The sequence below is a fragment of the Candidatus Abawacabacteria bacterium genome (genome assembly GCA_016207805.1).
Classification (GTDB): domain Bacteria; phylum Patescibacteriota; class Gracilibacteria; order RBG-16-42-10; family RBG-16-42-10; genus JACQZO01.
In genome coordinates this window covers 57,672-173,014 of record JACQZO010000020.1, presented here as the reverse complement: position 1 = coordinate 173,014, position 115,343 = coordinate 57,672, and the positions used below count along the sequence as shown (strand labels likewise).

General features: G+C 40.2%; 97 protein-coding genes and 3 tRNA genes (2 of these 100 cut by a window edge). 33 read left to right on the top strand and 67 right to left on the bottom strand.

What is annotated here, in order from left to right; translation table 11 throughout:
- Nucleotides 1–265: the 3' portion of a class I SAM-dependent methyltransferase gene (locus HY817_04705; protein ID MBI4836531.1), read on the top strand. It extends 443 nt beyond the left edge of the window; the window shows 265 of its 708 coding nt (coding positions 444–708); its start codon lies beyond the left edge, outside the window; the stop codon is at nucleotides 263–265.
- Between the two features lie 43 nt (nucleotides 266–308).
- Nucleotides 309–1,184, top strand: coding sequence for a hypothetical protein (locus HY817_04700; GenBank protein ID MBI4836530.1), 876 nt, complete (start codon nucleotides 309–311; stop codon nucleotides 1,182–1,184).
- On the opposite strand, the gene HY817_04695 is transcribed toward HY817_04700, so the two are convergent.
- The 9 genes from HY817_04695 to HY817_04655 form a co-directional block, all read right to left on the bottom strand.
- Nucleotides 1,132–1,359 (bottom strand): YtxH domain-containing protein, encoded by a 228-nt coding sequence (locus HY817_04695; GenBank protein MBI4836529.1) that lies wholly within the window; start codon nucleotides 1,357–1,359, stop codon nucleotides 1,132–1,134. The genes HY817_04700 and HY817_04695 overlap by 53 nt on opposite strands.
- A 45-nt stretch (nucleotides 1,360–1,404) precedes the next feature.
- Nucleotides 1,405–1,674: a hypothetical protein gene (locus tag HY817_04690; protein ID MBI4836528.1), complete on the bottom strand. Its 270-nt coding sequence runs from the start codon at nucleotides 1,672–1,674 to the stop codon at nucleotides 1,405–1,407.
- Between the two features lie 34 nt (nucleotides 1,675–1,708).
- The gene (gene gatB, locus HY817_04685; protein MBI4836527.1) at nucleotides 1,709–3,139 is read right to left on the bottom strand and encodes an Asp-tRNA(Asn)/Glu-tRNA(Gln) amidotransferase subunit GatB; all 1,431 of its coding nucleotides are present in this window, start codon (nucleotides 3,137–3,139) and stop codon (nucleotides 1,709–1,711) included.
- A 9-nt stretch (nucleotides 3,140–3,148) separates the two neighbouring features.
- The gene (gatA, locus tag HY817_04680; protein MBI4836526.1) at nucleotides 3,149–4,618 is read right to left on the bottom strand and encodes an Asp-tRNA(Asn)/Glu-tRNA(Gln) amidotransferase subunit GatA; all 1,470 of its coding nucleotides are present in this window, start codon (nucleotides 4,616–4,618) and stop codon (nucleotides 3,149–3,151) included.
- Nucleotides 4,619–4,623: 5 nt separating this feature from the next.
- The gene (gatC, locus tag HY817_04675; protein MBI4836525.1) at nucleotides 4,624–4,914 is read right to left on the bottom strand and encodes an Asp-tRNA(Asn)/Glu-tRNA(Gln) amidotransferase subunit GatC; all 291 of its coding nucleotides are present in this window, start codon (nucleotides 4,912–4,914) and stop codon (nucleotides 4,624–4,626) included.
- A 55-nt stretch (nucleotides 4,915–4,969) separates the two neighbouring features.
- Nucleotides 4,970–6,058 (bottom strand): M23 family metallopeptidase, encoded by a 1,089-nt coding sequence (locus HY817_04670; GenBank protein ID MBI4836524.1) that lies wholly within the window; start codon nucleotides 6,056–6,058, stop codon nucleotides 4,970–4,972.
- A 149-nt stretch (nucleotides 6,059–6,207) separates the two neighbouring features.
- The gene (gene rny / locus HY817_04665) at nucleotides 6,208–7,734 is read right to left on the bottom strand and encodes a ribonuclease Y (GenBank protein MBI4836523.1); all 1,527 of its coding nucleotides are present in this window, start codon (nucleotides 7,732–7,734) and stop codon (nucleotides 6,208–6,210) included.
- A gap of 58 nt (nucleotides 7,735–7,792) precedes the next feature.
- Nucleotides 7,793–9,751, bottom strand: coding sequence for a penicillin-binding protein 2 (mrdA, locus tag HY817_04660; GenBank protein ID MBI4836522.1), 1,959 nt, complete (start codon nucleotides 9,749–9,751; stop codon nucleotides 7,793–7,795).
- Nucleotides 9,744–10,202: a hypothetical protein gene (locus tag HY817_04655; protein ID MBI4836521.1), complete on the bottom strand. Its 459-nt coding sequence runs from the start codon at nucleotides 10,200–10,202 to the stop codon at nucleotides 9,744–9,746. The genes mrdA and HY817_04655 overlap by 8 nt, the downstream gene beginning before the upstream one ends.
- Before the next feature lie 57 nt (nucleotides 10,203–10,259).
- Between HY817_04655 and HY817_04650 the strand changes: the two genes are divergently transcribed.
- Complete coding sequence (locus HY817_04650) at nucleotides 10,260–10,721, top strand: YbhB/YbcL family Raf kinase inhibitor-like protein (protein ID MBI4836520.1); 462 nt, start codon at nucleotides 10,260–10,262, stop codon at nucleotides 10,719–10,721.
- On the opposite strand, the gene HY817_04645 is transcribed toward HY817_04650, so the two are convergent.
- Nucleotides 10,714–11,514, bottom strand: a complete 801-nt coding sequence (locus HY817_04645) for a rod shape-determining protein MreC (protein MBI4836519.1) — start codon at nucleotides 11,512–11,514, stop codon at nucleotides 10,714–10,716. The two genes, HY817_04650 and HY817_04645, sit on opposite strands and share 8 nt — an antisense overlap.
- Entirely contained in the window at nucleotides 11,495–14,932 is a 3,438-nt protein-coding gene (gene dnaE, locus HY817_04640) for a DNA polymerase III subunit alpha (protein ID MBI4836518.1), read from the bottom strand. The genes HY817_04645 and dnaE overlap by 20 nt, the downstream gene beginning before the upstream one ends.
- A gap of 126 nt (nucleotides 14,933–15,058) precedes the next feature.
- Here dnaE and HY817_04635 point away from each other — a divergent pair, with 126 nt between their 5' ends.
- From HY817_04635 to HY817_04595, 9 genes are all read left to right on the top strand, one after another.
- On the top strand, nucleotides 15,059–15,385 hold the full coding sequence (locus HY817_04635) for a histidine triad nucleotide-binding protein (protein MBI4836517.1): 327 nt from the start codon (nucleotides 15,059–15,061) through the stop codon (nucleotides 15,383–15,385).
- Between the two features lie 141 nt (nucleotides 15,386–15,526).
- On the top strand, nucleotides 15,527–15,724 hold the full coding sequence (rpsU, locus tag HY817_04630) for a 30S ribosomal protein S21 (protein MBI4836516.1): 198 nt from the start codon (nucleotides 15,527–15,529) through the stop codon (nucleotides 15,722–15,724).
- A 40-nt stretch (nucleotides 15,725–15,764) separates the two neighbouring features.
- Nucleotides 15,765–16,226 (top strand): rRNA maturation RNase YbeY, encoded by a 462-nt coding sequence (gene ybeY, locus HY817_04625; protein MBI4836515.1) that lies wholly within the window; start codon nucleotides 15,765–15,767, stop codon nucleotides 16,224–16,226.
- 64 nt (nucleotides 16,227–16,290) lie between these two features.
- Nucleotides 16,291–17,514, top strand: a complete 1,224-nt coding sequence (gene ftsA / locus HY817_04620) for a cell division protein FtsA (GenBank protein MBI4836514.1) — start codon at nucleotides 16,291–16,293, stop codon at nucleotides 17,512–17,514.
- A 93-nt stretch (nucleotides 17,515–17,607) separates the two neighbouring features.
- Nucleotides 17,608–18,849: a cell division protein FtsZ gene (gene ftsZ / locus HY817_04615; protein ID MBI4836513.1), complete on the top strand. Its 1,242-nt coding sequence runs from the start codon at nucleotides 17,608–17,610 to the stop codon at nucleotides 18,847–18,849.
- Between the two features lie 3 nt (nucleotides 18,850–18,852).
- A complete protein-coding gene (locus tag HY817_04610; protein ID MBI4836512.1) occupies nucleotides 18,853–19,146 on the top strand; it encodes a YggT family protein in 294 nt (97 codons plus the stop codon).
- Nucleotides 19,143–19,370 (top strand): DUF167 domain-containing protein, encoded by a 228-nt coding sequence (locus HY817_04605; GenBank protein ID MBI4836511.1) that lies wholly within the window; start codon nucleotides 19,143–19,145, stop codon nucleotides 19,368–19,370. The genes HY817_04610 and HY817_04605 overlap by 4 nt, the downstream gene beginning before the upstream one ends.
- 145 nt (nucleotides 19,371–19,515) lie before the next feature.
- Nucleotides 19,516–19,905: an HAD hydrolase family protein gene (locus tag HY817_04600; GenBank protein ID MBI4836510.1), complete on the top strand. Its 390-nt coding sequence runs from the start codon at nucleotides 19,516–19,518 to the stop codon at nucleotides 19,903–19,905.
- Between the two features lie 17 nt (nucleotides 19,906–19,922).
- Complete coding sequence (locus HY817_04595; protein MBI4836509.1) at nucleotides 19,923–20,330, top strand: HAD hydrolase family protein; 408 nt, start codon at nucleotides 19,923–19,925, stop codon at nucleotides 20,328–20,330.
- Here the strand turns inward: HY817_04595 and HY817_04590 are convergent.
- The 3 genes from HY817_04590 to HY817_04580 are packed head-to-tail and all read right to left on the bottom strand — an operon-like array spanning nucleotide 20,327 to nucleotide 21,617.
- Entirely contained in the window at nucleotides 20,327–21,130 is an 804-nt protein-coding gene (locus HY817_04590) for a hypothetical protein (protein ID MBI4836508.1), read from the bottom strand. The genes HY817_04595 and HY817_04590 overlap by 4 nt on opposite strands.
- Nucleotides 21,131–21,172: 42 nt before the next feature.
- Nucleotides 21,173–21,403, bottom strand: a complete 231-nt coding sequence (locus tag HY817_04585) for a type II toxin-antitoxin system HicA family toxin (GenBank protein ID MBI4836507.1) — start codon at nucleotides 21,401–21,403, stop codon at nucleotides 21,173–21,175.
- A 4-nt stretch (nucleotides 21,404–21,407) separates the two neighbouring features.
- Nucleotides 21,408–21,617, bottom strand: a complete 210-nt coding sequence (locus tag HY817_04580) for a type II toxin-antitoxin system HicB family antitoxin (protein MBI4836506.1) — start codon at nucleotides 21,615–21,617, stop codon at nucleotides 21,408–21,410.
- Between the two features lie 151 nt (nucleotides 21,618–21,768).
- Here HY817_04580 and HY817_04575 point away from each other — a divergent pair, with 151 nt between their 5' ends.
- A complete protein-coding gene (locus HY817_04575) occupies nucleotides 21,769–23,535 on the top strand; it encodes a hypothetical protein (GenBank protein MBI4836505.1) in 1,767 nt (588 codons plus the stop codon).
- 53 nt (nucleotides 23,536–23,588) lie between these two features.
- A complete protein-coding gene (locus HY817_04570) occupies nucleotides 23,589–25,244 on the top strand; it encodes an NAD(P)/FAD-dependent oxidoreductase (protein MBI4836504.1) in 1,656 nt (551 codons plus the stop codon).
- Between the two features lie 104 nt (nucleotides 25,245–25,348).
- Here the strand turns inward: HY817_04570 and HY817_04565 are convergent, their stop codons facing one another.
- A complete protein-coding gene (locus HY817_04565) occupies nucleotides 25,349–26,632 on the bottom strand; it encodes an FAD-dependent oxidoreductase (GenBank protein ID MBI4836503.1) in 1,284 nt (427 codons plus the stop codon).
- A 126-nt stretch (nucleotides 26,633–26,758) separates the two neighbouring features.
- Here HY817_04565 and HY817_04560 point away from each other — a divergent pair, with 126 nt between their 5' ends.
- Nucleotides 26,759–27,274, top strand: coding sequence for a hypothetical protein (locus HY817_04560; protein MBI4836502.1), 516 nt, complete (start codon nucleotides 26,759–26,761; stop codon nucleotides 27,272–27,274).
- Nucleotides 27,275–27,557: 283 nt separating this feature from the next.
- Here HY817_04560 and HY817_04555 read toward each other — a convergent pair.
- Both HY817_04555 and HY817_04550 read right to left on the bottom strand, forming a co-directional pair.
- Nucleotides 27,558–27,632 (bottom strand) — tRNA-Glu (locus tag HY817_04555).
- Nucleotides 27,633–28,077: 445 nt separating this feature from the next.
- A complete protein-coding gene (locus HY817_04550) occupies nucleotides 28,078–28,716 on the bottom strand; it encodes a VTT domain-containing protein (protein MBI4836501.1) in 639 nt (212 codons plus the stop codon).
- Nucleotides 28,717–28,976: 260 nt separating this feature from the next.
- On the opposite strand from HY817_04550, the gene typA reads away from it, so the two are divergent.
- Nucleotides 28,977–30,782 carry a translational GTPase TypA gene (typA, locus tag HY817_04545; GenBank protein MBI4836500.1) on the top strand — a complete coding sequence of 602 codons (1,806 nt, stop codon included), beginning with the start codon at nucleotides 28,977–28,979 and terminating at the stop codon, nucleotides 30,780–30,782.
- A gap of 10 nt (nucleotides 30,783–30,792) precedes the next feature.
- Here the strand turns inward: typA and HY817_04540 are convergent, their stop codons facing one another.
- Together HY817_04540 and HY817_04535 are read right to left on the bottom strand one after the other, a co-directional pair.
- Complete coding sequence (locus HY817_04540) at nucleotides 30,793–32,019, bottom strand: hypothetical protein (protein ID MBI4836499.1); 1,227 nt, start codon at nucleotides 32,017–32,019, stop codon at nucleotides 30,793–30,795.
- Between the two features lie 59 nt (nucleotides 32,020–32,078).
- Entirely contained in the window at nucleotides 32,079–32,660 is a 582-nt protein-coding gene (locus tag HY817_04535; GenBank protein MBI4836498.1) for a hypothetical protein, read from the bottom strand.
- Nucleotides 32,661–32,892: 232 nt separating this feature from the next.
- On the opposite strand from HY817_04535, the gene HY817_04530 reads away from it, so the two are divergent.
- Both HY817_04530 and rplL read left to right on the top strand, forming a co-directional pair.
- Nucleotides 32,893–33,420, top strand: coding sequence for a 50S ribosomal protein L10 (locus HY817_04530; protein ID MBI4836497.1), 528 nt, complete (start codon nucleotides 32,893–32,895; stop codon nucleotides 33,418–33,420).
- Between the two features lie 36 nt (nucleotides 33,421–33,456).
- Nucleotides 33,457–33,864 (top strand): 50S ribosomal protein L7/L12, encoded by a 408-nt coding sequence (rplL, locus tag HY817_04525; protein MBI4836496.1) that lies wholly within the window; start codon nucleotides 33,457–33,459, stop codon nucleotides 33,862–33,864.
- A gap of 132 nt (nucleotides 33,865–33,996) precedes the next feature.
- On the opposite strand, the gene HY817_04520 is transcribed toward rplL, so the two are convergent.
- The 9 genes from HY817_04520 to HY817_04480 form a co-directional block, all read right to left on the bottom strand.
- On the bottom strand, nucleotides 33,997–34,554 hold the full coding sequence (locus HY817_04520) for a hypothetical protein (GenBank protein MBI4836495.1): 558 nt from the start codon (nucleotides 34,552–34,554) through the stop codon (nucleotides 33,997–33,999).
- 17 nt (nucleotides 34,555–34,571) lie between these two features.
- Nucleotides 34,572–35,072, bottom strand: a complete 501-nt coding sequence (locus HY817_04515; GenBank protein ID MBI4836494.1) for a YajQ family cyclic di-GMP-binding protein — start codon at nucleotides 35,070–35,072, stop codon at nucleotides 34,572–34,574.
- Between the two features lie 55 nt (nucleotides 35,073–35,127).
- Nucleotides 35,128–35,571 carry a hypothetical protein gene (locus HY817_04510; protein ID MBI4836493.1) on the bottom strand — a complete coding sequence of 148 codons (444 nt, stop codon included), beginning with the start codon at nucleotides 35,569–35,571 and terminating at the stop codon, nucleotides 35,128–35,130.
- Nucleotides 35,572–35,577: 6 nt separating this feature from the next.
- A complete protein-coding gene (locus HY817_04505; protein ID MBI4836492.1) occupies nucleotides 35,578–35,967 on the bottom strand; it encodes a hypothetical protein in 390 nt (129 codons plus the stop codon).
- Nucleotides 35,968–35,978: 11 nt separating this feature from the next.
- Complete coding sequence (locus tag HY817_04500; GenBank protein ID MBI4836491.1) at nucleotides 35,979–36,284, bottom strand: KH domain-containing protein; 306 nt, start codon at nucleotides 36,282–36,284, stop codon at nucleotides 35,979–35,981.
- A 10-nt stretch (nucleotides 36,285–36,294) separates the two neighbouring features.
- Nucleotides 36,295–36,528 (bottom strand): 30S ribosomal protein S16, encoded by a 234-nt coding sequence (rpsP, locus tag HY817_04495; protein ID MBI4836490.1) that lies wholly within the window; start codon nucleotides 36,526–36,528, stop codon nucleotides 36,295–36,297.
- Between the two features lie 199 nt (nucleotides 36,529–36,727).
- A complete protein-coding gene (gene lspA / locus HY817_04490) occupies nucleotides 36,728–37,123 on the bottom strand; it encodes a signal peptidase II (GenBank protein MBI4836489.1) in 396 nt (131 codons plus the stop codon).
- Nucleotides 37,120–39,291: a hypothetical protein gene (locus HY817_04485; protein ID MBI4836488.1), complete on the bottom strand. Its 2,172-nt coding sequence runs from the start codon at nucleotides 39,289–39,291 to the stop codon at nucleotides 37,120–37,122. The genes lspA and HY817_04485 overlap by 4 nt, the downstream gene beginning before the upstream one ends.
- Nucleotides 39,292–39,307: 16 nt before the next feature.
- A complete protein-coding gene (locus tag HY817_04480; protein ID MBI4836487.1) occupies nucleotides 39,308–39,676 on the bottom strand; it encodes a hypothetical protein in 369 nt (122 codons plus the stop codon).
- Nucleotides 39,677–39,779: 103 nt separating this feature from the next.
- Here HY817_04480 and HY817_04475 point away from each other — a divergent pair, with 103 nt between their 5' ends.
- Together HY817_04475 and HY817_04470 are read left to right on the top strand one after the other, a co-directional pair.
- Complete coding sequence (locus tag HY817_04475; protein ID MBI4836486.1) at nucleotides 39,780–41,234, top strand: cysteine--tRNA ligase; 1,455 nt, start codon at nucleotides 39,780–39,782, stop codon at nucleotides 41,232–41,234.
- Between the two features lie 176 nt (nucleotides 41,235–41,410).
- Complete coding sequence (locus HY817_04470; protein ID MBI4836485.1) at nucleotides 41,411–42,904, top strand: methionine--tRNA ligase; 1,494 nt, start codon at nucleotides 41,411–41,413, stop codon at nucleotides 42,902–42,904.
- A gap of 179 nt (nucleotides 42,905–43,083) precedes the next feature.
- On the opposite strand, the gene HY817_04465 is transcribed toward HY817_04470, so the two are convergent.
- The 20 genes from HY817_04465 to mutS all read right to left on the bottom strand — a co-directional run bounded on the left by HY817_04465 (nucleotide 43,084) and on the right by mutS (nucleotide 79,006).
- A complete protein-coding gene (locus HY817_04465) occupies nucleotides 43,084–48,204 on the bottom strand; it encodes a hypothetical protein (GenBank protein ID MBI4836484.1) in 5,121 nt (1,706 codons plus the stop codon).
- Between the two features lie 43 nt (nucleotides 48,205–48,247).
- The gene (locus HY817_04460) at nucleotides 48,248–60,289 is read right to left on the bottom strand and encodes a hypothetical protein (GenBank protein MBI4836483.1); all 12,042 of its coding nucleotides are present in this window, start codon (nucleotides 60,287–60,289) and stop codon (nucleotides 48,248–48,250) included.
- 12 nt (nucleotides 60,290–60,301) lie between these two features.
- Nucleotides 60,302–60,628 carry a hypothetical protein gene (locus tag HY817_04455; protein ID MBI4836482.1) on the bottom strand — a complete coding sequence of 109 codons (327 nt, stop codon included), beginning with the start codon at nucleotides 60,626–60,628 and terminating at the stop codon, nucleotides 60,302–60,304.
- Between the two features lie 192 nt (nucleotides 60,629–60,820).
- On the bottom strand, nucleotides 60,821–61,660 hold the full coding sequence (locus tag HY817_04450) for a hypothetical protein (protein ID MBI4836481.1): 840 nt from the start codon (nucleotides 61,658–61,660) through the stop codon (nucleotides 60,821–60,823).
- Between the two features lie 71 nt (nucleotides 61,661–61,731).
- Nucleotides 61,732–62,121 carry a Holliday junction resolvase RuvX gene (ruvX, locus tag HY817_04445; protein ID MBI4836480.1) on the bottom strand — a complete coding sequence of 130 codons (390 nt, stop codon included), beginning with the start codon at nucleotides 62,119–62,121 and terminating at the stop codon, nucleotides 61,732–61,734.
- A 129-nt stretch (nucleotides 62,122–62,250) separates the two neighbouring features.
- A complete protein-coding gene (locus tag HY817_04440; GenBank protein MBI4836479.1) occupies nucleotides 62,251–63,789 on the bottom strand; it encodes a hypothetical protein in 1,539 nt (512 codons plus the stop codon).
- Nucleotides 63,790–63,836: 47 nt separating this feature from the next.
- Nucleotides 63,837–65,147 carry a pilus assembly protein PilM gene (pilM, locus tag HY817_04435; GenBank protein ID MBI4836478.1) on the bottom strand — a complete coding sequence of 437 codons (1,311 nt, stop codon included), beginning with the start codon at nucleotides 65,145–65,147 and terminating at the stop codon, nucleotides 63,837–63,839.
- Between the two features lie 183 nt (nucleotides 65,148–65,330).
- Entirely contained in the window at nucleotides 65,331–67,490 is a 2,160-nt protein-coding gene (locus HY817_04430; GenBank protein MBI4836477.1) for a hypothetical protein, read from the bottom strand.
- Between the two features lie 9 nt (nucleotides 67,491–67,499).
- Entirely contained in the window at nucleotides 67,500–67,862 is a 363-nt protein-coding gene (locus HY817_04425) for a hypothetical protein (GenBank protein ID MBI4836476.1), read from the bottom strand.
- A 67-nt stretch (nucleotides 67,863–67,929) separates the two neighbouring features.
- Nucleotides 67,930–68,820: a 16S rRNA (cytosine(1402)-N(4))-methyltransferase RsmH gene (rsmH, locus tag HY817_04420; GenBank protein ID MBI4836475.1), complete on the bottom strand. Its 891-nt coding sequence runs from the start codon at nucleotides 68,818–68,820 to the stop codon at nucleotides 67,930–67,932.
- A gap of 300 nt (nucleotides 68,821–69,120) precedes the next feature.
- Complete coding sequence (nth, locus tag HY817_04415) at nucleotides 69,121–69,780, bottom strand: endonuclease III (GenBank protein ID MBI4836474.1); 660 nt, start codon at nucleotides 69,778–69,780, stop codon at nucleotides 69,121–69,123.
- A gap of 47 nt (nucleotides 69,781–69,827) precedes the next feature.
- Nucleotides 69,828–70,358, bottom strand: coding sequence for a cytidylate kinase family protein (locus HY817_04410; GenBank protein ID MBI4836473.1), 531 nt, complete (start codon nucleotides 70,356–70,358; stop codon nucleotides 69,828–69,830).
- Nucleotides 70,336–71,322 (bottom strand): RluA family pseudouridine synthase, encoded by a 987-nt coding sequence (locus tag HY817_04405; GenBank protein MBI4836472.1) that lies wholly within the window; start codon nucleotides 71,320–71,322, stop codon nucleotides 70,336–70,338. The genes HY817_04410 and HY817_04405 overlap by 23 nt, the downstream gene beginning before the upstream one ends.
- Nucleotides 71,316–72,008 carry a ribonuclease III gene (rnc, locus tag HY817_04400; protein MBI4836471.1) on the bottom strand — a complete coding sequence of 231 codons (693 nt, stop codon included), beginning with the start codon at nucleotides 72,006–72,008 and terminating at the stop codon, nucleotides 71,316–71,318. Before rnc ends, HY817_04405 begins: the two co-directional genes overlap by 7 nt.
- On the bottom strand, nucleotides 71,977–72,435 hold the full coding sequence (gene nusB, locus HY817_04395) for a transcription antitermination factor NusB (protein ID MBI4836470.1): 459 nt from the start codon (nucleotides 72,433–72,435) through the stop codon (nucleotides 71,977–71,979). The genes rnc and nusB overlap by 32 nt, the downstream gene beginning before the upstream one ends.
- Nucleotides 72,435–72,728 (bottom strand): hypothetical protein, encoded by a 294-nt coding sequence (locus tag HY817_04390; protein MBI4836469.1) that lies wholly within the window; start codon nucleotides 72,726–72,728, stop codon nucleotides 72,435–72,437. Before HY817_04390 ends, nusB begins: the two co-directional genes overlap by 1 nt.
- Nucleotides 72,729–72,780: 52 nt before the next feature.
- Nucleotides 72,781–73,305, bottom strand: coding sequence for a DUF177 domain-containing protein (locus HY817_04385; protein ID MBI4836468.1), 525 nt, complete (start codon nucleotides 73,303–73,305; stop codon nucleotides 72,781–72,783).
- Nucleotides 73,286–74,608 (bottom strand): CCA tRNA nucleotidyltransferase, encoded by a 1,323-nt coding sequence (locus HY817_04380; protein MBI4836467.1) that lies wholly within the window; start codon nucleotides 74,606–74,608, stop codon nucleotides 73,286–73,288. The genes HY817_04385 and HY817_04380 overlap by 20 nt, the downstream gene beginning before the upstream one ends.
- A 114-nt stretch (nucleotides 74,609–74,722) precedes the next feature.
- Nucleotides 74,723–76,459: a DNA mismatch repair endonuclease MutL gene (gene mutL / locus HY817_04375; GenBank protein MBI4836466.1), complete on the bottom strand. Its 1,737-nt coding sequence runs from the start codon at nucleotides 76,457–76,459 to the stop codon at nucleotides 74,723–74,725.
- A 54-nt stretch (nucleotides 76,460–76,513) separates the two neighbouring features.
- On the bottom strand, nucleotides 76,514–79,006 hold the full coding sequence (mutS, locus tag HY817_04370; GenBank protein ID MBI4836465.1) for a DNA mismatch repair protein MutS: 2,493 nt from the start codon (nucleotides 79,004–79,006) through the stop codon (nucleotides 76,514–76,516).
- Between the two features lie 53 nt (nucleotides 79,007–79,059).
- Between mutS and HY817_04365 the strand changes: the two genes are divergently transcribed.
- The 3 genes from HY817_04365 to HY817_04355 all read left to right on the top strand — a co-directional run bounded on the left by HY817_04365 (nucleotide 79,060) and on the right by HY817_04355 (nucleotide 81,881).
- Complete coding sequence (locus tag HY817_04365; GenBank protein MBI4836464.1) at nucleotides 79,060–79,716, top strand: hypothetical protein; 657 nt, start codon at nucleotides 79,060–79,062, stop codon at nucleotides 79,714–79,716.
- 3 nt (nucleotides 79,717–79,719) lie between these two features.
- Nucleotides 79,720–80,310 (top strand): tetratricopeptide repeat protein, encoded by a 591-nt coding sequence (locus HY817_04360; GenBank protein ID MBI4836463.1) that lies wholly within the window; start codon nucleotides 79,720–79,722, stop codon nucleotides 80,308–80,310.
- Between the two features lie 158 nt (nucleotides 80,311–80,468).
- Nucleotides 80,469–81,881, top strand: a complete 1,413-nt coding sequence (locus tag HY817_04355; protein ID MBI4836462.1) for a phosphomannomutase/phosphoglucomutase — start codon at nucleotides 80,469–80,471, stop codon at nucleotides 81,879–81,881.
- Between the two features lie 149 nt (nucleotides 81,882–82,030).
- On the opposite strand, the gene rpoD is transcribed toward HY817_04355, so the two are convergent.
- A complete protein-coding gene (rpoD, locus tag HY817_04350) occupies nucleotides 82,031–83,914 on the bottom strand; it encodes an RNA polymerase sigma factor RpoD (protein MBI4836461.1) in 1,884 nt (627 codons plus the stop codon).
- Between the two features lie 11 nt (nucleotides 83,915–83,925).
- Entirely contained in the window at nucleotides 83,926–85,665 is a 1,740-nt protein-coding gene (gene dnaG, locus HY817_04345; GenBank protein MBI4836460.1) for a DNA primase, read from the bottom strand.
- Between the two features lie 170 nt (nucleotides 85,666–85,835).
- Here dnaG and HY817_04340 point away from each other — a divergent pair, with 170 nt between their 5' ends.
- On the top strand, nucleotides 85,836–86,594 hold the full coding sequence (locus tag HY817_04340) for a hypothetical protein (protein MBI4836459.1): 759 nt from the start codon (nucleotides 85,836–85,838) through the stop codon (nucleotides 86,592–86,594).
- On the opposite strand, the gene HY817_04335 is transcribed toward HY817_04340, so the two are convergent.
- From HY817_04335 to HY817_04315, 5 genes are all read right to left on the bottom strand, one after another.
- Nucleotides 86,560–87,183, bottom strand: a complete 624-nt coding sequence (locus tag HY817_04335; protein MBI4836458.1) for a class I SAM-dependent methyltransferase — start codon at nucleotides 87,181–87,183, stop codon at nucleotides 86,560–86,562. The two genes, HY817_04340 and HY817_04335, sit on opposite strands and share 35 nt — an antisense overlap.
- A 5-nt stretch (nucleotides 87,184–87,188) precedes the next feature.
- Complete coding sequence (locus HY817_04330; GenBank protein ID MBI4836457.1) at nucleotides 87,189–87,818, bottom strand: NAD(P)H-dependent oxidoreductase; 630 nt, start codon at nucleotides 87,816–87,818, stop codon at nucleotides 87,189–87,191.
- 86 nt (nucleotides 87,819–87,904) lie between these two features.
- Nucleotides 87,905–88,357, bottom strand: coding sequence for a methylated-DNA--[protein]-cysteine S-methyltransferase (locus HY817_04325; protein ID MBI4836456.1), 453 nt, complete (start codon nucleotides 88,355–88,357; stop codon nucleotides 87,905–87,907).
- Nucleotides 88,357–88,734, bottom strand: a complete 378-nt coding sequence (msrB, locus tag HY817_04320) for a peptide-methionine (R)-S-oxide reductase MsrB (protein ID MBI4836455.1) — start codon at nucleotides 88,732–88,734, stop codon at nucleotides 88,357–88,359. The genes HY817_04325 and msrB overlap by 1 nt, the downstream gene beginning before the upstream one ends.
- A 108-nt stretch (nucleotides 88,735–88,842) precedes the next feature.
- A complete protein-coding gene (locus tag HY817_04315; GenBank protein MBI4836454.1) occupies nucleotides 88,843–90,267 on the bottom strand; it encodes an ABC-F family ATP-binding cassette domain-containing protein in 1,425 nt (474 codons plus the stop codon).
- Between the two features lie 145 nt (nucleotides 90,268–90,412).
- Between HY817_04315 and HY817_04310 the strand changes: the two genes are divergently transcribed.
- The 4 genes from HY817_04310 to HY817_04295 all read left to right on the top strand — a co-directional run bounded on the left by HY817_04310 (nucleotide 90,413) and on the right by HY817_04295 (nucleotide 93,375).
- A tRNA-Tyr gene (locus tag HY817_04310) sits at nucleotides 90,413–90,498 on the top strand.
- A gap of 172 nt (nucleotides 90,499–90,670) precedes the next feature.
- Nucleotides 90,671–90,760: transfer RNA gene (locus HY817_04305), tRNA-Ser, on the top strand.
- A 303-nt stretch (nucleotides 90,761–91,063) separates the two neighbouring features.
- The gene (locus tag HY817_04300) at nucleotides 91,064–92,149 is read left to right on the top strand and encodes a hypothetical protein (protein MBI4836453.1); all 1,086 of its coding nucleotides are present in this window, start codon (nucleotides 91,064–91,066) and stop codon (nucleotides 92,147–92,149) included.
- 155 nt (nucleotides 92,150–92,304) lie between these two features.
- Nucleotides 92,305–93,375, top strand: coding sequence for an NUDIX domain-containing protein (locus HY817_04295; GenBank protein MBI4836452.1), 1,071 nt, complete (start codon nucleotides 92,305–92,307; stop codon nucleotides 93,373–93,375).
- A gap of 8 nt (nucleotides 93,376–93,383) precedes the next feature.
- On the opposite strand, the gene HY817_04290 is transcribed toward HY817_04295, so the two are convergent.
- The gene (locus HY817_04290) at nucleotides 93,384–95,066 is read right to left on the bottom strand and encodes a hypothetical protein (protein MBI4836451.1); all 1,683 of its coding nucleotides are present in this window, start codon (nucleotides 95,064–95,066) and stop codon (nucleotides 93,384–93,386) included.
- A gap of 166 nt (nucleotides 95,067–95,232) precedes the next feature.
- Between HY817_04290 and HY817_04285 the strand changes: the two genes are divergently transcribed.
- Together HY817_04285 and HY817_04280 are read left to right on the top strand one after the other, a co-directional pair.
- Complete coding sequence (locus tag HY817_04285; GenBank protein MBI4836450.1) at nucleotides 95,233–95,586, top strand: four helix bundle protein; 354 nt, start codon at nucleotides 95,233–95,235, stop codon at nucleotides 95,584–95,586.
- Nucleotides 95,587–95,711: 125 nt separating this feature from the next.
- Nucleotides 95,712–96,464 (top strand): hypothetical protein, encoded by a 753-nt coding sequence (locus HY817_04280; GenBank protein MBI4836449.1) that lies wholly within the window; start codon nucleotides 95,712–95,714, stop codon nucleotides 96,462–96,464.
- Nucleotides 96,465–96,473: 9 nt separating this feature from the next.
- Here the strand turns inward: HY817_04280 and HY817_04275 are convergent, their stop codons facing one another.
- Complete coding sequence (locus HY817_04275) at nucleotides 96,474–98,141, bottom strand: hypothetical protein (GenBank protein MBI4836448.1); 1,668 nt, start codon at nucleotides 98,139–98,141, stop codon at nucleotides 96,474–96,476.
- Nucleotides 98,142–98,280: 139 nt separating this feature from the next.
- Between HY817_04275 and HY817_04270 the strand changes: the two genes are divergently transcribed.
- The gene (locus tag HY817_04270) at nucleotides 98,281–99,039 is read left to right on the top strand and encodes a hypothetical protein (protein MBI4836447.1); all 759 of its coding nucleotides are present in this window, start codon (nucleotides 98,281–98,283) and stop codon (nucleotides 99,037–99,039) included.
- A 31-nt stretch (nucleotides 99,040–99,070) separates the two neighbouring features.
- On the opposite strand, the gene HY817_04265 is transcribed toward HY817_04270, so the two are convergent.
- The 9 genes from HY817_04265 to HY817_04225 all read right to left on the bottom strand — a co-directional run bounded on the left by HY817_04265 (nucleotide 99,071) and on the right by HY817_04225 (nucleotide 113,291).
- On the bottom strand, nucleotides 99,071–99,421 hold the full coding sequence (locus tag HY817_04265; GenBank protein ID MBI4836446.1) for a four helix bundle protein: 351 nt from the start codon (nucleotides 99,419–99,421) through the stop codon (nucleotides 99,071–99,073).
- A gap of 104 nt (nucleotides 99,422–99,525) precedes the next feature.
- Nucleotides 99,526–101,196, bottom strand: coding sequence for a hypothetical protein (locus HY817_04260; protein ID MBI4836445.1), 1,671 nt, complete (start codon nucleotides 101,194–101,196; stop codon nucleotides 99,526–99,528).
- Nucleotides 101,197–101,220: 24 nt separating this feature from the next.
- Entirely contained in the window at nucleotides 101,221–102,885 is a 1,665-nt protein-coding gene (locus HY817_04255; protein ID MBI4836444.1) for a hypothetical protein, read from the bottom strand.
- 60 nt (nucleotides 102,886–102,945) lie between these two features.
- Nucleotides 102,946–104,613 (bottom strand): hypothetical protein, encoded by a 1,668-nt coding sequence (locus HY817_04250; protein MBI4836443.1) that lies wholly within the window; start codon nucleotides 104,611–104,613, stop codon nucleotides 102,946–102,948.
- A gap of 96 nt (nucleotides 104,614–104,709) precedes the next feature.
- Complete coding sequence (locus HY817_04245; GenBank protein ID MBI4836442.1) at nucleotides 104,710–106,389, bottom strand: hypothetical protein; 1,680 nt, start codon at nucleotides 106,387–106,389, stop codon at nucleotides 104,710–104,712.
- A gap of 63 nt (nucleotides 106,390–106,452) precedes the next feature.
- Nucleotides 106,453–108,108, bottom strand: a complete 1,656-nt coding sequence (locus HY817_04240) for a zinc-ribbon domain containing protein (protein MBI4836441.1) — start codon at nucleotides 108,106–108,108, stop codon at nucleotides 106,453–106,455.
- A 40-nt stretch (nucleotides 108,109–108,148) separates the two neighbouring features.
- Entirely contained in the window at nucleotides 108,149–109,834 is a 1,686-nt protein-coding gene (locus HY817_04235; protein MBI4836440.1) for a hypothetical protein, read from the bottom strand.
- Nucleotides 109,835–109,893: 59 nt separating this feature from the next.
- Nucleotides 109,894–111,564, bottom strand: a complete 1,671-nt coding sequence (locus tag HY817_04230; GenBank protein MBI4836439.1) for a hypothetical protein — start codon at nucleotides 111,562–111,564, stop codon at nucleotides 109,894–109,896.
- A gap of 74 nt (nucleotides 111,565–111,638) precedes the next feature.
- Complete coding sequence (locus HY817_04225) at nucleotides 111,639–113,291, bottom strand: hypothetical protein (protein MBI4836438.1); 1,653 nt, start codon at nucleotides 113,289–113,291, stop codon at nucleotides 111,639–111,641.
- A 247-nt stretch (nucleotides 113,292–113,538) separates the two neighbouring features.
- On the opposite strand from HY817_04225, the gene HY817_04220 reads away from it, so the two are divergent.
- Nucleotides 113,539–113,976 carry a VOC family protein gene (locus HY817_04220; protein ID MBI4836437.1) on the top strand — a complete coding sequence of 146 codons (438 nt, stop codon included), beginning with the start codon at nucleotides 113,539–113,541 and terminating at the stop codon, nucleotides 113,974–113,976.
- Between the two features lie 21 nt (nucleotides 113,977–113,997).
- Nucleotides 113,998–114,414: an SRPBCC family protein gene (locus HY817_04215; protein MBI4836436.1), complete on the top strand. Its 417-nt coding sequence runs from the start codon at nucleotides 113,998–114,000 to the stop codon at nucleotides 114,412–114,414.
- A 14-nt stretch (nucleotides 114,415–114,428) separates the two neighbouring features.
- Here the strand turns inward: HY817_04215 and HY817_04210 are convergent, their stop codons facing one another.
- Nucleotides 114,429–115,343 carry the 3' portion of a zinc-ribbon domain containing protein gene (locus HY817_04210; protein MBI4836435.1) on the bottom strand. The gene runs 693 nt beyond the window's last position, so 915 of the gene's 1,608 nt are visible here — the last part of the coding sequence; its start codon lies off the right edge, out of view — the gene reads right to left on this strand; it ends in the stop codon at nucleotides 114,429–114,431.

Here is a 115,343-nt window from a genome sequence, read left to right as displayed (position 1 = left end):
TTTTGATCAGTATCTGAAGAAAAGTACCGTGCAATACGATATGGTTTTATTAGACTGTGATCGGAGTCGCTATAGTTTTTATTTTGCCACTCTTTTACCAAACTTTGTGCCGCAAACTTTGTTGTTGGCAGATAATGCCATTGATAAGGCAAAAGATATGGTTCCTTTGCAAGTAGCATTGGATAAATGTCGATGGCAACATCGTGTGATGAAAGTTGGTGATGGATTGTTAATCAGCAAATATCCTGGACAAGGAGGTAGTTAATTAAGACAAAAAACGGTATAATGAAGAGAGGTTTGTTAGGAAAATGAATACAATAATAAAAACACATAACGAAGAAGGCATTTCTCGGCCTAGAGCAGTGGCACATGCATTACGAGTTGCCCAATTGCTCGCCAAACAGAAAAGTCAAATGGCTGCAGCAAGCAATCTGACTGTTTTACATGAACAGAATCTTTATCTGACTGGAGCCATCCTTTATTTTATGATTTTGCGCATTGAGCACTGTAGTGAAACGCAAGCTTGTGATCCAAGCAAAAGTGCGCTTTTTTATTGGTTAGATGATACTTTTCGCAGAGCAGAAATGGTAAGCAAGCAAGGCCAAGAAGTAAGAGCCCAGTTGCAGAAAGAAAGGGGCGATATTGTCGCTTTTTTGTGGGAAAAACAGCCTGCTTTTGAAGAATGGGCCAATATTCTTCATACGATTACTCCCTATGATTTTGTGCTTAGTAGTATACCCCAAGCAGGCCGCTTAGTTGTGGAGCATTTTACTTTATTGAGTAGAGTGAATTATCATGAGCTGCTCCAATACTTATTGAGGCAATACAGTAGTGATGGGACGGAATTAATAAAGTCGTACCGAATGCACAATCAGCTATTGGAAGCGCGATTATTGATGCGTAGTATAGTGTCTATGCGTAGCTTAGCTCGTGGTTTTGGCCAAGCTGCTTTATTTCATCAAGATTATTTAATAGCTGCTGAAAGCTTTGCTTTTTCCGGGGATCTATTTAATGAGCCAATCAGAAAAAAATTCTTGTCCTTTGTGGAACAAGAGGAGAACATTCATCCGGAAACCTGTGAACATATTTTGGCTTACCTTGACCTGGCAAAAGTAGATTGGTTTGCTGTGCTTAAACAGACTTATCAGGAGGCTTTTTCCAGAGACGCTGGATTAGATTCTTAGTACTAGCAGAAAGTTTATTGCTAAATTTACTGCCTTTGACATAGAGCTCTTGAGATGACTTTTTGATATCTTCTCGAGTTTCTTTTCCGCTTTTGGGAGCGAACATAACAGCTAAAATAGAACCAATCGCACCACCGACTATAGTACCAACAATGAATTTATCGCGTTTACTCATAAAAAGGAGATTATATTAGCGTTGACTTTAGTGCTGTGAACTATCTTATACTTCATCATCATCTGCTGCCTTTTTGCTACCTTTATGCTGAAGCATATTTACTATGTGATGTACTTGTTCAGCTACTTGCATAGCGATTTTCATCGGTTTTGCTACAAAATATTCTACATTTTCAACTGCATTCTCAGCTTTGGTTGCCATTTTGTTCGCCTTCTTAAGCAATTGGATGATTTGTACCAGAATGATTCCTAATAATACCAACAAAACACCGCCTAATACAGTAAGGATATAATTGATGGTTTCTAATGATGGCATAGGAATGAAATTAAAATTTAAGAATTATTAGTAATTAGCTACGTAGGACCTGCAAGAGGATTTGATTCACTTTGCCGGGATTAGCTTGCCCTTGGGTTTCTTTCATTACATATCCTACCAATGCCCCAATGGCTTTGGGATTGCCTTTTTTCACATCAGCGGCGGCATGGGGTAAGGCGGCAATGGCAGCAGCACAGATCTTTTCTAGGGTATCGTTATCACTTACTTGTTTAAAACCATGCTCCTCGATAATTTGCTCAGGATCTTGGCCGCTTGCCAGCATTAATTTAAGTACTTCTTTAGCCATTTTGGTTGAGAGTACATTGCTATTAATCATGTTGGCCAGTACTGCTAATTGTTGAGGCCTGGTTTTCAGATCTACTAAGTTTGAACCACTTTGATTAAGGTAACCAATAATATCAGTGGTGAGCAAGTTACTTGCAGTAATAGGGGCATGCGTATGGGTAATCATGCTTTCAAAAAAATGAGCAAAATCGAAATCCTGGCTAATAATACGTGCCTGATCAGGATCAAGCCCAAATACGGTGGCGTATCTTTGTTGCTTTGCTTGAGGAAGCTCAGGTAATTCGGCTTTTTTCTGATTGATTTCCTCGCTTGAAATATGAAATGGGGGAATATCTGGCTCAGGAAAATAGCGGTAATCAGCTGCTACTTCTTTTGATCTTTGACTCTCGCTAATTTCTTTATCAGCATCCCATCCTCGGGTTTCCTGGGCCACACGACCATTAGTATCGAGAATCTTTTGCTGTCGTTCCATTTCAAAAGTGATCGCTTTTTCTAAAGAACGAAAGGAGTTGAGGTTTTTTACCTCTACTTTGTTACCAAACGCTTCTGTGCCCTGAAGACGAAGAGAAATATTTAAGTCAAAGCGCATCATGCCTTTTTCCATATCCGCGTCAGATACTCCGACAAAGCGCATTATCTGCTGTATGGTACGAGCATATTGGCTAGCTTCTTCTTTGGAGCGTATGTCAGGTTTGGAAACAATCTCCATCAATGGTGTACCCGAGCGATTATAATCAACCATGGTTTCACCCGCAGTATGTACTAATTTGCCGGCATCTTCTTCAATGTGTAAGCGTTCAATGCCAATTCTTTTTTTTGTGCCATTAACTTGAATTTCCAGGTGGCCTTCGATAGCAATTGGCTCGTCATACTGGGTAGTCTGAAAGCCTTTCGGCAGATCAGGATAAAAATAATGTTTACGATCGAATTTGCTCAAGGGAGGAATGGTACAATTTAAAGCTAATCCAGCTAACATTCCTTTACTGATAGCTTCTTTATTGGTAACTGGCAGGGTACCTGGGAAGCCCATACATACCTCACATACATTGCTATTTGCCGGTTTATTGAATGAATCATTGTCACAGCTGCAAAACAACTTGGTCTTGGTATTCATCTGAACATGTATCTCTAAGCCGATAACAACTTCGTATTGGTTCATAGCAGAAGATTAAACAGTGAGCGTGGGACTTTCTAGATGGAAATTGGTTCTTTGCTGATAATGATAGCCTAGATGTAAGAGGCGTTCTTCAGTGAAAGCGGGACTGAGTAATTGCATGCCAATAGGTAATTTGTCTGAAGTAAACCCACACGGTAATGCTAAGCCAGGAATACCGGCGAGAGAAGAGGGGATAGTAAGAGCATCTGCCAGGTACATTTGTAGAGGGTCGGCACTTTTACTACCGATATCAAATGCTGGGAAAGGTGCGACTGGCGCTAATATTACATCGACTGCTTGAAAGGCAGTATTAAAATCATTGCTAATCAAAGTTCGTACTTGCTGCGCTTTTTTGTAATAAGCATCATAATATCCTGCGGAGAGCACAAAGCTGCCGATCATGATTCTTCTTTTCATTTCATCGCCAAATCCTTGTTCGCGAGTTTGCAGATAATATTCTTCTAGTGACAAAGAGCTATCCTTTGCGCCCGGGCCAAACCGGATACCATCGTATCTAGCCATATTGGAACTAATTTCCGCTGGTGCAATGACATAGTATACTGATATAGCATACTTGGTATAAGGCAGTGAGATTGGTACCAAAGAGCAGCCCATTTTTTCCCATTCTTTGGCAGCATTTTCTACTGCTGTCTTTACTTCCGGTGTTAAAGCTTCAGTGAAGTACTCTTGGGGAATACCGATACGCATTTTCTCAAATGGCTTTTTTGTTTCCTGACTGTAATTTTTTACTGGTACATCTGGTGTAGTACTATCTCGATGATCGTGGCCTGCTATTGCTTCAAGTAAGTAAGCACAATCTTCGGCTGATCTTGCCATAGGTCCTACGCTATCTAGAGATGAGGCCATGGAAATTACGCCAAAACGAGAAACTCGACCATAGGTAACTTTGAGTCCGGTAACATTGCAAAATGCAGAAGGTAAACGAATTGAGCCCCCGGTGTCAGTGCCAATAGAACCCAAACAGTGTCCTGCCGCTATACTGGCTGATGAACCACCGGACGAACCGCCAGGAACTTTCTTGGTATCCCAGGGATTTTTGGTGGTACCAAAAGCAGAGGTTTCCGTTGAGCCTCCACAAGTAAATTCATCAGTATTTACTTTGCTAATTAAGACGGCACCAGCTTTTTTTAACTTTTGAGTTACAGTGGCATCATAAGGCGGAATAAATGTAGCGAGAATATGTGATGCTGCAGTAGTTCTGGTACCCTCGGTACATACTACATCTTTTAAACTCAAGGGAATACCGTCAAGCATGCCCAATTCTTCCCCATCGGCCAATCTTTGTTCAGCTAGTCTCGCATCAACAAGGGCACTGTCTTTCATTACCGTAATCGAAGCGTTAATATTCGGATCGGTTTCATTAATTCTTTGTAAACAATGCTCCACCAATTCGGTAGGACTGATCTTACCCTCCTGAAGGAGATGATGAGCTGTGGCGATGGTGAGATTAGAGTATGACATGAGGATTAGGCAAAAACAGAGGGAACTACAACATGGTCATTATCCACAGATAAGGGCGTACAATTGAGTAGTTTTTTTTGTATGGTTGAGCCAGAGACAATATCGGGGCGCATAACATTGGTTAGTCCTGTCACCTGTCGAGTTGGTTGAATATCACTAGTGTTGACTTCCTGTAAATTTTCTAAGTAGTCCACAATATTATCTAATTGGGGACTGAATTTTGCCTTTTCTTCTGCTGTTAGGGTCAATTTAGAAAGGCGAGCGACAATTTCAACACGATCACTAATAGTACTCATAAGATGGAGCTTACGTGCCAAGTATAGAGCATTACTTTCTAAAGTAAATGTGCTGCTATAAATAATTCATCGGATTGGCCTTCTTTCCGTTGACAACCACTTCAAAGTGAAGATGTGGTCCTGTGGACTGGCCTGTAGTACCCATTAAACCTAATCCTTCACCGCGTTCTACATGGTCACCGACAGCAACGCCTACTTTATAAAGATGAGCGTAAATTGTTTTAATGCCGTTACCATTATCAATGATCACGTGATTACCGTAGCCACCTCCCCAAGTACCGACTGAAGCTTTGATTACTGTACCTGATTCAGCTGCGTATATAGGAGTTCCTTGGCTATTAGCACAGTCTAGGCCCCAATGAGGTATTCGAGGATTGAAGCCTCGAGTAATCACTCGACATTTAGCTGGCCAAGTAAATGTACCACCTGTTTCTGGAGCTGAATCAGCGGGGGCGCTACCATAGCCACCATTGGTGGCAGTGCTTTTACGCGTGGTGTTCTTTGTTACCTTAGGAGTAGTGACAGTAGCTGGAACTGCTCCGTTAGGAATGATTAATTCATCGCCAACTTTTAAATCTTTGTCGCTAGTGATGTTGTTCTGATACATAATCAGCTCTCCTGGTACTTGGTATATGCCGGCTATCTTGGCTACACTATCGTCTTTTTTTACGGTGTGAAGTAGGCCAGTGACTGGCAAAATCTTTAACTTTTGACCAGCCTCAAGAGTTGCATTCTTTTTTAAATTATTGGCATTCATTATTGTGGAAGCACTGATCTGAAACTTTTCAGTTAGACGTTCAATCGTGTCTCCTGGTTGGACAATATATTCAGAACTTTCAGTAGTAATTTCGGCATTGCCAATGAGTGGTTTGTCAATATAAATACTATCAAAATCAACATATTCACTATCAATAGAATAGTCAGCTTGAGTGATCAATTGCATAAAATTGAGCTGGCCGGTAGAAAGCAATAAACCAATTACCATGATAACAGTAACTTTTCGATAAACACTTAAGTGTTGTCTTTTCCAAACTTGCTTTAAGAAATGGATGAAATCTTGGAAGCTAGGAATGCGGTCATGTTTTTGAGCTCTACGATAAAACGTTAGTCGTTTTTTTAGCTTTACTAAAAACTTTTTTCTCATAAGAGTTTAGTTCGAACAAAATCCAAATTTACTGGCCCAGTCTACCAGAAATGAGCCATAATGACTAGGGTAATGGCAAGCACTCAATATTAGCGACCAAATTATGGGTTCAGATCACTCTGAGCTAACGAGTTTAAATGCCAAGCTTCTTAGCGTGCGTATTCAATAATTCTGGTTTCTCTAACTACATTTACCTTAATTTCACCAGTGAAACCACTGCTCTTTTCTACTTCTTTAGCTAAATCGTGGGCTAGTTTGTAGGCTTCAGTATCAGATACTTCACTAGGATTTACGATTACACGTAATTCTTTGCCAGCTTGAATAGCAAATGCTTGTTCTACCCCAGTAAAAGTCAGGGCTGTTTGTTCTAAATTGGTCATTCTTTGGATATGCTGTTCTAGACTTTCTCTTTGAGCTCCTTGTCTTTCATGCGAGAGAATATTGGCTATATAGACAATAATACCTTCAATTGAGGTAAAGGGGACTTGACCGTGATGTGAGGCGATAGCGCTAATAATTGCTGGTTGAACATGATACTTTTTACAAATTTCCTGACCAATTTCACTATGATGACCATCGATTTCTTGGTCTAATGCTTTGCCAATATCGTGGAGGAGGCCAGCCCGTTTTGCAATGTCCACATTTGCTCCCAACTCGGTAGCGATGGAGCCTGCTAATTTGGCTACTTCAACTGAATGTTTTAGGATATTTTGACCATAAGCTGTTCGAAAACGTAAACGCCCCAAAAGTTTAATCATTTCGCTGGGTAGTCCTGTGATACCTAGCTCATAGACGACTTTTTCGCCAAATTCCTTAATCATTTTACTGACATCTTCACGGGCTTTATTTATTGTCTCTTCAATTTTTGTCGGATGAATACGACCATCTGCTACTAGTCTTTCTAAAGCTAATTTGGCGACATATCTACGGATCAAGTCGAAACCAGAAAGAATTACCGCTCCTGGCGTATCATCGACGATAAGATCAACACCGCTTAACTTTTCAAAAGCATTAATATTTCTCCCTTCTCTACCAATAATTCTACCCTTCATTTCATCATTGGGGAGGGGAACAGTGGTAATGGTAGATTCAGCTATACTTTCTCCATAATAGCGTTGCATAGCTTCAGCCAATACATTTTTCACCTGTTCGGCAGCATTTTCTTTGGCATCATGAACAATTTTTTCAATGTGTTGGACTAGGGCTTCTTGGTTTTCCTGTTCGACTTTTTTAAGTAAAGTTTCTCTTGCTTCACTAGGTGATAGTGAAGATATCTTGGCCAGTAATGCATCTGCGTCTTTTTGCTTTAGATTGAGCGTTAGTTCTTGTTCACGAAGCTTAGCAAGCTCAGTACTGAGTGTCTGTTCTGCTTGGTGCAGTTGTGAGGCCTTCTGCTCCACTTCTTTCTCTCTTTTTTGTTGTTTTTGTTCTAATTCTTGCAAACGTTTTTTACGTTCTTGCTCTTCTCGGTAAAGAGAATCAAGTAACCTTTTACTTTGTATTTCTGCTTCAGTAAGAATTTTTTTCTCCTCTTCCTGAGCCTGCTTTAAAATTGATTGTGCCTGCATTTCTAACTTAGATACTTTAGTTTTTCGTACTCGATATAGCACCAAAAAAGTGACGAGAACACCTAAAAGTAAGCCAAGAATTCCTGTTGCAATAGCTTGAATTGGCATAGAGTATACTTAAACACTGATGGCACTTTATGGACCTATAGCGCGATTGTCAAACACTTTATCTATACTTATTACCCCACCACTGTAAAAGCTCTTTCGCAATAGGCACGGCTGCTTCACCACCTTCACCTCCGCCTTCTACCATAACAGTAATTACTACTTCTGGATTTTCGTAGGGAGCAAAGGCGGTAAACCAGGCATGAGTATTTTGATTGTTGTTGAATTGAGCTGTGCCAGTTTTCCCTCCTACTTCAAAAGGTAATGTGCGGAGACTTTTTGCCGTTCCTTTATCACTATAGATTACGGCATGCATACCTTCTTTTACTTTTGCGATGGTCTCAGCTTGGAGAAATTTTTCTGCGATCACTTGAGGTTCTTTTTCGGAGCTGTTGGCACAATTAGTAATTGCTTTGACAATGTAAGGTTGATAGAGCTTGCCATTAGCGGCAATTAGACTGGTATATCCAGCTACTTGCAAAGGGGTGGTGAGTAAATATCCTTGGCCAATAGCATAGTTGTATGTGTCACCAGTTACCCATGATGCATGTAATAACTCATTTTTCCAATCAGGTGTTGGCACAGTACCTGATTGTTCGCCTGGCAAGTCAATACCAAGTGTTTTACCCAAGCCAAAACTTTTGGCCATATCGCTTAATGCGTTTACCCCTAAACCACGAAATTTTTCAAAGCCACCAGTAACCTTATAAAAGAAGGTGTCGCTCGATGCAGCAATGGCTTCAATAATATTTAATTGTCCATGTCCCTCTTTTTTCCAATCTTTATAGATGAAATGTTCAGTGGGATTAAATTGATTGGGCACGCTGATGAAGCCGGGAGCCTCTATTTTTTCTTCGGCGGTAACAATATTATTTTCTAGTATGCCGCTAGCAGTTACTATTTTAAAGGTTGAACCTGGTGGATAGGTACCACTAATTGCGCGATCGAGAAAGGGGGTGTTTTTATCTTTCAAAAGTTGTTCGTACTTTTCTGTTTCCACCTTTCCTTTGATGCCATCAGCAAATAAGTTGTTATCGAAATCAGGAAGACTTACTAAACTTAGTATTTGGCCATTTTGAGGATTCATAATAATGATTGAGCCGCCAGTAGCATTGGTTCTTCGAATTGTTTGTTGCAATAACTCATAACTTTTTTGATTGAGATCACTGTCTAAAGCTGTGACCAGATCACAGCCATTTTCTGGCTCTGAGGTAAATAATGTGTCTATTTTTGTGTGTTTGGCATTAACGACAATTTTCTTCTCGCCATTTCTGCCGCGTAAATACTTTTCGTAAACTTTTTCGATGCCACTTTTCCCTACCGTAGTATCAATCGTATACATCTGTGATTCTTTTTCCCATTCATACTCATTGATGCGGTTTAGATAGCCCAAAGCATGGGCTAAGCCCTGACTAGCGCTGAGGTAATGTCGAGAAAAATCCTCAACTACTAATACCCCTGAGCTTTGATTGGTGAATGTGCTGAGTACTTTTAATTTAGTTTCATGATCAATATTACTTTTAATAGTAATTGGTGTGTACAAAAAACGATACTTTTCTACTGTTTGAGCGATTTCCTCCTCAGGAATATTGAGAATGTTACTTAAGGTAGTAAAAGTTGTAGCACGTTCTAGTTCGTTTTGAGGTAAATCAGCAGGAATAACCGCAGCGTTGTCATGAGGAATATTTTCTACCAATTGTTTACGATCCCGATCATAAATAATGCCACGCAAAGCTCTAGTTACGTAGACACGAAGGTAATTTTGTTCCCCTCGAGCATAAAGGTCTGAACCAATAACTAATTGCAGGTAACTTAAACGTAGTAGTAGGGCGAATACGGTAGCTAGGATAATCCATTTTAGGATGCGAAATGATGTTTGGAAGCCTTCACTGCTATCGGGTAGTAGTTTGTCCTGTGGAGTGTAGAGAACATCTTGCCAAGCATCAGTGTCTGGTACCGAGGAATGTACTGGTCTATCGTCATCAAAATAGCGATCGAAAATGCGCCATCGTTTATTCATAGTTTCTACCTAAGGCGTTAAAATAGCGTTGATACGCCTCACCTAGCACTTTTGTTGGGACTAAGGTAATGGCAATAAAAAACATATGTTTAATAGTAAGTAAAACATTACTGGTAATGGGGCTATGACTAAATACTAGTTGAATAATTAAGCTGGTAAGTAAACAAGCCAGGAAGAATGGAGGGATAGAGACTTTTCGATTATTGGTTAGGCTTCTCAGGATAAAACTGATGCTAATACCTAACCATATTTGTAAAAAGAATTGCCATTGATATTCAGCTGCAACTCCTAATGTTGTATAGCCAATGAGGATAATCAGGCCTTCACGAAGACTGAAAAAGTGAGCTGCTAATAGAACAGTCCACATTGGTAGTAAACTTTGCGGAAACCATGTTGCAGAAATAAGAAATGTCCCTAGAATGATTATTAGGCGAAATACTGAGCCACGCATAAAAAAATTTCACGGTCGTAGTATATCATACCGTTAGAATCTTAACTTAATTGCTTTATGAAAATTACCAGTCCCGCCTTTCTCCCTGGTGATCCTATTCCTGAGCGATATACTTGCGATGGACAAAATAAAAACCCGCCATTAGTTTTCTCTGATATTCCTTCATCAGCACAGAGCCTTTCTTTAATCATGCATGATCCTGATGTGCCGCTTTCATTACGTGCTGATGGTAATTTTGATCATTGGATTTTGTTTAATATCGACCCTACTTGTCATGCCATATCCGAAGGAGCTGTCTCTCCACCAGGCCAATCTGGCAATAATACTCGAGGACAAGCACAATACACTGGTCCCTGTCCTCCCGATAAAGAACATCGTTATTTTTTTACCCTATATGCTTTGGATTGCCGATTAGACTTGCCTCAAGGAGTTTCTCGAGCTGAATTGGAAGCTGCTCAAAAGGGACATATTGTCGCGCAGGCATTTTTACTCGGTACCTATCAGCGAAAAATTAATTAAGTACTACAAATACACTGTCTAAATTTTGCGTATCGACATTTGGTCGAACCAATAAAGTGAGGTAGGTATCTTGATCACTGCTAATATCTTCAGTAACTGAGCCGATCAGAATGTCATTGAAATTTTCTAACTCTTGACCGGTAGTAAAGACATTGTCGCCTCTAGTAATAGTGGCATTTTTGGGGATTTGGGTAAGATGTAGTATACCAAGGCCGATAGTGCCTTTAATTAGTCCCTTGGTTTTAGTACTTTGCAAATAGCTGTAAAAGACGCTATTAGGATCCGTAAGTAGACTCATTTCAGCTGAATGTTCGGATACTTTTTCAATTTTCCCTACTAAAGCATTATTAACTACTACTGGTAATCCTGGTCTAAGTCCTTGATTGGTGCCAATATCCAAAACCAAGAAACGAGAAAAGCTACCTGGCTTCTCGCCAATTATATGGGCCAGAGCAAGGCTCCTTTCGTGTTTTTTTTGAATGCTCAATTGAGAGCGTAATAAATCATTCTCCTTAGCTAAAAGGCTAATCTCTGCAAGGGTGGTTTTTAGTCGTTCATTCTCACTTTTTAGAGCGATCACTTCACCATCAATATCCTGAGTTAAATAAAACCAAAATTGTCCTGAAGCTACTTTCAAACGATAGAGCGAGCGCTCTATCGGGATCAGAATATTGCCTAAGGTCTTTAGTGGTTGACTAATGAGAGGAATGAAATGTGCGCCGATGCCTAGCAGCACTATTCCCGTGGCAATAATAAGGTACTTTAAAAAATTTTTATTGGCTGAACTGCGCATGAAAAGCTTGTAATGTTTGGCGAAAATTAGAACTCAAATCAATATGATCAGGTAAGTGAATAATAGTTGATTTATGCAATGGTGTCACAAGTTCTAATTGTACTGGAATAGTACCGGGGAATTTACTTAAAACTTGTTTAAGGTCGCTTAATTGTTCACTAGTAATGCTTGCTGGTACTTGGATAGTGTAGGGCTCTTGGCGGTGGAAGTGTTTTTTTACTTTGTCTTCTTTTAAGACTAATGGAGTGAGGCTATCAATCAAAAACTTTGCTGTATCACTTTGGCCTCCACTGCGACGATCACGAAAACTAATGGTGCCTGATGCTGTCACTAGAGCATCTTCCTGACAATTTTCTTGGCATGCTTCCATCGCTTTTGCGAAGATTATCCCTTCAATTTTACCAAAAGGATTTTCTAATTCGATAAAACACATTGAGCTGCCATTTTTGGTCAGAATTCTTTTCATTTGCATGATCATCCCACTCACTTTGATTTTTTTACCTTCAAAATTAAGATTAATTTGATCTAATCGTGGCGTTTCTTTTGCCAATGACGCTTTCAAGTGATCTAAAGGATGTGCAGATAAATATAATCCCAATGCTTCTTTTTCCCAATGCAATACTTCTTGTTGAGAAATCGGTTGGGGAAGAGGGGCAAGTTTGAAGGGGGGAAGGTTTAGTTCAACTATTTCCCCAAATAATGAGTCAGCTGGCGTGTCACGCACTTTGCGCAATTTGGCTAAATGGCCTACTAGATCGTCTAAGTTGTGCATCAGAATATCAGCAGGTGCTAAATCAATGAAAGCATTTGCTTTGATCAGAGCTTCGAGGCTTTTTCTATTGAGCATGCTGGGGTCTATTCTTTCTAAGAAATTTTGTAGTGAAGTGAATATGCCGCCTTGTTTGCGAACAGTAACAATATGTCCAGCAGGTACATCGCCGAGGTTTTTGATTGCTCCTAAAGCGAAGCGAATATCGTTTTCATTTTCCACCATAAAATTAACTTCAGAGTTATTGATAGATGGTGGGTGAATGGTTAATCCGAGAATTTTCGCTTCTTCAATTTCAATGACGATTCTTTCTGTATCACCGCGATCGCAACTCAGCAAAGCAGCCATGAAGGCTGCTGGATAGTGACTTTTTAAATATGCCGTTTGATAAGCAATCATGGCATAACAAGCGGCATGAGATTTGTTGAAACCGTAGCGGGCAAAAGGTTCAATGAAATCCCAAATTTTTTCAGCCACTTCCTTTGCTTTTCCTCGTGCGTGGGCTTTGTCGATGAACTTTTGTCTTTGTTCCATTAGCAACTCTTTGATTTTTTTACCTACAGCGCGGCGTAAAATATCAGCTTCGCCATAGCTGAAGCCGCAAAATTGGCGAGCAATTTCTAACACTTGCTCTTGGTAGACAATAACGCCATAAGTTTTTTTCAGTATTGGTTCCAGTTCTGGATCTAAATACGTTACTTCTTTTTGGCCATTTTTGGCAGCAATAAAGTCAGGTATGGCTTCCAAAGGACCAGGACGATAAAGTGAAATCATAGCGATGATGTCCTCGAAATTTGTCGGTTTAAGTTCTTTTAAATAATGTTTCATCCCTTGGGATTCTAATTGAAACACACCAGTGGTTTTCCCTTGAGCTAAGAGCTGATAACTACTTTCATCTTGAGTGTCTAAATGTTGCCAGTCCAAATCGACATGATAGTGAGCGGCAATAATTTTGGCGGTGTCAGCTAAAACGGTTAAATTTCTCAAACCCAAAAAGTCCATTTTGAGTAATCCTAATGCTTCTAATGGTTTCATGGCATACTGGGTAACTATGCCTTCTTCTTTGCCAGCTGTATTCTTTTGCAATGGTGAGTATTGGACTAATGGTTCTCCAGAAATAACTACAGCTGACGCGTGAGTTGAAGCATGTCTGACTACACCTTCAAGTTTTAAGGCCAAATCCCATATTTGTTTATGAGTTAGATTCTTCTCTAAAGTTTCTTTTAGTAAGGGTTCTTGCTCTATTGCATCTTTCATTTTTGTACCTGGTTTGGTAGGGATTAGTTTTGCTAATATGTCCACTTCTTTGTAACCACAACCAAGTACTCGACCGACATCTCTAATAGCAGCCTTTGCTCCCATAGTACCAAAGGTAATAATCTGTGCGACACAATCTCGGCCGTACTTTTCAACCACATAGTTAATTACTCGTTCGCGGCTATCATCAGCAAAGTCAATATCAATATCAGGGGGAGAAACACGTTCTGGGTTAAGAAAGCGTTCAAATACTAAATCATGTTCTAATGGATCAATGTCGGTAATGCCAAGAACATAGGTAACCATCGCTCCTGCAGCTGATCCACGTCCAGGACCCACAGCCACCCCATGGGTTTTTGCCCAATGGATAAAGTCCCATACAATGAGGAAATAAGAAGGAAAGCCGGTTTTATTGATGATCCCTAATTCGTAATCAATGCGCTTAATAATCTCCTCTGTCAGGGGGTCTCCGTATCTTTTTTTAGCACCTTCAATACACAACTCATATAAATATTCAGGAACGGTTAGACCTGGCGGACATTGAAAGGGGGGTAATAAATTTCTGCCTAGGGCTATTTCTATATTGCATCGGGCAGCAATCTCATTGGTAATGTCACATGCTTGAGGAATGTCGCTGAATAGAGCACGCATCTCCTCTTCACTGAGTATTGCATAATTACCATCATAGCGAGGCCGATTAGGATCACTAATGAGTTTTTGATTTTTGACACAGATGAGAGCATCGTGAGCCTCACGATCATTAGTGGTTGGGTAATGGGAATTATTTGTTGCCACCAATTGAATAGTTAATTCTTGGGCAATAGTTAATAATTGCTGTTCGATATTTTTTTCGACTTCTAAACCGTGGCGATTTAATTCGATAAAATAGTTGTTCTTACCAAAAAGGTCCTGATACTTTTCTGCCACTTTCTTGGCTTCATTATAGCTTTTATGAATAATCGCTTGGCCTAGCTCGCCATTGTAATCACCGCTGAGAGCAATGAGTCCTTGATGAAATTCATGCAAGAGATCCCAGTCAATTAAAGGCTTTTCAAAAGAACCTTCCAATTGGCCCTTAGTAACAAGTTGCATGAGATTTTCATAGCCCTGATTGCTTTCTGCAAGCAACACTAACTGATAGGGTTTTCTTTCCTCATCAGATCGATCGAAGCGAGATCTATGAGCCACATACAGTTCTGCACCTAGTATTGCTTTAATATTATAGCCCTTGGCTGCTTGATAAAAATCGACAGCGCCATACATTACACCACTATCAGTAAGGGCAATAGTATCCATATGCAATTCTTTGACGCGACCAATGATGGCATAGGGAGATCCCAGTGCATCTAGCAGACTATAGTGACTATGAACGTGAAGATGAACAAAGGCCATGAGAAATGACAAATTCCAAATTACAAATTACAAATGAAACGGAGATTAAGCAATGTCGCAGAGCTTGCTTCTTTGTTCCATAATTCGTAATTTGTAATTCGTAATTCGTAATTCGTAATTTTTTCTATGGATTGTATTTTTTGTAAAATTGTGGCCAAAACTGTTCCGGCAAAAGTTATTTATGAAGATGACCTTATATTGGTATTTCATGACATCGCTCCTTCGGCTCCTACTCATATCCTTTTTATCCCCAAAAAGCATATTCAGAGTCTACATTATATTGAGGAAGGCGACAAAGAGCTGTTGAGTCATTTATTGCTAAGAATAAAACAAATTGCTCAAGATGTCGGTATCGCCGCAGCGGGATATCGAGTGCAGACCAATATTGGTCGTGATGGTGGCCAGGTGGTGCCACATTTGCATTGGCATTTGTTGGGGGGAAAAAAGTTATAATAAACAACAAAGAATCATTTGAAAATCTATGAATTAAAATAGCGACTGTAAGGGGGGCTTGCTACATTCTTGCCAAATGAGCGCTGGCACAGTAAATTGTAATGGCAATAATTTTTAACACTTTTGAAAGGAGGTGTTTGTATGACGTACGTTTTACGACAAAATAATGAATCGGTAGAAAAAATGCTCGGCCGCTTTCGTCGCTTGGTGATGAAGGAAGGCGTGATTAATCGCATGCGTGCCCGTAAACATCATGCTTCTAAGCCCAGTAAACGCCAACAAAAGCTTCGCGCTATGTATCGGACAGAAAAATTAGCTGAAGCAAGTGAGCAACAGTAAGAAGTTAGAAGGCAGAAGGCAGGGGGCAGAAGTTGTGTTTGTGCCTCGGTCTGCATTTGAACCTCATGTTCAAGAAGTGATACTCGCTTCTTGGCGTGAGGTTTCTTCGTGGTTTTCTGATCAGTATAAGTCTGGCAGTCTGGAAATATATCTGGTGAGTGATAAAAAGATGAGAATATTAAATAAACAATATAGAGATTTAGATAAGGTGACTGATGTGATTTCTTTGGATTTTGGTGAGGATCCTCTTGAAGGTAAGATGGGTGTTATTTATTTGGCACGTGGGCTAGTGAAAAAAATAGCTGATCATTTTGGTCATTCTGTGGCTGATGAAATTGTCTTTCTTGTCGTGCATGGAATACTGCATGTTTGGGGTTATGACCATGAGAAAAAGAGTGATGAAAAGAAGATGCTGGCAGCGACAAAAATAGTATTACAAAACTTTCCGCAGTATACACCAATGCTTGCTACCTATAAGCCCCGAAGTTTAATTGACTATTGATTGCATTGCCCTATACTAAAGCCGTGATTGGGTCCTGTTTTGTTGTATACTTTATTCCTTGCTCATGGCAAAAGAGCGTGTTATTACCGCCATTGATATTGGCAGCACGAGAATCCGTGTCATTGTCGGTTTAGTTGGTGCTGGAGAAACCAGAGTGCCCCAAGTCGTTGGGGTTGGTGATGCTCCTAGTCATGGTATTAGGAAAGGCCAAATTATTGATATTGAAGAAACGATTAATTCTATCGCTCAAGCGGTAAGTGATGCTGAGCGTATGGCTGGATCTCCTGTCGATCATGCTATTGTTAATTTGGGTGGGGTAGGAATGAATATGATTACTAGTCGAGGATTTATTTCTATTGGTAGACAAGATGGCGAGATTCATGCAGAAGATATTCATCGAGTATTAGAGGCTGCTCAAGCGGTTTCTATTCCTCAAACGCAGAAAATTATTAAAGTAATTCCGCGTGCTTTTACTGTGGATGATCAGGTGGGTATTAAAGATCCTGTAGGTATGACTGGTATTCGACTTGAAGTGGATGCTTTGATTATGACGGCCCCTCAGGCTGCGATGCGTAATATTATGAAATGTATTCATCAGGCAGGTATTGATGTTGATGATTTTGTGCCCTCTATGTTGGCATCTTCAGAAGCTGTTCTTTCTCGGCGTGAGAAAGAGTTGGGCGTGGCTGTAGTAGATATTGGGGGCGGATCGGTGAATATTGCTGTTTTTGAAGAAGGTGCTTTATTGCATACAGCAGTATTGCCAGTCGGTGCTGGACATGTGACCAATGACATTGCTATTGGTTTGCGTACTTCAGTTGATACTGCTGAAAAAGTGAAAATCGAGTATGGTACTTGCTTGGCTGGTGAAGTGCGTAGTAATGAGATAATTGATTTGGCTCTTTTGAGTCATGTGGATACCCAGCAAGTTTCTCGCCAACTTTTAGCAGAAATTATTCAGGCCAGAATGGAGGAAATTTTTGATTTAGTAGGGAAAGAGTTTCGTAAAATTAATCGTGATGGCTTATTGCCAGCTGGTGTGGTACTGACTGGAGGAGGTGTGAAGGTTCCTGGTTGTGTAGAGATTGCGAAGCAAATGTTGAATCTTCCGGTGCAAGTTGGTTATCCAGTGGAAGTTGAGGGGGTAGTAGATAATATTGACGATCCAGCATTTGCTACTGTAATTGGTTTACTGCTTTGGGGCATGCACAATGAACCGCAAGTGAAGCTACACAAAAGCACAGTGCTTACGGCAGTAAAAGATTGGTTTAGAAGCTTTATTGGCTAAAGTTGCCAATTTTGTATTTTTGTATTATAGTAACGCTTCAAAAAGTTTCACTTTCCTATTACACTTTAAAAAAAGATTTATTAATCTCTTTCTATGGAATCTAAGAAGTCATCTGCACCAGTATCGCAAGCAAGAATTTTTGTCGTAGGTGTTGGCGGAGGTGGAGGCAATGTGTTGAAAACGATGATTAAATCTCGTTTGGAAGGTGTGAAGTTTATTGCAGTCAATACTGATGCTCAAGACCTAGAGGCTTCTCCTGCTGAAGTGAAAATTCATGTTGGCGTACAAACCACTAAAGGTTTGGGAGCTGGTGCTAACCCAGAAGTGGGGAAAAAGGCAGCAGAAGAAAATATTGAAGAACTCAAAGATGCTTTAGCCGGTGCCGATATGGTGTTTGTTACTTGTGGTCTAGGTGGTGGTACGGGTACTGGTGCTGCTCCTGTCATTGCTCAAGTTGCTCGTGAAACGGGTGCCTTGACTATCGGTGTCGTTACTAAGCCATTTAGTTTTGAAGGACAAAGAAGAGCGCAGGTTGCTGAAGCTGGCTACAATGAGTTACGTGCTAATGTGGATAGTTTGATCACTATTCCTAATGATCGTTTACTAGCACTCATCGATCGAAAAACATCTATTATGGATGCGTTCGAAATCGTTGATGATGTTCTTCGCCAAGCAGTGCAAAGTATCTCTGATTTGATCAATATGCACGGTATGATCAATGTAGACTTTGCTGATGTGCGTTCAGTAATGAAAAATTCTGGATCTTCACTGATGGGTATTGGTTATGGTACTGGTGAAAATCGTGCTCTCGAAGCAGCTAAGGCAGCAATTGATAGTCCGCTTTTGGATCTTTCCATTGCCGGAGCTAAGGGCTTGTTGATCAATATTACTGGTGGCAATGATCTCAGCATGTTTGAGGTGGATGAAGCAGCAAAAGTGGTTGCTGAGTCTGCTTCAGAGGATGCTAATATCATTTTCGGTATGGTGATTGATGATCGTATGGCTGGTGAAATCAAAGTAACTGTGATTGCTACCGGATTTGATGCTAGTGATACTCAGGTTTTACCCCAAACAACTATTACACCTGCACGTCGTAGCTCCTCAACAATGAGCGATCCTTATAAGAATGCTATGGCAAAACATGGCAATTTCTTTGGCAAACAAAGTCATGTGTCACCAGTGGCAAGCATTGCTAAACAAAGTGCTTTTGGGGCTAAGCCAAATTCTATTTCTCCTAAGGTAACTCAATCACAAAGTGCTAATATACCAGCACAGCAATCTTCTGCCACCGATGAGTATGAGGTGCCAACTTTCCTTCGTCGCCAAGTGAAATAAGGCATGGCTACCTTTATTGCCTTCCTTATTATTTTTGTTAGCAGGTTAGAAGCAATTATCTCCTTTTTGGTCTTGCTGCGAATATTGTTGTCTTGGTTCCCCAATATTCGTGCTAACTTTTTGGTAAAAATAGTAGTTGATGTGACGCAACCGCTATTTGCTTTGGTTTATCGTTTTTTCCCTAGCTTGCGGAGAAATACAATAGATTTCTCGCCAATTATTGTTTTTCTGGGTATTCAAATAATCCGGGATATTATTGTCTATCTTTTGAGCCAATTACTAATAAAAGTGGCATGAAACAAATATCGGTGATTGTGAAGGCACATCCCAGAAGAAAAACTGGTGTCATAGGAATAGAATCAGATGGCAGCCTAATCGTTAGCTTGGCTTCAGAACGCTCTGAAGGGAAAGCTAATAAATTGCTGATTGCTGTGTTGGCTGAACATTTTCAAGTACCACCTACGAATGTGGAAATAATTAAGGGGCACCTAAGTAGCTTTAAGGTAGTAAAGATCAGTTGATGTAATTACTAGTAAAGACTAGGCCTGCAACTTAATAAAATGAAGTTATTGCTTGCTAATAAGTAAGCTGTGATGCCACTTGTTTGTTGCTAACGGAGTATGGATTCTTTATAATTTTTTCTTCGTAAATTTAAAACACTTCGGCATGATTAAGCTTGGTGATGCAGAGAGTAGATGGATGCGAGAGATTAATACGGTAGCTACTGATGTGGATGGTACCTTGACTGATGCCAGCGGTCACTTTTCTCCAGATTTTATTGCTGCTTTGCAACTCTGCCAACGCAATAATATTCGTGTGTTGCTGGTTACCGGTCGTCCAGCTCCTTGGGTACAGGGGATGGTGGAATACCTTCCTGTGGCTGGCGGTATCGGTGAAAATGGTGGTATTTTTTGTCCTAAAGAAAAAGAGGCCAATATGAGGTTGTTAGTTGGTGATAATGATGAATTACCGCTATTAGATTGGAAAAAGATAGAGGCTGATCGGCTAGCTAGGATGGCTATTTTTGAGATTCTGAAAAAAAGTATTCACAATTAAGACCAACAGGAGATTGTGTGGCAAGATTAACCGATTTCACTTTTCCTCTTGAAGGTCTCAATTATACTGATTTAATAGAAATTGAGCGATTATGTCAGGTGAATGGCTGGGGATTTACTTATAGTAGCATTCATGGGCATATCAAAGATCCTCACCAACATAAAGCTGCTGGGATTCGTAAGTTGATCCGACTGGCGTCAGAATTAAGAACAGAAGCGAAACAACTAATTACTGTTGGAGACAGTCGTAATGATCAAGAAATGTTTGATAGTAGCTTATTTCCCTATTCAGTAGGAGTTGCCAATATCGAGCGTCATTTGAACCAAATGCAATATCATCCTAAATATGTTACAGAAGCACCAGGTGCAGCTGGATTTTGTGAATTGATTGCAGCTTTAGTGAAAAATAAAAGGCAGCTTAGTTAAAACAAATTGTTCTTTAATGAATCGATGAGTTTTAAACAGATATGTTCTCTTCTGCTCTCAGTGAGAGCGTCTAATGATAGAAAGGGGATTTGATCTTCTATTTCCATAAGATATAAGCTGCCATCTGCCATACGACAAGCATCAATGCGTTGCAATCCGTAGGGGAGCTTATTCCAGGTAACGAAATTGGTTGCCCAACTTAATTCGCTTGTTGTTGGTTCGTACTCGTGTAATTCCCAGCGCTTATTGGGCCCAGCTGACAACAAAGTATAAGTAAGTCTGTCGTCGATAAAGTAAAAAGAAACTTCATCTTTCAAGTCCATCTTAGGTTGGATGAGATAATTGGTTAGATCTCTTTGTCCTAATTGGTCTGTGCCCAGCTCTTCTACTCCCCATGAAGAAGAACCATCCAAAGGTTTTATCATATATGTGTTTTTTTCTCCTAAGCTGGATAAGTCTTGTAAGTTGTTAATCGTGGGAATAACGGGAAAATGATTTTTATGCAAATCCACGAGATAGTGCTTGTCCTCCACATATCCTGAACGGTGTATCGGATTATAAAGTCTGACCTGGTGTTTGCGACATAGTATTTGCAGGTTCATCAAGTCATCTTTCAATATTCGACTCGGCCAAGCATTTCTTACTAGACAACTAGAGAAGTGTTGGATTTCTTGGCAAGCTTCTGCTGGCGACATGATGGTCACAGCGAAGTGGGATTGGAGGTAATTAGCTAGAAAGATATCTTCTTCGGGATCACTATTTTTAAAGTTAGTAACAAAAAGTAAAGCAGGAAGAGCCATAATAGATGGGGAAGAAACAGACTATTTATTTAAACACCTATGTTAACGCAATTTATCGAATTGTTCTAAGGAAACTTGGGCAACCCGTAAAATATTGCGAAATGTGCCTGGAGCCAACTCATCATGGTTGGGAACTATCAGAATATCCGTATTATTGAGTTTATGCCGTTTCAATTTTATATGGCTGCCTCTTTGTGATACTTGAACAAAACCAACTTTGTTAAGTATTTTTACCATCGACTTTCCTGATATAGATCGGAAAAATCTGGGCATTGTGCTAACTTTCTATATCGATGGAAGCGACCAATTGCATTTCTGGAGGAGGAGTATTGATTTGTTCATCTTCTAAGTATAACTCAATGGCTTCTTTGATATTTGCTTTTGCACTAGCTAAATCATTACCTTCTGAAAAGCAACCAGGTAAAGCTGGAACTAAAGCTGAGAATCTGCCATCTTTTTCTTGAGTGAATACTGCTAAATATGACATAGAGTTCAATAGGACAAACTCATTATATATATGAATGAGTTTATAGCCAATTAAGTATTAAAAATTTAATTCGGATTAAATAGCGTGAAGTTTGGGATTTGCTTTAACCTTTAGTGAGTAATAAGCTTTTTGTTAAAGTAAATAGCTTTTTATGTCTTTCCGTTATTGGGAAAGATTGGCGCAAAAAAATCAACTATTACGTTGGGGGATTTTCCCAGGTAGATATTTTTATATCGCTGACTTTTTTGAGGCTGCATATTTGTACTTCCCTCAATATGCACAGGTGGCATGGCCTATGTCACTCACTTTATTTTATGAAGAGAAAATGTTGGTTGTATTGGATCGTGATCGTTTAGGGGAAATTGGCAGCAAGCCATTTGTGAAGTGGCTATTAGATAAAGATAAAAGAGCACTATTGCTGCAATCTTGTCAGCAAGCGTATCAACAACTTAGCGAACAGTTTCAGCAAGGGGAGTTTGCTAAACTTACTCAATTGTCAGCAAAGGAATTAGCTACATTTGGTGGAAGTTTCTATCAAAGAATTGTCCAGTTTTGGTTGCCTACTATTATAGTAGAGCTAGCTAATTATGGTGGTTGGTGGTTATTACAAAGGTCTTTCTCTGAGAAGCAAAGCAAAACTATTCCTTGGTTAGAGCTAATCGCTTTGGAATATACAACCTTTTATCAAAGAGAGGAGCTAGAATTATTGCACACCAATGATTTAAATAACCATCAACAGCGCTACTTTTGGTTACAAAACAACTATTTTGGTACGCGAATTCTTTCCGAAGACTTTTTTGCTAAGCGAAAAAGTTTGCTTAGTCCTGATTTGATCACGCAACAACAGCAGTATTTGCAGCGAGCCCATAATGCTAAGCAAAGGGTTATTAGAGGCTTAGCATTGTCAGGAGATACGGTGGCTATTAGTGAGAGTTTGAGTTATGGCTTGTGGCTACAAGAAGAACGTAAGCAATATATTTTGCAATTGCAGCACTATAAAGAACTTTTTTTAAATGCAGTACGCCAGCATTATTCACTACCCAATACTCTTAGTATGGCGGAAGTAATTCAGGTATTACAACAAAACAAGGTTCCAAATAGAAATATGTCATTTGCGATTCAGGCGACTACCGGCAAAATACGGACTTTGTCAGTATCAGAAACAGTACGTGCTTGGAATATGTTGTTAACAACCGCCAATAACTGTACTCAAGTGGGCCTTTATGCTCAGGTATTGCTGGCTGATACCAGAGGCAACTTGTGTGGACCGGTTATTATCTTCAATCCCACAAGAGATTACTCGATACTCTCTAGAGCAATAGTAATTATCAAAGGCACTGATATTGAATACTTGTCTCGATTGGCAAATGCCCGAGCGATTATTATTGAAGGTAGTCAGTCAGTAACCCATGATTTATTAGCAGTATTTGCGCGTATATATTGTCACTTTACTGCCAATAAACCAGCCCTACTGATGATTGACGACATTACACAACATCTAGTAGAAGGCGATTGGTTACAGGTGAATACCAATTCTGGTGAATTGCGTACCTGTTCTACTAAAGAGTTGCGAGGAACAGTAGCTTCTCATGGGGGAAAAGATGAAGTGGTGGGGGGCGTGATCGTCTTTGATCAGGCTGCAGCAATGATTGATCCGCGATTGTTGAAAGATAAAGTTGTGGTAGTTACTGCTCTTACCATGGAAAATGTTTTTCTTTGCCGTTGGGCTACGTGCATCTTAAGTGAAAGTGGTGGCATCACTTCTCATGGAGCAATTGTTTGTCGAGAACTTGGCATTCCCTGTTTGGTTGGAATGAAAAATGTAACTATGCTGTTATCTACCGGACAGGTGGTGGCAATAGATTTGAAGCAAGGTAGTATATACTTTAAGGAAACATTGAGAGATTGTGTTTCCTGATCAATTGATAGCTGCCAGGGCCAATGTTATCATCCCTCCGATAATTTTAGACCATGGCCAAAAAATCTAGTACTAGTGCTCTTACTAAAGAACAACATCTTGCCCAAGATAAGCGGTATGCTGAAGGGCATGTATATGATTATGTAATTATTGGTACTGGTAGTTCAGCTTTAACTGTGGGAGCACTTTTAGCTAATGCGGGATATAAAATATGTATGCTGGAGGCTCATGATATTCCGGGGGGCTATTGTCAGACCTTTCGCACCGGAGATTATCACTTTTGTGCTCAAGTTCACTATATTTGGGGCTGTGGACCAGGAGGGAAAATTTATGAGTTTTTAAAACGCATTGGTTTGGAACAAGACATCACTTTCGAGCTTTACGATAAATCTGGTTATGATCATATGGTGATGCCGGATGGTAAACGGGTGAAAATACCTTATGGTTGGGATAATTTAATTGATAGTGTAAGTGCTGCTTATCCTGACCAGCAAGAGCCCATGAAAAAGTTTATTGCCGTAATCCAAAAGTTACGAGCTGAATTTCACCATTTTCCTGATCGAAAATTGGTATGGACAGATTATCTTAAAGCTTATCGTTATCCCACTATCATCAAATACCGAAAGGCGACTTTACAGGATTTGTATAATGAAGTTGGTTTGAGCAAAGAAGCGCAAGCAGTACTTTGTGCTAATGCGGGAGACTTTATGCTTCCTCCTGAACGTTTGTCGCTGTTTTCTTATCTCGGTTTGTTCGGTGGCTATAATACTGGAGCTTATTATCCTACAAAACATTTCAAATACTATGTTGCTCGTTTGGCACAATTCATCACTGATCATGACGGCTGCCATATCTATTATGAGACGCCGGTAAATAAAGTTACGACAGAAAATGACCAGGTGATTAGTGTAGAAACTGCCAATGGCAAAATCTTCACTGGCAAAAAGTATATTTGTAATGGTGATCCCCAAACCATGTCCAAACTGATTGGTTGGGACAAATTTCCCGCTCAAGAGCAGAAAAAACTTTCTTATGAATATTCTCCGGCTGGAGTAGTAATTTATCTTGGTCTTGATGATCAGATAGATTTACGCAACCACGGATTCGGCTCATTTAATATTTGGCATTTAGAGCAGTGGGATATGAATAAAATGTGGAAAGAGATGGGAGAAGTCAATTTCACTGCTCCATGGATATTTATGTCTACCCCAACACTGCATACCAAAGAAGGCGGCACCACACCTAGTGCTAAACAGCAAATTTTGGAAATAGCGGCTTATACTGAATATCAACCATTCAAAGAAGCGCAAAAGCGTAGTTATGCTGAATATGCGAAGCTAAAAATGCGGATAGCAGATCGTATGATGCAAATCGTGGAAGAAAAGTATATTCCCGGTTTAAGTAAACATGTAGTGGTGAAAACTATTGGCACCTCAACTACTAATGAAGACTTTGTCTTATCACCATTTGGTAATGCCTATGGTTCTAATATGACGACGGCACAAGTGTCAGGGCAGCGCTTAAAAGCAACCACGCCCTTCAATAACTTTTTCTGGTGCAATGCTTCAAGCGGTTGGGCGGGTATGTATGGCACGGTGGCTACGGGCATGAGTCTTTATATGGATTTAACAGGGGATAGATTTTATCAAAATGATCGTTCACCTACTGATGAAGAGGCGGTTAAGGCAATTCTGAATTCTGAGTGCTGAATTCTGAATTGAGGCAGGAGGCTACACCGCTTTTTTCAATAAAATTGAAAAAGTTATACATCATTGTTTGCTCAACAACTTTCGTTCCACTGTCCATTCAGCATTCAGCTTTCTGCATTCAGAATTAACTGCGCTGTTCTTTTCCCTCCCCTTAAAGCTCCTTCTGTCCATAAGGAATTCACGTAGTCGCCGCAAAAATAGATATTCTGTTCTCCTTGGCCGCTCGCTAAAAATGATTGCACTATTTTTAGATAACCCGGATAGAATTTAGGCATAGCTTCAGGCCAACGTTCCAAGTCATGATTTTGTAGTTGTTCTGCTGAATTAAACCAGGGACAAATACGCAGTAATTCAGGTTTGATGAGAGAAAATATTTCCTCATTACTCTTTTCTAGCAAACTTTTGGCAAAGTCTTCGTGTAGCCAAACACACAGTAAGGCGTCTTTCTCATTAGCTAGTTCTTCTCCTTTCATCGCTTCGTTTACAAAACCTGATATTTGCCTACTTTCTATATAGGGTGACCATATTACAGCGATATCGGGTAGCAATTTTCGGGGAACACGATAGGCCACACTGATTGAAGTGGCATATTTAGCGGCAGCTAAAACTTTTTCTTGTGCTAGTGTTGGGTTTTGATAAAGTTTGTTAGTAGTGGTTGCTGTGGTAGCCATCACCACACAATCAAATGCTTCTTGATCGACTAAGCAGTGATCTTTGTGTGCTGTCACTTTTTGAATATGATGCTGCATCTTGATGGTTAACTTTTTAGCTAAGGCATTTGGTAGCGCTTGCATACCGCCTTTTGTTCGATACAACTCCCATTTGGGCTGGCCAACTTTTAATGAATTAATAATGCCTAACATGGCTGCGATACTGATTTCTGTAGCACGGTGAAATTGATACGTACTGCAGAAGCTGTCTACCAAGTAATCAGCAGCTTTTTTCCCGATGCGTCTTCGCATTACATCATAAGCACTGATAGAATCATCCCATTGAGCTAATTTGCTGAGATCGAAGAAATCGCTATCCATTTTTGGTGTACGCCAATATTGTACAGCAAGCCGTAGCTTGGCAAACCAGCTGATGGCTTCATCTCGGCTGACAATACTGCCTCGATGCACTATTCCATATTTAAGAAAGCGCATTTTTTCCCATTCAATACCCAACTCCTTACAATATTCTTTTATATGATCATACCAATCACAGAGATGATCAGCGCCAAGATCAAAGACAAAACCATCTTTTGTCCGTGAACTCATACGGCCCCCGACTTGGCTGTTTTTTTCATAAACAACAACATCTGCTCCAGCCTTTTGTAATTCATATGCGCATGCTAAGCCTGCGATCCCAGCTCCGATAACGGCAATACGTTTTTTCTGAAAATTCATAATAATTCTTTATCCTGCTGCATCATTCTACAATTACTTAGTATTGGCAATATAGCTTGAGATAGGCTTACTCCTCCTTTTGTGGTATATTCCAACTTCATTTTTCTATATATTTATTTCTCTAACATGTCATTAGAAAAATCAGCAGAAAACTTTGTTGATGAGGTGTTGGCCGATCTGGAGAGCTTTATTGCTTCTGGTATGGGGCGGCCGAGCAAATATGCTGATTGTGTCAAAGAGAGAACAGATGAGGCGGTGGTTATTATTGTCACACAAGTAAGAGAAGAATTCTCTTTCTCCGTTACGGCAGAAAAGTTATCTCGGTTGTTAGCAATGCTTCATTATTTAATAGATTTAGATCCAGCACAAAATATTCCTCGTGCTTTATATTCGATGGTTAAGAGAATATTACTGGCAGTGCATGTTGACACGACTCACTCTGATCAAGTGAAAGTTTATAAAGAATTGTTTTTTTGTATTTGGGGCAGACAACGTAAGTTGTTTGGGAACGGAATTATTAATGAAATTCGTTGGGCATTAAGGTACGGAACCACCTGCGCCAACGTGAACGGGGTTCCAAGTGATTTGCCTGCAATGGAATGGGTTGCTTTCATTAGAGCATACTGTGAGGCTAAAAGATAAAGCACATTGGGTGTATTGGTTATAAATTTTTTTCAATGATCTGTGCTGAAGAAGCAGGAATGAAAAACAGACCTTGACGTGTGAAAACCTCATAAGATCATAGCGATTGAAGAAGCTAAAGGCTAGAAATAAAACAATTCCTTGATCCCAATTCCTCTATCCTTGAGCTCGCTAAAGACAGCTAACTCAAAGGAAAAAGGAGGAGTGCCACATACAAAAAAAGCTCCCAGGAATGAGGAACGAGGAATAAGACTTCGCTCGCCTGGAAAAGTGCGAGCTCGTATGGTAGCCCCACGGGGAATCGAACCCCGATTTGCGCCTTGAGAAGGCGACGTCCTAACCGTTAGACGATGAGGCCACAAAAAGCAGCGCTATATTACGAAAGAAGCTATTAAAAGTAAACACACGCGGAGGGAATCTAGAAGCTAAAATCTAGAATTTGCATTGGGGTTCAGAAGAGTGAAGCTAAGTTAAGACGAATCACGTCAATGAAAGATGACAAATTAGCCTAGTCAGTAACCCCATCCCCATTGTCATACAAAACTAGATTTAGTATCCAGTAGCGACAATAGTGCTGCAACGTGATATGTGATTTTGAGGGTTATATTGTCCCTGCTGGGTCCCGGATCTGAGTCCGGGAAGACAGTGTGAGGGAAGTTGTTTATAAGCTTACTTGTCATCTTTTGTTGCCGATGAATCTGCTTCGGGTTTTTCTTCTGCAGTTTTTTTACTCTCAATAATTTGTACCAATATCTCTTGTAACTGAAGAATCTTTTGATTAGAGCTTGACTCCTAAGGTGTTCCTAAGAATGCTTTTTTCTTTTCCAATAGCTCCAAGCTATTAGGGCCGCTACTGCTACAAATATGCCAATTTGAACTAACGATTCAGTTTGGTCGAATTGGCCGACAATATTAGAAAATACTTGGACACCGCTATAGCCGAAGTAGAGGAAAATGAGGTTGCGAGGAATATTGCCTAGGAATGTGCCTAATAAATAGACTTTTATGTCTAATTTAATTACGCCACAGGCAATAGAAACGGGGGCACTGGGGATAATCGGTAAAGCTCTAATAGCGGTGAGGACAAAGATATCGCGATGGCCTTTGTGAAAACGGCTACCGAAACTTTCGATATGACTATGAGTGATGCCAAAAAATTTACCCCATTTTTTCAAAATAATATCTTCAGCTTTGTCACCCAAATAATATAAAACCCAGCCTCCTAAAGCTTTGCCCACTGCGCCAATCAATGCCAACCAAATGAGACTGATCATTGGCAAGCCTTGGCTTACGGCTACTGAGCCTGCCAAAGTTAATAATGAAGGTGAGGGGATGGGGGCAATTACTTCCTCAATCAGAGCACCCAAAAAGATGAATAAGGTAAGGGGGACTTTATCTGCTAATGCTTCTAACCAATGAACAATTTGAATAAATAAATGCACAAAAAAGTCTAAGGCTTTCCATTATTAGCATGAAAGCCCCTTGCGGGGAATTACAAATTACGAATTACAAATTACGAATGAAGGGAAATGTATTTTGGTATGAGGCTTAAGATCATTAGGGTATTTCTTCATAAGAAAGTTTTTAACAGTTTTACTATTAGAGTTGTTAATTTGATGTTTGTCAATGTTTGTGTTAAATTTACAAATTCCCATAAATCGTCTAGGTTGACTGGGCAATATTTCCTTTCCTTTGTTTCTTTATGTTGTCTCTTCGCAATATCGCAGTTATCGCTCACGTGGATCATGGCAAAACTACTCTTGTGGATGCCTTACTTAGGCAAACACATTCACTGAAAGAAAAAGAGGGGGAAGAGCAAAAGCAAATTATGGACTCCAATGATTTGGAGCGCGAACGTGGTATTACTATTTTTGCTAAAAATGCTTCGTTTGAATATAAAGGAAGCAAAATCAACTTGGTAGATACCCCTGGGCATGCTGACTTCGGTGGTGAAGTGGAACGCACTTTGCGTATGGTCGATGGCGCTTTGCTTTTGGTAGACGCCAAGGAAGGACCAATGCCGCAAACGCGTTTTGTCTTGAAGAAATCCTTGGAGCTTGGTCATAAGGTGATTGTGGTGATAAATAAAATCGATAAAAAAGATGTTCGTATTGATTGGGTAGTAAATAAGACTTTTGATCTTTTTGTTGAATTGGGTGCTACTGATGAACAAGCAGATTTTCCTATTGTTTATGCTGCCGGTGCTCTCGGTAAAGCTGGTCCTACTCAAGATCTGAATAGTATGGAAAATATTGTTCCTCTTTTGGATACTATTATTAGCGTAATTCCCGAAGGTAGCCGAGATGAGAAAAGTCCATTACAAGCTTTAGTGTTTGCTTTAAAATATGATAGTTACAAAGGCCAATTAGGTATTTGTAAGCTTTATCGCGGTCAGGTGAAAAAAGGGCAAGATGTTTTGCATATGAAGCGTGATGGTACTACTCAAAAGGCTCGTCTTGCTGAAGTTTTGGTATATGAAGGTTTGGGTATGAAAAATGCTGATATTGCTTATGCTGGCGATATTGTAGTGCTTGCTGGTATGGAAGGATTGAAAATTGGCGACACTATTGCTGATAAGGATCAACCAGAAGCTTTGCCAGTAATTCAAGTGGAAGAACCGACAGTGAAAATGATGTTTTCAGTAAATACTAGTCCTTTTGCTGGTAAAGAGGGAGATTTTGTTACTACTCGTCAGATTCGGGAACGTCTGTATCGTGAACTAATGACCGATATGGCCTTGCGTGTCGATGACACAGGGTCTGCTGATCAATGGATTGTATCCGGAAGAGGAGAATTGCATCTTTCTATTCTCTTGGAGACTATGCGTCGTGAAGGCTATGAGGTGCAAGTGTCCAAGCCTGAAGTTATCTTCAAAGAAGAAAATGGCCAAAAGTTAGAACCTTATGAAGAAATTACTTGTGAAGTGCCCAAAGAATTTTCAGGCACAGTAATCGAAAAAATGGGTAAGAGAAAAGCAGAAATGACTGATATGCAAAGTGAAGGGGATAGGGTGATTATGGTATTTACTATTCCTACGCGTGGTTTTATTGGATTCCGTAGTGAATTTCTTACTGATACCAAAGGTCAAGGTATTATGAATACCGTGCTATTGGGCTATCGTCCTTATGCTGGTGATATTCAAGCCATGCCTCATGGATCATTGATTGCCTTTGAAACTGGAGAGACTACTCCGTATGCTCTTTTTGCTATTCAGGATCGTGGAGATCTGTTCATTGGTCCCAATGTGCAAGTATATGCAGGTATGGTTATTGGTCGCAATGCTAAACCATTGGATATGGAAGTAAATGCTTGTCGTGCCAAAAAGCTTACCAATATGCGTGCTTCAGGTAATGATGAAAATGTTATTTTGACTCCAGCAAAAAATATGAGCTTAGAGCAATCACTAGAATATATTAGTGAAGATGAATTGGTGGAAATCACTCCTCAAAGTATCCGTATTCGTAAAATGGTTTTGGATCAGAATGCGAGGAAGAGATCACAACGATAATTTTCTTAGTTTATGCAGTCGTTCTATTCTTAGGACGTGGGGCTAATGCCTTTATTATTCCTAAGCGAAACGTTTCTCTTTGCCCATCATCAATTTTTAAGGTGTCTGCCAGGACTGTGGCTAATTCATCATTCATTCCTGGTGTCCATGCAGCTAATTGACGATATAAAAGAGTCTTTTCAATACTCCCCGTTTCGACTTGGCTAATAAGTGCTGCTATTTCTATTTCTATATCAGTTTTTCTTTTCTGGTAACTTGTTTGGTGATCTGTTTTAAGTGTGGTGATTTTTTTATTTGCCCTTTGATCATTAGAGAAGTTAACATAGGTCACTGGATCCTCAGCATCGATGCCCAAGAATCCTTCTAGATGTCGCCGGATAGCTATTAACAGGTCGTTAATCTCGGTGTGGAACACTTTAAGAGCTTGTAGTGTGGTTCTTTCATCACTAAAATCATAGCTTAGTACTCTCCTTTTAATTTGAGTATGTGCTCTAGATATGGGGCCGGCAAAAGCAGAGACAACATGTTGTACCGCAGGGCCAATACTTCTATCGCGACAGAGACCTTTTAGGTGAATCCAGAGAGTGAGTAAACTATAAAATGAATCAATAACTGCTCTTAGCTGTTGAGGAATATCTATTACAAATTGAGGAAGAATGTCATTATTATGAGGGCGTGCTAAGTAAGTTGTGGCTATTCTGTAATTATCTTTTGCGACTATTTCGGTACGCATTTTTCCCCAATCAGCTTTTAATGCCTCAATAGCCTCTTCAAGTAGGCGTTGATGGGCAAAACTTTGCTCAGGATCTAATAATTCTATTATTTGACCACGATAGTGACTATAGATTCCTGAACGTATATGCAGAACCGCTGCCAAACTTCCTTCCATGTTATTTTCAAAATGAATCCTCGGCTGTGTTAAAACCGTGTCTGTTACTAGGCCAGCATGAACAAGTTCTATCACTGCCATTCTGGCGATTCCTTTGGGGAGAGCTTTAACATTTTTTGTCGTATCTGCATCAATGCGGACTTCTGTCAGTGTTTTATCAATAGCTCTGCGTATAGCCGCTTCTGTGCGAATTACTTCTGGACTAATTGCATTGCCCACAAGCGCTCGAATATGCTTAGTCAGTTGATTTCTGCTAGTTAACTCTTGTGGTCGGGGGCCGCCAAATTGAGCAACTAAAAGATTGTTTTCTCTGCGTTCATAATTTGGCGCTGCCGCCTTTTTTGGCATAATTATTGGTGGTTCTCTAGCTGTAATTATGCCATAATCTGTGGCTTTGGCAAATATTGTTATTTTTTCAAGCCCATTCTTTCTAGTAAAGCTTGATGTTCTTTATGGCCAAGCAGGGGTTGGTCCCTTATTGAACGATGAAGTCGTGGATGTCTTGAATAAAGTGAGGCATGCTGAGGTACTATCGATAGATGATAGGCCAAGGTGTCTTGGAGTAAGCCTCTAACCATTTCTCTTTGAGCTGTTATATGTTGTTCGAGTTTCTGGATCAAATCTCTGATTATTTCCTCAACACTATTTAATACAGTTGAGACTCTTGGTGTTATTTCGGTTGGTCTTCTATGTTTCCATCTTTGAGGACTTTGTAATAATCCACTAATCACTGTTCGTAATTCAGAGGCAAGTTGCGCAGTTAGCTTAGTTACCCGATGATGAGGAAACTCCATGGTAACTTCTCTTTGTTTTCGTCTGTGACGTTCAGCCATGGCCATTTCACGAAGTGTTTGAGCTTCCATTATGGCAGCTGATCGCGCTAAAGTAGTAATGGCAAAGTTGACGGTGCCAGGAATGTATACCTTCGTTTTTGGTGCAGTGTCGTGGGCGTCTTCACTTTCCTCAAGTAGAGTGCTAGGAGCTGGCATGAACGGTAATTTAATAAGGCCCTATATTGACAGAAAATAAAAGTATTTGCTATGGTTGCAATGTCGTAGATAGTAGGCGAGCCGAACCTAAATTCGGTAATAAGTCCCACTGAGACATACAACAAGCAAATAAGCAACTTCTCCCCCTGCGACCCCTTAATGGTACAGGGACCTGCCCAAACGCTTTGTGTCATCTACGATACAAAGTTTCTTTTTTATTTACCTTTAATCTATGGCTGTCTCCAAGGCACAAAAGGTGGAAACACTAGCCAAGCTCAATGATCGCTACAAGCGAAGTGCTGCTTGCGTGTTTGTCAATTTTCAGGGGATGACTGTGGATGATACGGTAAAACTTCGTAAGTTTTTGGTTACAAACGGCATTGATTATCAAATCGCTAAGAAAACCTTGATGCGCCTGATGGCCCAAGAAGGTAAAGTAGCTGATTTTGATGAAGCTAAGCTTAATGGCTCTATTGGTATTGCTTTTGGCTATACCGATGAAGTTACTTTGGCCAAGGCGATCAAAAGTCAGAGCAAACAATTTGAAGCTTTGAAAATCGTTGCTGGTATTGTGAACGGAAAAATGGTTGAAGGAACAGTAATCAATACACTGGCTAGTTTACCAAGTCGCGAAGAGCTCTTGGCAAAATTGGTTGGCACTATGCTTTCACCTTTACGTGGTTTTGTCGGTTCATTACAAAGTCCTATCTCTGGTTTCGTTCGTGCTCTTAATGCTTATTCTCAAAAGAAAACTGCATAGAGTGGTTCTTATATTTATTACTAATTTTTTAATTTTATGGCAGAAGTTGATACTTCAAAACTCGGTGGTGATGCTCAAAAGATTCTTGAGCTGGTAGAAAAGCTTTCAATCGTTGAGCTTGCTGATCTTGTGAAAGTAATGGAAGAAAAGTTTGGTGTTAGTGCTGCTGCTCCAATGATGATGGCAGCTCAGCCAGGAGTTGGTGGTGGTGCGGGAGCTGCTGCTGAAGAGAAAAGCACAGTTAATGTAATGTTGACTAATGCTGGTGCTCAAAAGATCAATGTAATCAAGGTAATCCGTGAAATTACAGGTCTTGGTCTAGCTGAGGCAAAAGGCTTGGTAGATAGTGCGCCAAAGGCAGTGAAAGAAGGTGTGAAGCCTGAAGAGGGTGAAGAACTTAAGAAAAAGCTTGAGGCTGTAGGAGCAACAGTGGAGTTGAAATAAGCTGTTGTTGCTTGGTTGCTAAATAAAAGGTCATTGGACTTAATCTGTCTAATGACCTTTTCTAATTATAGATTCTAATGAATCATTTGTCTCCCTGCATGCAATTTAGATTCTATAATTTAGATTTTAGATTTACATCCTGGTTAGTACCATAGCAGCCTGACGGTCGGCTACGTTGAAATTCAGGGTTAATGTATTGCCTGCACATTGGTAAGTAAGGGCACTTTGTTGGCCAATAAACATGCCGCTCATATCAATAGGAGCATTAGTAAATGGTTGGCCATTGATTGTCACTGATTCAACTCTGGTAGTACCGGTACCATCGCTAGTTAATTGTAATTGCCCAGGAGCTACTTCACTATAAGTACCATTGGTGCCACCAACCATTTTCATTTCCATGGTTTGATCACCAATGTTGCTTTTCACTACCATACTGCCGGTTTCTTGAGTGAAGCGACCATTATTGAAGCTCATTTGCATGGAACCGCTAGTAACTGTTGGCTGCATAGTGATGATCACGCCCCGCATGTAGTTTGTTAAACTGTCAGCTGATGCTAACCATGTACCCTGAGGACATGTGCCACCTGCTAATGGGCCTGTATTACTACTTGGCATTGAGTTGTTGGTACAACCTACTAGCAATACTAATGAGGCAATACCGATCATGGTGGAACGAATTGCTTTGATCATAATAAAAAAGTTAGTTATTAACGATAATTGGTAAACTGTAAGGCTGTTTGTAATTCCTCTTCTTTGCCGCGCAAATTGCTAATAATTGTTTGTAGTTCGTCCTTGTCTTTGGAGCTTACACGTACCGATTCTCCCATAATTTGGCTTTTGGCTTTAGGAAAATGATCGCGAATATGAGCAGTAATCTTTTTGGCGATTTCTTGTTTTAATCCCTTTTTGAGCACAATTACTTTTCTCACTTGGGCGTTTTGTGCTGGTTCTACCTTTTTGCTCAGATCGAGAATCTTTAATGAGATACCGCGTTTTACTAATTTTTGTTGTAATACCTCAATAACTGATTGCAATTTAAATTCATCAGTTGTGGTTACTTTGATCTCCTCTTTCTCATGGGTAATTTCTACTGGGATTCCTTTGAAATCAAAACGCGTGACAAATTCCCTTCTTGCTTGGTCTAAAGCATTGGTGAGCTCTTGTTCATTATATTCAGAGACAATGTCGAAAGAGTATAAATCAGCCATGAAAATTTCAAATTACGGATCTTGATTGCACTAAAGGGATAAAAAGAAGAAATGATTAAGTAAAGCGGAAATTTAGTAGATTATTGATAATGTCTAGGATATGAGCAAAGTTGACGTAATTTACTAAATCTAGATTGAAGATACGGCTGATGAAATTGATAATACTCACTGAAAGAATCGTGATGACCAAACCAATGATAGCGTATTTGATCGTATTGGTTGCGGTTTTTACTTTATCCTCTTTGCCACCAGAAATAATGTATTGCAGGCCCCCCCATAACAAGTACACAATGGCTAAAAAACCAGCGAGAATAATCGCGTATGCTACTAGCTCATTAATAATGACTTTAATGTCAGTATTTCCGGGCGTGAGATTTAAATCGTACACATTGAGCCTTGTGCCAGTACCGTCTGTTCCTGGCAAACGAGGAGTAAAAGCGTCAGAAGACTCTGTGCTAGAACCTGGGGCCATTAATTCTAATAAATAGGGAAGACGCATAGTGATTTAAAGAGAGCTGGAAGTAAAAATACTGTTAACTGTGGCAATAATACCGTCAAAGCTAAGGTAGTTTACTAATTGTAAATTGAATACGCGACCAACTAAATTGATAATAGTGATAGAAAGAATAGTGACAACTAAGCCGATCAGGGCATAACGAATACTGTGCATAGCACTTTTCACCTTATCCTCTTTACCGCCAGAAACAATAAAACGAATGCCGCCCCAGAGCATAAAAATAATAGATAAGAAACCGGCAGCCAAAATAGCTAGAGCAATACCTTTGTTGACTAACTCTAGCACTGAATAGCCACTATCAGAAACAGAAAGATCTACTGCTCGCAAATTAATTGAATTGCCAGTAGTACTGCCAGCTTGAACTAAATAATGCCACATAGGGATTGAGGTTAAACTTTTTCATCATCAAGACTAATTGATGTCTCAGTATTGCGCTCAGTATCAACAATTTTCATGTTTACATGAGCGTTTTCTTTGGCACCAATTACTCTGAGAAGGACACGCAATGCATTAGCTGTTTTACCATTTTTACCAATAATCGTACCCATGTCTTTAGCATCTACCACTACAGTAAGTAGCACGCCCAACTGATCAATTGTTCGGGTAACCTGCACCATGTCAGGAAAATCCACAATTGCCTTCAGGATGTACTCAAGAAAGGCAAGATCTGAAGGAACTTTTTCTTCACCAGTCATAGTGGTGTGTTTAAGAGGCGCGCTTAACTAAATCAGCAACAGTTTCAGTAGGTTGAGCTCCTTGTTTGACCCAATATTGATAGCGAGGAATATCAATAATTAACTTTTTTGGTTTTTCGGTAGGTAAATAGTTACCGAGTACCTCAATATAATTACTTTGAGGAGCAGCTGTATGTTCAGTAACGACAATGCGGTAGCGAGGCTGATTAGGACGACCTACACGGGCTAAACGGATACGCAACACAAAATAAGAGTTAAATGTTTACAGGGCGAGTATAGGTGATATGTGCTGAGACAGCAAGGGCAACGCGAAATGGGAAATCTAAAATCTAGAAGCTAAAATCTAAATTAGCTCAGAAGGCACAGCTCAAAGCTCACAGTTGCGTTTGCTGTGTAAACCATTGAAGCATGCTCCTCCCTGCATGCAATTGAGATTCTATAATCTAGATTTTAGATTTTCTGCTCTGTCCTCCAATTAACAAGATTACTCCTATAGTTATTGCTGCATCAGCTACATTGAAAGTTGGCCAATAGGGGATTTTGATAAAGTCGATTACTGCGCCATGTAATAAGCGGTCTATAATATTGCCAATTGCGCCTCCGATTATCATGCCGAAAGCTATATTGTTGAGATTGCTTTTGGTTTTCTGTTGGCAGAAAAAAATACCAAATCCCATGATGACTACTATACTTGTTATCAAGGCAAGGGTGTTATTAAGTGGCAGACTAAAGGCAATGCCACTATTCATGCTATACGGTAGCTGATAATGAAGTACCAATTGCTTACTAATTTGATCGCCTAAAATAATTGCCAAAGTACTAAGGATAACTATTTTCATGGGGATGTCGGTGTGTGTGGGATCCTTCTTATTCGTTTTACCAAACTTTCTGCCAAATTGGGATCAATGCCAATAATATTTTCTGCTGCTTGCAAGAGGACAGTGGAATCGGTTACTACAATACCATTTTCTGTCCGTACAATACCTGCAAATGCATGGTTTGGTGTCTGGGCCAAAAATATTCTTGATGGTTTATTTGGTGGGACATGGGGCTCGACAATATTTTTTATTTGTTCTAAGCCACGCTCTTGGACTCTTAGGGTTGCCTCATGTTCTACTAATTCAGTGCCATAGGGAGGACAAGGGGCGGCTTTTGTGCCGGCTGCTAAATTTTTGTAAGTTACTGCTGCCCGCATACCAGTTTCTTCCTGTGCTTGGGAAAGTGCTTCAAGCAAAGGATCGTCACTGATATGTATCACTGAACCTTCACTCCATTTTGGTACAGCGGTGAGCGGGATGAACAGTCTAAATTCGTCACCACCATGACTGTCACTAATAAGGTTCTCTGGTTCTTGCCCTAAACATTTTGCCAGCAATTTTTTAATATGAGCAATCTTCCTATAGTAGGCGACAGTTACTTCATCTCCACTATGTGCTGTGGCCTTTCTCAGAATGGATTTTACTTGTGCTGCCACATTGGTGTCAGTATCAAGAAGTTTTTTGATAGCACTATATTCTCTTGGTAATTGTAGCCCGGTACTTTCTAATTCATGGATGATTTGCCAGAATACTCTTTCAAATGAGTGTCTATTTCTGATACCCATCCCGATATCATCAAAAATAATATAATAACCATGATTTGATGATGTTGCTTTAGCATGAAAAGCAGCTTCGGATAAATCTCCGGTTGGTTTGTGATGCTCCAAGGCGAGCCTTCTTAACTCCTGAAGATTATTACTACCAACTGCTGCTGATTTTTCCTGAATATGTTTTTCCCAGGCAGTGTGATCAGTCCAAGGACGAATAATATCAAAGCGATCAATATTTTGATAATATGCTTTTAAGATTGCTACTGCGGTACTTTCAGGAACGACCTTTTCTACCTCATTTTTGCGTAAGGCTGTAATAACGAAGTCTTTCATGTTCCAGCCTTCCTGTCCGTGGTCCAAATACTTTGCTTGTAGTTCAGGCGGCATTTCTTCGAGAGCATCTTTTACGCGAAGTATATCAACAATTATTCCTGCCAGATCATAAGTGGTGCCACACTTTTCTCTCCTTTCGGTTGCTTGTTTTCCATTAAATCTTCTTTGTTCATGCATGCGAGCAGTAACTACACTTTCGGCATCAGCTGCTAGGCGATCATTAAAGCCGGTGGTATCTTTTGGGGCTGAATCAATAACATTGGAAATGCCAAAGCTTAAGGTGAGCTCTTTTTCACTTCCCTTATCAAGCCAATCTTTCAATGCAGCTATTTTTTTCTCATTATTTGTTCTTGCTAAGCTGCCAGGATATGAACTAGCTCGACTTAAAGATTTTTCTAGAACTGTTTTTTTTGCTGTTATTAGCTCGCGTAATTTTGTTTGTACTAAGATTTCCACTTCTTGTATCACGTAATCTAATACACTCATTTGATCTAGAGTGACTGGTGGAACAAGAAGTACACGATCGTTATCGGCATGAGGATATTGTGATCCTTGGGGAGGTGGTGGAAGTCGACTGGTAGGAGTCTTGGCAGTTTTTTCTTGATTAGGGTCAAAGAAAAAAACATCCATGCGATAATTACTTACTACTTTATTTTGATTATTGTTTTTAGTTAATCCGTAGCGAGCTAATAATAATTCTACCATTGTCTGTCGGAACCGGATTAGCTCATTGGTATCTGCGGCACCCAAGAGATTGTCATTGAGATGTTTAATACTAGTTGCTTTGCTGCCACCATGATTAATGACAACTAGGCTGCAGCCTTGGGGGATTGTGGCCAAGCGTAAATATTGATCTTCTTGGATAGCTGTCTCTAATTCATCTATATTGTTTGTTGTTCTTAATCGATCATAGAGATTAATTTTTTCAGCAATGGTTCTGAGGCTTTCTGTTCTGGCATCTTTGGGCATATCCAAACTAGAAAGAACTTCACGAATAGCGCCAGGTGGTAACTCTGGTGGTGGGCGTGTGTCCATTGCTGCGGAACCTGGCAATATTGCTGGTCTGCCTTTATTTGGAGTGTTCATGATAGATACAACATATTTATTTTATGGCAGCTGCGGCTTGTGTTCTTGCCAATCTTATCCTCAATGGCAATAGGAAGGGATGAATAGTGGTGAGTTCGATGCCTAATAGTTGTGAAGTGTCTTCAACGGTCGTTATATCAGCCTCTGCTGCCATTTTTTGCTCGATATCAATACAAGCATTATTGAGGCAAAGTGCTAGATAGTTTAAAAATACTGTTTTGTATCCATTGATATCTTTCAATTGGGCTTGAGCCAAAGTGGTTTGGGCATATAAGTCCATTGCTGCTATTTTTTCAGGAGTGTAACCAGCTTCTCTGAGCTGTTGACTAATAATGTCTAAAGTCGATGGATCGGTAGAAGGGCTGTCAGGAGAGTTTCTATCCATAATATATGAATTATTGGGTAACGCTATCATAGCAATAGTCATGCGGTTTTCATATGGTTTTTCTGGGCAATATTGATTACTATGCTGCTGTTATACTTTCTTTATGCCATTTTTCCTTTACGACACTTTGACGAAACAAAAGCGGGAGTTTAAACCGCTACATGACAATGAAGTAAAACTCTATACTTGTGGACTGACAGTTTATAATTTCGGTCATATCGGTAATTTTTCTAATTATATTTCTGGAGATTTCTTGAAACGTTATTTACAGAAGGTGTGTGGCTATAAAGTCATTCATGTCCGGAACATTACTGATGTTGGTCATCTAGTGAATGATGCTGATAGCGGTGAGGACAAAATGCTCAAAGGGGCTCGGGAGCAAAATATGGATCCGTGGCAATTGGCTAAATTCTATACCGAAGCATTTTGGCATGATTGTGAGAAGGTCGGTTTGAGCAAACCAGATTATGAGCCCAAGGCAACTGAGCATATTCAGGGAATGATTGAGATGATTGCTAAATTGATTGAGAAGGGATTTGCTTATCAAGCTACAGATGGTGTGTATTTTTCTGTTGAAGCCTTTCCTCATTATGGTGAATTGTCAGGTAATAAAGTGGCGGATTTGATCGCTGGTGCTCGGGTAGAAATCAACGAACACAAAAAGCATCCTGCAGATTTTGCTTTATGGAAAACGGATCAACCTAATCATGCAATGCAATGGGATAGTCCCTGGGGAAAAGGGTATCCCGGCTGGCATATTGAATGTAGTGCAATGAGTACCCAATATTTGGGTGAACAATTAGATATTCATACAGGTGGGGAAGATAATATTTTCCCTCATCATGAATGTGAAATTGCTCAGACTGAAGGAGTTACTGGTAAACAGTTTGTTAACTTTTGGTTTCATAAACGACATCTTTTAGTTGATGGGCAAAAGATGTCTAAGTCAAAGGGAAATTTTTACACTTTGGCTGATTTGCATCAAAAGTGGATAGCAAGGGGATTTTTAGGAACGATTGAAGAATCAAGTCAACTATTTAAGTTTTTAGTATTGTCATCTCACTATCGCTCAAAATTAGATTTTAGTTTTGAGGCTCTCACTGCAGCAGCTAAGTCTTGGGAACGAATTGCTGAAGTGGTGAGACGCTTGCAAAGCTCCTCCACAAGTGAAGAGATCAAGGGGATTAGAGTGGAATTGGAAAAATATGCTATGCATTTTTTTCAAGCACTGGAAGATGATTTGAATACTCCCAATGCTTTGGCTGCGGTATTTGAATATTGTGCTGTGATCAATACTGCTTTAGATAAGGAAGGAATTTCTCTGGTAGAGAAGGAACATGCCGAAAACTTTTTTCATACGGTGATTGACTTGTTCAATATACAGATAGACTTTACTAAGCTGCCGCTTGAAGCTGGTAAGCTGATTGAAGCCAGAAAAGTAGCGAGAGAAAATAAAGACTTTGGCCAATCTGATCAATTGCGTGATGAGCTGCTGAAGATGGGAGTGGAAGTGAAAGATGGAAAGGATGGGATGGTGTGGAGGAGATGCCTTATTTAAATCTAAAATCTAGAAGCTAAAATCTAAATTAACTCAAGAGACACAACTCAGGGCTCATAGTTGCGTTTGCTGTATCAACCATTGAGGCATGCGCCTTTCTGCATTCGATTGAGATGCTATAATCTAGATTCTAGATTTTCCTTATGCTACTTTACTGGCGCTTAAGGCTTTTTATTATGGCAGACAAAAGACCAGTACAGATTATGACTTCCATTGCCTATGTGAATGGAGCTCCTCATGTCGGGCATGCTTTGGAGTATGTACAAGCAGATATTTATGCACGGTATTACCGGATGCGTGGCCATGATGTCTATTTTTTGACTGGTACTGATGAGCATGGGAGTAAAATATATAAAGCGGCGAAGGACAATAGCATGGGACCCCAAGATTTTGCCGATATGAACAGCCAGAAATTCCGTATTTTTTCCGAGCATCTCAATATGAGCTTTGATGACTTTATTCGTACTACGGATCAAAAAAGACATTGGCCGGCAGTAATAAAAATATGGAATCTTTTGCAGGCTGCTGGTTTGTTGGAGAAGCGTATGTATGAGGGGATATATTGTATGGGTTGTGAAGCTTTCAAAACTGAAAAAGATTTAATCAATGGTATCTGTCCAGATCATCCGACCACACCGATTCAGAAAATAGCGGAAGAAAATTATTTCTTTTTGTTGAGTAAATTCACTTCTGAAATCAGAACGTTGCTGCAAGAAAAAGTTATCCATCTTCTTCCCGAACATCGTGCTAATGAAATTCTTGCTATGATGAAGGATGGTTTGCTGGATGTCAGCTTCTCCCGTGCTAAAGAGGTGTTACCCTGGGGAGTTCCAGTTCCCAATGATGATTCTCAAGTGATGTATGTTTGGTGTGATGCTTTAACTAACTATATCTCTGCCTGTGGCTTTGCTGAAGAGAGTGACACTTATAAAAAATATTGGGCTAATTCTGATTCGAGACGGATTCATTTTGTGGGCAAAGATATCCTGAGATTTCATGCTACTATCTGGCCTGGCATGCTCCTGGCTGCAAAGATTCCGTTGCCAACAGATATTCGTGTTCATGGCTACATTTCTTCTAATGGTCAGCGCATGAGTAAGTCTACAGGTAATGTAGTTGATCCTGAAGAGTATATTAGCGAATTTGGTGCTGACGCTTTGCGTTACTATTTGGCAAGAGAGATTCCTGCTTCAGAAGATGGGGATTTTACTCGTGCTCGTTTTATTGAGCTTTATAATGGTGAATTGGCTAATAATCTTGGTAATTTAGTGCAAAGAGTAGTGGCAATGGCCATAAAAAATGAAATAATGGTTGATATGAATGTTCCGGTATTGGCCAATGTTGCTGAGTTTGATAGAGCATTGGATCAACATTTAGAGAAATTTGAAATTCATCAAGCGGTGAATATGATGATGAAACATTTCAAATCTTTCAATCAATGGATAGATGAAAAAAAACCTTGGGAATTGGCCAAGACTGACAAGACTGCCGTAGCACAGGTATTGAGTCAAATGTTGAATACTATTCGTGCGATGATTCCTTATGTGGAAATATTTTTGCCTGATACAGCAAAAAAAATACGATTGAAACTTGGTTTAAATCCAGACGGTAGTGGCGAGATCAAACCACAAGTGACAGAAGGGCTATTTATGACGAAGAAAGACAATTGAAGTCAGAGGTCAGAAGGCAGAATTCAGAAGTTAAATCGTTCTAAACTTCTGCCCTCTGCCATCAGACTTCATTTCCCCGCTTGCTTTCTGCTCAATAAAAATTTAGCATCTTAAAAAGGTCCTTAAGCATTTATCTGCCTAAGAACCTTTTTACTTGTCTAATTAATTAAACTCTACTTCTACTTTCTCTTTCTGCGGCGAGTAGCGACGAAGTAGGTGGCGCTGCCTAGCATACTAGTGGCAGCAATGGCGATTAGGCCTGCTGGTCCAGTGGTTGGCAACTCTACGAAGGCTGTAGCACATTCTCCGGTATGGAGACATGCTGTGTTTGGTGCTACAGATACTACTCTTTGGTTCCGGTCTGGTTCACCAGTAGCAGTGTAAGTAATAGTGATTTGGCCACGTGCTGGGATAGTGATGACCATACCTTCTGGTCTATCGATTGAGCCGGTATAGGCACCAGTCACTTGGAGTGAACCTGGGTTAAATCTCACACGACCACCATTTTGACCAGGTACGGTACCAGCATTGAGACTAATAGTATCAGTCAATGTTCTTACGGCATCAGTAGCATTGGGATTGCTTACTACAATAGTGTAGTTCACGATTTCACCACGCTTCACTTCACGACGATTGACATCTTTGGTGATACCTAATGGTTGATCTGGTTCTGGTGGTCTTTCACGTTCAGGACAGATTACTTCTACTTGAGCATCATCTTCGTCACGAATACGAACACCAGGAGTGTCTGAGCGTAAGGTCGCTGTATTATCTACAGTGAGGTTTTCACAGCGATCAGCACTTGGCAAATCGACACGGACACGATAGGTGATACGGATTTCGTCCTCAGCTGTGACGTCTTCACAACGGATACCATCTTCATCATCCATTTCTCCTTCACAATCAGCATCATCGGTACGGATACGGGTGCTATTGCGGATATAAGTAAAGGTCACACCATTCTCTTCTAGAGTACCATTATCATTGATGTCATCAGTGATTTCCAAAATCAAATCGTTGATTTCATCATTGCTGCTATTGCGTGGTTCGACAACGATAGTATAAGTAACTTCATCTCCATCACGAGCTCTAGTAGGGCTAGCAGTTTTGGTGATACGGTAATCAGCATCAGGAGTCTCAGTACCACGAACGAAAACAGTGGCAGGATTGTTTACTGCTGGTGGATTGGTTGCTGTAGTAGCAGGTGTAGCAGTAGCGGTATTACGGTTTGAAGCGCTTAAGCTAGTACCAGTATTATTGGCTGTTGCTGTGTAGGTAAGCGTTGCAGATTGGCCCGCGGCAAGATCAAATGCTCGAGTTGCCAAGTCACTGATAGCAGTGAGAGTACAAGGAGTAGCACAAGGCGCTGCTGGGGTAGTTAGGCGAATATTCCTGATATTAGTTACGTTTGGTAACAAGGTGGTGTTAGCAATATTATCGCTCAACACAATTGCTGTAACTGTTGAGGCGTTACCAGCTGGAGCGCGAACAGTAATGACATAATTCAATGCGTCTCCACTATTTACTGTTACTGCTGTGTCATCAGTATCTGCTTCTTGACCATTTACTGTTTTAGAAATAGTGATAACAGAATTTCTTACGATAATTGTAGCAGGGTCTTCTCTGAATTGTGGGTTTCGAGGATTACTTGGAGTAGGTGTAGCACGTGCAATATTTCTGTTAAATGTACCACCAGCAGTGTATCTAGCTGTAGCGGTGTAAGTCAGTATTGCTTCTTGATTGGGTGCTAGATCAAAAGCTCGACTAGCTAGATCGGCAATACCGCCACTTAAAGTACAGGTTACCGCACAAGGTGCCCCTGGTGTGGTTAATCGTACATTCGTGATACCAGTTACATTAGGTAATGTGGTGATAGTATCAGTAAGAATAATGCCGGTTACTGGCGCATTGTTTGCAGCTGGAGTACTTACGCGAACGCGATAGTTCAAGGCTGCTCCATTCACTGTTTGTACTGCTGCTTGGGGACCAGTTAATGTTGCTTCATTAGCATCCTGGCCATTAACAGTTTTTTGGATATTAATTACCAATGGATTGGTCTCAGTACGAGGACGATCCTGATGGAAAGCTAAATCTCTACCACCATCGACACAAGCTCCTGTGGTAGTGGTCGGAGGCACACATACTTCTACTTCATTACGATAGTATTGGGAAGTAGTCACCGCACCTGGGTTCACTCGGACACTATAGTAGAAGGCAAGTGTTTCACCAGTGGTTAAAGTAGGAACGCGGAAGCGGAGAATATTGGTAGTGCTATTATTGCTCAGGTACACTACTTTTCTGGTATCTGGAGTCACTGCTGTTTCACTAGTAGCGCTATTGACTACACGAGTTTCCAGTGAGCTACCAACACCTTCTTGCACAGTTTGTGGTTGTACTACAGTGCCATCACGCAGGTAGAAGCGATCTTGTAGAATCAGATCAGTAAGGTTGGTAGTGCCAGTATTTTGTACTGTTACCCGATAATAAACTGTATAGGCAGTGCTACGTGCTCTTTCGCCAAAGTCTACACCTGGTTGAGTTTGGGCATCATCGAATGAACTTGGGTTAGTGCCACTGATCGGAGTGGTTGAGACAAACTTTCTTACTGTTGGTGGAGGAGGGGTCGCACAACTGTTTCTATTTACAGTGGTATTATTGGTAGGATTAGGAATGAGCTCTTGGAAAGATCCTACAACTGTTGATGAGAATAATGCTCTAAATTGGTTAGGTGAGACAAAGTAAGTGCCCGCAGGTGTTCCTGGTTCGGCGGTTACTCCAGCAAAAGTAGTGACAGGAGCAATATTACTTTGATCTATGGCTGCTAATACTAAGGCATAATTTCTAGCAACAGCTGGGGGTGTGCCAACTGGAGTACATACACTGCGCATTCTCCAACGAATACGAATTACTTGACCAGGAGCAAAAGGAAGATCACTAGTGATAGCTGGAGAACGCATTTCGTTACCAGCAAAAGCAATAATTCTCGTGCTGTCATTGTAAACTGCATCGGTAAGAGTAATTAACCCGCCTGAAGGACAATCAGCAACAGCTCTGGCATCAGCAATGTTTTGACAAACTTCACTGCGAATCGTACCGCTAAACAATTGCATTTCTGGTGGCAGGCGATCAGCAAAGAAAACATGAGGTAAATCCTCAGTCCCATTATTTTCAATCAGCACAGCATATTCAACTAGGCCATCTTCATTACCAGTAATAGTGGTAGATGTGGCACTAGTACTAAATGTTTCAGTAGAAACAGGGCTGGTACGGCGAACATATTTACCAATTCTAATGCCTGGTGTGCCTGGTTGGTCCTCACATTCATTTAATTGTACTTGTGTGTCATTGGTTGCAAAGGTGAACTGAGGCAATAAAGACGCTCCTGTTGGGAACATATCAGCCCAATCATTTTGATCGATATTAGGATTGTCACTGGCTGAGGTAAAACCTGATATGGTCACTACTTGCGCTTGAACACCATTCGATGAGGCGGTAGTAATACCATAATTGTGAGCAATTGGAGGATTGCTTGCACTACATGCAGTAGTCATTCTCCAACGGATGCGAACAACTTGTCCGTTAGTTCCAGTGCCATTGACAATATAATCAGGATCACGGGCTAAAGGTTGTGCTGTGCTAACACGCATGGTGTTTGAATCGATTGCAATGGTAGTGTTGCTAGCTGTCAAAGGAATACTGGTAGCTGCTACATTACATGGTTGTGCAGTATAGGCCCAAGCCAAATCCACACAGACTGCTATTTCACCAGCGAGGCTGCTGGGTCCAGAAAAAACTGGAGTCATTTCTGGTGGCAGTAGATCACCGAAGCTAATATTGTCAATATCAACGTTACCGGTATTTTGTAAAATTACTTGGTATTCTACTTCACCAGTACTATTACCTTCGATGGTGGTACTAATAGGTCCGGCAGTAGTAAATTGTTCCTCATTAGGTTGTATTCTACGTACGGATTTGCTGGTTGAAAGTCGTGGAGTAGCGGCAACTGCATCTAGATCCACGCCGACATAACGAACAAATTCAGTAGACCCATACCACTCACCATCAAATTCACTGCCATTCAGTACTGGTGGAGCATAGGCATTACAAGTTACATTAGCCATGTTAGCATTTGTTTCTGCACATGCGCTTACTAAAAAACGTTGGTTTGGATCATCACGCAGTGCGGGGTCACTACTTCGTCCACTACTTATTCTTGCTCCTTGGGTTCCACCAAGATTAGCAAGACCATTTTGGTCAGTAATGTGAGATTGATTGAGATCAGGGTCTACCAATTCACGTAATGCTGCAGCAGGAAACTCAATTTGCTGATTAGGATTGCTGCTGTCAGTAATGTAAGGATTATCAATAAATGCGCTTCGAGCGACAAAGGTTAACGGAGTACTTGCATTGTTGCGTATTCTTGCTAGATCTGAGATTTGATTAAAACTAGCATTGAATCCTAGACATGGGTCGGTGAAATTTTGTAAATCAAGATTATATGCATTATCAGCTCGTAAACGATTGATAATAGCTGCTTGGCCACCACTATTTGGTATAGCTACACTGGGAATGGAAAAGTGCATGCGAGTATTAGTAGCTCGCGCGCTTAGATTTGTCCCGTTGAGATTGCTTCTTGGATCTGAGGTTGTTGGATTTAATGCTGTTGAGGCATTGTTATGAACATAAGCTTGAAAGGAAATATCAGCATCTGTTCCTAAGGTACTATCAGTAATAGTTACTAGATCTTTTGCCCCATTGGTTCCATCGACTACTCCTTCGGTTGGATAATATGCTTTCCCGCCAACATAATTTCTTTCTACTTCACCTGCAAGTGCGGCATCACTATTGGCACTATCGAAGAATTGTAAAGGTGGGTTTTGTGGATCATTGGTCCATTCATTACGATAATTATTGAAAGATGAATAAGGCAATCCATCTGGGAAATAATGGAGATTATCAGCTTCATCAAGATGATTGTTGGGATTAGACAAATCACAAGTATAAACATGACCAGCAGTAATATCACTAGGACGAATACGAAAAGCTTGGGTCGATTCGCCAGCGTTATCTGGCCGTACATCAGCGTTCACACTACGACTAACACCTGTGGCATGAGGAAATCCGAGCGTGCCTCTATCAGATGGACCAAATGTGGTATCCGGTTTCCAATCACCAGCAGCTGCCATAGTGGTCAGGCTATCCGTCGGTGAGGGGATAAGAGCAAACACTGAAAGTGCTAGAACGCTGAGAGAGATCCCTCTCTTAAGGAAGTTAGTCATGTCGTGATGATAAAATTTCATATAAAAGTAACATCTTAGTTGATAATAGTCAATATTGTTTTAATCATTGTCTTGGATTGGGATCTTCAGCGTTTGGGTGATCACCTGATGGACCAGGCCGGCGTCGCATATTAGGGCCGCGAGCATTTGGATGTCCTACACGTTCTTCAGAGGGGGTCTCAGTTGATCTAATACCAACTGCAAATCCAAGTACCAAATCCCATCCTGGAGTGCGAGTAGCTTGAGTTTGATTATCTACGCCCATTGAGTCACGAGCGAAGCTAATGCCATTTGGTGTTGGTGGTACTGGTACTTCACCAGGTCCGTGAATTTCTAAGTTGGCACCTTGGAAGAAATTTCCACAGTTACCAATATGAGCAGCATAAGGATTGTTACCACCGGAGTGAACTCCATATACGATTCTGCTGTTTAAAGCTAATTGAACGCTATTGTTTCCATGAGTCAGTGTGAATGATGCGTCTCCACGTCTAGCAGCAACTCTTAATGCTTCGCTATTGCGGTGGAAGTCAGTGTAAATACCGGCCAAGAAAGTTCTTTGTTCTGGGCTCAATCGAGCCATTGCAGCCTGAGCTAATTGTCTTTGTTCCGCTGTCATATGACGTCCGCCATTGCTTAATTGTCGTACTGCTTCTCGTTCAGGAGCGCTCAAGCCATTATTGAGTTGAGTGAGTTGGCTTCTTTCCGCAGCAGATAAGGTGTTGTAGAAAAAGCGGGCTGTTTGGCTTTCTACATAAGCAGCACTAATGTCTCGCTCGAAGAGATATTCGGCGGCAGCTCTTTCGTTTCCTGTGTATTCTCTGATTGGTCGTAATTCGGTCGCTACACTACGCACTGTTGCTTCTCGGGTAGTAAGCATTCGACGATGGGTAGTGCGACGATCATTAGCATCTCTCGTTGAGTGGAATGCTACCACGAAGCCTTCAGGGATGGCTTGACCACCACCTTGTGGACCTACCCGAACCTCAGCAGGCAAGGCTCTTACTTGGGCACGCAATCTAGCAATTACGGCATTCAATCCGGTCTGTACACTATCAGGTAATCGATGACCATCAGGGGTGAGGGTGTGACCTTCTCCCCAGTTCATTGCATTCAAACGTCTTTCGAGTTGTGCTCTTTCATATGAGACTGAGCGGTGAATGATATTGCTTACGTTGGTAGTAGGAATTAACGCTGCCAATACTGTTGCCCAGTTCATTCGCTCTGAAAAGTTTTCATTAGGACCAATGAGTTGATGGACTTGATTCGTAATATAAGCTTGGATTTCTGCATTGTATGCTACCTCATCAAGAACTCTCTGATTGCTTGCGTCTACTAATGTATGTCTAGCACGCGTGACATTGGCATGTCGGCGTAAACCACGAATAACATCAGGACGATGGGTAAACTCTCGGAATACACGGTCTAAGAGCGCTCTATCAGCAGTATTTAATTGTGATTCTACTGCTCTACCGACTAATAGTTCATCAACAGCTTCATCAACTACCATTGGTGCTTCAGGGGCAGGTGTTGGCATGGTAGTGCTACCAGCAACTGTACTAGTTGGTGCACTAGCGGCAGTAGTCGCAAGACTTGGTGATCGATTGAAATATAATGCGGTTTCAGTTTGTCCTGGATTAGGATCAACGGAGACATAATTAGTTCTACCTAATGTAGCATTGGTCAACATGGTCTGCAGCTGATCATCACTGGCATCTCTTGGTAAGAAGGCAATGATTTCTACATTGCTTCTACCAGAAGCAGTGACTGCTGGGCCACTAATTACTAGGCGACGAGCAATACTGAAGTTTTGGACATCTGCGCTTCTGCTAAAGCTAGCACCGTGACCATCACTATTAGCTTGGATAGTAATTCCGGGCACAAAACTCATGAAGCGATATTGTACATTAGCTCTTGGTTGTTCTACGGCAATTCTAGAACCAGTGATTCTGACACCAGCAGTTTGGCGCAAGAAGTTATTGACTGTAGTGGTCAGGTCACGAGGAGTATCTACACGAACGCTACCTGTGGTTGCTACCCGGCTGCTATGCATGACTGGGCGTAGTTCTCCACTGCGATCTATACCCACACTAGATCCGGTCATTTCTACACTTAATACTGCTGTGCGGGTTCTGTTACCATCTGGGTCAGTGAAAGTGTGTCGATTATTGCGCAAGTTGCTGATCATTTCAGCATTACGATCGCGGATGAGTTCGAATTTTGCTTCTCTATTACCTGGGACAAAACGGTATTCAAGATGGCTGCCGATGCGTAATGTGACATATGGACCGAAGCCGATAATAGTGCCTCTTTCATCAAAGATTGCTCCGATGGCAACACCACCACCAGCTACTGCTACAGCGCTATTTGGTCCGCTGCTGACATGAGCTTGGGTGTTGATTGCATTTTGTAACATGGTGTATAGCTCATGAACGCGGGCATCATGCATTGGTCCAGCAAGATCTTCATCTAGATCAGGTAACAAAGCCAATACACGTTCTCTTTGTTCAGCTATATCGGGTTGAGCATCATTAGGATCACGCAGTTGAGTAGCAGCAAAAAGATTTCTTCTCGCTCCTTCAAAAGCTCTTGGTGTATTTCTTTCTAAACCGATCATGGCACCAATAGCTGGAGTGACGCCGCCAGCGAAGCCTGCATTAACACCAGCGTTAGCTCTTACATTGAGATCCACACCACCACCTAGGTATGTTCTCACTCCGATATAAGCACCTGCCATACCACCTGTGAGATGGATACCAGCGATAGCACCAGTTTCGATAGTAGTATTACCCTCTGAGCCTACGCGTATTTCCCAGTGAATGGGGCGTACGCTGACGCCAAGATTACCGTCACCAGTGGTAGTAATACCACCACCAGCTTGAATGCTCATAATTTCTATATAACCACGGCCGCCACCAGTAGTGATACGGAATGGTCTAACATTGAGACCTACCCCAACACCACCTTCTGGATCACCATTGGTAAACATGATCCCGCCGCCGGCACCAACATCTAATAGATGTCTTTCAATTTCTGACGCGGAAACTGTGATATTACTATTGCGGAAACGCTCAGAATTTAAACGATTAGCAATGTCGACTGCGGTACGATGGGCGAGATCTTGACGCAACATAGTTGCATCCATACGTTCGATCAGTTGTAAGCTAGCTGGCGTCAATCTCTCACCACGATATACTCGCTCACGCATTTCATTTGCGAGATGGGTACGTGCTTGTACCAGAGCAGTGTGACTCATACTGTTGAGGTCTGCTGGTAGATTGATACCACTGATTAAACGATTGGCCTCAGCAGATAATTCTGGAGTGACTTGAGCAGGTACACTTTGTGAAGTAGCTGCTGGTCTTTCTCCAGTTCTGGCTGCAGGAGCGTCACGGGTAACATCACGTCCTTGGAGAGCATATTCTTTTACTAAACCGATCCGAATAGCGCGAACTTGATGTTCATTTAAGGTGTGAGCCATATCTGTACCAACTGTAATGGCAGCAGAAGCCTGGTGTCTCGCAAACTCACGAGTGTTGATAGCAATAAACTCTTCTTCACCAGCAATTCTGGCTTCAAGTGCAGCAATTTCAGCAGCATGGTCGCCACTTGCTGAACGTAAACGTGTTAATTCTGTATTTGCTTGATCGCGAGCTTGTCTATGAGCTGCCACTAAAGTAGCTTGATTACGAATATATGCTTCACCTGATTCTCGGAGGCGATTAAGCTCTGCCAAAGCCTCGGCAGGGGAATGTGCATTACGAGTGCGTTCATCGAGCCAAGTGCGAATGTTATCTTCTGTGCCGCTATGGCCAGTTCTACCTAAGCGCACCATAATACTTGGGTCCACGGTAGTGCCAGCAGCTCTTTCGATAGTATTGTCACTATCGACATCGGAAATAAAGTTGAGCATAGCGTTTAGTCCTGCTTGTCCTTGCCCGCGAGCGGTATTATATGACTCGGTGGCACTGGTACTCAGATGACCAATTCGTCCTGCTTGATCTACTAATTCAGTACGTAAAGTTTCAGTGCTGCCCTCCGGTAGTCTCAAACCTGAAGCGATGCGACAAATGCCATGGACTCTTTGTACAATTCTTTGGATTTGAGGATGATCACGTAAATCACGGTCACTAGTGGGCACACCGAGATTATCTACTAGATCTTCTACTTCGATATTGCGTCCCCGGGCCAGGTCAGTAGCGATAGCTTCAATTACTTCTTGGGCACCAATGACACGAACATTTGCATAGCCTGGGATATTGTGAAGTACTCTAATTTGTTCAGCAATATCTTCAGCAGCACGCATTATCTCAAATGAACCGTTGTTGAAATGTTCTACTAAGCGGCGTTGTTCGTCAGTTCTACCTACTTTGATGAAGCCAAGGAAATATCTTCCTTGCTCACGTAAAGCCCTACCAGCTTGTTCATTGGTAAACTCTTGATTCAATAAACCGCGTAACGTTTCCACAGGATTGGCTACTGGTGCAATTTCTTCATCACGCACACCAGGTTCGCGTCCACGATCGGGAGCTCCCAGTGCATCCATAGTTGCTACGTTCATCGGAGTAACACTAGTGAAGCCTGCTACTGCTGAGCGACGAATGTCGACTACGGTAGGACGTTCACTTGCTGTGGGATGGAAAGCGACATGAGCTAGGCGACCGATTTCATTTAAAGGATGAGGCTCATGGTCTACATTCAGACCTGCTGTGCTCATGGTGACGCGACCCATCACCCGGCCATTTTCTACGCCAGTGATGCGGACGGTAATGTATTGTTGTGTATTGTCAGGATTACTAAGTACGATACTTTCGGCAACTGGACCACTTCGTGCTCGCAAGCCAGATACGCTATTCAGGGTAGCGATGGCTTCTCGGCGTGTGGTCATAAGCGCCTCACCCGCTAAGGTTTGGGTTCCACTTTCTCTTGCTGTTTGAGCAGCCGCATCTCTTTCAGTTCTTGCTCTTTCAGCTGCAGCCAATACTTCTGGTGTCCTACTACCGGTTACTTGATTCATTAATCCTTCGACAGTACCTGCCACGCGTGCTTCAGGTGCCGGTGTGGCAGTGGGAGCAGGTGCTGGTGTGGGTCTCACATCAGCTCGAGGCGTTTCAGTACGAGTAGTGGTACCCCCATCAGTGCCAGTAGCTTGTCCGGCTAATTGCTGACGAGCGCTTTCTACTGCTGCTCGAACCCGTGCTCTTTGGGCGTTAAGATCTACTACAGTTGCGGCTGGGCGTACTGCTGCTTCAGTTGTAGTACGTTCAGTTGCAGTGTCATTGGCTGCTGGGGTGTTTCTTACTGTCGCAGCAACCTCTGCTCTAGTATCACCGGCTGTGCCGGTCCCAGGAGTTGTTGTGGCTGGTTGAGTAGCTGCAGGCGCTTCACCCAAGTGATCTAATCCTGTTTCTAGAGAAGTTAATACTCTAGTTTGTTGTGTTCCAGAATAACGCAATGTTCTGTTGATGATAGCGGCGACCACTTGCGCTGGTGTGCCATGAATGTCTCTACCAATACGAGCAAATGTTCTGCCTGTTCTGGTAGCAGTAACACGAGCATCAAAGTCGTCTCTATGAGCTGGGGAACTATTGTCGGTAGTATTTGGGGCGACTGCAATTTCAATAGAATGTGCTCCTCTAGTGTTACGATAACTCAAGGTAACATATCCGGGTCTGCTGGATGTGACATCCCAACCACTAAGATTATCTGGTAGACCGCGATGCAAGGCGGCAGCAATATCATTAGTTGCTTGAGCAGTAGCTAAATTTGCTTGCTGTTCAAATCTTTCAGCCGTCCAACGTTGTTCAGCAGCTACTGCTGGTCTAGCAGTTTCCACTGGAGCCTCGTGGCGTTCAGTAGGTTGTGTGCCAGCCTGGCGAGCTAATAAACCAATTACTTGTTCGAAGTGCATGGGCTGAGCGAAGCGTGTTTGCATAGCACTATATCTGCCTGTGCCTTCATTTACTGCTTGGGCGAAGATTACATTAGGATGATCAGGATCATGAGTTAAATGCAATACTATTGCTGATTGACCATCATTGGTGCGAACACGAATATCAGAAACTGTATCACCATGTTCTGCATAAAGAATATTATTTGCTGCAGGGGTAGTGGTGATGGTGTCGATAGCATGATCACGAGTTGCTCTTTCAGTTAAGGCTCTGACATGGTCTACTCTGGCGCTAGTATATTCAGTTCTGTCTTCATCATCGATCATGGCATTGCTCACGCGAATAGCTAGGGTGCTATTGGTATCTGTTGGAGCAGTGCTAGGCTGAGTTCCCACTCTTTCAGCTGTTGCCGCTGGGCGAGTAGCAGTAGCATTAGGTGTACCTGATGTTTGATCTGCTCTGGTGGGGGTTGGTACATTATGAGCTCGAGCAGCTAGCATACTTAGCACCAAATCGAAGCGTTGTCTCGCTATTGGCTGCGTGTGATATTCGGCAAATGAACCGGTAGCTCTATTGCTGCCAAATGATTCAAAGTAATAAACATCTTCATGTTCAAAAACTTTTAAATGTACATAGCTATTGGGATTGGTTCGGCTTTGTATTTCTATAATATTTCCATCGGCAGTGTGTTGACCTTCGCCAAAAGTAAATTCAGTGTTGAGTGCAGGAATACTGCGCAATTGCCTGATAAGATCATCGCGATCATCACTATCTATAGCAGTAGCACTTTCTGCTTTACTATCGAGTAGATCATCAGAATCAATACCAAAATGTGCTAAAATCGGTCGTTCAAGAGCTTCACGATCATAACTTGGCCCAGTAGCTAAACGATGACCGTTAACTTCTCTCTGAGCTGTAGGTCGAGCACTTTGTACTTCAGCTGTAGGCGCTGGTCTAGATGCTTCTGGTGTACGAGTTGCATTTGGACTTGGTTGGACAGCTTCAGTGCTTGCTACACGTCGAGTACGATCTCTATTTCTTTCTCTTGCAGCTGGTGCTCTCTCTGCTGTTCCAGCCTCACTTGAGCCAGCATTCTGCCCTCTGACTCCTGCCCTCTGATTTGGAGCAGTTTGAGCTTGCGCTACTACTCCCATCGCTCTTAATTCACTAGAGCGAGGATGCGCACGACTGACTAATTCTTCCATAGCCATAGCTACAACTACGTGTCTATTACCACGAGTAAGCGTGACTACAGCACGACCTTGATCGTCGATGGCAATGGCAATTTTGTCATTATTCCTACTATGGCCAAGCTGACGGAAGTCGGCATTGCTATTCATTTCATGTTGGAGAATATTGGCCATTCTACCTGCTAGGCTAGCTGGTATTTGATGCTGCTGACCATCTGGACCGGTCATACTTCTACCACGCAAATCATCATAAATAATTCCTTCTCGGCCACGATTGTTGTCTACTGTCAGAGGATCATTATCGCTAGCTGCGTTGCGCGTACGAACAGTGTATTCGTGACTTTCAGCTGGTCGACTCAATACTTCAATCACCTGTGGAGGAATTCTTTGAGCAGGAGTTTCACCTGGACGAGTTGGTGTTGGAGTTTCACCTGGACGAGTTGGTATTGGAGTTTCACCTGGACGAGTTGGTATTGGAGTTTCGCCTGGACGAGTTGGTGCAGGAGTTTCGCCTGGACGAGTTGCGTCAGGTAAAGTTGGTGCTGGAGGCACTGGACGTAAACCATCACGTTGTATCGGAGCATGATTTGGTCTTGTTGTCTGACCTTCTCCTGATGGTCTACCTATAAATCTACTTGCTCGACCACCAGTAATTCTGTCAGCTAATGCCAAGGCTTCTCTACCTACTCCTGCTAAGCGAACATAGGATTCTTGATTTGCTCGATGTAATTCTCTATTAGCACTATCTCCTACTAATGGAGTGCCATGAATGATACGGCCAGGAATACCGATTGCGCCGCTGATTAAGCCGCCTGCGTCTTGGAAATGGGTTGGTGAACTACCTAGCCAACCGAGAGCTGCTGCTGGTGCTTCGGCAATATGCATGAGTTCTGTAAACAAGTGTTCTGAGACATGTTTGCCAATAAAATCAGGTAACTTCTTAGCGATCCAATCAGTCACATGATCCATTTTATCAGCAGCCCAGTGAGTGAGTGCTACATCGAATTTCATTGCTAAGTCCATGAAGAACCAAGCTGCGGCTGTACTGCCGGCGAACTTAGCGAATTTCTTCGCACTGCCAAATGATTCTTTCAATCCACCCCAGGCACCATTTTTTGCTAATGAGCCGAGATATGTGGCCACACCAGGTCTTGATTCTAGACGTGCTTTGCGTAATTCTTTATTTTCATCTGCTGTAAGGCCTAAGCTTAAACCACGTAAATAGCTTTGTAATTCTCTGATTACCTCAGCTCCCTCACTACGACTGAGCATTGTGCCGCCGATATCTTCTTTGACACCAGTAGTATTGCTATAGACAGATCCGAGTAATTGAGAAAGCAATTTGTTTGCTGCTTTTAACTGAGCTATTTCCTCGGTGCTGATGCTTGCTTTCTCGGTGATATGGGTGACAAGTCCATGAATTTCAGCTGCTACCTTACGTACACCGTAAGCATCGCTGACACTGGACAAGGTGTCTGATAGCCATTTAATTTTTTCTTTACCGTCAGTGGCGCTTTTTACTTTTTCAGGCATGACAACGCCCAAGAAGCTGCCTTTTTGTTCTATAAGAGGTAAGAGCTCTACCAAATCAGCGGCATCTTGATTGAGATCAAGAGCATTGCGGACTCCTTCATGGACATGAGCTGCAGCCATATTTCTAGCCAATTGACTAGCAGTGGCTCCTGCTAAGATCGTTAGGGAGGGGGCAAATCCAGCTTTTCCTGCTAGGGCTTTACTGGTACTTAAGACAACTCTTTCTTTGACCAATTTGGCAAAAGCTGGCAAGCCAGTGCGTTCCAAAGATTCTAATGCATAACCCACCACTTCACTACGATTGTAGGTATCTACTGTGCGTGCACGACTAGTATGAATACGTTCCACTTCTGCTTCATAATGAGCCACTAAAATGCGTAACTTTTGTTCGAATTCGGGACTTGCTCGTAAAGCTGGTTGGTTACCGATCACTGTTCTTACTGTGTCAGCAATAGTCTCTAGCGCAGCTAAAGCAGCTTCTGCGGCATCCTCTGTATTACCATCAGCTCTGATTTGCTCGAGATACTGTTTCAATGCTTCCTGACATGCATTCTCAGTTTCATGTACCATTAATTCATTTTGAGGACGAATATCCTCTACTGTCACCAAGTCTTCTACTTCTCTGGTGCCATTAGCAAAAGAATTTAGTTGGGTAACAAAACTAGCTGTTGCATCATCAGGTGTTGATAAGGCTGTAAGTTGGGTAGTGTAATGTTGTTCAACTGCTGCTTTATATGCGTCCAGATCGGCTCTTTGTATATGTCCAGCAGCAAGCGCAGGAGCAAAAATCGCTTCAATTTGTGCTAGTTCACTGCTTATTATCGCTTGGGCTGTAGTTTTGACAGTTGCGATTTCGTTTGGTTGATTCTGCCTCAAATCCCTTAATTCATGTATGGCACTATCTACTGCACGGTTCATTGATATCAGCACAACTTTTAGAGCTGGTGCAATTGTCGTGCCATAGCTATCAGGTGTAGCAGTATTCATAGCAGTTTCTACTGCTGCTAGCGTCGGGTTATTGGCAAATAAATTAGCATTTCTGTTGATAAATATTCGTTTTGCCACTGTCTCTGCTTCGTTACAGAAGTCTTCTAAGCGTTTTTTTATCGCACCGTCTGGTTCAGTGCTCGCCTTTTGTCTAACATCATCAATCAAAGCTTCTATATCACCTGTTTCAAGAGCACCATTGGCTTGAGTTAGAGCCACTTGGTTGCTGAGATCTTGCCCTTCTACACAATCAACAGTTGCTCTGTAGTAGGCTGCAATATTTCTACTGATAGCATCAACTTTGTCTAATGCTTCTTTTCGATCTGCATTATTGAGACACTTTTCAAATTGAGCATCGGTAGCGAAACTTGCTGCTAGAGCTCTATCAGTAGCACTTTTTGCCTTCACTAATTCTTGATTGAATGCAATACGTTCCTGATCAGCTGCGTCATTGGTCTTACTACCTGTGACAATTGCTTCAGTAGCGAATTGCTCCATAATGATTAATAGCTCTTTTGCTAGACGATCTTTAGTTAAGACACATTGGTCTTTACCTTGATCTACTTTCATGATCACTTCCAATCTATCTGACATTGCGTCAGTTTTCTTGATCAAATCACCAATAGCGTGAGCAGCATTGATAGAGCCCAGCCATTGGGTTTTTGTCAGCGGATGTCCATCACTGCCTCTGAGAGCCTTCCCATCAGTTCCTTTAGGGCTCACTTTACTAGTGAGCATTTGGTTGATCAGAGGAATACGACTTACTATATGTAAAACTGCCTTTAGCTTTGGTTCTTTACTAAACTCTGCCTCTTCTACTAAATCGGGATGATCATCTTGAATCTTTTCACTTTCCTGTACCCGATGCATAGCTTGATTAATGCTACGCAGGTGACGTAAGGCATTTCTTCTGGCATCAGGTGGAAGTTTTTGATACAAGCTTTTAGCTGGTTCTGGCAAATTCGCAGTGTCTAAAAACTTTTCTAATTCTTTTAAGCGTTTTTCTTTAGCGCCTTTGGTAAAGGATAAAGGAATATTTTTTAGTGCTTTCAGACCTTCCCAACCTGATTTAAGAACCGTTTTGATACCGGTGGCGACTACTACAGAAACTGCATATGGGAGCACGGTGGCTACCGTTGCCATCAACTCAGGAGCAATTAATGCGGTTGATACTACCGCTTTGGCGATATTTTTGGGCAAACTATCACCGCTTTGCCAACCTAATACTTTTGCTTTCCATTGTGATAAGGCATGTACACCCTCAGCGGCAGCCTTGAATGGAGCAATCACAACTGCCTCAAGACCATGCCCTTTAAACTTATTCTTGAATCTCTGCCAAATACCTTTAGGTGCTTCTGGAGCAGCCGCTTCTTGCTGGGTTAGTTTTTCACCAGCAGTTACTTGTTCTCGGCTAGGTCTTAAAAGTGGATCTAAAGTTTTGACACGATCGCGAGCATTCTCCGGAGAATTTGGACCTTCGGGAATAGCAAAAACTTCATGTAAACTACTTCTTACGGCGGATACAGCATTGGCTTCAGCTTGGAAGACCTGGTGGTCTAAGTTTTTATTTACCTCAGATGGTTTGTGGAGATAGAGGTGAATATTGAGCGCTTTTCTACTAAGTTCAGGAGTAGGTTTATCTCGCTTAATGTTATTATTAAGAGTTAATAACTTAGCTTCGAGAACAAAAAGATTACCTTGAGATTCTTTAATTGCTTTTGCTATATCACCTTCGTCTATTTTTTCGCTGTCAATAGTAATGACAAGGTTGCCCTCTTCTAAGGTATATTTTTGTTCTAAGTCTTCTTCTGCGGTATTGATAATTGGTGGTTTGCCGCCTTCAGCTGCAGATATGAATTTGTTAAATTCATGTTTCTTTTCACCAGCAAGAGAAAAGACATACACACGACACTTTCTCCCACTACGATTAACGGTTAGTTCATCGTTGTTCAAAGTACAGCGTACGGTGCTGAGGACTTCATTGCCAGCAACTACATCTTGAGCATTGATAGTAGCTAAGAAATGAGCCTTATCTAATTTGCTCGGATCGGTATCGGTAAGTTGGCCGATAACTTTTTGGGTCCGTTGTTCCACCTGATCTTTGGCCTTTCCTGTATTGGCCATTACCCATACAGCCTTAGTATTGTTGGGATTACTAGTATCTACTGTTTGATTCATGCCCAGAGCATGATCGCCCTTTTTACCCGAGAGAGCAGTATGCATGCTTATTCCCGCTTGCAAAATTCTTACGCCAATATTTTGATCATTATCTGGTGCGACTTGAATATAAGCTTCAGGTGCTACCAGCGGTTTGTAATTCTCATGTTCTAAAGCGGATCTTTCTGCTGACCATACAGCACTATCATAAGGAGTATTGGCTAAGGCTGCCATTCTGGCACTAATAGCTGCAGCAGACCAATCCAACTGTTGTGGCGGTGTATTGCCCAGATGTTTTGGTTGTGAAGGGGGAATAGCTGATGGATTTCCTGATGGACCTGAGGTGGACATAGAGTTGGGAGATTAAAATACAGTATTTTCCTTGGCTAGAAACTGTTGAAAAACATGTTCTAGTTGTTGACTTAAGTCGGGAATCTTTTCTTGTAAAAACTTCATAATCTCAGCCTGGGGCGCTCTTGCCAACCGCATGCCGATCAGTATGGTTACATCTTGATCGGTGAGGTGATCAACAATGTAATCATCGAATAAACCAGTTAAATACTTAGCTGCATTTTGGATATAGGTAGAATTCTCAGCCTGAGTAACATTGCGCTTTATTTCGAAGCGACGCATGTAGCTGGTGATCAGATCATCACCAATAATATGCGAGATAGCAGCCAAGTCTGACATGGGGGAGAAAGTTATAAATCAAGTAAGTATAACTCATTCTTTTTCCCTTGACAATATCAAATGGTCAATTGGTTATTAATAATTGAAGTCGTGAATAATCTGTCAGGTCCTGCTATTGCTGATTTCGGCAAATAATATGTCAACTATGGCAGTAGTAAAACAGTTGTACTGCTGGTTTTTCGGGAAATGATTTTAGTTGCCAACGATGGCTCTTTCAGGGATACGCAAGTCAATATATTGAACTTTTTTCTTACTGCTTTGAATGCTGGGATAAATACTTAACAGTTTATTTACTTGGGTATCGACAGTGAGATCGGTATCGAGCCAAATGGAGAATTCCTGGTCAGTGAGCAAATGCACTTCTTTGCGGTCGGGGAACCAAGTGGCTGCGGTGATATTGAAACCAGTCTTTTCAGTAATAGTACCGCGGCTAGTAATGATGTAGCGAATTTGATCGAGTGAGAAGAGCTGCTGATTGAGATAAAAGGTATCTAACTTATGATCACTATCTACTTGAATAAATGTCTTGAGAATTTGTTCATCGATGGCTGGGGTTAATTTGACGACAATGCCATCTTCATTGATCAGGGCAAATTTATCGCTCATGGGAAGAGCTAACAAAATTGCTTTTTCCCGGACGCTTATCTTAACTGTCTCGGGGTAGGCCATGGTCACTCGTACTTCTTTGAGTCTAGGTAATGAACGGACACCAAATTCGGAGATACTTCGGGCTGAATTGAGAAAAATATTTCTGCCAATCAAATATTGAAAAGTATCGTTTACTAAGGTTTGGTCAAGAGAATTGATGGTGCCTTCATTACTAACAATTACTTCTTTTATTTTGAAGATGGGCGAAAAAAATATCGTGTAGAGGGCAATTGTTAATGAGCTTAAAACAAGTACCAAAGCGACAATGTATTGCTTTTTTTTACGCGCAGCTGGCTCAGTGTTTTGCAGATTTTTCTCCACATGCTTTAACTGCTGCTTGCGAAATTCATGGGAACGACTGAGACGTTTTTGGCGGGAAAACATATGCGAAAAGCTAAGAGCTAAGTGCTGAGAGCTAAGAGGTTTGAGCAATCTTAGCTCTTAGCTTTTCGCTCTTAGCTCTGATTTAGGTAGTTTTCTAAAATAAAAGCAGCGGCGGCACTATTGTCGTCAAAATTCTGGCGGTCTTTTTTTTTCATACCAATGGCCAGGGGTATTTCTAGGGCTAGCTTGGTAGTGAACATTTCATCAATGAATTCTATTGGTATATGTACTGCAGTTTTTAATGTTTTGGCAAATTGCTCCGCTTTTTCTTGGACGAAAATACTGGTTGAACGGCCAATAATGATTTTTTCAATACTTTCTTGCTGCAACATACGGGGCAGTAAAGTATAGATACTACTATCATTAGCCAAGCTCTCTCGAGCAAAAGCAAAGGTACCACCGGGGTCAGTGATGGCGACACCTATTGTTCTGAGGCCGTAATCTAGGGCTAAGAGTCTCATGAAATAATTACGAATTACAAATTACGAATGCCAAATGGGGCTCGGGGGAGGAAAAGAGATATGAGGGGATGACAGATAAAGAGTGGTATTGTGCTACTGCGTTCCTTCATTGGTAATTTGTAATTTGAGCTAAAGGGTTGCTGTTTGTACTTTCATTGTAATGTTGCTCTTCAGTCCAGGAATGCTTTTTACCCAAAATGGCCAGGCACTAATCTTTGATTCAGCTATTGTTTCCAAGCGATTGAGATATGTTTCACTATCAACCAAACTAAGACCAATAATTTGGTTCTTAATGCGATCTAGATAGTCTGGTTTCAAAATATATTCTAGTCGATAGGGAACTGTGACATTGAACTTTTCTTTTTGATTACGAATATCTTGTTCCACAAATTGTAGTTCTAGGGCATCATAATCTACCGCAGCAATGCGGAGATCAGGGTTGAGCAGGCTGCTTAACTTTCTATCCAAAATTTTCATCATATCTTTACGCTCAAAAGTTACCGTATTTACTTTTACTTTAGTATAGACTTGGAAAGTATCGCGTAGATCATTTGGTTTCACACCATCTTTCACTTCTGTTTTTTGCACTTGGATTTTCACTACTTTAGGATCTTTGACTAGAATTAGTGAGCTGCCTTTACTTTTATTTTCCTGGTCAACTCGTTCTTGTAACTTTTGTAAAGCTAAATTGTTAACTTCACTGACAATATCTTGACTAGCTTTACTGATATCTTCAGCAGTTACTGCCTTGATCGCCTCAGTGACTCCTCCAGTAAATGCTTGCTCGTTTTCACCGTAAATTAAGTCTTTGTAGGTACCTTTTAGAGCAGGCAGAGTGAAGCGAGTCTTAGCTGGGAGATTGCCCTTAGCCCCGATTACTTGAGCTTTGTCATCTAGCGGATCTGCTACTACCAGTGTTTTGGTACTGCTTTTGGCAGGTACGCTGACAGCATTGGGAATACGGAAAATATAGCCATCCGGAGAGCGAAAGCGAGTACGTGCGATGAGTAGTTGCGCTTGGTCACCTTGATTGAAAATAGTTAATTGTCCTTGAGCATTATTTCCCTTAGAAGCAACTCCACTGGTGGAATACGTCTTGGTCAATTCAATTTCGGTATCAATAGGTAATGATCCAATCATTGGCGTACTACTGATAGCAATCTCGGCACTATTTCTAGTGCTGTCAGCTAGAGTCACTCTTTCGATAGGACGTTCAATTTTTACCTCTGGTTTTAGCTCAATTGTTACTGTTGGTAAGACAAAATAAGCAATGATCACAAATACTAAGGCGGAAATTAAAAAGAAGAGGTTAATTATTCTTTTACCTGGAGATGGCATCATAAATGTGCTGCTATCAATACTCTCTTTTACTTTAAGGCCACGTTTTGTCCCTTTCTCTTTCGGCATTTCTTTCTCAGTCAAGAGCTCAGTAGGGAAGCCAGTGTTGGCTGCTAAGGTGAGGCCCACCTGATTGGTGGAGGCAATAGTTACGATTTTATTGAGTGCTATTGCTTCATTGTAGAGCAACTTCAAATGAATTGGGCTTTGAAATAGTTTGGCCTGTGGTGGCACTTGGAGAGTTAACTCTTTTTCTTTGTGAGTTTTGAGTCTTTCCAGAATACTGGTGACTTCTTCGTCAGCGGCGATGTAGAGAGGGGACTTGGACATAGATTAATGCGAAGTGCGAAATTGAGGAGTTGAGGGGGACGATAGATTTAATTTCTCATCATTTTTAATGTTTTGCGTAATATTCTGTCTACTAATCTTTCTTCACCGGCAAGTTCGAGAGCTAAATGGGCTAGGCTAAGCACAGTCACATCATGATATTCTTTGAGTTTTCCTGTTTCATCGACAAATGACTTAATGTCATTGCATCCCACCTGCATAATAGATGGTTTTTCTAGGAAAGGAAGACTTTTAAACCATGTTTCTTCTTCTAACACTAGGCTAATCTGAGATAATTGGCTGCCTCCTCCACAGAGATAAATATTTCTAGGGAGATGGTGTTCTTCACTGAATTCTTGGAGGGTAAGAATTAGGCCATCGCGCCAGATTTTGGCGTCATATAATAAATGTTGCTGGAGAAGGGTTAATTGTTCCCTTGGTAATGGTTTATCTTTGAGTGTTAATTTAATTTGTTCTGCTTCCTGGAAAGAAATATTTAGTAATTGTTCAATTCTTTTTGTTACCCCTTGGCCGCCCATAGCAAACATCTGTGTCCCTTCGAGCACACCATTACGAATGACTGCAATGTCTGTGGTACCGCCACCAATATCAATAATAATGCCATCCCAGGTGTTGTTGTGACTTTCATTCAAGGCCTTAGCAATACTATAGGGCTCGGCCGTGATTGCTAATAAATCAAAATCTAATTGATCAGCAATATTTTTTAAAGCACTAAAATGAATTAAAGGAGCGAAAGCATTGAAAATACTAATGGTGATATATTTCCCTTGAAACCCCAAAGGATTGGCCACTTGAAAGCCATCGACAGTGACTTCGGTAATGGCAGCATTGATCAGTTTGACATCGATCTCTGGATAGCCGGTGTCGGCTGCTAATTGCTTGCGAACGCGGTCGAATGCCTTCCACTGTACTCGATGAACAATCTCTTTTAATTCATTCAAGTTAATGACTTCTTGAGGCCGCGGTCTTTCATACTCAATAGTGGTAGTGGCCCCTTTTACTAGCTCACCGCCAATACCAACTATCATTTGCTCAGGTTCGATATTGGCCATGATCATGGCTTCTTCCACAGCTTGATTACATTTCTCAGCAACTTTATCCGTGTTTACAATAGCACCACCATTCATGTCCCCGTGCTCTTGCTGGATATGAGCCACTCCAAGGATACGAGCTTTATTCTGCAAATCTTGTCTAGTGCTAAAGACTAAACATTTGACCGATTCAGTGCCAATATCTAAGGCTAAGGCGTAATTACCACGAGCTTTGCGTGCGGGAAAAGAGATAGCCTTTTTGGTTGTTTTTTGGCTGATGAATGTTTTGATGCTGGTCAGGAAACTCATGAAATAATTACAAATTACGAATTACAAATTACAAATTGAAAGGAGGAGGAATAAGAGATTGGGAAAAAGTGAGATATTATGGATGCCAGTAAAGTCTGAGCTGTGGTTTCAGTTCTTAACTGAGCCCTAATTTGTAATTTGTAATCTTTCGACAAGCTCAAGACAGGTTTTAGCATTTGTAATTTATGTTGGTAAGTCTTGTGGGATAGTATAATACTTCAGCAAGTAATCACAAACTTTGGTGAAAAGTGGTCCGGCGGCTCCTTCTCCCCAGGGGGTACTAAGGGGACGATCAATTTTTACTAGGATGGCAAATTCTGGGTGTTGGGCAGGAAAGCCAACTATTGAACCAACGGTGCTGCCTGGACCTTTTTCATAGCCTAGCCCATTTTTTAATGCTATTTGGGCGGTACCAGTTTTGGCAGCAATGATATAGCCGGGAATATTAATTGTTGCTTTATATGATTTTTGAGCAGTGGAGACCATCATACCTTTTACTTGGTCTGCACTTTCTTTTTTAATGACGCGACGTACTTCTTGAGGGATGGTTTGAGTAGTGCGATCATTTTTGCGATCATGATAGCTAGCAATTAAATGTGTTTTCATGAGGATACCATCATTAGCCACAGCACCAATTGCGCTGATTACCTGTAATGGTGTTGCTCCAATACCTTGGCCAAAAGCAGCTGCTGCCAAATCAATATCTGCCCACCGATCCGGTGGTGCTACCCAACCTGGCGAGCCATTATCTACCTCAATTGGATTGGTCTCTCCGAAACCAAAGTTTTTGATGTATTGATAAAAGAGTGTGCGACCGAGCTTGCGAGAAACTGTTAAAGTGGTTAAGTTGCTGGACACTTCTAAGGCCTTGGTCATAGTAATACAACCATAAGCTTTGAGAGTAGAATTTCTTACCGGGAAATTATCAATATATACGGTGTCTTCATGTTCGCAATTGATTGAAAATGGAGTGATTTCACCACTATCTATACCTGAAGACATAGTAATTACTTTAAATACTGAGCCGGGCTCGTACATATCAACGAAGGCGCGATTAGTAAATACTGCTGGACCAATTTTGTTTTTATATTCACCGGCATGTATCCCTTCTTGCCATTTTTCGTAGCTTTCCCAATAAAAATTGGGATCAAAGCTGGGATAATTGGCAACGGCGATAATGGCTCCAGTTTTTGGATTGATGACAACCACTTGACCACTTTCAGCTTGAACTGCCTTTACTTGTTTTTCTAATTCGGTTTCGACAAAGCCTTGTACTACTCGGTCAATAGTTAGGGTAATATCATTACCATCTTCAGGTGGTGTCGTAATTTTATCACCGACCACGATTTGATTACCTTGAGGATCGCGATCAATCAACAATTTGCCATTCACCCCTGCTAATTTGACACCGTTTTGTTCTTCTTCAAATTGCTTCTCTAGGCCATATTGACCTTTTTTGTCATAGCCGAGAAATCCCACAATATGCGCGGCTAAATTGCCTTCGGGATAGAATCGCCATTGTTCAGGAATCAGACCAATACCGGTAAGTTTTTTGCCATTTTTGAGACGAAGATTTTTAATCTTTTCGGAAATATCTGGGGACAATTTGTGTTTTAAGGGGACATAGCGGATAGCACTGCGACTAAGCATTTTTGCTAATGTCGGTCGAGGCAAATCAAAGGCGCTGTGGAGATCCTGAGCTGTTTTTAAGGGGTCGTCAATAATAGTAGGATCAGCGTAAATTTCATCTTCATCGCTATAAATTCCTCTTAATTGTAAACGTTCCACTTCTTTTTTACTTTCAATGAAATGACTATTAGTTTTTTTCATTAGCACTCGATGCGTTACTTCTTTTTTGCGGATTTTTTTTACTAGAGTATCCTTGTATGCTTGTAATAGACTTTCAAAAGTTTCTTTCACTTCTACTGTTGGTTTAATTTCAGGAAAGCTATTAGCCACTTCTTCTATCAAGGTGCCTTGTTCGTCTAGGATAATCTCATCTTGTTGTAATAAATTTTTCTTTTCTTCTTGATCTTTGGGCATTTCAAAAAGCAAAGGTGCTAATAAGTCGATAGTTTCTTGTTCTTGTTCAGGAGGAATTAGTCCCGGATCGGCAAATACTACATCCAAGGCCGTATCAGCGGCCAATAGAGCAGGATCACCTGATTTGTCGGCTAAATAAATATTGCCTCGGCGTGATTGTAGAGTAATTACGCCCTTGTGTTGTTGTTCTGCTAATGCTTGGTAATAGCCTCCCTCAATTAATTGCAGAAAACTTAAACGCAGGGTGAGCACAATCATTAGCCCTACTAAAACAATGCGAAGAGTACGGCAACGATTCATAGCGTCTCATTATTTAAGCGCAAGATTTTGATGGCTTTCAACAATAATAGGATTGGTGACCACCACCATTGCCTTGACCCGGTCACTATTTTCGAGCGTTGCTAAGGAACGTCTTTTGGCTATTTCCATGGTAAGAGACTTATGAGTATTCATGAGACTCTCTTTTTCTTGTTCTAGTTTTTTGATTTGATAACCAGCAGCTTGAATTTTGCTAGTGTGGCTGAGAGAAGCAAAACTTAATAAGCTAATTAAACCAATTAGCGTGAAGCTTAGCGTGACCAAGCCAATTTTAACTTCATAAGAAATAGTATGTTTACGCCGGGGGGATGAACCTGAATGGGATGGAGAGCGGGGAAGGACGTAAACAGTCATGGTGAAATTACGGATTACGAATTACTAATTACGAATGAAAAGTGGAAAGGACTAAGGAATAGGAGGATTAGGTTAGTTTGCGAATTGCTCGCAGACGGGCACTTCGAGCTCGAGGATTTTGTTTCATTTCTGTCCAAGTGGCTTTGATTGCCTTTTTGGTCAATATTTCTACAGTGTTTGCTTGTTTCCACTCTTTGAACACATTTTTCACTAGGCGATCTTCGATTGAATGAAAGGTGATGATAACAAAACGTCCATTTTTACACAGTAGGGGCAGAATAGATTGCAGCATTGTTCTTAGTGTTCCTAATTCGTCATTGACGTACATTCGTAAAGCTTGGAATACTTGAGTAGCTGGGTGAATCTTTTTGCCACCGCCCCTTTTTATCTGAGCGATAATCTCTGCTAATTGTTTACCAGTTTTAATGGGCTGAACTTTTCTATGGGTTACTATTGCTTTGGCAATCGGTCTGCTGAGGCGCTCTTCTCCATATTCCCAAAAAAGATTAGCTAAGCTTACTTCATCCCATTGGTTGATAATGCTTTGGGCATCTATCTTTTGTGTGTTTACATTGAGACGCATGTCCAGGGCCACTTCACTTTGAAAAGAAAAGCCTCGGTCATGATCTAACAATTGTATTGTGGATAGTCCCAAATCAGCGTAAATGCTATTAGCGCAAGGGATAGCTAGTGCTCTGAGAGTTTCTGTGATCTGGGCAAAATTACTAGTGACTAAATGACGTTTGCTATTTTTAGGTAAAACGCTTTCGGCATAAGCAATTTGGCCAGGATCTGCATCAATGCCCACGAAGCAACCGTCGGAGTTAAGCTTGGTCATTACTAAACTGGCATGACCTGAACGGCCAAGAGTAAGATCCACTACTGTGTGTGTCGGCTCGAGTTGTAAAAGGGCAATGAGTTCGCTGGCTAATACTGGAATGTGTTCTTTGGAAGCCATTTGTTCAAAACTTTTTATTCTGTGCAAAACTCATGTTCAAACAGTTCTACTCTAGAAAAATAGCTACATAAAAGCAATGCAGATTTTTCCACTTGTTATTGACAGTGTGGAAAATGGTGAGTGTGTTGTGGGTTCTTTATTTTTTTTTGACTCGTTCAAAAGCCATTTGTGCAAATCTTGTTACTGTGCAAAGTGCTCTAATGTCTCTCCTGTGTTGTTGAAAAGGTTTGATGTGCAAAACTTGCTGATGGTGTACTTTGGGTCAGCTTAATTGGCTATTTTTCTTTTATCGAAAGCATTTCAAAGCTGCCCTTTCTCTTGCTTCTTTGGGTAGGGGCAAAGATCTTTCACAGGACAAATTTCACATTTTGGTTTGAGAGCAACACAGATTTCTCGACCATGAAAAATAAAATAATGATGGGCTGCGGTCCAGATAGTATCGGGCAGCAAAGCAGTGATATCTTTTTCTACCTGTAAAGGATTTTTGCCATTGCTGAGTTCTAATCTTCTGGTGACGCGGAATACATGAGTGTCGACAGCAAAAGCAGGGATACCAAAGGCATTAGCTAAAACCACATTAGCGGTTTTTCTGCCTACACCAGGTAATGCTTCTAAAGCTTCTCGGGTAGCTGGGACTTTACCTTGATATTGCTCAATTAAAATCTGACAAAGGCGAATAATATTCTTTGCTTTGGTGGGATAAAGATTAATAGACTTAATTAAGTCAGCGAGTTTCGCCTCGCCAATTTGGAAAAGTTGTTCTGGTGTATTGTGCTTAGGGAAAAAGCTAGGAGTTACAATATTCACTCTTTTATCAGTAGTCTGCGCTGACAGAATAGTGGCAATAAGTAATTCAAAAGTATTGCTAAAGTTAAGAGCAGTTTTCGGTTCGGGATATTTCTTTGCTAAGATAGCTACAATCTTTTGTGCCCGAACTTTTTTCGTTTGCAGGGTTTTCATACATTAGTTAGCAAGCACACTATAATTTACTTCGTTGTCGATGAAAATTAACTACTGTGAATATGCGCTAAAGCTCTGTGTAACGTTTCTTCTGCAGTTAGCTTGCTATTGTCAATAATTAAGCTATACCAGTCTTTTTCTATACTTTTGCTAATACCATAGAGCGTTTGGTATCTGGCCCAATCTTTTTGGTCTCTTGCGGTAACGCTTACTAATGCTTCAGCGAAAGTGCCGCCTTCCCGGGTTTGTAATCGATATGCTTTACTTTCACTGTTTGCCACTAATAAAATTCTTTTGCTAGGTATGTGATGAGAAAATGCTAAGTAGCCGCTTAGACGGCCTTCAACAATAACATTTTGCTGATCAAAGAGCTGAATGATCTTTTGATCCAGTAATGTATCAGTGTGAAAATCATGCCATTTGCTACTAATCAGGCTTTCTAGAGAGATATTATGTTCTTGGGCTAGCTCTCTAAATAACTCACCGGCAAGAAAACAAGCAAGTGATAATTCTTTACTCAAACTTCTCGCCAAAGTGGTGGTGCCGGTACATGATTCACCACTGATGGTGATAAGCATATTGATCAAAGCTAAATGAAGGAACTTTATATTTGCTATTGCTGAGACTGCCTAAAATTTGTTTGAAATCGTAGGGCATGGGGGCTTGGATAACAATTTCCTTTTTAGTAATAGGATGAACAAATGTAATCCGGTATGCATGCAACAACTGTCTTTTGATGGCTAGCTCATTTTGTTTGCGTAAACTTTCATCAGTGGCATACGTTTCATCTCCCAAGATAGGATGCCCAATACTACTAACATGTACTCTGATTTGGTGGGTTCGGCCCGTGTGAATACTCAATGCCCAAAGCGAGATATCACCGAAAAAGTCGATTACCTGATAAGCAGTCAAGGCTCTACGTGATTGACTACTAGCTGAAATGGCAAATTTTTGCCTGTCATGGAGAGCTCGATCTATTGGGGCATCGATATAACCCTTAAGCTCTTTGGGAGTTCCTAGATTGAGGGAAAGATATACTTTTTCTAAAGCTCTTTTCTCAAATAGCTGGCTAAACTGAGCAAAGCTCTTTTCATTTTTGCTGACCAGCAGTACACCTGAAGTATCTTTATCAAGTCGGTGCAGTAAGCGTAATTCTGGTAATTGATGTTGTGTCCGATACGCTTCTAAAGCATTAACCAAGGTGCCTTCTTTATGTCCTACACCTGGGTGAACTACCATGCCCGGTTTTTTATTGATAGCGATGATATGTTCATCTTCAAAGAGAATAGTAAGCGGAATGTTTTCAGGAATTATGCGCTTTCTTTCTTCAGGTAAGGTGTCTATTTGTACTTCTTTTTGGATCGAACTGATAGTGCTGCCCGGTTTTTTAAGAACAATACCATCAATAGCCACTTTTCTTTCCGCAATAAGTTTTCTAATTTGGTTACGGCTGAGGCCAGTGAGATCAGCGATAACAATATCAATTCGCTTCCCTTTGGCTGTCTCAGGAATAAAGAATGTTTGGATAGAATCTTTTACCATTGTTTCGCGGCTAAGGCATTTCGAGCGGCTGCTTGTTCTGCTTGTTGTTTACTTTGACCTTGTCCCGTAGCGATCATATCATCACCATGATAGACAGCCATGACAAAGAGACGGTCATGAGCGGGGCCTGATTCGCTCTGTAGTTTATATTGAGGGGTAATGCTAAGTATTGCCTGAGATTTTTCTTGAAAGAGAGATTTGGCATCAATATGTCTTTTCTGTTCAACAATTTCTTGGAGAGTAGGAATGATAATAGTAATTACAAAAGCGCGCGCTATCTCTAGGCCTTGATCTAGGTATACAGCGCCAATAATGGCTTCTAGAGCATTGGCTAAGAGATAACTCTTTTCTCTTCCCCCTGACTTTTCTTCGCCTTTACTCAAAAATAAATACTGACCGATAGTATAATCACCAGCGACTTTAGCTAAATTGTCTTTTTTGACTAGCGCTGATCTTAGTAGGGTTAATTCACCTTCGGGTAAAGGATAATTAGTATAAAGGTATTCAGTAATAACCAATTCTAAGACGGCATCTCCTAGAAATTCTAAACGCTCATTATTGGTTTCGAGCTCTGGATGTTCATTAATATATGATCTATGCACCAATGCTTGAAACAGCAAATTGCTATCTTTGAAGTGGATATTGAGTTTGCTGCTAATTTCCTGCAGAATTTGTTGATTGGCCATGAAGCTCTTGCTTAAAGATTGAAGACAAGACGCCATTAATAAATTTACCACTATTATCACTACCATACTCCTTAGCAAGTTCAATAGCTTCATTGATGGCTACTGCTGCCGGTACGCCCTTTTGGGGCATAAGTAGTTCTGATACGGCTAATTTAAGAATTGCTTGTTCAATGATAGGTAACTCAGCAAAGGCCCATTCAGTGGCATACTGAGAGACCAATTGGATGCTCTTTTCTTCGCATGCTTGGGTGTTGCCCAGTAAATTTAGGGCAAATACCTTACTATCCTCACTTAATGCCTTTTTTTGCTCAGAGTACTCATTCATATGTCTTAACAGAATATCGTCAATTTTGAGTTCAGGGCGAAACTTTGATTCAAACAAAGTTTGCATGACAAAAATACGAAGCAAATGACGATTTTGACTCATTACTCAGCTTGCTTACTTTCTTCTGTCTTGGTACTAGTTTTTTTAGCTTTGGTAGGTTTTTTCTTGGTTGTAATTTCAGCAGTAGGAGTAGCTTCAGTTTTCTTGGCTACTTTCTTGCTCTTGCGCAAGTCCTGCCCATCATCCAAATAAATATGTGCTGGTTTAAGCTCGGTACCATTACCATAAGGAACTAATACCACACTTTGGCTTAAACGTTTGCGCTCCTTACTTACCCAAGTACGATAACGACGATTAGTGCGAGTTTTGGACGTTTTTTTCTTAGGAACTGCCATAAAAATTATAAATTACGAATCTTGTGGTGAGCGATAGCCGAACCCATACAAATTACGAATGAGGGGGGAAGTGAGGTTTTAGGTGGGAGAAAGCAGAATTTGAGGTGGCTGGGGAGCAAGTACAAGTCTCTTTGTTTAGGTCTTTACCACAATTGGGACATAAGCCACGGCAGTCTGCTTTGCATAATGGCGTGTGATCGATACTCATTTCTAATTCCTGCTTAACCAATGGTGTGATATCGAGGAATTTTTGATGAGTATTAGCATCTTCCCACAGTAGAGGAAAGTCATTTTCTTTAGCATCTAGCAAAGAATAGCTGTCTGAAGCCTGGTCAATACTAGTGATTTGATCTGTCTCTGTCAAACAGCGAACACATGCAAGCTTTGCGGTGTACTCTTTGGTACTAAAATTAATTAAAAGATAATCCCCTAAATGAGCAATTTCGCCCTTTAGTCTTAAACCTTTTGGTAAGCTGATTTTCTCATGGGTGCCTTTTTTGAGAGGGATAGAGAAGGTCTGATGTTCACCAACTCCTTTGCTTAGCAACTCGGTAATGTCAATGTTGTAAGTGATCATATAATGAATGAAGAAAAGTCAGTGCTTCCTGTTTGGTGTGTACTTTTTTTTCAATTTGAGCAGTGTAAATTTTCTCAAGTAATTGCCCAATCAATGGGCTTGGTGCCAACTTTAATTCTTTTTGGATTATGTGTCCATCGAGTAAAGGCCGTGGCAGCTTTTTGTATTGGGTTTTAATCTTCTGGACAATCAATTTTATTTCTTGATAGAGGCTCAAGTCAAGGGGTTTTGAGCCGCTAGCATCAGCTTTGAATAGGCGTAATAAATTGGCAAAATGAGGACCGAAAATCCAATGTTGTTTTCTACTATCTGGCATGTCGCGCAAGCTTACCCACATCATATGATGTAGCACCAGAAAGCATACTTCAGCGATAAAACTGTTTGGAAAGTGTAATCTGCTGAGAATATCTTTAGCTATTTTAGCCGAGTGCTCAGCATGACTGTCAAAACGGATACGCTCTTTGACCTGGTAGGTTTCTGCCTTACCGGCATCATGTAATAGCGTGGCCCAGATTAAGGCTAAGTTACGCTGTGACTTGATACTTTTTAAGGCTAATAATGTATGCTCGAATACATCGCCCTCAGTATGATATTCATATGGTTGAGTAATCCCTTTGAGCTTAGCTATTTCAGGTAATATAATCGGCAAAATATTCAGTTCAGCTAGATCTTGGATTGCTTGGATACGATTAGGATGCAATAACATTTTGTTGAGTTCATCCCGTATTCTTTCGGGAGCAATTTTGCGGCATAGCTCAGCATTGCTTCGTAAGGCTTGAAAAGTAGCCGGATCAAAACGGAAGTTTAAACGATTTTTAAATCTGACTGCTCGGAGAATGCGTAAATAGTCTTCTTTGATGCGATCTTCTGCATTGCCAATAAAACGGATCAGTCTTTCCTTAATATCTATTTGACCGCCAACAAAATCTTTAATTTCGTTAGTGAAAGGATTGAGGAAGAGACCATTGATAGTAAAGTCGCGTCTCTTGGCATCTTCTGCTGCCGAGGTAAAAGTGACAAAGTCTGGTCTACGACCATCACTATAACTGCTATCGGAACGAAAAGTAGCGATTTCGAAATGATGACCATTCTCTTTCACCTGCATCACACCAAAATGTTTGCCAATAGCGCGGCTTTTGTCAGCAAATAATGATTCTATCTGTTCTGGGGAAGCATTGGTAACGATGTCATAATCTTTAGGCTCTTTTTTGAGCAAAATATCACGCACACAACCGCCAGCTAGATAAGCCTCAAAACCGCTGGAATGTAGTCTTTGGATAATAGTTAAGGCTGTTTGGTACATAGGAAAGATATTCAGCGAAAAAGTAACATAAAAAGGCAGATGGCAGAAGGCAGAATTCAGAAGTAATAATTACTAACTTCTTACTTACTTCTGCCTTCTGACCTCTGACTTCAATCAGTGTCTCTTGAAATATCTATCTAACTCATTAAAAGTCAGCTCTAATCTAAACGGCCTCCCATGGGGACAGGTATAGATGCCTGGTAAATAGGCGACATCATCTATGAGGCGCTGTAATTCACTGAGACTTAAATGATCATTAAACTTTACTGCTGCTTTGCAGGCCATAGTGTGCAAAATGTCATCTTCGTGATCTTGCAGGCTATGAGTTAGAGATTCAGCATGTACTTGATCTAAGCTATTGAGTACAACTTGTGACCAATCAATTTTATATGAACGGGGCATATTAGGAACGTCTGTGATTAGCCAATTATTAGGGCCGCTTTGTTCTAACTGAATACCAAAATTGGCAAAGTTTTGTTGTTGCTCAGCTAATAAAATGCTTTGCTCAGCGGTGGCTGTCAATTCTAGTGGGTTCATCAATTGCTGAGTACTCTTTTGTGCTCTAGTTTTTTTTAATTCTTCATAAATAAAGCGTTCATGGGCTGCATGTTGATCAAACAAAATGAGACTTTGTTCTGCAGTACACAAAATATAAGAATTCTTGATTTGGCTTACAACCTTGATAGGCCGAGGAGGCGTTTCCTCTGTAAATAATTGATTGAATTGGGCTGCTTGATATGTATTTGAGGGAGAGGCTACGGAATTTGATGGGGAGTGCGAAGTGCGAAATTCGAAGTTCGAAGTGGGGCTCAACTGTGCATTTGGAATTTCGAATTTCGAATTAAAACTTGGGTTAACTGACAGAATCTGCTTTTCTAGGGTTCCTTTCACTGAGCGATAAATGAAGCTTAGTATGTGGTCCAAATGTTCAAAGCGCACCTCATTTTTTCGGGGGTGGACATTGACGTCTATTTCTTGAGGGTTTACTGATAGGTGAAGGAAGAATATTGGATGTTCTGAACTGAGCAGAAAAGTATGATAGGCGTCTTCAATGGTTTTATTAATACGATAGTCACGAATGGTGCGCTGATTGACTGCTACCATTTGTTGTCCTTTGCTGGCGCGTTTTATGATTGGCTGAGAAATAATTGCTTGCAGTTTTAGGCCATTTTCTTCTTGTTCAATGGCCATCATTTTCCCTGGCAAATCGGGACTGGGAAAAATGTCATAAAACTTTTCTAATAAGCTTTTTCTTGGCGGTGTGTTTAGTAATTCTTGACCATTATGATTGAGTTCGAAATGAACAGCGGGATTGGCTAAGGCGATTTCTTGGATTAGACGCACAATCACTGCCAATTCTTGGCGATCACTTTTGAGAAACTTGCGGCGAGCAGGAATCTTAGCAAATAAATTTTCAATATTGACCGTGGTTCCTTGTTCGCGCGCTGCGGTATTTTTATTCTCGATACGGCCATGGTCCATGGTAATAGTACTTGCGCTATTACTCGTTGATGTTTTACTTTCAAGATACATCTGGCTTACTGAAGCGATACTGGCCAATGCTTCACCGCGAAAGCCTAAAGTGAGCACATGATCTAAATCTTCAATCTTGGCGATTTTGCTAGTAGCATGACGAAGCACAGCTTGGTCTAATTCTTCTGGGGCGATACCAGTACCATTGTCACTAATCCGAATTAATCCTTTGCCACCATTGCGTAAATTGATCACGATGTGATCAGCCTTGGCGTCTAAACTGTTTTCTATCAATTCTTTTACAATAGAAGCTGGGCGCTCTACTACTTCTCCAGCAGCAATTTGATTGATGACATGTTCGGGGAGAATGCGGATCATTTGAGGTGAAGTTAGAAGGCAGGAGGCAGAGGGCAGAAGTAAGGGAAGGAATAGTTAGATCTGTTTTAATTTTTCTTTCCATGTTTTGAGTAGTAGTAGGGCGTCGATGGGGCTTAGGGTATTGATGTCTAGTTGCTCTAAGGTTTGTTCGAGCTTAGATTGCACGGGAGCAATGGGTACAGAAAATAAAGTGGCATCTTCTTTAGCTTGGGTTGGTACTGGTATTCCAGATTCTAGTTCTTGTAAAATGTGACGTGCGTATTGCACTACACTGGGGGGGAGTCCTGCTCTTTTGGCTACTTCTAAGCCGTAACTTTTGCCGATGCCACCAGGAACTACTTTGTAAAGAAAAGTAATTTGATCGGCTTGTTCGGCGATAGCAACGCTGGCATTACTGGCATGTGGTAAATCCTCAATTACTTGGATTAGTTCATGGTAATGGCTAGCAAAAAGAGTTTTTGCTTTAACGCTGTGTACTAAATAATCACAGATTGCCCAGGCAATGCTCAGACCATCATAGGTGGAAGTGCCTCGACCGATTTCATCTAAAATAATGAGACTTTTTTCTGTTGCTGAACGTAAAATATTAGCAGTTTCAGACATTTCTACCATAAAGGTAGACATGCCTCGGAGGAGATGATCTTGAGCGCCGATGCGAGTGAAAATATGATCTACTAATGGCAGTCGTGCTTTTTGGGCGGGCACGAAGCTGCCAATCAAAAATAATATTTCAATTAAAGCCACTTGTCTGAGATAGGTGCTTTTACCTCCCATATTGGGACCAGTGATCAAAATTAATTGCTGCTGGTCATGATTTAGGATGGTATCATTGGCTACAAAAGAACTACCCAGCTTCCTGGCAATCATGGGGTGCTTTCCCTCTTCAATCACTAGGCTATTATCGATACTGATTTCTGGTCTGGTGTAATGATATTCTTCCGCTATTTGTGCTAGGCTGGAAAAAACATCGATGAGAGCAATGTTTTTGGCTAATTTTTGCAAATTATCTTTCTCAGCCAATACTTGCTGACATAAGTGGCTAAAAAGAACATTTTGTCTCGCTTTCATTTTTTCTTCAGCGGCTAAATATTCACTCTCAAAATTGTGTAATTCTACTGAAGAATAGCGCTCAACATTGACTAATGTTTGTTTGCGGGTGAGATGGGCAATCTTTTCTAAAGCAATGTTTTTTAGGCTGGTTTTAGATATTTCAATATAAAAGCCACTAATAGTATTGAATCGTACTTTTAATTGCTCAATACCTGTTTTTTGTTTTTCCATTTCTTCATATTCTCTCAGCCACTCTTGAGTATGAGAAACACGGCGTCGGATTTCATCTAGTTCTGAGTCAAAACCACTTTGTAACCAGTGTCCTTCTTGAGGAGTTAATGGCAGAGTGTCTGATACCAAGGCTTTATTCAACAATTCAGTTAAGGGACCCTGATAATTAATTGTTTCTGCCAATTCTCTAATCAGTGGCTTGAGGCTTTTTTGGAGTGCCTGGTAAAGATTGGGTAATAAATTGAGTGTCTGACTCAGGTTGCCAAGATCACGTGGCGATCCACTACGAAGCACGATTTTGGCAATGATTTTTTCGATATCATGTACCTGTTTTAATAAGTTTTGAATTGATTTTCGAACAATACTTTCCTCAGTGAAACCGGCGACTATATCTTGACGATACATAATTGCGTTAGCATCAGCTAAGGGATGTAAGAGCATAGTATGAAGTAGGCGAAAACCAGCGGCGGTGATGGTGGCATTGATGGTGTCGAGTAGAGAGCCATAGATTTTGCCATCATGATTGTTGCGGACAATTTCTAGATTGCGCAAAGTCATTTCATCAATGGCTATAGTCTTAGCTTCCCTATGCAATTCTTGATGAAGATAATTAGTGGCACTTTTTTGGGTTCTCTCAATGTAGTGGCGAATCATGCCTTCAGCTTCATATACCCCGCTGAGACCTGTGACGGTAGCTATAATATTACTTTGTCTTAGTAATGATTGAACTTTTTCTTCATGCTCTTTAGCTAACAAAATTTCTGTCGGTTGCCGAATATGTAATTGTTCTAGAATATCGGGCAAGGTGGTACCAAAGCCGGGCATTAATTCACCGGTGCTAACATTACAAAAAAGCACTTCCCAATTCTGTCCTTGGTAAGATACTGCAGCCAATAATCTCAATTTCGTCTCATCTTCATCATCGCTAAGCAAGGTGCCAGGAGTAATGACTCTAGTAACATCACGCTCGACGATACCAGGTAAATTGGGATCACTGATTTGATCACAAATAGCTACTTTGTGCCCAGCACGAATTAGCTTCTTGGTATACTGATCGGCACTAAAGTGGGGAAAACCACACATGGCAATCTCATTTTCAGTCCCTTTGTTCCGGGCTGTTAAAGCAATATGGAGAATTTGACTAGCCAGCTCGGCATCGGTGCCAAACATTTCATAAAAATCTCCAAGACGAAACAATAATACACAGTCTGGGTACTGTGCTTTGATTGCAAAGTACTGTTGGAGCATTGGGGTGAGCTTTTTCATAGCTAGGACCTAAAGCAGCGTTATGGTATCTTCTTGCCAGATGATAAGCAAGCATGTCACTTACTAGTATTTTACAAGATCCTCAGCGCTCGCATGCCTATTTATTGGTAGCCAGTCAAAATGATACTTTACATTTAGAATTGACCCATTTCTTGCAAAATGGTGCCGCTGAAATGCGAGCTTTTGCCCAATCTCTTGTCCCTGAAGAGGGCAAAATAGATGTAGAAGCTGCACGTCGCTTTCGCCAGTCATTTAGTTTGCAAAGCGTGACTACTATTTCTTTGGGTATTATCGAGCAAGTAGATAAGATGACTATTCCTGCTCAACAAATGTTGTTGAAGCTTTTGGAAGAAGCTCCTAAACAGGTACTCTTTTTACTTACTACCACCAAGCCCCGAACCTTGTCGCGGCCGATACTGTCACGTCTACGTTTGCTTCGTATTCCAGATAAGGAAACTCTGATCGATCAGGATTTTATCGCAAAGGCAGATGTATTATTTGATCCTCAAAAACTGCTTTTTGAAAAACAACAAATGCTGGAGAAATTACTTAAGTCATATGATAGCGATACTTTGCTTTACAATCTGTCTCATTATCTTTGGCGTAAAGGTGCTGACTCCAGCACTCTACAAAAATGGTTTTCTACATTATCATATACCCGTCATACTACTACTTTGCGTAATGCATTAGAATACTTTTTTCTTACTTAGATTATGGTTTATATAGCATTTATCTCATGGCTTTTAGCATTAGCTATTATTGGCCGCAGACTATTCCTTTATTCCACGGGAACACGTTTGGCTGCTGAAGAAACATTTGCACCTATTGATCAAATTTTGGAACAGACGATTTCATTGGAAAGGATGTTTCAAAGCAATCTCCATCAAATGGGTTTTGGTGAGCTTTCGGAATTAGCAGAAAAAGCTAATGCTAAGAAAGATTATCGTAAGGTAGTAAAATATTTGGAAGAAGCTTTGAAACGTGAAATTCCTGCAGATCATTATATTCGTATTCATGTATTGCTAGCTGAAGCCTATACCGCCCTAAGGGACTATATGCGTGCTTTGGTAGTGATTAATAAATTAATCCTTCATTTCCCTCGAGAAGCGGTGTGGTTGGAACAAGCTGTTTCTATCCAGTTAGTAGCAGGTCATTATGAAGATGCGGTCAGAACTGTGCAGCAGCTTTTGCAATTAGATCCGGGACGTAGAGACTATTTAGAACTTTTGGCCAAAACATATCGCAAGCTGAAACAACATGATAAAGCGAGAGAAATTTATCAGGATATTCACCGTAGTCGGTGAAATTACGAATTACAAATGCCAAATTACAAATAGGGCTCAGGGAAAATGGAAGGATGAACCAGTTCATCCTTCCGTTTTTTAGGGAAATATGTTTCTATAATTTCCTTCCTTATTTGTTCCGACCATTTGGAATTTGTAATTCGTAATTTGTAATTTCTATGTCTGTTTCTCAACACATTTTTCGAGGTTATGATATTCGCGGCTTGGTGGAGAAAGAACTAAGTGATGAAGTGGTTGCAACCATAGCCAAGGCATATGCTACGTGGTTAATTAAACGCCGTATTCCTGATTGTGTTGTTGGTTTTGATTGTCGGTTAAGTAGTCCTCATTTTCGGGATATTGTTGTTGAAACGTTGCTTTCAGCAGGTATTACCGTCTATGACATCGGCATGACATTGACTCAGGTTGCTTATTTCGCTCAGTATTATTTTCGTACTCGGGGAATGATTATGATTACAGCTTCACATAATCCTAAAGAATATAATGGTTTTAAATTTGGTACTGGCTACTCTGAGACGATGTTGACTGAAGATATTCAATTGTTTAAGCACATGGTGAATGAGGGAGAATTTGTCGCTTTACCGGTCGCCGGCAAGCATATTCGTAGTACTATTTTCCCGGCTTATATAGCTGATTTGAAACGCTATATTGGTCCCATTAAATCATTCAAGGTGGTAATTGATGCTTGTGCAGCTACTGCTGGTGCATTTTTGCCCCAGATTTTACGTGAATTTGGTTGTACTGTGATTGAACAAAATACTGTTCCAGATGGCAATTTCCCTGTTGGTACTCCTGATCCTACTGAGTCAATTGTCCAAAGGCGTTTGGCTGATCGGGTCAAACTCGAACAAGCTGATGTAGGTTTCTCTTATGATGCTGATGGTGATCGAATGGGGGCAGTAGATGAACAGGGGAAGCTATTGTGGAATGATACATTGGTGTCATTATTTGCTGGTGACATTTTGGATAATTTACCTGGTGCTAAAATCGTATTTAATACTTTGTGTTCTAAGCAAGTTACTGAAGTCATTAAGCGTAGTGGCGGAGTGCCGGTAATGTGGAAGACGGGACATTCTTTTATTAAAGCGAAAGTGCGAGAAGAGGGAGCGGCATTTGGGGGCGAATTGAGTGGCCATTTTTACTTCGTTGATAATTTTTACGGTCATGATGATGGTGCTATCGCATCATTGCGTTTATTGGCTTATTTAACTCGTAAGAAAAAGACATTGGGGCAAGTGCTTGCTACTTTCCCCAGCTATATTTCTAGTCCAGAAATTAAACTAGGCTGTCCCGATAATGAGAAGTTTCATTTGATAGATAATGAAATTCAAGCTGAATTAAGAAGACTTTATCCTGAAGCAGAATATGTCACTATTGATGGTGTGAGACTAGACACCAAAGATGAAATGGTAATTATGCGTGCTTCTCAAAATGGTCCCTATTTAACAATTAAATTTGAAGCAAAAACGCTACAAAAATATAATCTACTCAAAGAACAAATTAGTGCAATATTACACCAATTTGCCAATATTGATTGGAGTGAGGGAGTGAATGTGGAAGCTTTGAAATGAATTCTGAATGCAGAAAGCTGAATTCAGAATGGACAGTGGGAACGAAAGTTGTTGAATAGACGATAATGTATGATTTTTTTGAAAAGCAGAAAGGGACGCAGCCTCCTCATTCAATTCAGAACTCAGCATTCCGCATTCAGAATTCGGAGTTATTTCCCTCCCTTTCTTTTCTTCTCCAGGCCAAAAGTCTCTAATCTATCCGTGAGAGCTAAATTTACTTCAAATTCGTTTTCATCGGCATTGATACTGATTACTTTGCCGATTTTTTCGTATAGGGGGACTATTGGCGCTGTTTCTTGGTAGTAGGAGCTCAATCTCAGCTTCATGCCTACCATGTTTTCTTCTTTGACTAATTTCAATTCATGCTGACACTTTTCACATGTTTCTAGTGTGGAATCTGCTGAATAAACAGTCTGACAGTAGCCACACACTTTCTTTTTGGTGATGCGGGTAAGAGCATGGTCGTCACTGGTATTGAAGAGGACGACGACAAAATTCCTTTTGTTTTGGCTCATCATGCGATTGAAGAAGTCTGCTTGAGCTAAATTACGAGGGAAACTATCAAAAATAATGGGTTTGTCTGCTGGTACCGTAATAAGAAATTGTTCTAATATTTGTTGTAAAATTTCACTAGGGACAATTTGTCCAGCAGTGAGTAAATGTTTCACACGTCTGCCCACATTATTGTCCAATTTCATTGTTTTTTGCAGCTCATGTTGTAAGTCAAAAATGGTCATATCATAACGCTCTGCTAGCTTGTGGGCCTGAGATGTTTTGCCACTACCTGGTGGTCCTAAAAATACTAAATCAGGAAAGTAGGTAAAACTCATGCTCGTACTCAAAAAGTTGAGATCATTATCTTGAGCTTGTTCGGCTTTACTTAAATTGATACGAACACTTTCAGGATGTTCGCGTAATTTGACCAAAGCCTTGGCTTCAATTTGACGGATACGTTCACGAGTGACGCCAAATTCTTGGCCTACTTCTTCCAAAGTATGGCCAATACCATCTTCTAGACCAAAACGCATGCTAATAATTTTCTGCTCACGTGGAGTGAGAGATTGCAACAAACGGTGAACATCTTCTTTCAAAAGTTGTCTTGAAGCTTGAGATGAAGGACTCAAGGTAACGTCATCTTCAATAAAGTCGCCCAATCTACCAGAATTATCACCATCTGATCCTACTGGTGCTTCTAGAGAGACAATATCTTGGGAAATCTTTTTGATATAGCGGATTTTTTTTACATCCATGCCCATTTCTTGGGCGATTTCTTCGATCAATGGTTCACGTCCCAATTCTTGGACGAGGCGACGTTGAGTGTGGGTAAATTTATTAATTGTTTCCACCATATGTACGGGAATACGAATGGTACGAGCTTGATCAGCTATTGCTCGAGTAATAGCTTGCCGTATCCACCAAGTAGCATAAGTGGAAAATTTGAAGCCTTTACGATAATCAAACTTTTCTACTGCTCGAAATAAACCAATATTTCCTTCTTGAATTAAATCCAAGAGAGAAAGGCCACGACCAACATACTTTTTGGCAATGCTTACTACCAAACGAAGGTTAGCTTCAGCAAGTTGTCTTTTAGCTACAGGATCATGCTTGGTAATTCGTTTTGCGAGCATCACCTCTTCTTCGGCAGTCAAAAGTTCTACACGGCCAATTTCTCGTAAATACATTCTAATGGAGTCGCCAGCAATATCGCCTAGAGCGAAATTTTTCTTATTGGTAGAAAGAAATTTGTCACGTAATTTATCTTCTGAGCTTTTTTCCTTTGTTTCAGCATTTTCTTTTTGAGCATCTTTCCAAATAAATTCTTGTTGACTATCGACAATTTCGATACCATGTTCCAAAAATTGCATCATGATTTCTTCCACCAATGCCAAATTGGTTTCAAATTCAGGAATGGCGTGCATGACTTCTTGCTGAGTGACAAAGCCTTGTTCTTTACCCTTTTTGATCAATAACCGGACTTCCGCAGGATACTTGGCAAGTGAATCTTGTTCGCGCTTGATGCTTTTCTTACCCACGGGATAATATGTTAAGTGTATTTGAGAGTTTGGGCCGTCTCGGCCAGAATTTGCTTTTGTAGTTCCTTATTGTTTTCTTTTCTTGCTTCTTCTAGTCTTTGCTTCAAAATAATGAGTTGTTTTTTCTTTAATGTCTCTTTTGTTCTTTTGAACAAGGTATTTCTCTCTTCAGCAACTCGTTCTTCATTATAGGCCCCATAGCGTTCTTCAATCTCTAAGAGCAGTAAAGAAAATGTATCTTGAGGGATAGGCAAAGCATCTAGCAGCGAAGTTGAGGGTAACGCTGTTCGCGGCTCACTATAATATGCATGTGCTTTTCTGTAAATGTCTTGTTCCGTAGGAGCTAAAAATGCTAATAGATGCGTATCAATGAGGTCATTGATGAATTGAGGGAATTGACAACAAAATGCCAAATAATAGCTCACCATATCTGGCATCTGTGTCTTGTTGATAGTGTTATTACGATGTTTTTCGCTACGCGTCTTTTGTAATGCTTTATGCAAAATGTGGGGAGATTTACCAGTGACCAGGGCGATTTTGGTTAATGCCTCTTCTTGATCTAATGGTTTGGGTAGCTTCTTGATTAGGGGCAAGCAAATATCGGTAAATAGTTTTAATTGTTCGGGATCCTTAAGCGATACATGTTCAAAATGAGCCTGATGAATGTAATCAAGCCAGTATAGTGGCTTGGCTAAGAGTGTATGATATAGAGCTTGGTCTTGGCGTAGTAATGAGTCGGGATCACTATCATTAGGTAGCAAGGCAAAACTACAATTAATATCATTCGCTAATAGCTCAGGCATAATACGTAAGGCAGCATTTTTTCCTGCTTTGTCGCCATCAAACACAAAAATTAACTTTTCAGCAAAACGATGGAGAATATCTAAGTGTTGCATAGTAAATGCTGTACCAGAGACGGCAACCGTATTGGGAAAGTTGTTTTGTTGAGCTTGTAAACAGTCTATTTGGCCCTCTACTATATATACTTGGCCTGTTTTGCGGATATGTTCCTTGGCTTGGTGAAGTCCATAGATAAATGAGCTTTTGTGAAATAGGATAGTTTCAGGAGAGTTTAAGTACTTAGGTTCATTCTCATTGGTCAAAGCTCTGCCAGTGAAGCCAATAATATCTCCGCGATCATTATAAAAAGGGAACATAATGCGGTCACGAAACTTATCGTGGATCTTTTTGATATTTTGTTCGTCAGCGATAGCTACGCCAGCTTGTACCAACAGGTCTGTCGAGAAACCAAGGTTGGTTAGATAGTCACTCAGTCCATGCCAACCCTCTGGGGCATAGCCCAGACCAAACATTGTCACAGTTCTTGGCTCCAAAACGCGCTCAGTCAGGTAAGTTTGGGCTTTGGCATTGGTTTTGAGTTGCTCTTGGAAAAACTGAGTAGCTTTGTGGAGCAGATTTTTTAAACTATTTTTCTGTTCTTTTTGGGCTGAGAGAAACTGAGGGTTTTGCTTTTCTAAAACAACACCGACTCGTTCGGCTAAATCATTTAGGGCTTCAGCAAAATCAACCTTTTCTACAGCCATATAAAACTTAAAGATATCACCGCCTTGATGACAGCCAAAACAATAAGCAATGCCTTTGTCAGGACTGACCATAAAAGAAGGTGTCTTTTCTTGATGAAAGGGGCACAAGCCCTTTAAATTACGGCCTGCTCTTTTGAGCTGTACATAATCTTTAACGACATCTTCGATCGATAACTTTGCTTTAATTTCTACTATAGGATCAAGCATGCAATTGAGAATACCAGTCTACTGATAGCACATTTTGCACTATTAGAGAAAGTTGTATGCTACAATAATGCTAGGTCTTATTTATTTGGGAAAACATGATGGATTAAGTTGTTTTGTTGTGGTGCGATGATAAAGATGCTGTCCTTTAGCTAATAATGGAATAATTACCTATGAAGTTAACAGGTTCTTTTCCCAACCATATTACTTGGCGTATCAATGTGCTAGAACTAAGTTCTGGCCAAGATTTATTTAAAGGGAAGTCGCTGAGACACTTAAAAAAGGCGTTTTCTCTCTTGAAAGAAAGCAATTACCAATTTGTATTTGAAGCTGTAAGTGAAGAGCTTATTGCCCAGTTTGCTCCCCTTCATAGAGCGCTTATGCTCAGTCGTGGTAGTGACTTTGTGGCTAATTTTGCCAAGCTTTTGGCACCAAATCAGTGGCCATACCAAGCACTCTCTTTATATGAAGGATCTTCTTATATTGGTGGTATGATATTTCGTCTAAAAGAGAAATCAATCAATTTATGTTATCGGGTACTGCCATATAAAGTAGCTTTTTATTTACCAGCACCGCTGGCACGTTTGTCGGATATTCTACTCGTGGATGAGGCGATTAAACAAAAAAAAGAATATTATAGCTTAGGGATGGACAGAAATCCCTATGGTCACTATGGCTCAGTCGGTTTGGCTAATTATAAACTAATGATGAATGCGCGTCCTTATATATCGAGTAAGGTGGCAATGGTAGATGAAATTGAATGGAATGGCACTAATGATATCTTAGCATTTGAAGGCCACTGCGGCAGTAATTCAACGCATGTGAAACTATGCTTAGTAGACAGCCATAGTCTTGATAAATACCAATTTCTGAAAAAAGATTTTCTTACTACGGATATTATTTCCGCTTCTGGTGAAACATTGCAATGGTGAAATCATATTTATGATAATGGTGTCGAAAAACAATTTTTTTGGTGAGAGAAAAGCAATAATTAAAAATTTCTAGAGCATCAACGTATCTAATCAGGCCTTTACTAGAAATATCTTTAGACACTGGATGTTGTCCTGACATGTTAAAGACCGTAGCTGAATTGGATTGATCAAAAAGCTTTTTGATCATTTTTTTTCTCTGCTCGATATCAAGAATTGCAAAGTTGAGTGTGCCACTAGTCAGCACAATATCAGCTTTTTCTTGAAAATCATCTGACCAGAAATCTGCCACACTGAAGTTGAATTCGGGATAAGATGCCTGTGCTTGAGCAATAAATTCGGGCATGATATCTATGCCATGGTAGGTGAAGTTGTTTGATTTACTTGCTATATAAGGCAATAGATTACCCAAGCCACAGCCAACATCAAGAATGGATCTTTTTTCTAGCTCAATATCAACAAGTAATTCTTTGTATCTTCTGGCAGCCGGCTTGTAAAAAGGCCAGTGCATAGCATGTAATCCGTTATTATGCTGATTGATGGCATCCTGGTATGTTTTTCTGTGCTGCTCGGTTATTGTTTTTTGTTGCATATATATTATTTCCCCATAATTACTTCGTTTTCTGGCCAACGTACTTTTTGTTGCTGAGCATTGCTGTCCGTGTCACTTCTAAAACCTACAGCACAAAGTACAGCAGATTTTATTCCTAATGCATTCAGTCCTAGAATTTCGTCAAATTTATTTTTGTCAAAGCCTTCCATCGGTGCGGCATCAATTTGATTAACAGCACATGCGCTTAATGCTACGCCTAGGGCTATGTAAACTTGTTTTTGCATCCATGCTTGTAATTGTTCAGGATTAAGTGGGGATATGGAACCAACCATCATGTCACGATAACCTTGTAATGCTTCTCTTGGAGCACCGTTTTCTTGGACAATGAAATCCACAAATCTATCAATGTAGGCTGTATCAAGTGTATTTAAGGTACATAAAACAATTAAATGAGATGCGTCGGTAACTTGAGCTTGTCCCCAGGCAGCTTCGCGCAACTTTACTCTGAGGGCTGGATCACTTACTACTACAAACTTCCATGGTTGTAAGCCAAAAGAAGAGGGAGATAAGCGTAAAGATTCAGTAACGAGATGAAGTTGTTCTGCTGACAATTTTTTATTGGTATCGAATACTTTGGTTGCATAACGCCAATTGAGGGAATCGAGGAAAGACATAGAAATTACAAATTATGAATTACGAATTACAAATGAAGGCACAAGTAATGGGACAAAGATTTGCTAGTCCTTATTGTGTATTGAGTCTAGCTGAATTTTCTTTCATGTTCTAGCAGCCACTTTTTTCGGGGGAGAGTACCACCATAGCCAGTTAGTGAACCATCTTTGCCTATTACGCGATGGCAGGGCACTAGGATAGTTAGTTGATTTTTGCCATTGGTGCCTCCTACAGCTCTGATGGCTTGGGATTTGTGAATGAATTTAGCTTGGTCGCTATAGGACCAGGTTTGGCCATAAGGAATATGGGTCAGAGCTTCCCATACTTTTTGCTGGAAAGCGGTGCCTTCTTGTTGATAAGGGATACTAAATTCTTTTCTTTGTCCTTGGAAGTATTCGTCTAACTGGAGTAGGCAATTATTGAGCAATTCATCTGCATCATTCTTGAATGCTTGTTCCACAAACAGAATGGAATGAATAGCGCTATTCTGGCTAGTGATCTCGATTATCCCGATGGGAGAATGATAGTAGGCTTTTAACATCATGATGCTTTAGGGATAAAATCTAATGCTAAAGAATTGATGCAGTAGCGTTGATTTGTCGGAGCGGGGCCATCATCAAAAACGTGACCGAGATGAGCGCCACAATTGGCACAGGTTACTTCTGTGCGCACCATACCATGACCTTCATCAAGAACTTTTTTAATATTTGCCTGATACATCGGGTCCCAAAAGCTGGGCCAACCTGTCCCTGAATCAAACTTTGTCTCGGAAGAGAAAAGGGGATTTTTGCAAGCAGCACAATGATATACTCCGGGTTCCTTATTTTGATAATACTTACCAGAAAATGGTGGCTCGGTACCCTTTAAAAAACAAATGTTGTATTGCTCAGGGGTAAGTTGGTCTTTAAAATCAATCATAACAATTGCGAATTACTAATTACGAATTACAAATGAAAATGGAAGGAATTAGGATAAGGAAACATGCTAAGTTGGAGATACCTCTTACTAATTGCACTATATACCTAATTACTCAATGGTAATAATCTTTTCTATTCTCAGCTTTTCAATAAAATAACGATCATGAGAGACAATGATCATGGGAATAGGTTGTTCGATAATAAGTTTTTCTAGCACTTCGCGGGAGAAAATATCGAGATGATTCGTGGGTTCATCTAAAATTAATAAACTAGGTTCTTGGCAAAGCATAATAGCTAATTCTAAACGTCTTTGTTCACCATAACTTAAAGTGACAATTTTGTTGTCGATAAAGTCGGTGGGGAAAAGAAAGCGATGGAGAATACTACGAGCAATGCTTTCTGGTTTTCTGGTAGCATCACTGAAGGCATCAAGTACAGTTTTGTTTTTCGCTAGTTCACTGTGTTGACGTAAATAACCGATTACTAATTTGTCACCATATTCTACTAAGCCTTGATAGTCTGTATCTAAACCGGCGAGAATGTTGAGTAGAGTAGTTTTCCCGGCTCCATTTTTACCTTGGATCAATACTTTCTCGGTACCATGAACTTTGAACTTCACCCCAGCAAGTAATTGTTTATCAGCAAATTGTTTCCCTTGAATATCAACTTTTAAGGCTAAGCCAATAGTAGTGGCAGGAATCCTAGCAGGTTTCATTACTGGATCAATAATTGGTTTACTAATGTGTTGTTCTTGAGCTCTTTCCAGTGCGGCTTTTTTGCTCGCTAGTAAGCTGCTAAAGCGTAACTTTTGCTGATTGCTGTTGGCTCTTACCCAGAGACGAAGTTCTTCGATTTCTGCTTCCTCTTTTTCATATTGATGGAGAAGACGATTACGATAATGTGCTCTTTGGATTAAGAAGTTTTCATAGTTGCCTGTATATTTCTGGATAGTCTGATATTGACTATCCATTTCCCAGATCTCTGGGATAACATGGCAGATAAGACTGCGATCATGAGAAACAATCAAAATGGTGCCTTTGAAGTTGCGGATAAAGTCTTCTAGCCAATCAATACCTTTTTGATCAAGATTATTGGTTGGTTCGTCTAAAAGTAAAATTGTGGGCTCACTCAGTAATAATCCGGCTAGGGCAACCTTAATTTTTTCGCCGCCACTCAAGTGATGTATTTCAGCGATTAAGTATTCTGGTGCTAAGCCCACAGCTTGCATGGCAATATCCACTTTGTAATTGTGCCATGCTTCCGCCATCAAGCTCTCTAAATATTCTCCCACTAATTGATGCTCGCCGAAATTTGGTTCTTGCGGTAGATAGGAAACTATTTCTTGATAAATATTCACTTCACCCGGAATCGTTTCATAAATACCCACGATGCTTTTTAATAGTGAAGATTTGCCAGAACCATTTTTGCCGACAATAGCAATCCGTTTTTTTGCTTTACCCTCGATATTAACGCTGAAGTCTTTGAGTAAGTCAGTGCCAGTGTGATTGATAGTGAGATTGGTGATTTGAAGCACAAGAAAATTGTGAATTAGTAATTAGGAATTAGAAATGGGAGACTTCTTCACTATATTTCATCTAGATTTTAGAATCTAGAATCTATAATTCTAATTCCGTGTTGACGTGGCAAGCAGAAGTTTATAGAGTGTGAGCGCTTTATGGGGGTCGGTACCGAAGTGGCCAAACGGGGCAGACTGTAAATCTGCTGGCTTACGCCTTCGGCGGTTCGAATCCGTCCCGGCCCACCAACGAGTCCGAAGGAACTCGTCTTATCCTAATCTTTATCCTCGATTAATAAGGCTGCCTTTTTGTAAAGGACAGTCGAAACGGACTCGAAGGATTAGTATAAGGATAAGAATAATGGGAAAGCAGGTCTTTCTAATCCACATTCTCCTCGCTTCATTCTTCATTCTTTTATTTGGAGAGATCGCATAGTGGTCTAGTGCACACGCTTGGAAAGCGTGCATCCTCGCAAGGGGATCAGGAGTTCGAATCTCCTTCTCTCCGCCAACCTGCGCTCTGCGAGCTTCGGTTGGCAGGCCAGTCTGCCGAAACTTTCGGTGTAGGTAGGCCAACGCTGATAGGCTAATTTTACATGTACGTTATTATGAATAAAAGGCCAGCAGCTGAGCCAGTGCAGTGTTAGGCTGCCGACTGTGTCCTCTGAAGGCTTTGCGCAAGAGGAAGTGCTAATGCACGCAGGCATACCAGGAGATCGAAGATGAATAAAATTAAGTAAATGATCTATGGCTTTTTTATGTGAGTAGCATAGGTGATTCAATGCATTTATGGTATTATTTATAAAAATACAATATGTCTCGGTTGCCTTCAGAATCAGATCACTCTCTTGAATCTAGAAAAAGATTAAAAATTGATAGAAAAGTTTTGGCCTTGGTTGCTACACTTGGTTTAGTGGGGGCTATTAAACATATACTGAATTCAGGTGAGCCTTCCAATCCTTCTGCCCATAGGAACGAAACAGCCCAGGTGAATTCAGATGGAATAATTCATAGGCCGATCACAAATAACTCAACTGATTCGCTACCTTCTCACCATTCTTTGTTAGTTACTAATGAGTCCGCTTCTTCTGCTCTCACTCATCTTGCTCAGGAACGTTTTGCTCAACAACAAGAGCGAGCTGCTAATGAAGCGGCTATCACTGCTCAAAGTATTTCTGAGAGCTGGGTTGCTGACATTAGTGCCAGGGTGGATCAGGCACGTTCTCGTAGAGAAAAAGCTGAAGGCATCCATGCAGCATTTATTAGCCAGTTTGGGCCCGACATTGGTCCGAGTAATACTAACTATAATAATGCCTGTGAGGTAGCTAGATGGGATTCTTCTACCCATAGAGATAGTTATCCTGTACATGCCATTCTACCAGTATGGGAAAGATTATATACTGATAAAATTCAAGCTTGGCTTCAGAGTGCTAATGGTGCCGATCGTGAACGTGCTTTTGTTCTTACTCTTGGGATTGAGTTAGGAGTGGAACCTGATGTGAATAGGACTATGCCAAACGCTTTAGATATTGCTATGGGGCGCAATGATTCAGCTATCTATATCGGACGAACTTCTTCTGTAGCTCAGTCTCACTATGATTGGGTGCTTGATTTATTGAATACAAAAATTTCAAATCATCAGGAACGAAGACGTTGTAGCGGTGTTGCAGATTCAATTACTCGTGAACGTGCTAGCTTGGCGACTATTACCTATTCTTTAGTACAACATTATCCTGAGGCAATTAGTCAATTGCCAGCAAACTGGTGGACTCTGCTAAAGAAGGAAGTTGTGTTGAATCATTTGCAAGATATTCTTGATCATTTTGGCACCTGGCGAAGAATACCTCGTGAGCGTTATGAGGCGGCACGGCTTTACCTGATGGGCTTGATAGTAAGTTAATGCTGCTTCTCACCAGTAATATGACCTGGGCCGGATAATAATGCTGGTGATCGGCTGATAGTAAAAATCAACTAATAGTGGTTGATGGACTAAAACAACGCTAAGACTATTGACATCCTTTATTGATGTGGTATTTTATTTTCCGGCTTTTGCATATGGCTTCAATTCTTCATCATGATCTTGTGGGATCAATTCCTCCTTCGACTCCGCCGTCACCTAGTGAAACTGGGGATGATTTACGAAAAAAAGTTATCGTAGCATCCGTTGCTATGCTGAGGGCTGATTTTAAAGCGGTTTTAATAGCTAGGAGAAGGAGCGATTCCGTGCGTAATGGGGGAAAATGGGAGCTTATTAGTGGTAAAGAAAGTCCTGAGGATAGGAATTTGTGGTTTACTATATTGCGTGAACTAGAGGAAGAAATTGGTATGATTGTGGGCCAGCACTATTGGGATGTTTGGCAATTGGATAGAGACTGTCCTTATTATGATACTGAGGATGGGAAATATCGTTTTTTGATTCATCGTATTGTGGCGGTCTTAAAAAAGTCATCTCGATTAGCTTTGAAGCCAGAAAGGCATGGCCACGATAAGGTAGAATGGCTTACAGAACAAAGGTTTTTAGAGCTGGCTAGTCCTGATCCTGATCGGGAAAGTGGTAATTTTGTGCCTAATTTAGAGCCTTATTTAAGGAGGGTTTTTGCTGCTTGTGCTGTTCGTGGCGTAATCTTGGACGCACTTACCTCGGGAGTAGATGTGGAAGTTTTGCCTTTAGTTCTTTCTGAAGGAGGGGGTAATGTATTGATGTCTAAAAGGGATCATGTGCTATCAAGTTGTCATTTGGCTCCTGGCCAGCATATTAATGATGTCCTTAGAGATGCAATTCCGGATAAAGCGAAACTACCATTTGCTCAAGCTTTGTTAAAGTTAGAGCTTAGTCAGAATCGCCACACTAGAGATGTACGGGCAAAAATGGCTATGGTACTGCAAGCCGAAGGGTATGGACTTTCTTCATCAGTGCCTTCTGATATGCATTGGGTAGAAATAAGTTCAGAAAACTTTCACACAAAAGTTAAAGCAGTACAGGGGTTTCAACGCAGGACATTACAATCTCTCCAAACACGTGCTCTCAGAAAGAGACCGCCATGGTCAGAATGGCTTGGCCACCATATGAGATCTGTCCATAATTCGACCAGAAGTTCATCGGGGTCATTAAAGGCGCTCAGATAATCAGCTATTTATAATACATTTTGTAAATAGCATTGTTCACAATAAACCTTTTCTTCTCTAGTAGGAGCAAAAGGACTGATAATTGATAGTGAACAATTGCTGCACTGACGCTCATATAATTTGCGAGGATTGCGCAAGCTCATGCGTTCGCTGTGGCGACAGTCAGGACACTTTTCGGGAATAGGAAAATTCGTGTCTCTCAACTTTCGTAGCTCTTGGGGCAAAATGCGATAGTTTTTGCCACAAGTGCTGCAGGCTAAAATAGCTTGGAGGATATCATCTTTCACCTCACTGATTTTGCTTGGAACATGATAGTTTTGAGGTTGATAATCTTTCTGATTTTTTTCTTTCCAGCTATAGCCTCTTTTTTGTGCTGCTTCTTGAGTTAAAGGTAAATATTCATTGGCTACTGTTTCATTGTAGGAAAATGGGGATAGGGTTGGTGGGAAAAACTCACCCCATTCTTGAGTACTTTTCATGTGAGCAATAATCTTCGGGACCAATGCTTCATACTCAGATTTAGAATACTGTTTATTGAGAATACAATATTCATTTTTTTTCATGCCATTACAGCCAAAAAGATTATTAGAATTGTAGCAAAACTGGCTATACAAAATATTTTGAGAATTAAAGACATAAATACCAAAAAGTACTTGATAGGTATTTAAAGCTCCCATCACTTGATAATTCAGTTCCGGCTTCACATAAACATTACTGCAATCCATAACATCTTTGATTTCTACGCCTACTATGACATGCTGACAGTCTTGGCTGTCATTAGTGTCATAACAATCAATACAGTTCTGACAATTTGTTAAGAAATCTCCGGTGGATGATTCACAATTGGTAATATTAGCATATTTATATATTCGCTTTTTTCTAAGATCAGTAAATAAGGCTAATGCTTTAGTAATATTCTCTTTTGAGCCCAAGAATTCGTGAACTTTTGCTATGTAAGCATCTTTTTCTAAAGGTTCATTGAGGAAATAATACTGTTTGTTATCAAGGTTGGTACAGAGAAAGCAATTCTTACAGCCTTTGAGATTATCTGAAAAATAACATTCAGTGCAATTTTGACTGTAATACGTATAATTACAGCCATAACATTTAGTCAGATAGAAACATTGGTAACACAGTTCAGAGTCGTAAATATAGCAACTATCCATGATATCTCGCGAGCTTTGAATTAATTTGCCGTAATAGCAATCCTGACAGTATTCAGAAGAATTAATTAGATGACAATTCTTACAGTAGCCAGTACCAGTCGTATATGGTGAATTTTCATTACTTACTTGGTTTAGCGCAGGTTTGGGGACAGATAAATGTAAATCAGCATATTGAGCAAAAAAGGGCCGAGAAAAATCGTACTCACGTCCATAGCTCAAGGGGTCCATACTTTCTTCCCACCATTCCTCCTGCGTATACACTTTGAAGCGATTACTGGCTGGTGAATCAGCAGAATATAAAGCAATAATATCTTTTCCTGATTGGGCAGATTTAGTGTTGTAAAGGAATTGTTCATTACGATTGATGACACGACCAATGAGACGACAATTAGGGCATTGCGTAGGATTGGGTAGCGGGAATTTTTGATTGGCAATGATAGGACTGAGGCGATCCAAAAAAGCGATTTCAGTGTCAGAAAGTGCGAATGCAGAGTGGCAGAGGGTGCAGGTTAGTGAAGTGGGCATGAGGAAGCTTGATCAATTGAGCATAAGATACAATAGAAATGAGAAAGTCGGTAGGGAGGGGGAAGGAAGATCATAAAAGACGAAGACAAAGACCAAAACGAAGACAGGGAGAAAGATTTCATAATTAAAATGGTAGCGTGAAAGAAGAGCTTTTACTTAATTCGACATGTTTTATTTTGAGAAATTGCCTGTATATATGTTAACTGAAGAATGCTACATACTTATTGTAAAGTACTGTTTAAAAAACCAGGCCATTAATGCTGAATTCCGCTCTCAACTACAAAGATCAGGATCAAGCATTCTCTTGAATATCTCAGAAGGAATGGGCAAATTTAATAAAAAAGACAAAAGAAAGTTTTATGCCATTGCACGTGGTTCAGTACATGAAAGTGTCTCTGTTGTAAAAATTCTATATTTAGAAGGGCATATTATGTCTGCCACTTTTCACGAAATTTATACCAAGTTAGATATCATTGCTCGAATGCTCTCAGCATTAATCAGAGCTATGTCCGAAAAGTAATCCCTGTCTTCTGTCTTGGTCTTTGTCTGCGTCTTCATGATCTACTCTCTCACTCCTTCTGCATTATTCATTATTGACTAAAGTTTATTCTGTGTGCTAAACCGTACTATTACTAATGATTTTTTATGGCCAGTTTAGATCTTACTTTTTTAAGAGATGGTGGCATTGAAGTCTCTCAATCGGTTGATGTGCAACTACTTATGGAATTAGCTGATGCAGCAGGAACGCTTCGACAATTAGTGGCGCAGGTTCTTTCTGGTTTAGCTGGCAAAAGTTTTAACTATGGAGATACTAGGTTGGAAGGGGTGCAATGTGAAGCACCGATACGATTAGGTGAAATGGTTTTTGTCGATGATCGATCAGTGGGAATGGAGGGCTATAAATTTCGTCTTAAGGATAAACATAGTAACAATGCGTGGGAGCCTACTGTACAAGTTGGCCGAGAAGCCGATGGGTCACCTTTGTTGGTCACTCAGACAATACATCTGGGTAACGGTGTGATTACATCTACTTTGTTAATGGGTGCTGACCCGCAATCTGGTAGACAATTGCTTGAGTGCTCTATCGTAGCAAATAAGCTCCGTACTTTTGATGGTCTTAGAAATCATACTGTTGGCACACTTGATTCCAGCCAAATGATGCGATGGGGTAGGAATTTAGTAGAAGGAGTTCAGCGAGGATTTGATTGTGTGCCCAAATCTAATAATGGTACTAATATTATTGCTGACTTATGGAATGTAGATAAGGCTTTGGAGCATTTAGGACGTACTGTAATAGATGATTCTAGGTCTCAATTTGTCGCTCAAAATGAACTGGAAATAGCGGAAAGATACTTATGCCGACAACAATTCTCTATAATGAACGCAAGCATGTTGTAAAGTAGGCTATCAATAAGTTGACTTCAAATAACATTTTTCACAGTACAAGATCTCTTTTCTTTCTGGTGAATAAGTTGTTTGTATTTGTGTATTACACTGAGCACAATTTCTATCCCACAGCGTCCAATTATTTTTCCAGCTCAGGCGTTCACGGTGGCGGCAGTCAAAACATTGTTGAGGAATAGCAAGATTTTGTTGGCGGTAGAACTTTAGTTCTTGTTGGATAATCCGATACTGCTTTTGACAAGTGATGCAGGTGAAAATTTGCTTAGTAATTTCATCTGTAACATCTTTGATATGGTCAGGAACATGGAGCTCTTGGCCATAATGCTTTGAGGTAGCTATGTCTTCTTTCCATTTTGCGCCAATAGCTAAGGCTCGTTCCTTGGTCAAAGGAAAATGGTCATATGCTGAAGTTTCATTGTAAGCGAAAGGTGACAATGCGATAGGGAAAAACTCGCCCCATTCACCAGTTGATTTCATGTGAGCAATGATTTTTGGTAACAACTCTTCGTATTGTTCTTTAGTGTATTGTTTATTTAAAACACAATATTCTTTGTGCCGTAAACTGATACAGCCAAAACAATTTTGGCAATTATTCATGCAGGTATCCGTATACCAGAGATTGCTACCAGTGTAGCTATTCAAATTGAATGCTGATTGAAAAGGAATTGGCGCACATTCACAATTTTCATAGCCAAACTCACCAATTACATAGCAGCAGTCTTGGAGATCTTTAATATCAATACCATTTTGTACCAATCGACAGTCTTTTGCTCTTACTACATCAAAACACTCAAGACAATTCTCTGTGTCGGTGAGCATGTTGCCACTGGAATTGTTTATTCTGCCAGTGCGTTGCATAAATAATCTGGGATGCTCTAAAAGCATGGCAAAGAAACTTTTTTTGATTTCTTTCAATTGTTTATTGGAGCCCAAATCATATGTTTTTCTTTTCGCTTCATACTCTGCTTTGCTATAAGGTTGGTTTTCTATGTGATACTTTTTATTGCGCAACCCCACTGAAAGAAAACAATCGTGGCAGGCTTTGCAATCATAAAGAAAGGCTGAGTCATGGCACTCTGAAGAATTTAAGATAAAGCTACTATTGTAGATATTTTGAGAGAAAAAAGAATTATAGGTGAGATCACAATGATCGATATAAAAGTTGTCGACACAATCTTTACTGTATTCCACCCAAACGCCATATAAACAATCTTGATTATAATCTGCTGTGAAAACAAGATAACAATTCTTGAGGTAGGAGACATAATTTGTGTAATCGCTATTTTCATTCATCATGCTGACCATACCCAAGCGGGGCACAGCTTTTTGTAATTCAGCAAATTGCTCAAAAAAAGGTCGAGAAAAGTCGTAGTCTCGCCCATATTCTAAAGGATCCCAACGATCGCTCCACCATTCTTTTGGTTCATAGACTTTGTAGGGCGCATCGGAAACATAAATAGAGATGAATTCATGTCCCGATAAGTCACATTTACGATGATAAAGTGCATGTTCATTTCTAAAAGCGCAGCGTCGTAAGGCTCGGCATCGGGGACATAGTCGTGGAGCGTCGATGCTCTGCTTTACTCCTTTGATCACAGGTGATATACGGTCGATAAAAGCAAGTGCTTCAGGAGATGTGGTGAAAGAGTGTGAACAGAGACGACAATTCATATAATTACAGGTGATGGCAAAAGAGGTGCGATTGAGAAAGTTTGGTGAACATAATTTCTAGAATAATTTACAATTATTTTTATAGTAGCTTGAGTAGTGTTGTGATACAATAGGTGTAGAAGAGTATCGACGACATTGCATGATTAAAGGTGAATTGGAGTATTTAGGTCTGACTCAGTCGGAAGTAGCAGTTTACCTTGCTTTACTTGAGCTTGGTGGCGGAGTGGTTAGTGCGCTTGCAAAAAAGGCCCAGCTTAACCGTGTTACTAGTTATAATACACTGTCTAACTTGGTCGACAAAGGTTATGTAACTGTAAGTAAACGAAAAAATGTACAGTTTTATGTGCCTGAATCGCCAACACTATTAGTAAGTAAATTGGAAGAGAAGTATCAGATAGCACAAAAGGTTTTGCCCGAGTTAATTGCCTTACAGAATTCTGCGAGTTTTACTCCCAAGATTCGTTATTATGAAGAAAGACAAAGTATTACTACTATATTTGAAGATATGACTAAGGCGCAAACAGAGATTTTGGGGTATACGAACTTTGCTTCTTTGCAGGAACTATTTCCTGAAGTATTAGGAAAGTTTGCTAATTCGATCATGCGACGAGAACAGAAAGTGCGATTTTTGGCACCCAATGATGAGGAAAATGATTTTTGCATCAAAAGTTTTTTCACTGAAGTGATTGCAGCTAGCCTTTTAGAAGTCTTCACTGTTAATCCGAAACAATTTCCTTTTAGAAATGGGGTGTTTTTCTATGATGATAAAATGGCGATTATTTCCTATGATAAAACAGAGCTGCTGGGCGTGATTATTCAAAGTGCTGTAAATACGCAAACCCAAAAAGCGATGTTTGACTTGGCATGGCTCGGGGCGACGAGCTTTATTGTTAGATGAAAATCTAAAAGCTAAAATCTAGAATCTAAAATTAGTGAGAAAGGTGAGAATTAAGAGTTTTTACTGTTCTAGTAAGAATCGAAATGATGCTTTCGATCATTGCCAAATGATCATTAATATCAGTCAGTAGCTGAATATCCTTTAGTAAGTTTAACCAGTATCGTGTTTCTCTGGCTTCCTTTAAAGCAATAGTCAATTTGTGACCGAAGTCAGCTCTACTATATGCAGCTACTGCTTCTTCAATGTTTGCCCCAATACTTGTACTGCTCCGCCAAAGTTGCCTCACAATGTCATATTCACGTTTGCACTTTAGTATTCGATATAATGGAAATATTGACACCACAAATTTATAGCTTTTTTCTTTAACGATATTTTGCTTCATGTATAATGAGTAAAGTATTTTCTTTGTAACATAAGAAAAATGAAAAACTCGATTTGTCCAAGCGGCCTTTTTTAATTTAGATTTTAGATTCTAGCTTTTAGCTTCTATAATTCCTTTGAATAGCAGCTCTCACAAAGTACTTTTTCGGCTCTTTCTGGAGCATAGGTAGTTTTCAATGGAATATTGCATTTCATACAGCTTCTATCCCAAAGTCTTCGGGGATTTCTACGATTGAGGCGATTCTGATGGCGGCACATGGGGCAGAGGTGAGGGACGGGGAAATGATGATTTTTATAAAATTGTAATTCTTGTTGAATAATACGATAGTTTTTCTGACATTTTTCGCAGGTGAGGATATTTTTACAAATGTCTTCACTTACTTCATGAATGTCATCAGGTACTTTTATTTCTGGTCCTTGGTAAGCGCTGCTGCTTTGATCTTCTTTCCATTTTGCTCCTAAATGTAAGGCTTCTTCTTTACTTATCGGGTAGTATTCAATAGCTACCGTTTCATTGTAGGCATAAGGGGCAGTATCTAGTGGGAAAAACTCGCCCCATTCGCCGGTAGTTTGCATGTGCTTAATTATTCTCGGCAATAGCGCTTCATAGTCTGCCTGTGAGTATTGTTTGTTCAAAATGCAGTACTTTCTTCGTCGTAAGCTTGCACAGCCAAATATGTGTTCCGAGAACATACATTGCGTAGCATAGTAAGCATACTTGCAGCCGTTACACGTGGCACAAAATAAATTTTGATAAGCCCCACCACCAACTTCCATGGAGTCATAACAAAGTTCAGCGGGCATGCCCCAAGCGAAAACGTCCATACAATCTTTAGCATCATGAAACCACATAGCATACTTACAATTTTCTAGCTTGCTCACATCATAACAAGACTCACAATTACGAGAAAAAAAGATACTATTTCCGGTAACATTTTCGTTTCGAGAACCAATCATGAACTTATGAGGAAACTGTAAAGCTTTTTCTTGCATTACTTCTTTTAGCTTTTCTACTACCGTATAACTATTTGTCCGAATTTCACTTAGTCGCTTCTCATATTCTTCTTTGCTCAACTGTTCATTAAAAAAACAATACTGCTTTCTCTGTAAATTGACGCAACCAAAACAGTTGTTGCAGCCAATACAACTAATAAGAAATTGGGATGACTGACAACCGTTACAATTTTTGCAAAAAGCACAATCATAACATTCTTCACACTCGATACATTCATAACAAAGCTCAGAATTCTTAATCATTAAATTATCAACACAGTCACGACAATCATTGACATAGTTGCCATAGTAACAATCTTGATTACGATTGGCAGCGGCCATGAGATAACAGTTTTTGAGCCAACCAGTAGATTGATTATAGTCACTATTTTCTGGATCGACATTCCACAATGCTGAGCGGGGAGCTACTTTCATTAGCTCTTTATACTGTTCAAAGAATGTTTTGGAGAAATCAAAGTCCCTACCTAGAGATAAATCATCCCACTGATCACTCCACCAAGCTTTTTGTTCATATACTTTATACTGGCAATCTGGAGCATGTACAGAAATAATCTGTTTACCAGTGAGATCGCATTTGCGATTATATAATTTTCTTTCATTACGCCACAATTGTCTTCTTCTTTGGCGGCAATATTGGCAAAGAGAAGGTGGGGGAAGGGCAAGTTTTTCACCATTGATAATTGGAGAAACTTTATCGTAAAAAGTTAAATCTTGCTCATTGATCTCGAACTGGTTTTGACAGTGATTACAGATTTTATTCATAGAAGATTAAGTTTAATTCAGAATTCAATACGTTTCTTTTAGGTAGCAGGGCTCACAAACAATTTGTTCTTTTCTTTCGGGAGCGTAAGTAGTTTGTAACTTTATTTGGCATGATGAACATTCTCTATTCCAGAGCTTTCTTGGCGGATTACGATTAATCCGTTCACGATGACGGCATTCCCAACAATGATGAGGCACTGGCAAATGCATGTGACGATAGAACTCTAACTCTTGTTGAATGAGCTTGTAGTTTTTGCCACAGCCTTCGCAAGTTAAAATTTGTTTTACCAACTCATCTTGTGTTTCTTCAATACGATTAGGAATGGCAACTTTTGGTCCTTCATAACGATTTAAAGAATGTGGATCATGCCAATTGAGTCCTTCATCAATAATTTCTTCTTGAGTTCTAGGAAAATATTCTTGAGCAACCGTTTCATTGTAGGCGAAAGGCGATAATGCCATAGGAAAAAACTGTCCCCATTCTCCTGTGTTTTGCATATGGGCAATAACTTTTGCTAGCAGTTCTTCATATTGTTCTTTGCTATATTGCTTATTGAGAATGCAATATGCTTTATTATGCAAACCGACGCAGCCGAAGCAATGCTGAATATTGAAGCATTGGAAACAATAAAGTGCCTGCTTGATCTCGGATGAATGAGAACAAAAACAAACTTGATAACATTGCATCGAAGAAGCAGAAAAATACACTAACTCTCCCCAACCAATTGAGCCAATATCTTGAACATCCTTAAGTTCCACTGCAATAAAAACATTTTTACAATCTTGGAGCTTTTCGGAATTAAAGCAGTTATAAGCATTTTTACATTGAGTGAGCTGATCACCAGTAACGTCTTCACATTGAGTATTTTGGGTTGCTTTGTGAGGATACTTGAGAAAGTACTCAGCTGCTTTTTGTTTCGTTAATTCTCTCGCTTCATAGTCTCTCGTAGCCTGGGCTACTTTTTCTTCGTAAGCTTCTTTCGTCAATTGTTCATTAAAAAAGTAATACTTTTTATGCCTTAAGCCATAACAACCAAAACAGTGATCACAATCTTTGCAATCAAAACAGTACTGACTATCTCTGACATTTTGGCAAAATTGTAAGTAACTACTTTGATAGCAACTTTCCGAGTGCAGGCACATATAACAAAGTTCTGAACTCATCAGCCAGTAATTATCTACATTATTTTTCCCTTTGATACAGTAAGTATTGTAATAACAATCTTCATTAAAATGTCCCCCGGCATTTAGATAGCAGTTTTTGTCATCAGTCTCTTGGTTTACATAGTCACTATTGACATTATTCTTGGCAAATAGATTGAGCAGAGGTGCCTTGAGCAATACTTCCTGAAGTTGAGCAAAAAATGGTCTGCTGAAATCGAAATCTTGGCCAGAATCTTCGGAGTTCCAATTATCACTCCACCAACAAGTAGTGCAATATACCTTGGTCTTTTTTTCTGAAGCATGAACGGCAATGATTTCTTTTTTACAAAGATCACATTTTCTTTGATAAAGTTTTCGCTCATTTCGAAAAGCAATGCGATTACGTTCCCGACAATCAGGACATTGTAATGGTGCTGGAATTAAAAACTTTTTGCAGTTAATTTCGGGTGAAACCTTTTCATAAAAGTCTAGGTCTTCCTGGGCGATGGTGAATTGTGAGGAACATTGTGGGCAAGTATTGGACATAGGGTGTTAGAGCTAAGAGTGAGCCGATCTTAGCTCTTCGCTCTCAGCTCTTAGCTCTGGTTAATAGGTTTCTTTCAAGTAACAATTCTCACACAAAATCTTTTCAGGTCTTTCCGGAGCATAAGTGGTCTGTAACGCGGTGTTACATTTGGTGCAATTACGATGAAAAAGTTTTCTTGGGTTGCGTGAAAGTAAGCGTCTTTTATTTCTGCAAAAGAAGCATTCTTTAGGGATGCTGATATTTTGCTCTTGATAAAAAGCAAATTCTTGAGCTACGATACGGTAATTTTTTTGGCAGGTTTCGCAGGTGAGAATTTCTTTGAGAATACTTTCTGAAACTTGAGTAATGTCATCAGGAGGTTGTACTTTTGGTCCAGTATATTGGTTTATTTCATTATTGTCTTTCCAGCGTAATCCTTGTGCTTGAGCTTGTTCTTTCGTTAAGGGGAAGTATTCATTGGCAGCACTTTCATTGTAAGCGAAAAGTGAAAGAGTCATGGGAAAAAACTCACCCCATTCATTATGTTGTTGCATTAAGGTTACTAACTTTGGCAGGAGACTTTCATATTCTTCCTTAGAATATTGCCTGTTTAAAATACAGTACTCCTTACTACGTAGCCCCACACAAGCAAAGCAGTTTTTGCAAGAAAAACAATTGCCACAATAAATTAAGTGTTGGTTATTGACGACGCAATCTCGGGAAAAAAGAATATTATAACCTTGTACAAATAAGTCTTCATAACCCAGTTCATTTTCTACCCTAGCATAAGTAATATCATAACAGTCTTTGCCCTTGGTGGTAGTGCAATAACGACAGTCTTCGGCATGAGTGACATCATATGAGTCATGAACATTTTTACTGTAGTAGATGTAATCGACACTGCAATCTTCATTACCAATACAGTGCATATAAAGAACAGGTGTTTGCTTTCTCAGTTCAGCTAATTGACTCTGAATAACTTTTTTCTTTTCTGTAGAAATCACGCGAAATTCTGCTAACTTATGTTCATATTGTTCTTGGGAGCACGGCTGATTAAAGAAATGATACTCTTTGTGTCTCAAGCCAAAACAGCCAAAACAATGTTTACAGCTTTTGCAATTTTCTAAAAAACTACTGTCGCTACAATTATCACAATCTTTACTAAATTTGAGATTGTATGAATCGCGGCAGTCGACACATTCATAGCATCGTTCCGATCCATACGTATACATAATATCCATCGACTGCTTACATTTGCCAATTATATGGCCGTAGAAACAATCTTCACTTTCTACGCAACCAAATGCGAGATAGCAATTCTTACTCTGCGATACCATATTAGAATAATTGCAATTTTCTGAGGTAGAGTTTTGGGTAGCAAACTTCGGTACTACTTTTATTAATTCATGTATTTGCATAATGATAGACTTATTCCAATCTATTTCTCGACCATAAGAAAGAGCATCCCATTTGTCTGACCACCATTCCTGATTTTCATATACTGTGTAACCGCTGTCTGGAGCATACATGGAAATAATCGCCTTGCCACTCAGATCACACTTTCTGTTATACAGGTGCCACATATTCCTAAACGCTAATCGTCTCTGCATTCGGCAAGTAGGACAATGAGTAGGTGATGGGATCAAAAGCTTTTGGCCATGAACCACCGGTGAAACCTTTTCATAGAAGTGTGAATCTTCGGGAAATATTTCGAATGGCTGATGACAATTGATGCAGGCTTGAGACATAGAATAGGTTAAAGTGCAAAGAGTAGAGAGCAAAGAGCAAGGTGTTTAGGGGAGCTATATCTTTGCTCCTTGCTCTTTGCTCTTTGCTTTCTAGTCTCAATGTGTTTCTTTTAAGTAACATGTTTCACAGAGTATGGTTTCTGGTCTCTGGGGATCATAAGTGGTTTGAATTTCTATTTGGCAAGAATGACAGATGCGCTCATATAACTTTCTAGGATTTCTTTGATTGAATCTATTTTTGTAACGGCAGGCAAAACAGTTTTCTGGTACTGAAACTTTTAGCTTTCGATACAGGTTAAGCTCTTGGGCAATCAAACGATAATTTTTGCCACACGTTTTACAACTTAAAATCTCTTTCAAAATATCGTCGGATACTTCGTTGATATCATAGGGAATAGCCGTGGATTTACCTTGGTAATGAGTTTTTAGTTCTTCTTCTTTCCATCTGCCACCTAAAGAGATCACCGCTTCTTTGCTTAAAGGGGCATACTCCTGGGCTATTGTTTCATTGTAAGCAAAGCGTGATAAAGAAATAGGGAAAGGCTGACCCCATTCACCGTTTCTTTGCATGTGCTCCATAATCTGAGCGAGTAGCTTAAAGTAGTCTTCTTTAGCATATGGTTTATTGAGGATACAGTATTCTTTTCTAAATAAACTGATGCAACCAAAGATATCATGGGAACTGTTGCGAATACATTCTGAGTACATCAAGTTGGAAATATCATTGCTACAACCATCACAGAACTTCACATTGTGATAGCCATTGCCGCATAAATGATTTTCATAACCAAGCTCTCCAGTATTTCCCCAAGCGTAACAATCCTGACAGTCTTTGCTCTTGGTCATCCAAGTGCAATAGCTGCAATCCTCTAAATTGTTACAGTCAAAACAGTTGAAGGCATTTTTTGAGGAGAATATATGGTCCCCAGAAAAGTTTTCATTGTTGTGCCCAGAATAGTATTTATGAGGTAAAGCTAATTTTATTTTTTCTACTTCTTTTCTTGCTTCGGCAAAAGATTCACGAGAGTTGGTTAACTCTTTTATTTTGTTAGCGTATTCTTCTTTAGTATAGGGTTGATTAAAAATGTAGAACTCCTTATTGGTGAGATTTACACAACCGAAACAATGTTTGCAGCTTTTACAATCAAAGAGTAATTGTGAATCAGAGCAATTCTGACAGTTGTGACTATAGAGTAAATTGTAGCCATGATAACAATCGATACATTCGTAACAAAGCTCACTATCAAAGATAAAAAAGCAATCAGCGATATCACGACATCTTTGGAGGTAGGTCGTATAGAAAGCAAATTCATTGTTACCAGCGGCAAATACGAGGTAGCAATTTTTGTTATCGGAAGTAAGATTCGTATATTCGCAATTTTCATTTTCTCTTTCATGATGCAATGCAGTCATGGGAACGACCTTTTGTAATTCGCTATATTGTTCGAAAAAAGGGCGAGAGAAATCAAAATTTCTACCATAGTGCGTAGCATCCCATTTATCACTAACAAAGCAGGTAGGACAATAGACTGGATGTTTAGCTTCAGGAGTAAAAATGGAAATAATACTCTTTTTGCAAAGATCGCATTTGCGATTATAAAGGGTTCTTTCATTTCTCCAGGCCATTCTTCTTTGCACACGACAACTCGGACATTTGGTTGGTGCCGGCAGGGGATACTTTTTACCATCAATTACTGGCGAGATTTTGTCGTAGAAATCCATATCACTCTCAGTGATTTCATAGGGATTTCGGCAATTTATACAGACTGTTTTCATAGAAGAATCAATTTAGTGCAAGGTGCTGAATTAAATTCAGAATTCAGCATTCTGCATTCAGAATTAATAAACCGTTTCTTGATAACACTGTTCACAGTAAACAATTTCTGGTCTGTTTGGGGCATAGCTGCTGTACATTTTTTGCTGACACTTAGCACAATCTCTTTGCCAAATTTGAAATGGGGTGCGCGCATTGATTCTTCTTTTGTGGCGACAATCGAAACATTGTACTGGTGGTGGTACTCCTAATTGACGATATAGTCGTAATTCTTGGATGATGAAACGGTAGTTCTTACCACAAGTAGCACAAGTAAGAATATGCTTAGTGATATCATCAGAAACTTCTTCACTGGTTTCAGGTACCGTTACTTGAGTGCCTTGGTAACGATTGGTCGTGTCTTCATCATGCCAGCGATATCCTTGAGCTAGTGCTTCTTCTTTAGTTAAAGGAAAAAAGTCTTGGGCCATGGTTTCATTGTGGGCGAAGGGACAATTAGCCGCAGGGAAGTATTCTCCATACTCACCGGTTACTTTCATGTGTTCGATAACTTTTGCTTTGAGCGCAAAGTATTCATCCTTCGAGTATTGTTTATTAAGAATACAATATTGTTTTTTCTTCATACCTACACAACCAAATAAATCAGATGATGAAGTACAGAGATCGCAATATTCTAAGTCCCGGACATTGGTGGTACAGGTGGTGCAGAACTTGATATTGTAAGCACCATCGCCACTGGAGCTACATTGATAAACCAGCTCAGCTTTGTCGCCCCAAGAGCTATAATCCATACAGGTTTTTACCTGCAAAGAAAGTTTGGTACAGTAACGGGCATCTTCGATGTCTTTACAATCAAAGCAGAAGTAACAATCTTTAGCATTATAGAGATGGTCACCAATGCAGTTCTCTACTTTTTCACTGCTAACATTTTTATAAGGATGCAATAAGAAAAGTGTTTTTGCTTTTTCGGCTACTTTTTTTACCCCGCTTCTAGTGTGTAAAGCTAATTCAGCTTTGATTTTTTCATATTCATCTTTGCTATATTGCTGATTGAAAATCATGTATTGCTTATGGCGTTGATTGATACAACCAATGCAATCCTTACAGCTTTGGCAATTGTTTAAGAACCAACTATTTTGGCAGCCTTTACAATCTTGTGAATAACGCAGTTCATGGCAGTTTTGGCAATCAATACATTCATAGCAAAGCTCAGCTTCATAACAGACTGAACAATCACAGAGATTTTTAGACTTCTTAAGTAAATTGGAATAGTAGCAATCTTCGTCGTAATCACTTTCCATGATCAAATAACAGTTCTTTAAATAGCCTGTATTATTAGTGAAATCACTATTTTCTAGGGTGGGAATAATCCATAGAGCAACACGAGGTACTTTATTTTGTAACTCTTTCAATTGCTCAAAAAATGGGCGAGAGAAATCAAAGTCTTGTCCATATTGACTAGCATCCCAGCCGTCTCCCCACCAAGCACTTGTTTGATAGACAGGAAATGGCACATTACTATGATACTGTGAAATAATTTGCTCTCCAGTGAGATCACATTTGCGGTAGTAAAGACTTTTGACATTACGTTCCATCATGCGGCGATGCATACGACAACTAGGACAAGTCTTAGGAGCTGGTACATTAAATAATGTATAGAACTTTTGGTCTTCGGGAGTATGCGTGAAAGCATTTTGGCATTGATGGCAATTGGTGGTCATAAGAATTACAAATTACGGATTACGAATTACAAATTAGAAATTAGAAAACTAGTTTTTGGTAGCAAGGCTCGCAGTAGATTTTTTCTGGGCGATTAGGAGAGTAGCTAGTCTTTAATGAGGTATTGCACTGGCTACAATTGCGATCCCATAAATGTTGTGGGTTTCGTTTGCTCATCCTTTTTTCATGACGACAATTGAAGCACCATATTGGTAAAGGTAGTTTTTGTTCTTGATAAAACTTTAATTCTTGGGCAATGAGTTTATAGTTTTTGCCACATTTATCGCAGGTAAGTATCTGTTTTAAAACTTGCTCCGAAACATCTTTGATATTTTCTGGCACTACCACTTTAGGGCCTTCATAACGATTCATCAGATCTTCTTCTTTCCAGGTAGCGTCCAGTTTAAGAGCTTGTTCTTTGCTTAGGGGAAAGAATTCATTGGCTACTGTTTCATTGTAAGCATAGGGAGAAATAGACATCGGGAAATATTCACCCCATTCACCAGTGCTCTTCATATGCTCAACAATCTTAGACACTAACTTTTCATATGTGTCTTTTGTATATTGCTTATTAAGAATGCAGTATTCATTCGATTTTAGGGCTACTGAGCCAAAGCTATTTTTACTATTTCTGGAGCCATAATTGTATTGAAGATTATAGGTATTGGTGGCGCAAACTTGGCAAAATTGTAATTCGTAGGCATTGATACCGCTGGAAACAGTTTCATAGGCGCGCTCTAATTGTTCGCCAAAGGAGGAGACATCCATGCAGTCTTTTGCTCGATAAAGTGAGTCACAGTAGGTGAGATCTTCTACATTTCCCACCATAAAACAATTCTGGCAATTTTTAGCGTTGACCATATAGTCTCCGGTACAATTCTCTAAGTTTACGCCATGAATAAACTTATGAGGTGCTGATGCCGCTAGTTTTTCTAGTTCTTGTTCTAATGCTTGAATAGTCTTGCGATCACCCAAATCTATCTTGCTCATATACTCTAAGTATTGTTCCTTAGTGTATTGCTTATTCATGATGCAATATTCTTTGTGGTTAAGATTCACACAAAGCAAACAATTACGACAGCCAATACAGTTTTTGAGAAAGTAACAATCTTGGCAATTGGTAAGTTCTTGAGAAAAGAAGGTATGATAACAACCCGTGGATATTAATGTCTCATAACATAATTCAGATTCCTGCAGTGAAGAACATTCCATGCAATTCTTAGAATGTTTCAAGATATTGGAATAATATGAATCTTCATTAAAATCAGCATCAAATGTCATGTAGCAATTTTTGCTATTACCGGCATAGTTGATATACGAGCAATTATTTTCTTCAGCATCAGGCGAAGAAATTAAAGCTGGTAGCGGGACTTTCTTAAGTAATTCATCATATTGAGCAAAGAAAGGTCTACTGAAGTCGAACTCTTGACCATAATCAGCAGGATTATGTTTGTCATCCCACCAACAAGTGAGACAGAAGACATTGTAAGGTTTTTCTGGTGCATAGACAGAAATAATTTCTTTCTGGCAATGATTACATTTCCTGTGATAGAGCTTCCGTTCATTCCTATAGGTTGCTCTTCTTTGTTTGCGACATTCAGGACAAAGTTTCGGTGGTGGTAGAGTTAATTTAATACCTGCAATAGTAGGGGAAAGATGAGCGATTTTATTTAAATCATCTTGAGTGATGGTGAAGCTTTGTTGGCAATGTTTACAGGATTGGGTCATATTAATTACAAATTACGAATTACAAATTATAAATGAATCTGGAATCGACTACTCTGTATTCAATAGGTATGTCTTAAATAGCAGTCTTCACAGTAAATAACTTCTGGAGCTGTTGGTGGATAAGTTGTTTCAATTGTTTTCTTACACTTGGCACAATTCCTCGAAAAAAGAGTAATTCGATTTGTTTCTGCTGTGCGATGACGGTGACGGCATTCAATGCAGCAATGGGGAATGGGAATCAGGTGTTCTCGGTAGAAGTTAAGTTCTTGTTTGATCAGGCGATAATGTTTTTGGCACTTTTCACAAGTCAAAATCTTTTCAATAAAAGTATCTGTTGCCTCGGCAGAGGTATCGGGAACTTTCACAACTTCACCTTGATATGTGCTGCCGAGCTTGTCTTCATGCCAAAGCCAAGACTTTGCTAATACCGCTTCCTTTGTCATGGGAAAGGCTTCGTTGGCTAGAGTTTCATTATAAGAAAAAGGAGCATGAGGTATAGGAAAAAATTCACCCCATTCGCCAGTAGCTTGCATGTGAACAATAATTTGAGGAACCAGTATTTCGTACTCTTCTTTGCTATACTGTTTGTTCAAAATACAATACTTTTCTCCTTTTAATCCAATACAGCCAAATAGATTTTGAGAATTATGACAAAGGTCACAATACCAAATATTGCTATTGTCATAGGATGCGCTAGAGAAGCCGACATTTTTGGAACGATTCATAGCATGAGTTTCAATCTGCAATTCACATTCCATACCAGTTTCATAGACATCGTAACCGTCAGTAATTCCTAAAGAGTTGTAGCAATATTTAGTATCTTGAGAATTATGAACATAAAAACATTGCTCAGCATTGCGGCAATTATAAATATTTTCTCCACTGCAGTTCTCACTATTAACGATAAATTGTGACCGATGGGGGGCCTTGAGCAATAATTCTTGAAATTGTTCTTTAGCTGATTGTAATCGATTAAAAGAATGCAACTGTAATGCAGTTAACTTTTGTTCATATTCTTCTTTTGAGTATTGTTGATTCAAAATACAATACTCTTTGTTTCTGAGCCCAACGCACATAGTACAGTGCTGTACACTTTTGCAATCATAGAGAAAAGTCGAGTCAGAACAGTTTTCACAATGTATGGAGAAATGGCAATTATAACAATTGACGCTATAACTTGTTTCATAACATAACTCACAGCCTTCAATATAGGAACAATCGACGCAATCTTTGGCAGATACAATCCAATTGCCATACATACAATTCTCACACAAGCCACCATTCATAATTAAGTAGCAACTTTTCAGTTGATCAGCATGGTTACTATATTCACTATTCTCTACTGTTTTATTGAAAAGCGAAGGACGAGGGACCTGCTGTTGTAATTCATAAAATTGCTCAAAGAATGGGCGAGAGAAGTCAAAGCTTTGTCCATACTGCTTAGCGTCAATCTCGTCACTCCACCATATTTTGCTTTCATATACTTTATATGGAGAATCAGATGAATAAATAGAAATAATTTGTTTACCTGAAAAGTTGCACTTTCTATTATATAACTTTCGCTCATTCCTTCTGGCCATGCGTCTTTGCTGCCTGCAGGGTGGACAAAGAGTTGGTTCAGGAATAAGATATTTCTTTCCTGCAATCACAGGAGAAACTTTTTCATAAAAGTCTAGATCATCCTGGGTGATGGCGAATTGTGAGTAGCATTGTGGGCAAGTACTGTACATAGGATGTTAGAGCTAAGAGCTAAATACTGAGAGCTGAGAATTTTTCTATCTTAGCTCTTCGCTCTCAGCTCTGGTTAATAGGTTTCTTTTAAATAACAAGCTTCGCACAAAATTCTTTCGCTTCTTTCCGGAGCATAGGTAGTCTTTAGTGCTATATCGCAATTCATACAAGTACGATCCCAGAGAATACGTGGATTGCGTAGAGATTGTCTAAATTTGTAGCGGCACGCATAACAACTTTGTGGTACAGGAATGTTTTGTTCACGATAAAAACTCAGTTCTTGCGGCACGACACGGTAGTTTCGATGGCAAGTAATGCAAGTTAAAATGTCTTTGGTAATGCTGTCTGTTATGTCTTTGATATTATCGGCAATAATCACATCAGGTCCTTGATAGCTATTAGAATTGTCTTTTTCATACCAACTAAAGCCGCTCTTTAGAGCCTCTTCTTTTGTTAAGGGATAATATTCTTGGGCACAAGATTCATTATAACCAAAGCAAGAAAGTTCTTTGGGCAAGAACTTTCCCCATTCACCAGTTTTCTTCATGTGCTCTATTAGTTTACTGCGTAGTATATTGAAGTCAGTTTTAGAATATACTTTGTTTAAAATTGCATATTCTTTTCCTTTCAAACACACACAGCCAAATAAGTCATGGCAATTCAAAACCAGATCAGAATACTCCACATTGGAGCTATCTAAGACACCAAAAGAATATTTAGAATTATAACAATTTGAAGTGCTGATAATATCATAGCTAAGCTCAGTTTGATCACCGAGCATGCTTGAGTTATGAGTGTCTTTAGCTTTAGTAGCAAAGATAACATTCGATAGATCTTCGCTTTCTGAAGAGTCGAAGCAATTGTGACATCCCTTACAACTTTTCAGATAATCCCCACTGGAATCTTCACATGAAACCATATGAGAGAATTTTACAGTGCGTGTACTCCGTAAAGATTGAAATTGCTCCATTAGCTCTTTTTGCATCTTTCTGCTGCCATTTAAAAGTTCATTTGCTTTTTGTTGATAAGCCTCTTTACTTAATTGTTCATTGTTAATACAAAATTGTTTGTTATGAAGGTTGGTGCAAAGAATACAGTCTTGGCAATTGCTACAGTCGCTAATGAAAAAACAATTACTGCAACTTTTGCAGTCGAAAGCAAATTGGCACTGATAGCAATTGGTACAGTCACTCATCATGTAACATACTTTGTTCTGATTGCTGACATCACTATCTACTACTTTTTCATTGTGCATACTGAGATTCCCAAATAGACAATCCTGATTGTGGTCTCCACCAAAAATTAAGTAACAATTTTTATTACCAACTGTGGAATTACAGTAATCACTGTTTTCTGCATTAAAGTTTAACAATGCTAACCGGGGCACTTTAAGTTGCAACTCTTTTAGTTGAGGGAACAAAGGACGAGAAAAATCAATTTCTTGGCCATAATCAGCTGCATCCCATTTGTCACTAAACCAATAGTCACTTTTATAGACTTTATATGGTTTGTCGGGAGCGTAAATAGAAATAATTGCCTCTCCTGAATGATCGCATTTACGATTGTATAAGGAACTACTGTTTCTAAAGCTCAAACGTTGTTTTTGGCCACATTCGAAACAAGTTACTGGATTGGGAATTTGCAGCTTGTTCAAGAAAGCCTGCTCTTTGTCTGAGACAAAATAAAGAGCAGAGCAGTCCTGGCATGCGTATTGTTTGCTTGCCATAAATGCTAAATTGTTTTGTAACTATGTGCAGTATAGCATGTCGTGAATAACTGTAAACAGTGACCGATACGTCTAGCCTGGTCTGTTTGATCATTCTTCGCTAACTAAAGCTATTACTTTCTCTTTGAAAATCTGTAGAAAGTTTTTTACAACAAGCCTGTTTGTGGAGAGTCTTAAAATATTCTTGCACTCTTTTTAGGGAGAAAGTACTGTAGGAAAGTCCGGTTTATTTCATAACTAAATTTCTATGGCTAGCGTCAGTACTTACCTCAATTTTACTCGACAGACGGAGGAGGCTTTTAATTTTTACAAAAGTGTATTTGGTACAGAATTCCAGGGTAAAGTAAGCCGGTTTTCTGAGGTACCTGTGCAACCAGGTCAACCACCCATGGCAGAAGAAGACAAGAATCTGATTATGAATATTGCGCTCCCTATCTTGGGGGGACATTTGTTAATGGGTACTGATGCACCAGAATCAATGGGTTTTCAAGTGAAGTTTGGCAATAATATCTATATTAATCTGGAACCCGATACTCGATCTGAAACAGATAAACTGTTTGCTGCTTTATCAGCTGGGGGTAAAGTAGAAATGGCCTTGCAAGAAATGTTTTGGGGGGACTACTTCGGTACTTGTACTGATAAGTATGGTGTGCAATGGATGTTTAATTGTGCTAGTAAAGTGTAATTAGAATTAACTAAAAAATTTATGGCGAAGAGTATTACGGTAGAAATTAGTATCAACGCTCCAGTAGAAAAGGTTTGGCAATGTTGGGTAGAACCTGCCCATATTTGCCAATGGCTCTTTGCTCAGGATGATTGGGAATGTCCAGAAGCTCACAATGACTTACGAGTTGGGGGACGGTTTTCTTCAACTATGCGTGCAAAAGATTTATCTTCTAGTTTTGACTTCACTGGACAATATACTGATGTTCAAGAACATAAAATTATTGAATATACTATTGATGATGGGCGCAAAGTGCAGGTAGTATTTTCTACTGAAGGAGATGGAACAAAAATAGTTGAAACATTTGAAATGGAAAATACCCATAGTGAAGAGCAGCAACGAACTGGTTGGCAAGCGATATTAGATAACTTTAAAAAATACGTGGAATCACTAAAGTAAGTGTAGTGGTAAAATTATAGAGCACTTTGGGCATAACATTGTTCACAATAAATTACTCTAGGATCAATATCCGGGTATGAAGATGACACTGCTTGCTGACATTGCTGGCAGTGTCTACTGTACAATTTTCGTGGATTTTTTTGCTGCATGCGCCTTTTATGTCTACAGGTGGGGCATAGTGGCGGAAATGGGAGTTGATGCTGATAGTAAAAATCTTCTTCTTGCTTAATAATGAGATACTTTTTACTACAGGCTCTACAGCTTTGTTCATGAGTGAGAATGGACTCTAAAGAAGAATGCCCTACTATCTCATCAATTGGGATTTCATCAGTCGGGGGAAAGTAATATTGAAGTACGGAATCACTTTCTTCTATCGGGGCAATCTCGCTTGGGAAAAACTCACCCCAAGCATTTTTATCTACCAGTAACTGAATTAATTGTGGTGCAAGCCGATCAAAATCTTCTTTCGTATATTGCTTATTAAAGATGCAATACTTTTTGTGGTTCAGGCCTACACAACCAAAACAATTTTCGCAATAAAAGCAGCTATCTGAATAATAGAGATTACTGCAATGAGCTGAAAAACTACAGCAAATATTCATAAATCCCCAACAGCTTTGGCAATTATAGAGGAGATCAGACTGTCCGGAAATATTACAATCATAGCTATCTTTGAGAGTGTGATTATCGTATAAGTATTTGCAATCTTGACTATTTACGACATTAAAACAATCTTGGCAATTTTTACAATTCACTAAGAAATCGCCAGTGCAATTGTCGATTATATTAGTGTTAGCATACTTGTGTGGTTGTTTGTGCCAAAAGATCTTCACTTCATTGCAGAGAAGTTGATTGCCCGACCAAGTGCTTAGCTGCTTTTGATATTGAGCTAACTTTTGCAGATAAGCTTCTTTGGTATACGGTTGATT

Excerpts from the sequence above, each read along its gene's own strand:
- HY817_04330 (MBI4836457.1), bottom strand. The coding sequence starts at position 87,818 with ATGTCTTTCCTCGATTCCCTCAATTGGCGTTATGCAACCAAAGTATTC.
- HY817_04540 (MBI4836499.1), bottom strand. The coding sequence starts at position 32,019 with ATGCCAAAAAAGGCGGCAGCGCCAAATTATGAACGCAGAGAAAACAAT.
- HY817_04600 (MBI4836510.1), top strand. The coding sequence starts at position 19,516 with ATGATTAAGCTTGGTGATGCAGAGAGTAGATGGATGCGAGAGATTAAT.
- rpsU (MBI4836516.1), top strand. The coding sequence starts at position 15,527 with ATGACGTACGTTTTACGACAAAATAATGAATCGGTAGAAAAAATGCTC.
- HY817_04440 (MBI4836479.1), bottom strand. The coding sequence starts at position 63,789 with ATGTCCAAGTCCCCTCTCTACATCGCCGCTGACGAAGAAGTCACCAGT.
- HY817_04355 (MBI4836462.1), top strand. The coding sequence starts at position 80,469 with ATGTCTGTTTCTCAACACATTTTTCGAGGTTATGATATTCGCGGCTTG.
- HY817_04700 (MBI4836530.1), top strand. The coding sequence starts at position 309 with ATGAATACAATAATAAAAACACATAACGAAGAAGGCATTTCTCGGCCT.
- mutS (MBI4836465.1), bottom strand. The coding sequence starts at position 79,006 with ATGAAAAAGCTCACCCCAATGCTCCAACAGTACTTTGCAATCAAAGCA.
- HY817_04250 (MBI4836443.1), bottom strand. The coding sequence starts at position 104,613 with ATGTCTCAAGCCTGCATCAATTGTCATCAGCCATTCGAAATATTTCCC.
- mutL (MBI4836466.1), bottom strand. The coding sequence starts at position 76,459 with ATGATCCGCATTCTCCCCGAACATGTCATCAATCAAATTGCTGCTGGA.
- HY817_04530 (MBI4836497.1), top strand. The coding sequence starts at position 32,893 with ATGGCTGTCTCCAAGGCACAAAAGGTGGAAACACTAGCCAAGCTCAAT.
- HY817_04245 (MBI4836442.1), bottom strand. The coding sequence starts at position 106,389 with ATGAAAACAGTCTGTATAAATTGCCGAAATCCCTATGAAATCACTGAG.
- msrB (MBI4836455.1), bottom strand. The coding sequence starts at position 88,734 with ATGATTGATTTTAAAGACCAACTTACCCCTGAGCAATACAACATTTGT.
- HY817_04265 (MBI4836446.1), bottom strand. The coding sequence starts at position 99,421 with ATGAAGCAAAATATCGTTAAAGAAAAAAGCTATAAATTTGTGGTGTCA.
- HY817_04390 (MBI4836469.1), bottom strand. The coding sequence starts at position 72,728 with ATGGCAGTTCCTAAGAAAAAAACGTCCAAAACTCGCACTAATCGTCGT.
- HY817_04425 (MBI4836476.1), bottom strand. The coding sequence starts at position 67,862 with ATGACTGTTTACGTCCTTCCCCGCTCTCCATCCCATTCAGGTTCATCC.
- HY817_04465 (MBI4836484.1), bottom strand. The coding sequence starts at position 48,204 with ATGAAATTTTATCATCACGACATGACTAACTTCCTTAAGAGAGGGATC.
- HY817_04290 (MBI4836451.1), bottom strand. The coding sequence starts at position 95,066 with ATGCCCACTTCACTAACCTGCACCCTCTGCCACTCTGCATTCGCACTT.
- HY817_04285 (MBI4836450.1), top strand. The coding sequence starts at position 95,233 with ATGTTTTATTTTGAGAAATTGCCTGTATATATGTTAACTGAAGAATGC.
- HY817_04275 (MBI4836448.1), bottom strand. The coding sequence starts at position 98,141 with ATGAATTGTCGTCTCTGTTCACACTCTTTCACCACATCTCCTGAAGCA.
- HY817_04590 (MBI4836508.1), bottom strand. The coding sequence starts at position 21,130 with ATGGCTCTTCCTGCTTTACTTTTTGTTACTAACTTTAAAAATAGTGAT.
- HY817_04560 (MBI4836502.1), top strand. The coding sequence starts at position 26,759 with ATGTCATTAGAAAAATCAGCAGAAAACTTTGTTGATGAGGTGTTGGCC.
- HY817_04570 (MBI4836504.1), top strand. The coding sequence starts at position 23,589 with ATGGCCAAAAAATCTAGTACTAGTGCTCTTACTAAAGAACAACATCTT.
- rny (MBI4836523.1), bottom strand. The coding sequence starts at position 7,734 with ATGCCAATTCAAGCTATTGCAACAGGAATTCTTGGCTTACTTTTAGGT.
- HY817_04280 (MBI4836449.1), top strand. The coding sequence starts at position 95,712 with ATGGCCAGTTTAGATCTTACTTTTTTAAGAGATGGTGGCATTGAAGTC.
- HY817_04505 (MBI4836492.1), bottom strand. The coding sequence starts at position 35,967 with ATGTGGCATTATTTAGTTCAAGCTGGCAGTACTACTGGCAATTCAATT.
- pilM (MBI4836478.1), bottom strand. The coding sequence starts at position 65,147 with ATGAGTTTCCTGACCAGCATCAAAACATTCATCAGCCAAAAAACAACC.
- rsmH (MBI4836475.1), bottom strand. The coding sequence starts at position 68,820 with ATGGCTTCCAAAGAACACATTCCAGTATTAGCCAGCGAACTCATTGCC.
- HY817_04325 (MBI4836456.1), bottom strand. The coding sequence starts at position 88,357 with ATGTTAAAAGCCTACTATCATTCTCCCATCGGGATAATCGAGATCACT.
- HY817_04635 (MBI4836517.1), top strand. The coding sequence starts at position 15,059 with ATGGATTGTATTTTTTGTAAAATTGTGGCCAAAACTGTTCCGGCAAAA.
- HY817_04215 (MBI4836436.1), top strand. The coding sequence starts at position 113,998 with ATGGCGAAGAGTATTACGGTAGAAATTAGTATCAACGCTCCAGTAGAA.
- HY817_04365 (MBI4836464.1), top strand. The coding sequence starts at position 79,060 with ATGTCACTTACTAGTATTTTACAAGATCCTCAGCGCTCGCATGCCTAT.
- HY817_04410 (MBI4836473.1), bottom strand. The coding sequence starts at position 70,358 with ATGCTTATCACCATCAGTGGTGAATCATGTACCGGCACCACCACTTTG.
- rplL (MBI4836496.1), top strand. The coding sequence starts at position 33,457 with ATGGCAGAAGTTGATACTTCAAAACTCGGTGGTGATGCTCAAAAGATT.
- HY817_04240 (MBI4836441.1), bottom strand. The coding sequence starts at position 108,108 with ATGACCACCAATTGCCATCAATGCCAAAATGCTTTCACGCATACTCCC.
- HY817_04230 (MBI4836439.1), bottom strand. The coding sequence starts at position 111,564 with ATGTACAGTACTTGCCCACAATGCTACTCACAATTCGCCATCACCCAG.
- HY817_04650 (MBI4836520.1), top strand. The coding sequence starts at position 10,260 with ATGAAAATTACCAGTCCCGCCTTTCTCCCTGGTGATCCTATTCCTGAG.
- HY817_04295 (MBI4836452.1), top strand. The coding sequence starts at position 92,305 with ATGGCTTCAATTCTTCATCATGATCTTGTGGGATCAATTCCTCCTTCG.
- nusB (MBI4836470.1), bottom strand. The coding sequence starts at position 72,435 with ATGAGTCAAAATCGTCATTTGCTTCGTATTTTTGTCATGCAAACTTTG.
- HY817_04690 (MBI4836528.1), bottom strand. The coding sequence starts at position 1,674 with ATGCCATCATTAGAAACCATCAATTATATCCTTACTGTATTAGGCGGT.
- HY817_04510 (MBI4836493.1), bottom strand. The coding sequence starts at position 35,571 with ATGCGTCTTCCCTATTTATTAGAATTAATGGCCCCAGGTTCTAGCACA.
- HY817_04335 (MBI4836458.1), bottom strand. The coding sequence starts at position 87,183 with ATGCAACAAAAAACAATAACCGAGCAGCACAGAAAAACATACCAGGAT.
- HY817_04645 (MBI4836519.1), bottom strand. The coding sequence starts at position 11,514 with ATGCGCAGTTCAGCCAATAAAAATTTTTTAAAGTACCTTATTATTGCC.
- dnaE (MBI4836518.1), bottom strand. The coding sequence starts at position 14,932 with ATGGCCTTTGTTCATCTTCACGTTCATAGTCACTATAGTCTGCTAGAT.
- mrdA (MBI4836522.1), bottom strand. The coding sequence starts at position 9,751 with ATGAATAAACGATGGCGCATTTTCGATCGCTATTTTGATGACGATAGA.
- HY817_04430 (MBI4836477.1), bottom strand. The coding sequence starts at position 67,490 with ATGAATCGTTGCCGTACTCTTCGCATTGTTTTAGTAGGGCTAATGATT.
- HY817_04470 (MBI4836485.1), top strand. The coding sequence starts at position 41,411 with ATGGCAGACAAAAGACCAGTACAGATTATGACTTCCATTGCCTATGTG.
- HY817_04405 (MBI4836472.1), bottom strand. The coding sequence starts at position 71,322 with ATGGTAAAAGATTCTATCCAAACATTCTTTATTCCTGAGACAGCCAAA.
- HY817_04655 (MBI4836521.1), bottom strand. The coding sequence starts at position 10,202 with ATGCGTGGCTCAGTATTTCGCCTAATAATCATTCTAGGGACATTTCTT.
- HY817_04450 (MBI4836481.1), bottom strand. The coding sequence starts at position 61,660 with ATGTTTTCCCGCCAAAAACGTCTCAGTCGTTCCCATGAATTTCGCAAG.
- ftsA (MBI4836514.1), top strand. The coding sequence starts at position 16,291 with ATGGCAAAAGAGCGTGTTATTACCGCCATTGATATTGGCAGCACGAGA.
- HY817_04580 (MBI4836506.1), bottom strand. The coding sequence starts at position 21,617 with ATGTCATATTTAGCAGTATTCACTCAAGAAAAAGATGGCAGATTCTCA.
- HY817_04605 (MBI4836511.1), top strand. The coding sequence starts at position 19,143 with ATGAAACAAATATCGGTGATTGTGAAGGCACATCCCAGAAGAAAAACT.
- HY817_04340 (MBI4836459.1), top strand. The coding sequence starts at position 85,836 with ATGAAGTTAACAGGTTCTTTTCCCAACCATATTACTTGGCGTATCAAT.
- HY817_04515 (MBI4836494.1), bottom strand. The coding sequence starts at position 35,072 with ATGGCTGATTTATACTCTTTCGACATTGTCTCTGAATATAATGAACAA.
- HY817_04565 (MBI4836503.1), bottom strand. The coding sequence starts at position 26,632 with ATGAATTTTCAGAAAAAACGTATTGCCGTTATCGGAGCTGGGATCGCA.
- ruvX (MBI4836480.1), bottom strand. The coding sequence starts at position 62,121 with ATGAGACTCTTAGCCCTAGATTACGGCCTCAGAACAATAGGTGTCGCC.
- HY817_04585 (MBI4836507.1), bottom strand. The coding sequence starts at position 21,403 with ATGCCCAGATTTTTCCGATCTATATCAGGAAAGTCGATGGTAAAAATA.
- HY817_04220 (MBI4836437.1), top strand. The coding sequence starts at position 113,539 with ATGGCTAGCGTCAGTACTTACCTCAATTTTACTCGACAGACGGAGGAG.
- HY817_04460 (MBI4836483.1), bottom strand. The coding sequence starts at position 60,289 with ATGTCCACCTCAGGTCCATCAGGAAATCCATCAGCTATTCCCCCTTCA.
- HY817_04300 (MBI4836453.1), top strand. The coding sequence starts at position 91,064 with ATGTCTCGGTTGCCTTCAGAATCAGATCACTCTCTTGAATCTAGAAAA.
- HY817_04575 (MBI4836505.1), top strand. The coding sequence starts at position 21,769 with ATGTCTTTCCGTTATTGGGAAAGATTGGCGCAAAAAAATCAACTATTA.
- nth (MBI4836474.1), bottom strand. The coding sequence starts at position 69,780 with ATGAAAACCCTGCAAACGAAAAAAGTTCGGGCACAAAAGATTGTAGCT.
- HY817_04475 (MBI4836486.1), top strand. The coding sequence starts at position 39,780 with ATGCCATTTTTCCTTTACGACACTTTGACGAAACAAAAGCGGGAGTTT.
- gatB (MBI4836527.1), bottom strand. The coding sequence starts at position 3,139 with ATGAACCAATACGAAGTTGTTATCGGCTTAGAGATACATGTTCAGATG.
- HY817_04385 (MBI4836468.1), bottom strand. The coding sequence starts at position 73,305 with ATGATCACTTACAACATTGACATTACCGAGTTGCTAAGCAAAGGAGTT.
- HY817_04260 (MBI4836445.1), bottom strand. The coding sequence starts at position 101,196 with ATGAATAAAATCTGTAATCACTGTCAAAACCAGTTCGAGATCAATGAG.
- HY817_04500 (MBI4836491.1), bottom strand. The coding sequence starts at position 36,284 with ATGACTGGTGAAGAAAAAGTTCCTTCAGATCTTGCCTTTCTTGAGTAC.
- HY817_04480 (MBI4836487.1), bottom strand. The coding sequence starts at position 39,676 with ATGGATAGAAACTCTCCTGACAGCCCTTCTACCGATCCATCGACTTTA.
- HY817_04485 (MBI4836488.1), bottom strand. The coding sequence starts at position 39,291 with ATGAACACTCCAAATAAAGGCAGACCAGCAATATTGCCAGGTTCCGCA.
- HY817_04535 (MBI4836498.1), bottom strand. The coding sequence starts at position 32,660 with ATGCCAGCTCCTAGCACTCTACTTGAGGAAAGTGAAGACGCCCACGAC.
- HY817_04610 (MBI4836512.1), top strand. The coding sequence starts at position 18,853 with ATGGCTACCTTTATTGCCTTCCTTATTATTTTTGTTAGCAGGTTAGAA.
- gatA (MBI4836526.1), bottom strand. The coding sequence starts at position 4,618 with ATGTCATACTCTAATCTCACCATCGCCACAGCTCATCATCTCCTTCAG.
- gatC (MBI4836525.1), bottom strand. The coding sequence starts at position 4,914 with ATGAGTACTATTAGTGATCGTGTTGAAATTGTCGCTCGCCTTTCTAAA.
- HY817_04255 (MBI4836444.1), bottom strand. The coding sequence starts at position 102,885 with ATGTCCAATACTTGCCCACAATGTTCCTCACAATTCACCATCGCCCAG.
- HY817_04225 (MBI4836438.1), bottom strand. The coding sequence starts at position 113,291 with ATGGCAAGCAAACAATACGCATGCCAGGACTGCTCTGCTCTTTATTTT.
- HY817_04455 (MBI4836482.1), bottom strand. The coding sequence starts at position 60,628 with ATGTCAGACTTGGCTGCTATCTCGCATATTATTGGTGATGATCTGATC.
- HY817_04670 (MBI4836524.1), bottom strand. The coding sequence starts at position 6,058 with ATGAGAAAAAAGTTTTTAGTAAAGCTAAAAAAACGACTAACGTTTTAT.
- HY817_04520 (MBI4836495.1), bottom strand. The coding sequence starts at position 34,554 with ATGATCAAAGCAATTCGTTCCACCATGATCGGTATTGCCTCATTAGTA.
- HY817_04360 (MBI4836463.1), top strand. The coding sequence starts at position 79,720 with ATGGTTTATATAGCATTTATCTCATGGCTTTTAGCATTAGCTATTATT.
- typA (MBI4836500.1), top strand. The coding sequence starts at position 28,977 with ATGTTGTCTCTTCGCAATATCGCAGTTATCGCTCACGTGGATCATGGC.
- HY817_04235 (MBI4836440.1), bottom strand. The coding sequence starts at position 109,834 with ATGACCCAATCCTGTAAACATTGCCAACAAAGCTTCACCATCACTCAA.
- ftsZ (MBI4836513.1), top strand. The coding sequence starts at position 17,608 with ATGGAATCTAAGAAGTCATCTGCACCAGTATCGCAAGCAAGAATTTTT.
- rnc (MBI4836471.1), bottom strand. The coding sequence starts at position 72,008 with ATGGCCAATCAACAAATTCTGCAGGAAATTAGCAGCAAACTCAATATC.
- lspA (MBI4836489.1), bottom strand. The coding sequence starts at position 37,123 with ATGAAAATAGTTATCCTTAGTACTTTGGCAATTATTTTAGGCGATCAA.
- HY817_04380 (MBI4836467.1), bottom strand. The coding sequence starts at position 74,608 with ATGTACCAAACAGCCTTAACTATTATCCAAAGACTACATTCCAGCGGT.
- dnaG (MBI4836460.1), bottom strand. The coding sequence starts at position 85,665 with ATGCTTGATCCTATAGTAGAAATTAAAGCAAAGTTATCGATCGAAGAT.
- HY817_04270 (MBI4836447.1), top strand. The coding sequence starts at position 98,281 with ATGATTAAAGGTGAATTGGAGTATTTAGGTCTGACTCAGTCGGAAGTA.
- HY817_04695 (MBI4836529.1), bottom strand. The coding sequence starts at position 1,359 with ATGAGTAAACGCGATAAATTCATTGTTGGTACTATAGTCGGTGGTGCG.